Below are 112,921 nucleotides of genomic sequence, written 5' to 3' on the forward strand. Positions count from 1 at the left end.
TTTCAGCATCGCCGCGATAACGGACATATCCTAAAAGATGTTCACCATCAAGCTTTTGCACACCTGGTTCAATCGTTACACCAATTTTGTGAGACATTTTATTCTCAACATCTACTTCTACTCCTTTTGGAAAGGCCGTATCAATCATGCTTTCGAAGCCTTTAAAGTCAACGATGGCATAATGCTGGATGTCTATATCAAAATTGTGCTTAATGGTTTCACGGAGCAAGTCAGGACCGCCTATAGCAAAGGCTGTATTTATTTTGTTTTGTCCATGTCCCGGAATTTCCACATAGGAATCACGCATAATGGAAAGAAGCTTTGGCTTCTTTGATTTTTCATTGTATTGGGCAATCATGATTGTATCTGTTCTTGCTTGCTTTTCTCCTCTTGAATCACTTCCTAATACGAGGACATTCGTATTACCATTTTCATCTTTTTGACCATTAAATTCATATTCTGTTTTTTTAATGGTTGATTCTGCAGCCGTTTCATTCAAACCTGATAAAAATTGATCATAAACAAACCAGGCCACTCCGGCAAATAGTAGAGTAACAATGGTGAAAAAAACAAATAGTCTTCTTCTGCCTCTTTTTTTCTTTCTTAAATGTTTATCTGCACGCATAAATAACCCTCATTTCGTTTTGAACCCATTAGGGATGATTACAGTATACTTGCTTTTTTAGGAGATTAGGTATGTGAAATAATGGATATTACATTTTTAATGTAATCCTAATAATCTATTGTAAAGGAATAGGTGAAGGAATGAAAGAGGAAGTTGAAAGAAGTTTTTTGTAAAGTCTGCTGTTCGTATAGACCTATCAATTCTTAATGAAAATTAATAATCCTTTACCTCATCTTTAGATGGGCTTCATTCTGAAATGCTACGTTAGTAGTATCAAAAGGAGGGAAGCCGATTGAATCATACAGTGAAAATTGCATCCATTTTCTTTTTAATCTTATTTGTTCTGTTTCTTTCTTCTGTTTATGCTGGCAGTTCCGGACAGGCCGGAACAGGTGAAAATCAGCTTGCCGAAATTCATCTCCTCGGAATGAATGATTTCCATGGTCAGCTGACCACACATTCAACACTTTCGGGAAAAAAAGTTGGAGGTGCAGAATACCTTGCTGCACACATAAACAGGTTAAGGCAGGAACATGAAAACACCATGCTCGTACACGCCGGTGACATGGTTGGCGGAAGTCCCCCTATTTCTTCACTATTTCAAGATGAACCGACCGTACATTTTTTAAATCAGCTTCAAGTTGATGTCGGCACACCAGGCAATCATGAATTTGACCAGGGTGTCGATGAATTATCAAGACTCGTGCACGGCGGCTCCCATTTTAAAACAGGCTTTTTCAAAGGTACTCATTTTAATTATATTTCAGCTAATGTTATCAATAAAGTAACAGGTGAACCGCTATTTTCGCCTTATACAATTAAAGAGATTGATGGAATGAAGATTGGATTTGTTGGTGTTGTCACAACGGAAACCAATCAATTTTTGCTTCCTGAAAATCGAAATCAAATCGAGATCATTGATGAAATAACAGCCATAAATCAATCCGTTAAACAATTACAGGAACAAGGCATCAAATCCATTGTCGTGCTTGCCCATGTTTCAGCAAAATCCGGCTCTAACGGAAAAAATCCAAGTGAAGACTTAATTGATATGGCACCAAAAATAGATGATGAGGTTGACCTCATATTTGGAGGACACAGCCATCAGCTTGCAAATACAGTTGTAGACAATAAGCTGATTGTCCAAAGCTATTCATACGGAAAAGCATTATCTGATGTTCAATTGACAGTTGACCGCAGAACAAGTGATATTGTTCAAAAAGAGGCTGCAATTGTGTTAACAGACCACCTAACCGTTAAGCCTGACGCAGATGCGCTCACACTGATCAAAAAATACAAGGATAAGCTTGGAGACGAATACAGAAAATCAATAGGAACGACACAGCAGAATTTTTCAAGGAAAAAGGATGCGAACGGCGATTCCCCGCTTGCAGAATTAATTGCTGAAGCCATGAGATCCGAATTAGACACAGAGATCGCGTTTGTACACCATGGCGGAATCCGTGAAAGCTTGGAAAAAGGAGATATTACAAAGCAGCAGCTATATGCGGCACTCCCTTTCAAACATCACGGCGTAAAAATGTCTTTAACCGGAAAAGAAATGAAGAGCGTTCTTGAACAGCAGTGGGCTTTGAAAAAAGAAAATTTGCTTCAGGTAAAAGGAGTCACGTTTTCTATTGACCGGAATGCCCCAAAAGGTGAGAGGATCAGCAATTTGAGAACGGAAGAAGGAAAGCAAATTCAAGAAAATGAATCCTACACGATTGCAGCAAGCAATTATCTTGCATCAGGAGGAGACGGGTTTTCAGAGTTCAAAAATGCGGAGATTATCAAAAAAGGGCCGGATATGACGGAGCTGCTCGCAGCTTATATTCAAACTGATAATTAATGAAAAAACTGGAAAATAAACTTATATGCAAACGGATTCGGTTCAGAGTTTCAAGACAGTTAAATTGCATTAGAAAAAACACACCATTTATCAGGTAAAATGGTGTGCTTTTTCGTTGGATTATTACTCGTTAGCGCATACGGCGACCGCGATGATGCCGAACTTCAAAACAGATTAAACGAATGGAAAAACTTTTTTTGGATGCAGGATACAAATCATCTAAATTAGACGAGATGGTAAACTAAGGCATTATAAAAATTTCTGTTATTCTTGAAAGTCAAATCGAACGGCTATTGATTCAAGTACATAATGAACTGATATTCTTTCAAAAAAACCTTCTCTTACTAGGACTTTAAAGAGTTTTATTATCCTGCTTAACTTTTGAATATTTTATTGTATTAGACACAAAATATGTGATGGGATTATATTTATCAAATAAAGGCGATGGTGTAAATGATTCGTATTTTTGCGGTTACGAACGATTTAAAACTTTTAAAGGATATACCAATGAATCGTTTATCTGATTCTGCTATTAAATGGTTTTGGGTGGATTTTGATGCCCCAACTGAAGAAGAAACAATACTTCTTAAAACACATTTTAACTTCCATCCTCTAGCAATTGAGGATTGTTTGCATTTTTTGCAGAGGCCAAAACTTGATTATTATGAAGGATATGATTTTTTTGTTCTGCATACTTTAAATAAAGACTCACTTTCACCTGAAGAAATAGATATTTTTGTAGGAAAGAATTCCATTATTTCTTTCCATTTATCCCCATCATCTGAAATAGAAATGGTTCAACAAAAATTAATGGGAGATAATAATATTCTAAATAAAGGGGCAATGTACATTTTTTATTCAATAATGGATAAAATCGTCGATGAGTTTTTCCCTACCATATATAAAATTGAAGATAGTATAAGTGAAATTGAGACCAAAGAAGCAAATCAAGATTTAATTGAAAGTGTATTTGAAATTAGGAACCAGTTACTGAAATTACGACGAATAATTTTCCCGATGAGAGAATTACTTTATAGAATTTTAAATTCAGAGAGAGTGATAATACCTAAAGAAGAACGTGTATACTTCATGGATATTTACGACCATTTGCTGAAACTTTCCGAAATGATTGAGTCGAATCGAGAAATGACGAATGATATACGAGACAGCTACATATCCTTGAATTCAAACAGAATGAATAAAATTATGAAGACGCTAACCGTTATGACTTCCATTTTTATTCCTCTAACTTTCATTGCAAGCATTTACGGAATGAACTTTGAATATATGCCCGAACTTACCTGGCGATGGGGCTATTTTGGGGTTCTAGGGATTATGTTTGCGGTCGGCTCAGGCATGCTAATAGGTTTATGGATTAAAGGTTGGTTCAAATAAAATATATAAAAAAGCCGATGTTCCTAATGAAGAAACTTTATCAGTTATTCAATTAAAGGGGACTGTATTGAATAACATAATAATCGTACATTTTAGTGAGAATTGGGCTTTATTAGACCCTAACAAATTATAATGTATGAGCGAAAAATGATTGAACTAATACACTTCATAGAATCTCACTCTTAATCCATAAAAGGGGGTATAGCGTAAAGGATCAAAGGTCATCAGTAAAGTATTAGAAAAATCATTATATTCATTGACAATGAGGTTTTCAGCTTGTATAGTATAGCAATATATTAATTATGCACGACATTACATGATGAAAATAACGAACACTATGATTAGGAATAGTAGAAGATTGTCATGATGAGCAGAGAGCTGCGGGGTGGTGAAACGCAGTCACATGGCACTTTGAACTCGCCTAGGAGTGGTAGAGCCGAATAGGATGATTATCTTAGGTTCTAACGATTAACCTACGTTACAAGGTTTAGCATTATATACTGTGCGCTAAGCTGGACTCTGTAAGAATAGGAGTCAATAAGAGTGGTACCGCGGTTGGCCTAAAGCCCATCGTCTCTTTTTAAGAGACGATGGGCTTTTTTGTATACTTACAACAAAGATTAGGAGACTAAATATATGAATAACAAACAAGAGAGTTTAAAACGAACCATGACATCACGCCATATTGTGATGATGGCTCTGGGAGGAGCTATAGGTGCAGGGTTATTTAAAGGAAGCAGCACAGCCATCGATATGGCAGGTCCTGCAGTAATTATTGCGTATATGATTGGAGGAATCATATTGCTTTTAATTATGCAGGGCCTTGCTGAAATGGCAGTAAGAAACAAAGAGGCTAGAACATTTCGTGATTTAATTCAGCCGCTTTTAGGTGGTTATGCTGCGCACTTTCTTGACTGGATATATTGGAAAATGTGGGTGTTAAATATCGCAGCAGAATCAGTGGTAGCTTCTATTTTTCTGCAGTACTGGCTTCCGGACGTTCCGGTTTGGATACTGGCTTTAATGGTTTCTGCCATCGTTACCCTTGTAAACTTATTTTCAGTAAAGATATTTGCAGAAACTGAGTATTGGCTTGCCCTGTTAAAGATCAGTGCAATTGTATTATTTATCATCTTTGGCTTAATCATTTTATTAGTACCGTTTCAAGACCATGCCGCAACAGGATTTTCTAATCTTACAAAGCATGGCGGATTTTTCCCTAATGGTATACATGGATTGATTATGGCTATGCTGGTGGTGATTTATTCATACGGCGGTACTGAAATGATAGGTGTTACTTTGGCAGAGGTGAAAAATCCAGAAAAGGTTATACCAAAAGCTGTAAGAGGCACATTGACGCGAATTATTTCTTTTTATATTTTACCGTTTTTTGTTATTGTGAGCCTGATCCCCTGGAATCAAGTGAATGGCGTTCCGGAGAGCCCGTTTGTGACGGTGTTTAAAATGATAGGAATTCCATATGCGGATCACATTATGAACGCCATTATATTGTTAGCTATTATTTCTTCTATGAATTCCGGACTATATGCATCATCGCGTGTACTATATACACAAGCGGTGGATGGACGTGTTCCAAAACTTTTCGCAAAAGTGTCTAAAAGACAGGTGCCTGTTTATGCAATACTGGCTTGTACATCTTCGCTGTATGTAGGGGTGCTCATTTCACTATTTGCCGGGAGCAAGACTTTTAATTATTTAATGGGTTCTCTTGGATATACAGTTTTATGTATTTGGATTATTATTGCGATTGCGCATTTGAAATCCCGCAAAAATCAGACAAATCAAGTCAGCTACAATGTTCGCTTTTTTCCTTACACGACTTGGATAGCTCTATTGGCGCTGCTTGCTATATTGATTGGTGTAATTGCTACTACTTCCATTATTGTGACGACTATCACACTCTTAATTTATTTATTCATTGCAGTGGCTTACTTTGGTGTCGGTTCACGTTTTGCCAGAAGACAAGCTGCATGATTTTCCTTTTATTAAAGAGAGACACCACTTATTAAAGAAGTGGTGTCTTTTATTTAAATTCAACAGAATGAATAAAATTATGAAGACGCTAACCGTTATGACTTCCATTTTTATTCCTCTACCTTTTATTGCAAGCATTTACGGAATGAACTTTGAATATATGCCCGAACTTACCTGGCGTTGGGCCTATTTTGGGGTTCTAGGGATTATATTTGCGGTCGATTCAGGCATGCTAATAGGGTTATATGTTCAAGGTTGGTTCAATTAAAATATATAAAAGCCGATGTTCCTAATGAAGAAGCATCGGCTACTGGCTTAATCGGGGGCTTTGCTTTAATAAGGTAGGTTGCTGAGGCAGCCATTTTTCTTCAACTAACGGAGCGTTATTTCAACAAGACATACAAACAAGATCGATTTTTATCTGTTTTTTTCTTTTAATTAAAAACAATACCAAAGTGTTAAAAAAGGTGCAGTGATTTTCTTTACCCTAATAACTTTAAAATGGTTGCCACATAATCGTTTTTGCTTTATTGAATCGTTTTTCCACTTCCCTCCAATTAACTATTTTCCACCATTTATCAACATATTTAGCTCGTTCGTTTTTATATTGCAGATAATAGGCGTGTTCCCAAACATCTAGAACAAGCAAAGGAATGACATCCCATTGTGTCAGATTCTGATGCTTTTCAGCTGTTAAAATCTCTAAACGATGGGCTCGAGGGGCCCAAACGAGAATAGCCCAGCCAACAGCTTCAACATTTTTTGCTGCTTCGGAGAATTGTTTTTTAAATTTTTCAAAGCTTCCAAATGTGTTATGTATCGTTCCGCTTAACTGATCTGATGGTTCACCCCCGCCTTGCGGACTCATAATAGTCCAAAAAATTGTGTGTAAATAGTGACCAGAACCGTGAAACGCTGCTTCTCTTTCCCAATGCTTTATCAAGCTGAAATTTCCGCTTTCACGGGCTTTTTGCATTTCTAATTCTGCTTTATTAAGTCCATCTACATAGCTTTGATGATGTTTATCATGATGTAATCTCATGATTTCTTCTGAGATGACAGGCTCTAAAGCATTATATGAATAAGGAAGAGGAGGTAATCGATGTCCCCCGATTGGGACAACTTGAATTCTTTCATTTTCGATATGACCGGATAACAGTTCAGCTCGGTTTAAGAAGCCATTAAGCTTGTCATATAAGGAGGTTGCTTTCTTACTTAATTCATGATAATCATGTATGCGATTTTCCGTTTCTACTTCATTTTTTAATGAAAAGAAAGTGTCTTCCCATTGCTGTAGAATAGGTTCGTCGACATTTGTTAAATGTTGTCGAACTGATTCCCAAGTTATTTCGATATCTTCACACCAATTCAATAATGACTCTAAATACGTTTTTTCATTTAATTGCAATGGTTTCGCCTCCTAGGTTAACCTTCACTAAAAAGATATGAGTTATTTGCGTAAAAATACACAGAGCAATACTTTAATAATAAGTAAAAATCAAAATGAAATTTGAACTCTTTTATTACTGCCTGGTTGTCAATGGCTGAAAACTAACGGTTTAAATTCGTTTACCAATAGCGAAGAAGTGAATTGTACCATTCACCAATCTATTCACTTCTTTAAAGAAAAAGAAGCAGTTATTAAATTACAAAAATATTTATAATGATTGTTCAGCAAAAAGGGGCTTTGAAGAAGGTTTTATAAGTGCCTTCAGCGAATATCTCTGGGTGTAATAAATCTAATTGGAAGATTAGTGCGGCAAATTGTTTCAGATGAACTGATGGGCATGTTGCGGGGTATTCTAGTTCCCTTTACTCAGTTCATCATTCTTCTCATTATTTTCGCTATACGTCTTAATGAAAAAACCTTCAGATTTTGACCATTCTGCATATAGAATATCTTGAGTGTTTGAATATCCTTCTTTTTCAAGCTCTTCAAATAGCCATTCCTTTGATTTCACTAAATAGTCTAGAATACTCTCATTAATTTTTCCTTCGTCAATTAATAAAAAGTTCATCGGCTCGTCTTCAGGACTCATATTTAGCATTTTTGGCTTGATTGTATCTAATTTGGCATACTTCTTTAAGCTGATCGAACCACCTGGCTCCAAATATAAATCTTTTACTTCCCGCAACGAAAACACCCCTTGCTTGCGGAGCATAACACGGAGTTGTTCCATTTCCAAATGATTTTTGTTGAGTTCATTGACGTTCAGTTTACCGTCTTTGACTAAAATGGATGACTCGCCTTTTAACAGAATCCGAATTTTATCGTATTTCTTTGACAACTTCTCGATTATATAAAGGAGTCCTCCCCATACAGCCACCGCAAACCATACTTGGAGCAGAGATACTTTGTCGTCGTAGATACTCTCCTCTAATATGCCACCCAGTACAATGGAGTATATAAAATCAAAAGGTGTGAGTTGGGACAATTCCTTTTTTCCAAGTATCCTAGTCATGACAAGTAAGGCAATCAATCCAAAAAATAGTTTCCCTCCTATGTCAAGGTAAGTCATAGTTTTTATTCCTCCAATCATTTTGTTTATGCTAATCCATTTCCCTTTATTACAACCTTTAAATCAAATAAAGGAACAGGGATGAATGAATTAGGATGATCCTCAATTAATGGGCGCATATCCAGAACAAGGATTACCCCTTATTTAATCCAATAGAGTATTGAGAAAATCGTCTGTTTTTGAAATAATTGGTAGTAAGCAATCACGCAGGATTGCTGAATAAGGAAAAAAATTAAAAAAGAATATAGGGAATGTGAAAGGGATGTGTAATTGGAGTAACCCATAAAGTAAAAGCAGAGAAATATGTTCACTTTAAAGAACGAATTAAACAAAAAGAAATATAGAAAATGACATTACCATACTTTTAAATTTAGGCCCGTACCTGCAAACCATCTTATAAACAAACGAGATTTCAGACTAAACCAGGATATTCTACATTTGCCTATGTACACCCTTCTTCAAGAACGGAGAAAAAGATTTAAATTGTGGACTGCTGACGAAAAAACATTTTCTAATTGTGCTAATGTGGCATTTTAGTTTAAAAATTTAAAAATAAAAATTCGATTGTTTGTGAATGGAGATTTTGAAATGGATAAAAATGAACGAACACAAATAGAACAGATAATGAACGCTTTATCAAACTCTTGGTCATTAAGATCAAGTTCAAAATGGAAGAATGATAACCCTGCAAAAGGACAATGCGGGGTAACAACATTAGTGGTGAATGATATATTGGTTGGAGAAATACGGAAAACAAACTTATCTGATGGATGGCATTTTTACAATATTATTAATGGTAAACGTTATGATCTAACTGCAGCTCAATTTAACGAAGATATAAAGTATATGGATATTCCTTCAAATAGAGAAGAGGCATATTCGGATACCAATGAAAAACAATATAATTACTTAAAACAAAGTGTACAAAACCATATACATAATGGTTAAATATAGTATTTTTTCTTTAATATATTGAACGGGTGCGATTGCAGCAGATGGTAATCGCACCTTTAGATAACAAAGTGTCGCTGCTTCTTATTTAGAATAAAGGGAAGTATTAGTGAAGACGCTTATTGTTATCGAAGACTTGGGCAGGATTGTTGAAGAAAAGTTTTTTCATTAGCGGTAAATTAATAGAGATAGGAGGGAAATTAATGGACATATTTTTCATCTTTACTACGCTTAGAAACATAATTTCTACTTTTTTTCAAAATGGCATTTGGGTGGTCGGCTTTTTTTACTTGTTAATTAAAGCGTTTGAAGGTGATAGACTTAAACAGTTTTCAAAATATGTTATAGCCATTATTTTAGTACTATTATTTGTTTATTCAGTACTTGGAAGTGTATAAATTTTTTACCTTTTTATCATTCCAATTAACGGGAGCGTTTCCCTCTTCATTTATAACTAACTTATCCCTTTTTTTAAAGTTTTTTCAGTATTTTTCTTAATTCTCAAAATCAGATATTCAGTTTGCAGCTGGGACCAGACAAATCCTCCAATCATTAAGGCAATATATAATAACCTATCTTGCTTAAATTCTTTGTGCCTAATCCATAATACTGCTGCTATCGCAGTTAAAACGTGTGCTATTACTTGAAGAAGTGAATTCATAGAAAACAACACCTTTAAATTTTTTTTATAATCGAAGTTATGTAAGTGTTTCTTTTGGTACTTCTAAAAGAATCCACAATAAAGCGAAAAACAAAATTGAGATCATCCAAGCTAACAAGGGCCTATTAACGTGGATTCTTAAAACTGTAAACATAACTATATTGAAAAGGATAGACCAAGCAATATTCCACCCATGATGATGTTCAATTAAATTTAGATAGTTTAAATTTATGAATTCTATAAGACTGTATAGGAATACCCATACCATAATCCATAGAAATTGTTTAATCCTGTTCCTAGGGAAATTCCCTAAGTAAATAAGCAATGTTGAGGAATAAACCAAAACTATAATCATTATATCAATAAGAAGGTGACCATATAGAATATTACTCCCAAAGATGGTTTCTTTATATGACCACAACTTATAATCGTGTAATACTGCATTTTTAAAAAAATCGCCACCTATAAAGAACAAGTAAGTGGGGTAATATTCACGCCAATTTTTCCAATCTCCCCATTTTATAGCAGCGATTACAAATAATAAGTTGAAAAAGAAATGCATAAAAACTCCTCTGTTCTCTGTTTTTTATATTATTGCTTTGATATAAAAAATTATGTACTCTTAGAATTACTCCTTATATAAGAAAGAATCGATTAGGTTAGACATATTTCATTAATTGCACACTTCGAAGATAAAATGCAATATAAGAGTAGCTTATTCAATAAAAGGGTGCGATTGCATTATAAGGTAATGGATCTAACCTAATTAAGTGCTGGTGCTGGATTGATTAAAAAGGATATTTAATAGTAAGTAATAAGCAGGGTAAATTAACCAAAAGAAATTGTAAGGGGTGCTTTATGTTCTTTATGAAAAAATTTGTATTGGTTATATCTCTTATCGCTGCTTTCTTTATTTATCCGTCTCAATCTAATGCTATTTCTATGCCTTGCAGTTTAACATTGGAGCCTGTTGATAAAAGTCTGAGAAATGCTAAGGGCGTAGCATTAATCTATAAAGTGCAATTATACCCGCCGAGTTTTGCACGAAAAAATATAAGTATTCTTGCCGTTCACCTTCCGGAACCATCCTCTTATGGAAATTATGATAGTTATGAAGGTTTTGCGTTTATACCAGAGGAAATAAGTTGGCGTTTTAGACTTTATCCTACCCCAGAAGATGATAGTCCAACTTGGGCTGGGAGATTTGATTTGATTTCAGCAGAAATGAAGAATGTTGAAGTTCAAGTAAGGCTATCTAATTCACAAACTGAAAAGCTGGGGCCGAGTGTTTTAATAAAGAATATTAAATACTGTAAGTAATTTATTCAACTAAAGGTGGCGTTAATTTTAGAATTTAAAATTGGTTAGAGGTAAGTAATGAAAGGGGAATTGAAATATGAAAATGCTGCAAGCCATTCCAGCTTTACCAGTGAGAGATATTAAAAGAAGCATAGATTTTTATTGTGAAAAGCTTGGTTTTTCCCTTGGATACCATGAGGGTGGTTTCGCGGTCCTTCTTTATTATGACGTTCGCCTTATCCATCTTTGGGAGGCCAGTGATGAAAGCTGGCGGAGTCGCAGCAGCTTAACACCGGTCGTTTCAGGTGCAGAATCCTTTATAGCAGGAACTGCCAGTTGTAGAATAGAAGTAGAGGGTGTGGATGAACTGTATCAACACATACAGCCATTGGGTATTTTGCACCCAAATGCGAAACTTAGTGACCAGTGGTGGGGAGTACGTGATTTCGGTGTATGTGACCCCGACAATAACCTAATAGAATTTTTCGAAAATATAAAAATTGAAAAGTAATGCCTCTTGTTATTGAATTAACAGGTGCTTTACTATCAATATGGAGGTTGCTGAGGCAGCCTTTTTCTTATTCAACTAAAGGACAGTTTAACGGAGCAAGCGGATTCTGAAGTTCTTCTACATTAGGGACAGATATTTGAACAACTCGGTTACTCCACAAAAAAGATTAACGCTATTTTTGTGGAACATATTGAACAGTATATTTTAAGAAGGATGTTTGTACTATCTGCCGAATTATTAATTCAACTTAATATCGAGTTGAGTTGAATGGAAAAGTATCTTTTAAAATTCAATAACAAGATGAAGTAATACATATCCAGCTAATAAAAGTGAAAAAAAAGTCTGTAATTTAAGGCGGACACATGTTGTATATCTATAATATGTGTCCGTTATTTTATTTTCAGAGATCAACGTGCCCAAAGAAAATATAGTTTTAGACTGGAAAATAAAGTGTAAGACTCACTGATGCAATTAAACTATCTGGCATTAGAGCGGAATACGATAATGTAAGGTATTTCCTAAGATGAGATATAAAGTATTAGCAGATCTCTATCATCATTATCGTATCAAGAAAGGCTTTTTGACATGCTGGAAGAAGAGAAACAACTATGTTTTTCTTTACAATAGATAGATTATTTACAATTTTTTAACTTTAAAGAAAATAATCCATGTAATATCATTGCAAGTAGAGGCGTGTTCAATTTATTGCCTTTTCTCATTGAAAACTACTTAAAAATGACACAGATCACTAATTCTATGTCGCTTTTTAAAGAGGCCCTAAAAGTAATGAATCGTTCCCGTGCCCAATTTCGCTTTGGTTGCAATCTTTATCTTACTATTAACATCTCATTCACTAAAAATGAACATAGATGTTAGTAAATAAAAAATTACATATAGGAGGCATTTCTAATGCTGAAGAAATCGATGTTGTTTGTTTTTGCGTTGTTTCTGTCGTTTGCTGTTTTTCAATATGGCATGCCGACGGCCTCGGCGTTACCACCCGGAACACCGTCCAAGTCCAGCGCCCAATCCCAGCTGAACTCGCTGACCGTGAAGTCCGAAGGCTCTATGACCGGCTACTCGCGCGACAAGTTCCCGCACTGGATAAGCCAAGGGGGTGGCTGCGACACCCGACAGGTGGTGCTCAAGCGTGACGCCGACTACTACAGCGGGAGCTGCCCCGTGACGTCCGGCAAGTGGTACAGCTACTTCGATGGCGTCACCGTGTACTCGCCGTCCGAAATCGACATCGATCATATCGTCCCATTGGCCGAGGCGTGGCGTTCCGGCGCCAGCAGCTGGACCACAGAAAAGCGCCAGAACTTTGCCAACGACCTCAACGGCCCGCAACTGATCGCAGTGACCGCCAGCGTAAACCGGTCCAAGGGTGACCAGGATCCGTCGACGTGGCAGCCACCGCGTTCTGGCGCCGGCTGCGCGTATGCGAAGTGGTGGATCAACACCAAGTACAGCTGGGGCCTGCACCTGCAGTCGTCGGAGAAATCCGCGCTGCAGAGCATGCTCAACACGTGCTCCTACTGAGTCCGTTACTACGTCTGCAAATACTACCAACCGACCGTTGGTAGTACTTGCAGCGTAATCATCCAACCCCAGAAGGGAGTCAATCGTATGGAAAAGAAATCGACAATCTTCACCGCAACCCATGGTGTAATGACAGCTGAGGTCGGCGTGATCAGCGGGGAGCTCGAACTACGTACCACCTGCGATGACGCCGGCGCCCTCACGCTCGCCATCACGTATGTCGGCGCCGAGGAGTGGTACACACTGCCGGGTGAAGACTACCGCCTGCACGATCCGCGTGACCACGAGGTCGTCCACCGCATGCTCGCCACCGTGCTAGAGCGCTCTTGAGGACTGACCTCGCCGTGCTCCCAAAATGCCTAGGAAGCCCAGCAGTTCTTGACAATATTAGCTAATATAAGCATCTTAGCTATTCAAGAAAAGGGCGCTATTATGGAGTAATAAAAAAGCCCAATTTCTCAATTTTAATACTGAGAAATTGGGCTTTTATTTGATGTAACAGTTAGATCTGCTTTTAAATCGTTTTGTTGTGTGCGAAACTCAAGCAATTTTAAGCATCGTTTATAAATATGAGCGCTTAACTGGCCATGAACCTTGTAGTTTACGAAGTTGTACAATTTGTCCTGTATGATAAGCATCGTGCAAAAGGATATTCAGATATTGTTGCCAAACTGGTAGAGAAGGACTTGGTTGATCCAATTCTGCTTCTTGAAGGGATGTTAATGAGGATTGTAAGGCATCATGTACGTGAAGCGTTCGCTTCACTGTTTCTTGCCAGGCATCTTCATCATTAGCTCCACCTTGGACAAACGTGTCATCATTATTTTGTGGAGCAACAAATGTGTCATCTTGATGTAAGCGGGAAAGTAAGCGCTCTTTAAAGGTTAGTAAATGGTTTACATTTTCCCAAATCGTATTAGCGGCCTTTCCTTCTGGTTGCCAACATGCTTGTGCAGCGGTAAGATTTTTTAACGCTTCTGATATCGGTGGGTACCATTCTTCTTCGTAAAAAGCTTGCTTGACTCCATTTTGCAAGATTTCTTTTTTACTCATTAGGATAGCCTCCTTGTTTGTAACTATCTAAATTAGGATTCATTAGTTACCATCAATTTATCAAATTTTCCGAAAAAGATAAAGAAATTCTATTTGAATGTGGTGTTTATGTTTTACTGGAGAGGAACTATTTCATTTTGGTTTTGTACGTCAGTTTACTGTTTATGAAGAAAACGAGTATTCTCATATGGAACAACTTCACTGTGAATTTTTATTTAAACCAACAGATGAGTTAAGAAGTTTAGAGGTATCAGAATGGTCAATGGATTATGATGATATAGATGATTTTTTAAATCATATAGAAAACCTTTAGGAGTTTAAAATACCTTTGAATTTAAAGCCAATAAAATCAGAAATATATCAGGAAGAAGTTTAACCTATTTTTCACTTTCTGGGCAATAGTGGAAGGTCATTATTATTGTCTTTTAAGATTATCTTGAAATCGAGTCTTCTGTTATAGGACGCGATTCTGCAGTAAGGAATTGCGCTCTATCTTTATTTAAAGGGCCAGATTGTGGAATAACACTAAAAGGATAATTGGGTATTTATGTTAAATTCTTATAAGATGATTGTGAAGAAATGTACTTATACTAATGGGGCAGTAGTATGAAGAAGAAATGTTATAATATGTATTGAGTTTTGAATTGTAATCATTTCTGGGGGGGTAAAATGATTCAAATACTGAATAAGAAAGAAAAACTGGTTATTGTAGTTCACGAAATTTATGGAATTAATCAATATATGGAGAGTTTTTGTAAAAGATTATCAGAAAATGACTTTGATATTATCTGTCCAAACTTACTAGAACGTGAACAACCTTTTGATTATTCTGAAGAAGAGATTACCTATCGAAATTTCATGGAGAACATGGGGTTCGCTAAATCTGCACATAAAATAAAGGATATATTATTAGATGTTAAAAATGAATACAATAAAATATATATTGTTGGATTTAGTGTGGGGGCAACTGTTGCTTGGTTGTGTAGTGATCAAGATTGTCTCGCTGGGATAGTGGGATACTATGGTTCAAGAATTAGGAATTACAAAGAAATAGTGCCACTAAGTCCCACAATTTTATTCTTTCCGCAAGAAGAACATTCCTTTGACGTGGATGAGTTAATTTCAAATCTGGATAATAGAAATATCGAGTTACATAAATTTAAAGGAAAACACGGATTTAGTGACCCATACTCTCCTAAATATAATGCAAAATCAGCCCAGAACGCCTTCAATGAAATGCTTAACTTTTTTACAAAACACTGATTGATAAACTAGGCTTATTAAGCTAAACGAGCGCGTTACTTCAACAAGACCTAATATTTATGATCTTCCGCAATCGGGGGCTTATCTGGAACAAGATATGCTCTTTTTTTGTGAAATAAATGATTGAGATTACGGCATTGTTTTGAAATAATTGGTATTGAGTTTTTCGATAGGAACGAATTTTTTTAAATAGTCAATAGAGGACAAATTCAGTGTGAGATTTGAAGAAAAGAACTCAACTAACAAAGATATTATTAAAAAAAAGGATGGAATATATAAGAGGGGGCAAGGGAAGTGGATACAATCAAAACACCAGCACGTTGGAATTTGAATAACCTTCAGTATGGCTTAGACTTAGATAAATTAAAGAAACATTTGAGAAATATCAAAGAAAAGTTGACAGATATCGAGGCAAGGTCCGCATTAGGAATCCTTAAAGAAAATGATTTAGTAACCCTATCAAAAATAATTAAACAGATTGAATCAGCTGAATCGTTTTATTATTGTTTAGCAACAGAAAATATAGAAACTTCTTTTTTAACATCACTAAATGCGAGCATCTCGAAGCTAAAATCCCAAGTTCGGTGTATTATATCTGATTTGCAAGAATCACTGCATAATATGAGTGAAAAAGAAATTGTTGAATGGTCCAACAGTATTAGTCAAAAAAGGTTTATAGCGGAGATATTGAATGATAGGGCAAGGACGAGCAGTGAAGAAAAAAAAATATCAAGTTTTATCGGAGAAACATTAAGCTGTCTGGAAGACATATATAGGCAACTTCGTAATAATTTGAAAGTGAGAATTGAACTTGGAAATGGAGAAAATGAATTATCTTTTACTGACGCTGATAATTTTGCAATGTCTCACCCTGATCCAACAAAAAGGCATCTCGTATTTAAGGAATTAAACCACACTCTTGAATTACAGGCCAACGTGTTTGCTTCTATTTATAATCAGATGGTTGGACTAAGGCTTAATGAGAACAGGATTAAAAATGTCGATTACCTTGATGAATCTTTAAAATTAAATGGTATATCTAAGACAACACTTAATGTTATGTGGGATGCAGTAGATTCCTACTCGAATAAATTTTCTGAGTATTTAAAAATCAGAGCGAAAGAAGCAGAGAAAGGAAAACTTTCGTGGCATGAATTAATGAGTTCCTCTCAGGACGTAACCCTTAAAATTACAATCTCACAAGCCATCGAGGGAATAACTAAGTCACTTGAAAACATTGACAGCAAAATATCCGAATACGTGAAGGATGTAATTTCAAAAGATTGGGTAGATGTAGAACAACGTAAAACAAAACCACATGGAGGTTTTTGTGCTCCATTTATTGCTGAAGGTGAGTCAAGAATTTCATTAAGCTATGACGATAGTATAGACAGTGCAAGAAGACTTGCACACGAATTAGGTCATGCTTGGCACTTCCAACAAATGAAAGATGTACCATCATTGCGATTTTCCGAAGAAACTTTCGAAATGACAATGGCAGAAACCTCTTCTATCTTTTTTGAAACTGCATTTATTAATTATGTAATTAAAGACACAAGAGATGTTTCAATCAAAAAAGCAATTCTTGGATGGAAGATTGAACGGAGTTTAAATTATTTAATGTCAATTAGAGGAGCTTTCTTATTTGAAAACAGTTTTTATGAGTACAGAAAAAATGAACAATTAGATGCAAAGCAGGTAGAAAAGCTTTCGTTACAATGTCAGGAAAAGGCTTTTGGTAATGGATTAAGTGAATATGAACCATATGTGTGGATTAAATATGGACAGTTCTATCAAGCTGATGTTCCTTTTTATAATTATCCATACTCTTTTGGTTTCTTGTTAAGTATTGGACTTTTAGAAATATCTAAAGGCAATGAACTTTTCCAAAAAAAGTTCCAAGAATTTTTAAGTGAAACTGGAATGCTGCCTCTCGAGCAGCTAATCAAAAAACATTTTAATTTAGATCTCACACAACATGAATTTTGGGAAAAATCGATCCAACGTTTGTTAGAAGATATAAACCAATATGAAAATTGTTAAAGTAAGTGTTGTTTATAAATTGCTCCTTAATTAAGGGGCTAATGCTAGAAACGAGACAATGCTTATTCCGAATCGGGAGCCTACCTGTAATAAGGTAAGTGTCCTTTTTATTGGAATAAAAGATTGAGTTAATCCTCTAATTTTGAAATAATTATCGGAAGTTTAGTTAATAATCAAAGTTTTAAATTATATGGATTAAATATTGAAGGGTGAGTACTTGTGAAGGGGAAATTTGATGTAGATGAAATGATAATTCGTAAATGTAATGGTTTACTCCTTTAGTGGTCATGATGTGCGGTGTAGCAGGTTCCGGAAAGACTACATTCGCTCAACAATTAGAAAAGAAAGGTTTTGTACGTCTTTCTATAGACGAAGAAATTTGGTCGAGTAAGGGTCATTATTTTATTGACTATCCCGCCTGAAAAGTATGAGCAATACAAGGAAGATGCAGTAGTGAAATTACGCAATCAATTGGTAAAATTAATTCAACGAAGCCAACGTTTTGATGCAAATGCAGCTTTTCCTATAACAGAAGATATTTTGACTTCTTTTCTTATTGCTTTTGAAGTACCTAAAGGCGAGGGGGAAATTGTTATTGAGCACTAAAGGTGTAATGTTCTTGCTCGGATGGCATTTGAAGAAGAATATCGATCCCTCAAAAATCCGGTGCTTTAAAAGAACACTGAAGGAACTCCAAATTAAGTAGGAGTTCCCTTTTAATGTATTAGAAAAGCAAGTCAATTAATAAGATTCTGCTGCCGCAGCAGATTCCTGCTAACCTATTTCCAATATTGCTTATAATGAAATGTTGATGTGTTTACACCCTTCAAATGAACCTGTTTCTTAAATGCTGCTTTTCTTTAATCCTGTCCATAACTCACATCTTTATCAGGGTGGGAGAAAGGAAATCCATTTGGTTTTTTCTTACTTTCGATGAGCTCACGGTTCTCACTTGTATTCCAGCCGATATCATTTGTGGGGTGCACCCATTGATCGCCTGCCATAATCTCAGGATCGACTTCATCGCTCCACTGATTTAATGGAGAGTGCTTCGAATCATAAAAACTATCGCCAATGACAACGCCGTGTTCATTGATAAACGGTTTTTGCATACTGATTCCTGTGCCTTTCCACGATGGTGCATTTGCTTGATGAGGCAGCGTTTCTTCTAAAGAAAAGCTGTCTTTTTCAGTCATCGACATCACCTCAAAGGTAGTATGTTCGTTTTTTAGTATTTTTATGAAAGGTTTGACTTATTTTCGGTAATGCTAATAAAAATGGCTGTTTCCGTTTGCGTGAAAAGACTAAATCCCTTAGATAATAAAGGTTTGCTGCTCTTTAAATGCGCAATGATTTAGAAATGAGCCTAAAAAAGGAGTGATCGCAATGAATCAGCAATTTCCAGTTGCAATGCTGCAGGAAGAATACTTGGAAAAAGTAAAGAAAATGGAGAAGGAGCTTCGTGAAGAAACTGGTGAAGAGATCGTTCTTATTGCCTACCAGCATCAGCATGAAAGAAATTGACTCGTTTTCCCTCTCATAAGATTCCGAAAAAGATTTACACTAAGAACAGTGAGTAGAGCTCACTATTTTCTTGCGAGGGGGATTTACTATGAAACGAAAAGCTGCAAGAGATCAAGCAATCAAGAATAATTTTACGCCTAAAGAAAGTTTGCCTGATACTGAGTTCTCGGCTGAAGCTGCATACAGTCAGGAAAATCCTATAAAGGGCGCAAACCGCAACAGTAAAAATGGAAGCAAAGGGCGTTCCGGAGGATCGTTCTCATGACAAAGAAAACGCTCAAAAGCAAGGATAGCGGACAGCATAAAAAGCCGATGGAACCGAGTCTTCTTGAGGAAGAGTTTGGCTCTGAAATGGGTGATTATAATTCCACGAAGATTTTAGATACACTTGCAGAGAAAAAAGAAAAGAAATGCAAAAAAAGCGAAAAGCAAGAGGATTAAACCTCTCGCTTTTCGCTTTTTTAGAAGATATAAGAAAGAATAAAAATTTGTGCATTGATGGCGAGCGGAATCGCCCAACTCCTCGGCCATAACAAATCCGCAGGAAAAGTCAAACCCGGACTTTTCTGCCGGATTCTTTTCTGTCATGCCTGCACTAAACGGGCCATCCGCATTTCTAATCTCAGCTAACCTTATCTTCGAGCTTTTGCTCTGTCACTGCATAAGGAGTTGTTTTTAGCGAAATTGGATCGTAATGGACGAGTATAATACTTTCCCCCATGATCAGTTCACCGGTTTTTAAATAGGCGTCCAGCTGAAACGGCACTTTATCGAGCACGGTGTGCTTGTACAAATCTTTCTCAGCAAATTCCTTTTTTTCAAACTCATCGCCAAGCAGGCTTGGTTTAGAGAGAATACTTTGATAAAGTTTGCTTCTTTCCATTTTAGACAGCATATCATCCCACCAAGGTTTGCGCGGCTTATGCTTTTGAGAAACCAAATAATCAAATTTCATAAAGCCTTCTGCAACTGCTGCCTGCTCAACGTAATGAGCGGATAAGAATGTATGAAGCCGTTTAAACAAGTCTTCGAGCTGATGACCGATTCTGACCCATCCTTTTTCGTCCCAATATTTTCCGAACGCCTGGAAAAAGTCAAACGGTGTAGGAAAGACATGGTTGATTAAGTACTCGACTGTCGCATCCATCCGATGATCGTTCCAATATTTCTCCAAAACATCTTCCACTTGTTTGATTTTCACAATGTCCTCAAACGGGAGCACGTTGTTTTTCAAAATTTCATATGGAGAGTGGTCCATATAAACGTAATCATGATCAGCAGCACGCAAACGAAGGCCTGTTCCTCGAAGCATTTTTAAGAAACCGAGCTGCATTTCTTCAGGACGCATCTCAAAGACGTCATTAAATGTTTTTCGGAAGGAAGTGTAATCTTCTTCTGGCAAACCAGCGATTAAATCAAGATGCTGATCAATTTTTCCGCCTTCTTTAACCATTGTTACAGTACGAGTTAATTTACTGAAGTTCTGACGTCTCATGACAAGATCATTTGTCGCATCATTAGTAGACTGAACCCCAATTTCAAAGCGGAACAATCCTTTAGGAGCGTTTTCGTTTAAAAATTGAATAACCTCGGGACGCATAATGTCAGCCGTAATTTCAAATTGAAAGACCGTTCCCGGAAGGTGTTCATCAATCAGGAATTGAAACATTTCCATTGCATAGCTTCTGCTGATGTTGAATGTACGATCTACGAATTTAATCGTTTTTGCACCATTTTTCATTAAATAGCGGATATCATCTTTTACTTTTTCCCGATCAAAATAGCGAACGCCTACTTCTATTGATGAAAGACAGAATTGGCAGCTGAAAGGACAGCCTCTGCTTGTTTCAATATAGGTCACTCGTTTTGAAAGGTGGGGAATATCTTCCTCGAACCGGAAAGGCGACGCTAAATCAGCGAGATTCACTTTATTTCTTTGTGGAGTGATGATAATCGAGCCGTTTTCTCTGAATGCAATTCCGCTTACTTTTTTAAAGTCTTTTCCAGAATGCAGTTCTCCAAGGAATTGCTTAAATGTTTCTTCACCTTCGCCAATGACGATATGATCAACTTCAGGAATCTTCTCCATCCATTCACGTGTATCATACGTTACTTCAGGACCGCCAAGAACGATAATGAGTTCAGGATTAATTTTTTTCATCATTTTAATGATTTTGATTGTTTCTTCAATATTCCATATATAACAGCTAAATCCGACAACTTCGGGCTGCATGCGAAAAAGGTCTGTCACGACATTCATTGCAGGGTCTTTTATCGTATACTCAGCAAGCGTCACGTCAAAATCCGGCTGGGCATGTGCTTTTAAACAGCGCAGGGCAAGACTTGTATGGATGTATTTAGCATTTAATGTACTTATTAGTACAACTTTCATTTAAAACACCACTTCTACTTAATTTTTGAATCAATCTATTTTATCACATTTTAACCATAATAAACGAAGGGTAAAAACATGGAAAACCATCACCTGGCACGGTGATGGTTTTCTGTCTATCGATATTGAACCTTTTCTTCTCTGTTTTTAAAGTGCTTTTTCAAATTTGTTGCTTTTAATTCAATGATTGGCTGTGTCACTGTTTTAACAAAATTTGTCGATAATATAAATGTCAGCAGAACGGAAATTACAATAATCAGTGTGACGCTCTGATAATCCTTCAGCCATTCTAAAGCCTCACTGTTCCTGAATGATCTGACGATGAAGCCATGGAGGAGATAAACATAGAATGTTCTAGTTCCCCAATGCGTGAAGAAGTAGTTTCTCTTTGGAATTAATGAAAAGAAACTAAAGGTCAGGACAAATGTCAAACCATAAAATCCTAAACGGATCCATGCATTTTCCGCACCAACTTCACCGAATGCTGAGTAAGGCTTAGAGCCAAACAGCCATTCATAATCAAAGTCAAGATAGAAATAGGTGATAAACGTTACAATCAAAATGGCAATGGATGCAAAACGAACTTTAGATGTTGTTAGTTTTTTGAAATGAGATTTATCAAGATAGAATCCTGCTAAAAAGAGCGGGAAAAACACAAATGTTCTTGATACACTTAAGTAATTGCTTGCAGAATCTACATAGCCTATCGCTACCCCAAGTCCAATAGCAATCAGCATAGCCCATTTCTTATCCAATTTTGTATAGGCGAATAAGAATAGATTCCAGAAAAACAAACTCATCAGGAACCATAATGACCAGTGTGGATCTAATGGATCAACCGTAAGAGTGCTTTCTGATTCGACTAAGAAGTAATACACAGAGTAAATTCCCTGAAAGATTAAATAAGGAATGATCAGTTTTTTAAATATTTTCTGTACATAGCCTTTTTTATTGTAGCCTTTGGCAAAAAATCCAGAGATCAAAATAAAAGCTGGCATATGAAAGGTATATACAAATTTATAGACGTTCAGCATAAATTCATTATCATCAATAAAAGAGCGGATGACATGACCAAACACAACAAGGATGATCAAAATAAATTTCGCATTATCAAAGTAGCTCTCCCGATTTTTCACACTATCACCTATTTTCACAGAAGTCATAAGAGGCTTCACATTATTTTCCGACATGTTTTAGGTATTACTCTTTTACCCATCATAACAAGAGTTTAAAACAGAGAAATTGGAATATAAGCTTTTTTAATGGGATTGTAAAGAACATGTAAGCTAACTGTAAAATGTTATAATATTGCGCTTTTTCTGTCAGAAATTAAATTATTATATAGGTCCTTTGGACTAAAAATGTCATTAAATAGAAAACGGTGAAGGACTATTCAGTAAATTGTAGAATTTAAAAAGGATGAAATTTTGCCCGGCGGCAAGGAGCGAAAAAGCATGAGTCATGTTATAAATAAGTGTGAATTAGCATCGTTGCAGGAGCAGATTGAGGGATTGAAAAAAGAAAACAAAAGCCTGAAGGAAAAAAGCCGTCAACATGAAATTGTCTTTGAAAGTGCAATGGAAGCGATCATCATTATCGATGAAAAGTTTCATTTTATAGATTGCAATCAATCAGCATGCCATCTTTTTCAATTAACAAAAAAAGAGCTTCAAAAGCGGAAGATGTGCGACTTCTTATCACTGGTTCCACATCAGCAGCTGCATAAACAAGTGGAAGAGCTTCGTGATCGCGACCAGGTTGCAGATGAGTTAATCATCAAACTTGATAATGGACAAGTGAAATTTATTGAAATTTCAATTCAGAAAAATGCGCTTGGCACGAGGCATTTAGCGTTAATGCGGGATATTTCCTCAAATAAAATGCTTGAAAGAGAACGGACAATTAATGAACAGCTATTTAAAGATCTTTTCCATCGCGCTGTCGATGGAATTGTGATTTTTGATGGGAGCGGACAATTCATTGATGCGAACGGATCATTTTGTTCTAATTTTGAGATTGATAAAAGTCAGCTGAGCACCTTTAAACTCCATGATTTTATAGAAGGGGAAAATCAATTTAAGCTTGATAAGCTGTGGTCCATCTTAAATGAAGGGGGACGTGCTAAAGGAGAAATGCCGGTCCTTCTTAAATCTGGCCGGAAAAAGGTATTTGAGTTTACTTCCACATCAAATGTCCTGAGCGGCTTTAATATGGCAATCATGAGAGATATTACTGAAAAGCGGAATATGGAAATGCAGCTTTTCAAAAGTGAAGAGCGATTCAGGGAGATTTTCGAAAATGCGATTGATGCTATCATTATTTGGAACAATGACGGCAGAATTATCTCTGCAAATCAGTCTGCAAGCCGTACGTTTGAATTGTCGGTTGAAAATTTAATCAGCAGCAGAATTTATGATTTTATTGATTTAAACGATTTGAAATTCAGAGCTGCCAGAAAAGAATATATACGCTCAGGTGCCATTCGGGAAGAATTATTATTTTATATGCCAAACGGACAATGCAAACAGCTTGAATTCACGTCAAAAATGGACGTAACGGATGGCCATCACTTAACCATTCTCAGAAATGTGAGCGACCGAAAAAGAATGGAAAAAGAGCTTCGTGAAAGCGAACAAAAATTCAGGAAAATATTTAATGGCGCTATGGACGGCATCGTTCTGCTTGATGATAGCTACAATATTATTGATGCAAATCCGACAGCAAGCTTCATTCTCGATATTCCGCTGGAACATATTCATAAATACAACCTCCATGAGCTTATTTCTTACGATAAGATGGAAAGCGGATCGATGCATTTCTTTGATGAAATGACAGAGGAAATACCGTTTAAGCTTCAAAACAATAAAGAGAAAATTCTTGAATTTTCGTTAAAGAGAAACATTATTGAAAACTTGAACCTTGCCATATTCCGAGACATTACTGAAAAGAAGGAATTGGAGGAACGTTTGCGCAAATCGGACACGCTGAGCGTGGTAGGAGAGCTTGCAGCAGGGATTGCACATGAAATCCGTAATCCTATGACAGCTTTAAAAGGCTTCATTCAGCTCCTTGAAGCGAATGTAAAAGAAGATTTCTCAATGTACTTTAATGTGATTACATCTGAATTAAGCAGAATTGAATCCATTATTACAGAGTTTCTGATTCTGGCGAAACCGCAGGCCATTTCGTATCAGGAAAAAGACGTTGTGACGATCATGAAAGAAACAATTGATCTTCTGAATGCCCAGGCTATTTTAGTTAATGTTCAAATTCAGCTGAACCATAACGGTTCCGTTCCGCTCGTTTATTGCGAGCCTAATCAGCTCAAACAGGTATTTATCAATATTTTGAAAAATGCAATCGAAGTCATGCCAAGCGGTGGAACCATTCAAGTCGATATTTTTATGAAAAATGAGAATGAGCTGAAAATCACCATTATTGATGAAGGTTCCGGCATACCGGAGGACAAAATAAAAAGGCTAGGCGAACCTTTTTATACAACAAAAGACAGAGGAACAGGCCTCGGTTTAATGGTAAGCTATAAAATTATTGAAGAGCATTGCGGCATTGTTGAAGTAGAAAGCAAAGTCGGAAACGGCACAGCCTTTCATATCACCTTGCCAATCAAACAAACGATGTGAAAGGAAATTATATGCATTTTTATACAACAGCAGACACACCGATTGGCACGCTGATCATATCAGCTTCTGATGATTTTATTACCAGGCTGTTTCTTACAGCTGGACAATTTGAAGAGCACCTGCAGCACAATCCGATGACACAATCTGATGATCATCCTTTGCTAATCGAAGCAAAAAAACAATTATTCGATTACTTTGAAGGCAAACGAACTCAATTTGAACTTCCATTCAGGCAGTCAGGCACATCCTTTCAAGAACAAGTGTGGAATGCGCTTGCGGAGATCCCTTATGGAGAATCATGGACGTATTTAGATGTAGCCGTGAAAATCGGAAATCCAAAAGCTGTCCGTGCAATCGGACAAGCAAACAAGTCAAATTCACTGCCTATTTTCATACCATGCCACCGAGTCATTGGCACGAGCGGTAAGCTGACAGGATATGCAGGCACGAAAACAGATCTTAAGGCCGCTCTTCTTGACCTTGAAAAAATTTCGTATCGATTGTGATTTGCTTGTCACATACATACCCTTGCGACATAGTATTTAGTATAGTGAAAAAAGTTGCCTGATAGCAAAACGGGGTGAGTATGATGCGAATCTGGAAACGTCCAAGCAAACTTGCATTCTACGCTGATTTATTTTCAAAAATGAATGTGATTACAGAAGATCAAAAAAAGACCATTTTGACTAAAAATAAGAAGTTCAGCATTTGACTGAGCTTCTTTGCTGTGACGAGGGGGAATTTAAATGGGAGATCCGAAAGATGAAAAAGGAATATATACCGATTTTATAAATCGCATGACATACGGGGAATACTTGCATCTGGATACGCTGCTCAGCAGTCAAAAGCGATTGTCCGGACACCATGACGAAATGCTGTTTATCATCATACATCAAGTAAGCGAGCTATGGATGAAGCTGATTTTGCATGAATTGCAGGCAAGCATCGAAGCTATTGAAAAAGGAGATTTATCACTGGCATTCAAGATGCTGGCACGGGTATCAAAAATTCAGTCGCAAATCATTGAGGCATGGGATGTTCTATCAACCTTGACTCCATCTGAATATGTACAGTTTCGCGACAAGCTTGGACAGGCTTCCGGCTTTCAATCCCATCAGTACCGAATGATTGAATTTGCACTGGGGTACAAAACACGGCATGTCCTTGAAATTTATAAAAAAGATCCAAATTTGCATCAAGCATTATCTGAAGCTTTGAGCAAACCAAGCATCTATGATGTTTCCATAATAACACTGGCATCAGCGGGATTGCCCATTCCGGATGAGGCCCTGAACAGGGATGTCTCCGTGACATATGAAGGCAATCCCGCTGTTGAAGCTGCATGGCTTGAGGTATATCGCAACCCTGATGCGTACTGGGATTTGTATGAGCTGGCTGAAAAACTGATTGATATAGAAGATTGGCTGCAGCAGTGGCGTTTCAGACACATGAAAACTGTGGAACGCATTATTGGGTTTAAAAAAGGAACTGGAGGATCATCGGGTGTTACTTATTTGAAGAAAGTCTTGGATCATCGTTTTTTTCCAGAGCTATGGGATATCCGCACTAAATTATGAACACTTGCCTCAGCCTTAGGGTTCATTACTGCCATTTACGCAGACTGGTAAATGAGAAGGAAAGAAGAGCAGCATTCCGAATGAGGGATGCTGCTCTTTTTTATGCTGTGATTTAATAAAAAACCAAATTGACAGAAGGATTCCAATTAGATTATCATCTAATTAGATAGTAATCTAATTGGAGGCGGTCTTTTGCAGCTGAATAAACTAGTCACATTTCATAAAGTCATGGGGGATGCAACGCGTATCCGTATTCTGGCTCTTCTTTCAAAAGGGCCTAAGAATGGCCAGGCGCTTGCAGGCATACTTGGATTGACTCCTCCAACCATTACACATCATTTAACAAAGCTTAGAGAAATCAGCATTATTTCTGAAAAAAGGGTGAAAAACACCATTTACTTTCAAGTGAATGAAAAGCTGCTTCAGCAGCTTTCACATGGAATGATGGATATCATAACAGGCAAAGGGGAGCTTGAGATGAATCAGGAGAAAACAGGCGAGCATACAAAAATACTAGGAAATTACTTAACAAAAGATGGAAAACTGAAAACAATCCCGCCTCAAAGGAAAAGAAGATTAATAGTCCTATATCATTTAGCAAAAGGCTTTGAAGCTGGAAAAAATATCCTGAGAAAGAAATAAATGAATACATTAAACAATTTCACGAGGATTTTGCAACCATTCGCAGAGAATTTATCGTTAATCACATCATGTACCGTGAGGATGGAGTCTATGAGCTGAATCCAAAGGAACTTTGGGCGAAAATTGATTAACATCGAAAATTAGCTGAAAGGATTATGTGAAAAAATGATTACATTCGAATTCAGACAGGATCGCCATTTGCCAATTGAATTGGAGATCATGAACTCCAACCCGGAATTCAATCAAATTTCAAATGGGAAGACTCATCTTAACCAAGAAGATTTAGATAAGGAACGGCAAGAAGGAAAAGCTGTACATGCGAAGCGATATGTAATCAAGGAGCATGAACAATATATCGGTATCATTGAATATTGCCCATTAAACCCAAATGATGGAAAGCCTTGGATTGGATTATTTGTGATGCATAAGGATTTCCAAGGGAAAGGTCTTGCAAAACTTGCTTATGAAAACGCAGAAGCACATCTTGCTGCAGAAGGTTTCAAGGAAATCAGACTCGGTGTTCTGAAAAATAATGTTCGGGGCATTAGGTTTTGGGAACGAATGGGGTATACAGCTTTTAAAGAAGGCATGCATGAGAATAAGCCGATTTTTCATTATCAGAAGAGAATAAAAGAGAGCGATAATATATAATGAAAAAGGAAAAGAGCTCTCTGGTGAGGGCTCTTACTCTATTAGAAAATAATTTATCAGTGTAAATAGAAGTTTTATCAGTTTAAGACTATTTTTCAGAATTGCAAGGGTCTAGATCAAGAATCCGTGTGCCCTTACCAAAGCAGCAGTCCGTCTGCTTATGCTTCTGCCCTGAATACATTCTGAATTTCATTGCTTAAATCTCCTGATAGAACTCCTCTTTCTGTAATGATTCCTGTAATCAGGTGATGTGGAGTCACGTCAAAGGCAGGATTGAATACTTTCACATTATCCGGGGCAATTTGCTGACCGCCGAAATGTGTAATTTCCTTAGGGTCCCTCTCTTCGATTGGGATGCCTGAACCATTTTTCGTTTCAATGTCAAACGTAGAAAGCGGTGCTGCCACATAAAACGGAATTTGAAAGGCATTTGCTAAAAGAGCAAGATTATAGGTTCCGATTTTATTGGCTGTATCACCATTAGCTGCAATTCGGTCTGCGCCAACGATAATGGCAGAAATTCCTTTAGAGAAAATAGTATGTGCCGCCATATTGTCAGTAATGAGCGTCACATCAATATCAGCCTGCATGAGCTCCCATGCTGTCAGCCGTGCCCCCTGCAAAACTGGGCGGGTTTCACACGCAAAAACAGAAAGATTAATTTCTTTTTCTTTTGCAAGGTAGAATGGGGCAAGAGCTGTGCCATAGCGAGCTGTTGCGATTGAGCCTGCATTGCATATGGTCATCACAGAATCACCGTCTTTGAAAAGGGGAAGAGCATGTTCCCCAATACTGCGGCATGTGGCCTCGTCCTCGACTTGGATTTGAATCGCTTCATGAATCAGGATCGTTTTCGCTTCATTCACTGAAACAGCTGCCTGCACACTTTTCAGCAATCTGCCGAGCGCCCAAAATAGATTAACAGCAGTAGGCCTTGAAGTGGCAAGGTAATCATGATCAAGGGAAAGCTGCTGATGAAATTCATCTAATGCTTCGGTTTCATACTGTTTTGCAGCGAGTGCAAGTCCAAATGCAGCAGTGATGCCGATTGCAGGAGCACCGCGCACTTTTAAGGCTTTGATGGCATCCCATACGTCTGATAAGGTGTGCAGATGGATGTATTCTGTCACGGCAGGCAGCTTTTGCTGATCAAGCAGTCGAATATAGGTTTCTTTCCACTCAACAGATCGGGGGATTATGGTGTTTGTATAAGACATGATGTTTTCTCCTTATCTGACAGGCACTTGTTTGAAATGTTCTGCAATGTCTGCTGTTGTTTTAATGGTTTCACGATTTTTAATAAGCTTGCTTCCAAGATGAAGGGCACGCTGCTTTGCCTCGATTTTTTGCTCAAGAGGTTCAATGGAATCAAGATCTGCAACGTGTGCAAGTCCGATTGTCCTCCGGATGATTTCGATTCCTGCAAAACCAATAGCATCTTCAAATGCTTTTTCTAAAATGAACGGGAGATAGCCTGGAACCTTAGTGAAAACTTCCAAACTGTCAATATTCCATGCTTTTGAAAATACTTCAGCAAACACATCCCAAACGGTCTCAATATGGTCTAGAAGTACTTGCTGTTTCTCTTCTTCTCTTGAGATCGCATTCATCAATAGATTAGCGATGAAATGGCCGATATCAAATCCAATCGGACCATAATATGCGAACTCAGGATCAATCACCTTTGTCTCAGTGTCACTGGCAAAAATACTGCCTGTATGAAGATCACCGTGTACAAGAGTCTCTGCCTCGGTTAAAAATTTATGTTTTAGTTTGGCTACTTCAAGCTTTAGGTGATGATCATTCCAGATTTGTTCAGCATCATGTCTCAGTTCTTCTTCAAAGCTGTTCGATTCTAAATCGAAAAACGGATCAGTAAACACAAAATCTTCTGTAATTTTGCAAAGCTCAGGGTTTGAGAACTGTTTCACCAGCTGCTTTTTCGTTTGCGGATTCAGAGCAAAATCAGAATGGTAGAAAAGTGTTTTTCCTAAAAATTCACCGATATGGCGGGATAAAAGAGGGAAGTCTTTTCCTTCAATCAAACCGGCTCTTGCAATCTGTAAATGAGAGAGGTCCTCCATAGCGGTTATGGCCAGCGTCTCATCAGAATAATAGATTTTTGGCACATATGAACTTGCAAATTCAGCTTGTTTAAGCAGTGCGCTGCTTTCAATCCGGGCACGGTCAAGCGTCAATGGCCAGCTTTCACCAAGAACTTTTGCATAAGGGAGCGCTTGTTTAATGATGATCCCTTTCTGATGTTCATTGACGATGTGAAAAACAAGATTCAAGTTGCCGTCTCCAATTTCCCTGCAAGTCAGAACGCTTTTCTCTTCGAATAATCCGAGTCTCAAGGCGAGAGCAATAGCGGCACTTTCCGTTAATGGTTCATAAGCAGCAAATCGATTTTTTGACATGGTATTTAACCCTCCAGTTTATTGATTAGAGGCTTTTCATGGCAAGAACAAAAGCGCAGGCGCTGCAGCTTACGCAGATAACTTTATTTCAATATCTGCAACTATTTGCCTTTTATATTTTCCTAAACCATAAGAAAAGCCTCTTTCCACAGTGAAAGAGGCTTGAAGGCATAGGCTTCGCACCTCTTATCTGCCAGAAAGAACTTCTTTCTGTTGGAATTAGCACCGTGCCTTGTAGGAGGACTCTCCTCGCGCATAAAATACTGCGCCCCATTTTACAATGGTTTTACGGTCGGTTGCTGGGCGTCATCGGGCCAAATCCCTCAGCCTACTCTTGATAAGAGATAGTATGAAATTGTTTTTTAATAAAAAATGTATATTCGGACTATTTTAAATATATCACTTGTTTTGAATCTTAACAGGTATAATAAAAAAAAGTCAATCCTTTTTTTAGACTCATTTCTTATAAATTTCTAGAACGACTAACAATAATAAAGTAAGGACCTTGAAACGAAAAAACACTTTTTTAAGAGTAAAAATGAGGAAGTCGGTCTTCAAAAATAGGAATTTGTTTCCTGATTTCCTTTACTTTCCCCATCTCAAGCATGGTTGTTAGAGAAGCTGGTTCTGTGCCAGCTTCAGCCAAAATCTCTCCCCAAGGGTCAATAATCATAGAATGGCCGGCGAATTCATTTTTTGGATCTCTGCCTGAACGGTTGCAGGCAACAATATAACATTGATTTTCAATGGCACGGCTGATCAGCATGGATCTCCAATGATTCACTCTCGGAAGAGGCCATTCAGCCACAACATACAGGACTTCTGCTCCTACGGTCGTATGAGCCCGGATCCATTCTGGAAAACGGATATCATAGCAAATGACCCCGGCACTTTGAATGCCGTCCAATGCAAAGAGTCCTTTTTCCGAACCGGCGTTTAAGTATAGATGCTCATCCATAAGCTTAAATAAATGCAGCTTGCTGTATTCATGTACAAGCGCCCCGTCTCTGTCGAAAATATACATCGTGTTCGTCACACCTGACTTTGTTTTTTTCGCGATGGAGCCGGCAACGATATTTACTTTATGGGCTTTCGCAAGGCTGCTGATCAATGTTTTTGTCTTATTGCCGTCATGATCCGCTATTTCGTCGAGACGTGTTAAATCATAGCCAGTAGTCCATAGTTCAGGGAGCACGATCACATCAGATTTTTCAGTTTTTACGATTTTTTCAATTTCTTTTTTTACGGTTTCAGCATTTGCTTTTGGTTCTCCAAAGGCAAGGTCTATTTGCAGGCATGTCACTTTTGGATTCATAAAACGTCATCTCCGCCTTAAAATTTTTCTTTACAAGCTGACTCTAACAATATATTATTTTTGACTAGAATTTCAAGAATTTTTTGAGAAGGTGTAAAACATGAAAAACTTTAAACAATCACAGTTATTAAATAAGCTTCCAAAGCAATTTTTTGCAAGCTTGGTAGCGAGAGTAAATGCGAGTATAGAAGCGGGACATGATGTCATTAATTTAGGGCAGGGAAATCCAGATCAGCCGACTCCCCCTCATATCGTGAAGGCGCTTCAAGAGGCAGCTGAAAATCCAAACTATCACAAGTATTCACCGTTTCGCGGACAGAAATTTCTAAAAGAAGCCATCGTGCGATTTTACGAGAGGGAGTATGGTGTCAGCCTAGATCCAGACAAAGAGGTTGCCATTTTGTTTGGGGGAAAAGCAGGGCTTGTAGAAATTCCGCAATGTTTATTAGATCCAGATGATTTAGTGCTGGTGCCGGATCCCGGGTATCCCGATTATTGGTCTGGAGTAGAGCTTTCGCGGGCTAAGATGGAATTTATGCCCCTTTTGAAAGAAAACGAGTTTCTTCCGGATTACGGACAAATTTCAGATGACATGAAACATCAGGCAAAGCTTATGTTTTTAAATTATCCGAACAATCCGACGGGTGCTGTTGCCACAAAGGAATTTTTTGATGAAACGGTTGCGTTTGCAAAAGAAAATGACATTTGTGTCGTTCACGATTTTGCCTATGGAGCCATTGGATTTGACGGAAAAAAACCTGTCAGCTATTTAGAAGCCGAAGGTGCTAAAGAGACAGGGATTGAGATCTACACACTCTCAAAAACGTATAATATGGCAGGCTGGAGAATTGGCTTTGCGATCGGAAATGAAAGTGTGATTGAAGCTATTAATCTGCTGCAGGATCATATGTTTGTCAGCGTATTCAGCGCCATTCAGGAAGCGGCTGCTGCTGCCCTCCTGGAATCACAAACTTGTGTAGAAGAATTAGTAGATCGTTACGAGAGCCGCCGTCGTGTTTTCATTACAGCATTAAACGAAATCGGCTGGAAGGTAGAAGCGCCGCCAGGATCGTTTTTTGTATGGCTGCCGGTTCCAGAAGGCTTTACTTCTGAATCCTTTGCTGATTACCTGCTTGAGCACGCACATGTTTGTGTGGCTCCAGGCATCGGGTTTGGGAGATTTGGAGAAGGGTACGTCAGGGCTGGTCTGTTAACGTCAGAAGACAGATTAAGAGAAGCAGCTGAAAGAATAAAATCGTTGAATCTATTTTAAATTAGAGTTGACAGTCAAAAAAAAAGCTGTCATAATCCAAATTAATTTCATGTAAAATTCAGAACATACAGGAAAAGCGGAAGCTCCTTGGTCAGCGCAGGCATGGCAGATAAGGATCAGACGGAAAAGTCCGGGTTTGACTTCATTGGCGGAGCCGTTCTGACAGAGGAGAAAGGCGCTGAAGCTTAACATCCATGTGAACTATTTTTACTATCCAAAATTACTTAAATAAGCCATTCTTATCAAGAGCAGGTGGAGGGACTAGCCCGATGAAGCCCGGCAACCGACTTAAACTTTGGTTTAAGCACGGTGCTAAATCTTGCAGCATTCGCTGATAGATAAGGATCTTAGCCATGTTAGATAAGGTCTCTTTTCAGTTAGCGGAAAAGGGGCCTTTTTATATTGTTATGGAAGGAAGGTACAGACATGAGCGGAATGACAGCGACATATCTAATCCATGATGAAAAAAATTTAGAAAAAAGAGCAGACGGAATTGCTCTCGGTTTAACGGTTGGGTCATGGACAGACCTTCCTAAACTGACACAAGTTCAATTGCAGCAGCATAAAGGAAGGGTCATCTCAGTTGAAGAAATTGAATCCGATGAAAAGACAGATGCCTACTTAGGCAAACGTGTTAAAAAAGGCTTGATTAAGATTTTTTATCCAGGTGTTAACTTTACGCATGATCTGCCGGCAATTCTCTCTACCGTATTCGGCAAGCTTTCTCTTGACGGTGAAGTGAAGCTCCTTGATTTAGATTTTTCAGATGATATTCTTTCTTCTTTTCAAGGGCCGAAATTTGGGATTAAAGGGATCCGGGAAAAGCTTGGAGTTTTTGACAGACCATTGCTGATGAGCATTTTTAAAGGTGTGATCGGACGTGATCTGAATTTCCTGAAGGATCAGCTTAGAGACCAGGTGCTTGGCGGAGTCGATTTGGTTAAGGATGATGAAATCCTTTTTGAAAATGAATTAACGCCATTTGAAGGTCGCATAACAGCCGGGAGAGAAGTTTTAAGAGAGGTCTATGAGCAGACCGGTCATCGGTCGATGTATGCCGTACATTTATCCGGCAGAACGTATGAGTTAAAAGAAAAAGCGAAGCGTGCAGCAGACCTTGGAGCAGACGCGTTGCTGTTTAACGTATTTGCATACGGACTGGATGTACTTCAAAGCTTAGCCGAGGATAGAGACATTGGTATTCCAATTATGGCACATCCTGCTGTAAGCGGTGCCTTGGCATCATCAAATCTATATGGAATCTCGCATTCTCTTTTACTGGGAAAATTGCTGAGATACAGCGGGGCAGATTTTTCCTTGTTTCCTTCACCGTATGGAAGTGTTGCGCTTGACAGAGATGCTGCACTTGCGATTAGTGCTGCATGTAAAGGAAAAGAAGAGCTGAAAGAAACCTTCCCGGTGCCTTCTGCAGGAATTCATCCCGGACTTGTGCCCATCTTGATTCAGGATTTTGGGCTTGATAGCATCATCAACGCAGGCGGCGGTGTTCATGGCCATCCAAATGGGGCTGCCGGCGGAGGAAAAGCATTCCGTGCAGCAATTGATGCTGCCTTGCATGGAGTTTCTTTATCTGAAAAAGCAAAAACAGATACAGATTTGCAAATCGCATTGGATCTGTGGGGGCAGGTGGAGGTGAGCCGATGAACAAGCCTGTCATTATTTGCGATTTTGACGGAACGATTACGAATAATGACAATATCATCGCCCTTATGAAGAAGTTTGCTCCTTCTGAGTGGAACAGTCTTAAGGACGATGTGTTAAGTCAGCAGATTTCTGTAAGGGATGGAGTAGGGAAAATGTTTCAGCTGATTCCTTCTGAGCTGAAATACGAGATGATTCAATACCTGCTGTTTACCGCCCAAATTCGTGATGGATTTCGTGAATTTGTGCAATTTACGAAGGAAAAAGATATCCCTCTATATATCGTAAGCGGAGGAATCGATTTTTTTGTTCATCCATTATTGAATGGGCTTGTTGATCATGATCGGGTATATTGCAATAAAGCTGATTTCAGCGGTGAAACGATTGAAATTTTATGGCCAAATTCATGCGATGCGCATTGCAGCAATGATTGCGGCTGCTGTAAGCCTAGTTTGATCAGAAAGCTTGCTGACCCGCATCAAGAGGTGATCGTAATCGGTGACTCTGTTACAGATTTAGAAGCATCTAAACTCGCAGACTTTGTGTTTGCAAGGGATTTTCTTCTGGAAAAATGCAAGTCGCTGGAACTTCCTCATCAGGAATTTAAAACGTTTTTTGACGTCATAGAAGGATTGAAAGAAAGGCAGGTGGCGGTTTCATGAGTATTTTAAAACAGAGGTGGAGCGAGCTTGCTGCTGTCAAACGTGAGCTTTCACAGCGTGATTGGTTTCCGGGTACGAGCGGGAACTTAGCGATTAAAGTAAATGCCGAACCCCTCTCTTTTTTAGTAACATCCAGCGGAAAAGACAAGCGGCTTGAAACAGATGAGGATTTTTTGCTGGTAGACGGGGAAGGAGCTCCTCTTGAAGAAACCAATCAAAAGCCTTCTGCTGAAACACTTCTTCACGTGGAAATATATAACCGTACAAATGCTGGCTGCAGCCTTCATGTACATACAACCGACAACAATGTCATCTCCGAGCTTTACGGCGATGATGGAGGGATTACATTTAAAGGACAGGAAATCATTAAAGCGTTTGGACTGTGGGAAGAAGACGCGGAATGGCACATACCCATAATTGAGAATGCAGCGCATATCCCGACACTCGCAAATGATTTCGGACAGTACGTGAAGAAGGATTCAGGAGCTGTCCTAATTAGGAATCACGGCATTACCGCATGGGGAAAAGATGCATTTGAAGCAAAAAAAGTGCTCGAGGCTTGTGAATTTTTATTTTCCTATCATTTGAAATTATTATCTTTAAAGCAAGTCAAATCGCTCTCATTAAAAGCTTAAAAATAGGAGGAATTGGAATGGCAACGATTCGTTTACAAGGGACAAATGAAAGAATTTCAGATCAAAAAGAAGTAGCAGCTTTCCTGGAGTCGCAAGAGGTTATTTATGAATATTGGGATATTGAAAAGCTCCCAGAGAGTTTAAGAGAGAATTTCAAGCTTTCTGATGAACAAAAAGAAGAAATCCTGCAAGTATACAAAGATGAAATTGCTGATATCTCAGAACGCCGCGGCTATAAAGCGCAGGACGTGATCTCGCTGTCAGACAGCACTCCAAACCTTGATCAATTATTAAAAAACTTTCAGCAAGAGCATCATCATACAGATGATGAAGTCCGTTTTATCGTAAACGGACATGGAATTTTCATTATTCAGGGAAAAGATGGCTCGTTCTTTGATGTTGAACTAAATCCTGGCGATTTAATTTCAGTCCCGCCAAACATCCGCCACTACTTCACGCTGCAGCAAGACCGCAAAGTCGTTGCAGTCCGCATCTTTGTGACAGCTGAAGGCTGGGTGCCAATTTACGAAAAAGAAGAGCAGCAAGCTTAATGTTTGAAAATCCCCTTTGCCTGGATGGCAAAGGGGATTTATCCGTTTAAATTGGTGTTTTATCAGTAAAACAAATTTTTATATTATTTTATCGGGCTGAAATTCAACACGGCCGATTCCTGGATTATTCTGGCGGAAACCCATAATCCGGCCGATTCCTGGATTATTCTGGCGGAAACCCATAATCCGGCCGATTCCTGGATTATTCCGGCCAAAAACCAGCATAATCCGGCCAATACTTCGATTATTCCGGCCGAAACTCATAATCCGGCCGATTCCTCAATTATTCCCGACGAATCCATAATCCGGCCAATCGACCAAATTTACCGGAAGTGAGACAAATCCTGGAAAGTTACTATCAATCCTGATACAACCTCATTTGCTACTTTTCTTCCGATAATTTTCCAATTTTTTATCTTTATTGAAACTTACGTTTAAAATCAAAATTATTTAAATTTTCTTTACTCTATGCGGATTGTATGGTAAATTTTCAACAATAAATAAGCAATTAAGGGAGGCTTGTAAAGATGAAGATTCGCTACAATTTCGTCAAGAAAGAGGATGTCAGGTATTGTAAGGCAGATAGCACAGTAAAAGAAGCATATGAGCTGCTGAAGGAGTCAGGATATCGGAGCATTCCTGTTTTAAAAGAGAATGGCACCGTATTTGCAGGTCTCATTTATAAAGTCGATCTGCTTGATCATTATGTGGAAAAGCAAGGAAAAGATGAAGATTCAATCGAAGATTTAATTCAAGATCAGGATGCGTTTATGTATGAAGAAGATTCATTTTTTAAGACGTTCCTTACAATCAGAAGACTTCCATTTTTAGCTGTCCTTAATGAGAAAGAGGAATTTTCAGGCATTATCACACATGGAAATGTCATGGATGTCCTTGAGGACTCATTCGGATTGAAAACAGGCGGCTACATCCTGACAGTTGGTACAAAAGAGCATAAAGGCGCCATCAAAGATCTTGTATCAACAATTAAAGATGTAAACATCGAAGGATTGCTTACATTGGATAATGGAGATACATATTTAAGAAGAATCATCATCAACCTTTCTCACGAAGTATCTGAGAAAAAACTGAACAAAATCATTAAAAAGCTGGAAGGCAAAGAATTCCGGGTGACATCTGTAGATAAAGTAAACACGGGCGAAAAAGCGCTCGCAAAATAACATTTAGTTAACGTTTTAAAAGCAGAATCGAATCATTCGATCTGCTTTTTTTGTGGTAATGATAATTGTTTAGACGTATTTATATTGGACATACAGCTGCCGATTAATGCTCCAAAAAAACGGGTCGCAACTAATCAGCAGGGCGGACAGATGGAATACAAAGTGGACATCGCATCAGGGCAGAATCCGCACGTCAATTACGAGCCCCTGTATTGGGAGGATTAAAAGAAGCAGAGCAAGTCGGCAAGGTGCACGAACCTCATTATAATGAAAAATTAGTACGGGGAAAAATTGAACGTCCAAATGATACAGGACAGGCAGGAGACACGTATCGGTCCTTTGAAGAATGGGAAAAGGAAGAACTGATCTCAAATCTTACAGAGGCTCTTAAAGTTTGTCAGCCTCATATTCAGGAAAAAATGATTGAACATTTTACACACGCAGATAAGGATTATGGAAGACGTATATCTGAAAGCCTTGCAAAAGCCATGGCAAACAAAAGAGGAATCATACTAGCACTGATGATGCTGATCGAGCGGCGGACAAGGCACAAAAAATGGGACATGAAGCAGATCCTTACAGACAAAATAAAAGACCTTTATTTTAATGATTAACTTAAAATAGGGATCTTTTTACATTTTTTATGAAAGTTAATAGCTATTTTTAGTTTTAATAGGGAAAAAAAGGGGTAAAAAGAGATAAATTACAATAAATTTAACAAAATTGTCATGAAATAAGGTAAAAAGAATGTCGAATATTGCTAATCTATTTACATGTTTAGAAGAATCTGTAATAATTTACGAGTATATTTATTCCCAATAATAGATACTCAAGATGATACGGAGGGAAGAAAATGACAACGGAAGTTAGCAAGTCCCAATTATTGGCAAGCATTGATTTGAAGCGCAAGGAAATGATTGACACCGCTAAAACTGGCGGATATACAAGTGTTGGCGCCGTACAGTGCAGTCAGGAATTGGACATGCTGTTAAATAAGTATCAGCAGCTTCTTTTTGAAGAGGAAAATAAGACAAATCCTGCTTTTCTGCAATTTATAGAGTCAATGAAAAAGTGGACAGCAGGGGATGGACTAATTATATAAAAAGCAAAAACCCAATACAGCTCGGTATTGGGTTTTTTATTTGGACAGGAAGGCTCTTATTTAAATACTTTCAATTAATAGAATCATGAATAAAATCCCGATAATAAATGAATATGTTGCATTTCGCTCATTGCCATCTCCGTGGCTTTCCGGAATCAGTTCTTTATAAATGATGAAAAGCATGGCACCTGCTGCGAAAGATAAACCGTAAGGGACAAGGTTTTCTATGTATGACGTTAAATAATAACCAAGTATAGAAGTAATGATTTCGACTGCCCCGGTCAATGTAGCAATGAAAAGAGCTTTATATTTGCCTATATTTTGATTGATGAGGAAAAGGGCAACCAGAAAACCTTCAGGTGCGTTCTGCAGCCCAATTGCAAAAGCGATTAAATTTCCAGTCTCGCTTTGGTCGGACGCATAGCTTACCCCGACAGATAATCCTTCGGGAAGATTATGAAGTGTAATCGCTGCAATAATAAGCAATGCTTTTTCATCAAATTCAATCCCATACCGCGAATGTTCAAGATCAATGTGGGGAATGTTTTTTTCAAGTGTTGTTAAAACGAGCACTCCGAGAAAAAGACCGATGCTCACTTCAAGGATACCGCCTTGCTTCAGCGCCTCTGGCAGCAGACTCATCATAGAAGCTGCCATCATAATTCCAGCTGTAAATGCAAGTAAAATGTCTCTCCACCTATGGGTGATCGTTTTTTGAAGAAATAGAATTGGCAGCGCTCCTAAACCCGTTGATAGGGCAGATAACGTACTGCCTGTTAAAACCTCGATCATAACGATACTCCTTTTCGTCCCACTTATTATGTATTAGGCATATTATAGCTGATTGGATAGTGAAAAAGATAGGGATTTGATACTCTCGTATTTATTTTCGTCAAATGAGGTCATATTTTTCAACATCTTTTCTATTTATCCCTGTTTATTAGCCTTAAATAAGGATTTAAGACTGTGAATGTCGAATTGTGTCGAAAGAAGTGACAGTCTCAATCTTTACGATATTTGAAATTTCTGATAAGTTTAAGACAGAGAATTTCATCACGTACAACAGGGGGGAATAGGGATGCATTATCGTCGTCTTGGACGTTCGGGTTTAAAGGTTAGCGAGATCAGTCTTGGAAGCTGGCTGACTTTTGGGAAAACAGTCGATGAGCAGTCAGCAACAGAGATTATTCATAAGGCGTATGAAGCTGGCATAAATTTTTTCGACAGTGCCAATGTGTATGAGCGGGGGAAAGCGGAAATCGTTATGTCAAGGGCTCTTAAATCTTTTCCAAGAGATTCGTATGTAATAACGACAAAAGCGTTCTGGCCAATGGGTGAGGGCCCTAATGATAAGGGACTTTCAAGAAAGCATATTATGGAACAGGTTCATGCAAGTTTAAAACGCATGGAGCTTGAGTATGTAGATATATTCTACTGTCACCGCTATGATCAGGAAACGCCGCTTGATGAAACATTAAGAGCAATTGATGATCTCATTCGTCAGGGGAAAATCTTGTATGCAGGCGTCAGTGAGTGGACAGCAGCTCAAATTCAAGAAGCAATGACTGTTTCTGATCGCTATTTGCTTGACCGCATTATTGTCAATCAGCCGCAATACAATATGCTTCATCGTGATATTGAGGAAGAAATCATCCCGATGTGTGAAAATGCCGGAGTGTCTCAGGTTGTTTGGTCGCCGCTTGCGCAAGGAATTCTAACTGGTAAGTATAAAGAAGGCTTAATTCCAAAAGGCAGCCGTGCATCAAGTGAAAACGTGAATTCATGGATGAAAAAAATTCTGAATGACATGGTCAACCGAAAAGTGGAATTATTGGATCAGCTTGCAAAAGAACACGATATTACACTTGCTCAGCTTGCATTAGCATGGACATTGAGACAGCATAATGTAGCAAGCACACTTGTTGGGGCATCTCATCCTGAACAAATCATCGAAAATGCAAAAGCATCAGACGTGGCTTTAGGCTACAATGCATTGCAAAAAATTGAAGAAATTTTGACGAGCTGATGATTTTGTACATAAAGAAACTTCATGATTCGGGAAGAATCAAAAAGAGAGAGTGGAAAGCTGCTGCTTCCCATTCTCTCTTTTTTTTAGACATATAAATAGATCAGTGATTAGCTTTGCTTAGCCAATGGAAGAGTAATCGTAACCTCTGTCCCTTTTTCCAGAACACTGTTAATAGAAATGGTTCCTTTGTACATTGAAATGATCCGTTGGCAGACGACAAGACCCAGGCTAGTTCCGGTATCTTTCATTGTAAAAAACGGATGGAATATTTTCGAAATCAATTCCTCTGAGATTCCTTTTCCGGTGTCGATCACTTTTATGACAGCCATTTCGTCCTGCTTGGTCAGCTCAATTGTTAAAAAGCCTTCGTTTTTCTCCATGGCTTCTAATGAATTTTTAGCTAAATTCAGCAGCACCTGCTTGATATGATCTTTTGTGCAGTGAATTGGAAGCGATCCATTATTTAATTTTATATCGAGTTCCACGTTATACAGATTGGCCTCAGACCCAAGAAGAGGAGACAGCTCAAGCACGATTTCGTTTAAATCGTGGTCTGCATGATGATGAGCGGTCGGTTTTCCGAGCAATAAAAATTCACTTACAATTTCATTGATTCGTTTGATTTCCTGATCGATGACTGAAAAATAGAATTGATCTTCAGAGTCTTTATATTTTTCCTTCAGCAGCTGAATGAAGCCTTTTATACCTGTCAGGGGGTTTCTAATTTCATGTGCTGTACTTGCTGCCAGTGTTCCCACAAGTTCAATTTTTTGAGCATCATTTTGGCTTTGTTCAATCAGCGCTTTTCTCTTTAAGAGGAAATTTTGAACAAGGATAAAAATGATGTTCATGACGCCAAAAGTAATAATCATATAGATCATAATATCCTTGACATCCTCTTGGCTTAAGATTGATTCTGGCAAGGCTTCAAGCTTCCAGCTGATTTGATCGAGATATACACGGACTGGTTCAATTTCATTTTCATATTCCTTGCCGGTAGTAAAGAGAAGATGATTGCTGTCATTAAAGACCTTTATTTGCAAATTAGGACTAATCACGTTCATGATGTTCTCTAAGTAATCTACTTTAAGTGCTGCAACCAATAGATTTGTTACCTCTCCATTATCATTGAACATAGGTGTACATATCGAAACAATGTATCCTCCTGTAATGTTCCCATAGTAGGCATCAGAAACAGAGGATTGTTTTGTCGCAATCGCTCTTTGGAAAAATGCACGGTTTTCAATGTTCACATTTTTTGCTGTGTTTTTTGAACCGGTCGCAATCTCTCCATTTTTTCGGACAAAATAAAGGCCGGAAAAACGAGGTTCTAGGTCGTGAGTCTGCATGAGAATCTGCTGGATTTTTTCTTCATTTGTTTCTTCTCCAAGGACAAGTGCCATCGTTTCCAGTCTTGCTTTTGTATCCTTTATTAAATTATCAATTTGGTTTTTATGAATATTAATCATAAATGCAGATTCAGAGCGGTGAATTTCCATTGTTTTTTCTTTTTGATAAAAATAGATGAAGGTATTTATTAAAAGGGTAGGAATGAGTACTACTACTAAATAGAATAAAACTTTTTTTAGATTCTTTTGGCCTTTCATCAAAGTATATCGCCCCAAAGTTAGAGATTGCTCGATTAAGAGAGTGTACCTCTCCGCATTATAAACCATTTATTTGGAATGTACTAGGTTATAGGAAATTATGCTGAAGCAGTTTGATAGTATTTTTGGTATAGCTCGGGTATAAACAGCAATATCTAATCAATCTATTAAGAAAACGAGTGGTTCAAACAGAGAGAGCGCGGGAATTCCCTGCTCTTTTCTTCTATTGTAGATATTCGTCAATTTATGTATGATGGAAAGAAAAGGGAGGGGTTTCAGATAGACAGGGTGGTGAGATTGACAATCTTGCAGACCAGTGATCTACATGGTCATGTTCTTCCGCTTGATTACAGCACAAATAAGCAGAAGAACTTTGGACTCGCAAAGATTTCCGCAATTATTAAGAAAGAGAGAAAAGAATCCGAGAATGTTTTATTGATTGATAACGGAGATTGCATTCAGGGAACACCGCTAACCTATCATCATGCGAAAAAAGCAGCAGATCAGAAAAATCCGGTCATTCTCGCGATGAATGCTCTTCGATATGATGCAGCAGTGGTTGGAAATCATGAGTTCAATTATGGCATTGACTTATTAAAAGAAGCTGCATTACAATCAAATTTTCCATGGCTTTCTGCCAATATATTAGAAGATGGCGTGCCGTTATTTGGGAAGCCTTATTTGATTAAAAAGCTGGGTAAAATAAAAATAGCGATACTAGGCGTGACGACACATTACATACCCAATTGGGAGGATCCCAAGCATATTGAAAAGCTGTCATTCGAAGATGCGTTTGAAACGGCCAAAAAGTGGGCTGAGTACATAAGAAACGTCGAAGCACCAGATCTATTCATTGTTTCCTATCATGGCGGATTTGAGCGTGATCTAGTAACAGGCGAACCAACAGAAGCACTGACAGGAGAAAATCAAGCCTATCAACTATGCTATGGAATAAATGGCATTGATGTATTGCTCACAGGCCATCAGCATCGCACGATTTCAGGTACTGTAAATGGAGTAACTGTTGTTCAGCCATCGTATAACGGACTTGCTTTAGGGAAAGTCCAGATTACGTTTTCTATAAATCAACATCAAATTACAATTCAGGACAAATCCTCTGAAATTATGTACCCTAATGAAATCGAAACTGACAGCAGCATGTATGAGCTTATTCAGCCATATGAACAGGAAACACAAAAATGGCTTGATCATCCAATTGGAAGAATCAGAGGAAATATGAGAATTGAAGAACCGCTTGCAGCCCGCATGAAGGAATCTGCTTTTATAGAGTTCATTAATAGGGTTCAGATGGAAGCATCAGGAGCGGATATTTCAAACACAGCCCTATTCAATAATTCATCAAGAGGTTTTCCTGAAAATCTGACAATGAGGGACATTGTTTCAAATTATATCTATCCGAATACATTAAAAGTCCTTTCCCTGACTGGGTATGATATTAAAGCTGCTCTTGAACGTTCAGCCTCTTACTTTATGTGCGGTGAAAATGGCGAAGTTATGGTGAATCCCAAATTCCAGGACCCTAAGCCTCAGCATTATAACTATGATATGTGGGAGGGAATTGAGTACGTTCTAGACATCTCCAAACCAATCGGAGAACGGGTGATCATGCTTAAAAAAGATCAAAAACCCCTTGATTTGGAGAAAGAATACGAGGTTGTCATGAATAATTACCGTGCATCTGGCGGTGGAGAGTATACGATGTTTAAAGGCAAAAATATTGTAAAGGAAGTACCTATTGATATGTCTGAGTTAATTGCCAATTATATGCTGGAGAAAAAAGAGGTAAAAGCTGCTGTAAACGATAATTGGAAGGTTATTTGTTCATAGCCTCTCTCTGACATTATTGACTTTTTTACACTTTTTTTGTATGATTAATATTTAGAATTCAAGATATTTAGTTATCGAAGGATTGATGAAAATGAAAGATAAAGAGCAAATCGAACAATCATTAAAATTATTCATTGTATTATCACGTGCACATCGTGCGATTAATGATCAAGTAAACAAACATATTGGAAGCTTCGGATTAAATCCAACAGAATTTGCTGTTCTTGAGCTGCTTTACCATAAAGGCGATCAGCCGCTTCAGCAAATCGGCGGAAAAATTCTTTTAGCAAGCGGGAGCATCACATATGTGGTTGACAAGCTAGAACAGAAAGAGCTGCTTGTCAGAAAAGCATGTGAAAATGATCGCCGTGTAACCTTTGCTCAAATTACGGACAAAGGAAAGCAATTGATTGAATCCATATTCCCATCTCATCAGGAGAGATTAGATGAAATTGTCGGGATTCTTTCAGAAGAAGAAAAGCAGACTGTTATCGAACTTATGAAAAAAGTTGGCTATCATGCAAGAGATCTTCAGGATTGAGCACTTCTATTTGAGATAGAAGTGTTTTTTTGTTGTCAGGAAATAATAAAATGGTCGATTAACCGCTAATTATTCGATAAATGTTGGTATATAAATATGAGGAATGATAGTGCATGAAGTCTCTAGCGGTATTATAAAATAACAGATTGTTTTAGAACAAGTGACTTGTGCTATGTAAAGCGGTGAGTGGAGGAGAAAAAGTGCTGCACTGAAGAAAAAAGGGCAGCATGAATATCAACTTAACTAGTAGATTATTTATGCCCTGCTTTAAGAAATTCTTACTGAGAGTTTTGAGTGGATCTTTTGTTTTTTCATTTTGCCAAACCAACGAAAAAAGTCGCCATTCTTGTTTTACATCTGAAGGAATATAAAATTTCGAGTTGATATCTAGCTTAAACTCCCTAACTCCTCTGTCGGAGCATGCCTCGGCGCCGCTCTTTTGTTCTGCAAAAAAAGAGCCTTGATTCAGGCTCTTATTCATTTCGTTCAATTGGAAGAATCAGAATTTCTACACGGCGGTTTTTCTGCTGACCCTCTTTTGAATCATTGCTTGCGACTGGATTGTATTCCCCAAATCCTTTGGCACTAAAGGATCTTGGATCATGCTGCCTATTTTCAAGAAGAAGTTTCATGAAATTGACTGCACGCATTACGCTTAAATGCCAGTTTGATTCAAATTCAGCATTTTTTATTGGCACATTATCAGTATGGCCGCTTACGATAATGTTTCGCGGAGGATTCATAACCAATAAGTTAGAAATTTCCTTAGCGAGCTGTTCATCTTTATTGCGAATAGAGGCACTGCCGGAATCAAAAAAGATATCATTTAATATTGTGATGAGCAGGCCTTCATCTGTTAACGTTGTTTTTAATTGCGTTTCAAGACTGTTTGCCGCGATATATGCATTCACTTTTTCTTGGATTTCTTTTAATTTTTCTTGTTCAAGTGATTCTTGTTTTTCATCGTAAGTGTTCTTTTCTTTTTCTTGATCAAGCTGTTCCATATCCCCGTCAGGAATAGGGCTCGGATACTCTAGTACACCGGTGCCGCCAGTAAACGTGCTGTTAAAAGCTCGTGCAAGCATCTGGAACTTTTGAGCATCGACAGAACTCATGGCAAACAAGACGATGAATAGTGCCAGCAATAGTGTTAATAAATCTGCGTAAGGAAGGAGCCACGATTCATCAACATGCTCTTCCTCGTGCTTGCTTTTTTTCCTTCTAGCCATTTATGCTCTCTCCTTCCACGAAAAGCTGTTCTCTTTCGTGTGCAGGAAGATAGGTGGCCAATTTTTGTTCGATCGCTTTTGGAGCCTGTCCTTCGAGGACAGATAACACTCCTTCAATCATGACGTGTTTTACTTTCGCTTCTTGCTTTGATTTTCTCTTTAATTTGTTGGCAAATGGATGCCAAAGAACGTAACCGGTGAAAATACCCATCAATGTAGCGACAAAAGCAGCTCCAATTGCTTTGCCTAGTTCATCCGTATTATCCATGTGCGAAAGAGCCGCAATTAACCCGACTACCGCGCCCAATACCCCAAGTGTGGGAGCATATGTGCCTGCCTGTGAAAAAATAGATGCCCCGGCCATATGCCGCTCTTCCATTGCATCGATTTCTTCTGTCATGACATCACGGATAAATTCAGCATTTTGCCCGTCGACGGCCATGCTTAGACCATTTTTTAAAAAAGAATCATCCACTTCTGATATTTTAGCTTCAAGAGCAAGCAGGCCTTCTTTTCTTGCAACCTGTGCCCATTCTGAAAACATTGGGATCAGCTCTTGAATGCTGTGTGATTTTTGTTCTTTAAAGATAACGCCGAAAAGTTTAGGCACTCTTTTAATTTCGCTTGTCGGAAAGGCTGTAACGACAGTAGCGATGGTACCGGCAATAATGATCAGCAAGGCAGCTGGATTTAAAAGAACAGCGGGGCTGACACCCTTCATAAACATACCCACACCAACAGCAACCAACCCTAGAATCAATCCAATAAGTGACGTTTTATCCATTCTATCACCAAATCTTTCTGTCTTACTTTTTGTTACTTCTTATATCGTCAGGATTTCATATATTTTAAGAGTTTGATTAAAAAACAAACAGAAAGGAATCCAGACTTTTTTCTCGAATAAGATGGAGTGGTTAAATTGATAGGAGAGTGGGGAACTACATATGAAATTTCAAGAGTACAAATACATTAGGCCTGTTAAAGAAGATGTAGAAGAATCTTTTTATGAGGCACTGGAAAAATTCAAAAGTGCTGGAAGCCTGGAAGAACAGGAAGCTGTTATTGATGAACTGAATGTCATTCGCGGAAATATTTCCACAGCTTTCAATCTTTGTTCAATTCGCCATACGATTGATACCAATGATGAATTTTATAAAGAAGAACAAGATTATCTTGATGAACTTGAGCCGCATTTTAAAGCGCTGGATACAGAGTTTTACAAAGCGCTTGTCAGCTCAGCATTCCGCAATGAATTGGAAGAGAAATATGGGAAGCAGCTGTTCGCACTTGCAGATGCTCAGTTGAAAACGTTTTCTCCTGAAGTGCTTGAGGATCTTCAGAAAGAAAACAAACTTGTTACTGAATACACAAAGCTTGTTGCTTCTGCAAAAATTGATTTTGACGGAAAAGAATACACGCTTGCACAGCTTGAGCCCCTGCTTGAATCAAAAGAGCGCGACATTAGAAAACGTGCATCAGATGTTTATTTTGGATTTTATGCCGAAAATGGAGAAAAGTTTGATGAGATTTTTGACAAGCTTGTTAAAGTGCGGACTGGCATTGCAAAGAAATTAGGGTATGCCAATTTTGTGGAGCTGGGCTATGAAAGAATGCAGCGCATTGATTTTGATGCAGCCATGGTGAAAAATTTCCGTGATCAAATTAAGGAATCAATCGTACCAATGGCAACAAGATTACGGGAGCGTCAGCAAGAACGTTTAGGACTTGATACGCTTGCTTTTTCCGATGAAAAGCTCCAGTTTACATCAGGTAATGCAACGCCTAAAGGGGATGCAGAGTGGATTATTGAGAATGGGAAAAGGATGTACGAAGATCTTTCTCCTGAAACAAATGAATTCTTTGATTTCATGATTGAAAAAAACCTGATGGATCTGCTTGCGCAAAAAGGGAAAGCCGGCGGCGGGTATTGCACATATATCGAAGATTACAAAGCGCCGTATATTTTTGCGAATTTCAACGGAACAAGCGGTGATATAGATGTGCTGACACATGAAGCGGGACATGCGTTCCAAGTGTATATGAGCAGACATTTCAATTTATCAGAGTATCACTTCCCGACACATGAAGCGTGTGAAATTCATTCGATGAGCATGGAGTTTTTTACATGGCCATGGATGGAAAGGTTCTTTAAGGAAGATACAGAAAAGTATAAATTCAGCCATTTAAGCGGAGCGCTTCTATTTTTGCCTTATGGGGTAACAGTTGATGAATTTCAGCACTTTATCTATGAAAATCCAGACGCAACTCCAAAAGAACGCAAACAGGCATGGAGGAAAATTGAACAAAAATACTTGCCTCATCGCAACTATGAAGATAATTCGTTTTTAGAGGAAGGCGGCTTCTGGCAGCGGCAGGGACATATTTATAATTCTCCTTTTTATTATATTGACTATACGCTGGCACAAATCTGCGCCTTGCAATTTTGGAAAAAAATGCATGAAAATAAAGAAGAGGCATGGGCAGATTATCTGCATCTTTGTAAGCAGGGAGGCAGCAAGCCGTTCTTAGAACTGGTTCAAGAAGCAAACTTAATTTCACCGTTTGAAGACGGATGTGTACAATCTGTAACAGGTGATATTAGAGAGTGGCTTGAGAATGTAGAAGATCAGAAATTATAAAAAGAACATGCCGCCAGCTATGTGCTGGCGGTTTTTTCGTCATTAAGAGGGAGGTGTATTCAGTATTAAGACTGAAGTCAAATTGTCTTTGTCTTTCTATAATAGAAAGCAGAGAGAGGTGGAAAAAAATGAAAATCCTGCATGTACATCTTGAATGCAACGATTTGGAGAAAATGAAAGCATTCTATATCCGTTTTTTGAAGATGGAACTGGAAGAAGAAGATAGCGGCAGTTTTACAGTTAAGGCAGGACAAAGCAGGTTAACCTTTATTAAAAGTGAGAATCGGCCCTATTATCACGTTTGTTTTAGAACAAATGAACGATTTTTTGATTTGATGTTTGAAAAAATAGAAAGTTCATTGCTGCCTAATGAAAAAGGCGAGGTCAGCATGTTTTGGAAGGGAAAGCAGGCTTATTTTCATGATCCGGAAGGCAATGTTCTTGAGATGCTTGAAAGAAAGGATGTACCGGCGGATCTGTTAGACTGGTTTGATGTAATTGAGGTTGGCCTGCCTTGCGAAAATATCCATCACATGCAGAAAGAGTTATCATTTTTGAACGATCAGTTTTTGGCTGAATCAGACACCTTTGCATTTGTAGGTGATAATAATGGGGCAGCGGTTGTGGTAAAAGAGGGCAGGGATTGGTATCCGACAGCACGCGGTTCTGAGATTCATCCTATCGTCCTTGAAGTTGAAGGAGAAATAAATTTAGAATATCGCCATGCTGAATACCCGTATACAATTGTAGTTAAAAAAAGAAAAAAGAGTGCAAAACTTTTATAAGTTTTGCACTCTTTTCCTATATTATTTAGATTCTACAACAATTTCATCTTCAGCGAGCTTCACAATTATTTCTGTCATCTCAGTGCCGTCAAGCAGAATATCTGCAATTGAATCTTCTAATTTCTCTTGAATCACTCTGCGGAGAGGTCGTGCTCCGAATGCAGGGTGAAGCCCAAGTTCAGCGAGTTTTTCTTTCGCTTCATCTGTGATGCTGAGCGTTAATTTTTGTTCTTGCAAATTCGCTTTTAAATCATCAAGCATGATCTCAACAATTTCAATCAGATGCGGTTTTTCAAGTGATTTGAACTCAATGATGCTGTCAAAACGGTTCAGGAACTCCGGCTTAAAGAATGATCCGAGGGAGTCCAGCAGTGAACTTTCGTTTAATGCTTCATTGTTTCCGAATCCGACAGTGACTTTTTTATGCCCGATGCCGGCGTTGCTTGTCATGATAATGACTGTATCTTTAAAGCTGACCGTTCTGCCCTGGCTGTCTGTCAGTCTGCCGTCTTCCATTACTTGAAGGAACATATGCTGGACATCCGGATGGGCTTTTTCGATTTCATCAAGCAATATGATACTGTAAGGGTTGCGGCGGACTTTTTCTGATAATTGTCCTGCTTCCTCGTGACCGACATAGCCAGGAGGAGACCCGATAATCTTCGAAATCGAATGTTTCTCCATGTATTCGCTCATATCTAAACGAATGAGGGAGTCTCTTGTACCAAACATTTCAGATGCAAGCGTCTTTGTCAGTTCAGTTTTACCGACTCCGGTTGGACCGACAAACAAGAATGATCCGATTGGACGTTCTTTTGATTTTAAGCCAGCACGGCTGCGGCGAATGGCTTTTGCAACTTTCCGAACGGCATCTTCTTGACCAATGACTTTGCTTGATAATTTGTTCTCGAGATTTTTCATTTGAGCCTGCTCGTCTTCTTGAAGCTTACCAACTGGAATCCCCGTTTTCTTTTCAATAATTGCCTGAATGTCGGCAAGATCTACTACAGATTTTACTGGGGATTGAATTTGCTCAAGTTTCATCTCTTCATCTCTTATTTTGGCAGCAAGCTCGTAATTTTCTTCTTTCGCAGCTTGTGCTTTTTTCCTTGCAAGTTCTTCTAATTGACCGCTGATATCTGCTCCGCCCCCAGATTGAAGGTTCTTTTTCGATCCGGCTTCATCAAGCAAATCAATTGCTTTATCCGGCAAATATCGGTCCTGAATGTAACGGTGAGACAAAGTAACTGTTGCATGAATCGCTTCTTCTGTATAAGTTACTTCATGGTACTTTTCATATTTATCTTGAATACCCTTTAGGATTTCAATCGCCTTTTCAAGAGATGGTTCAGATACCATTACAGGCTGAAATCTGCGCTCAAGGGCGGCATCTTTCTCAATTTGACGGTACTCTTTTAATGTAGTTGCACCGACAACCTGTAATTCGCCCCGTGCCAAAGCAGGCTTCAGAATATTGCCGGCATCCATTGATCCTTCAGCAGAACCTGCTCCAACGAGAAGATGGATTTCATCAATAAATAGGATGATATTTTTCTTTTGCTGAAGCTCAGAAATCAGCTGCTTCATTCTTTCCTCAAATTGACCGCGAATGCCTGTATTTGCTACAAGAGAAGCAACATCAAGCAAATACACTTCCTTGTTTCTTAGCTTGGCTGGCACTTGACCTTCCGCGATTTTAAGAGCGAACCCTTCAACTACAGCTGTTTTACCTACACCAGGTTCACCAATCAAGACCGGGTTATTCTTATTTCTCCGGTTTAAAATTTCAATTAAACGTTCGACCTCTGCATCTCTGCCAATGACTGGATCAATCACGCCGGCTTTTGCTGCTCTTGTCAGATTGCGTCCTAATTGATCAAGAAGACCGTTTTTGCCTTGAGTTTTTTCGGTCTGGCCGTCATGGCTATTCGGTTGAAATGGATGAGAAGGTGAAACATTTCCAAATGATCCGCTAGGGACAGAGCTTCTATATTGAGCATAACAGTCTGAGCAGAGCAGCACTTGCTGACGCTCTTGGTTAATTTGCATTGTTAAGTGAACAGATGCTTTCTTTGCTTGACAATGTTGACATAGCATAATGAAAACCTCCTGGATTATATATTTTGACTTTGACTAACTTTGACTAAATAACCTTTTAAAAAATCACCTCTTAGGATGACCTTGATTCATATTATAGTTTGACCTTTTTTGACTTTCAAGTATTTTGCTTAAAAAATTTCAAAATGAAATTATGTTCGGTTTCTATCTCCAGCTTCACCCTTTGCTGCTCGCTCAAAACGGATCTGCTTTTCTGAGCTGAAAGAAGAAGTTCCTCTTTTCTAAAGGCAGTTTTCGCATTGAATGTTGTTTTTGGTTTTAAATTTTACCCGTGGATTGCAGAAGGAGTCAAGTGCCTTCTTCTGCAATCCACTAAAGGTTTTTACTATTTCTCAAAAAACAATAAACTTTACGAAAAGAGCTTTTTAAAACAAATCGCACCCACTTCTTCTTTCTTAAGGACTTGTCTCATATATATAAAGAAAGGTCGTAGCTACAGTATTCATCGTAATGGAGGTAGAAGATGAAGAATCAATGGTTTCAGGTTGTTCAAATCGCAGCTGTATATGTCGGAACGGTTGTTGGAGCGGGCTTTGCAACTGGACGGGAAATTGTAGAGTTTTTTACTCAGTATGGAATATATGGAATACTCGGCATCTTAATTTGCGGATTCTTCTTTATTCATCTTGGTGCGAAGATGATGATTATCTCTAAGAAAATCCGTGCTAATTCCTATCAGGATTTAAATCTTTTTTTATTTGGAAAATCATTTGGGCCAGTCATTAATTTCTTTATGCTGGTTGTTTTATTTGGAGTCACATCAGTTATGCTCTCAGGGGCCGGAGCTATTTTTGAAGAGCAGCTTCAACTATCAAGGCAGCTGGGGGTCATCGTTACAATTGTACTGACAATCATCGCTATGTCGTTCGGTTCAAAAGGATTATTCAGTGTTAATATAGTTGTTGTACCCCTATTAATTATATTTAGTTTGCTTATTGCTATTTCTTCTTTTGATGTACATAAATTCTCCGCTTTTCAGCACGAAAGTGGACCATCATTCAGATGGCTGATTTCAGCCATCTCTTATGCTGCATTTAATCTGGCAATGGCTGAAGCAGTGCTCGTTCCGCTCGCTCAGGAGGTTGAAGATGAAAGGGTTGTAAAATGGGGCGGAATTGTTGGAGGGGCAACACTTACCTTTATCTTATTAAGCAGTCATTTTGCCTTGACGACATTGCCGAATGTCGTGTCATTCGACATTCCGATGGCAGAGGTCATGAAAACGTCTGTTATCTCCTTTTATCTAATATTTATTATGGTGATTTATGGTGAGGTATTTACTTCTGTTATCGGAAACTTATTCGGTCTGGAGCGTCATCTTGTCAGAGTGGTATCCATTCCGAGAATGTACATTATATTATTTCTGCTTAGCGGAGCCTTTTTTGTGAGTCAAATCGGCTACAGCTCGCTGATTGCATTTCTATATCCATTATTTGGCTATATGAGCATTGTCTTTCTTGTCTTATTGTTCATTAAAAAAGTGCCAAAACATTAAAAATAGTTAAAAGTGAAAAAGTTAGAATAATCAATTAATTCGAACATAAAGGGTCGATATTCCACATAATTATGAAGAAAACTTGCGTACATCCTGTTTGACGGCTGCAGAGGTTCATATTATGATGTTTTTAACATTATCTGAATTTTTTAAAAATAAGGCTTGACCTTAGGTTTCAATGCAGATCTCCGCGATCATGGAGGTGCTGCAAATGAAATCAGGACATGGCTTTTAACGCCAGCCTATTGCCTGAAGCTGGGCATGCTATTCCGCTTTTTCAGTATGAAATGAGGTGATGTGATGGGGTATTAACTTTTATGAAAGGTTTTTGCACCATCGCTCGCATAGGGTTTTAATATCTTGTCTTTTTTAAGAATAGATTGACTTTCCCAGGAGGTGACTCCTTTTTCGTCTTTGACGGAAAAAGGAAATTATTTGGACATAGTGAATTTGTTCATTATTGCGATTTTACTTGCTGCCACTGCTTTTTTCGTAGCATCAGAGTTCGCAATCGTAAAAATGCGCAGTTCCCGCATCAATCAGCTTATAGATGAAGGGAATGACATGGCACAATCCGCGAAAAAAGTAACTGAAAATTTAGATGAATATTTATCAGCCTGTCAACTGGGTATTACCATTACAGCTCTTGGCCTTGGGTGGCTTGGGGAGCCTGCAATAGGAGATCTCCTTCATCCCGTTTTTGAACAATTAGATATACCAGGCGCATCCGTTCAAGTCCTCTCCATCAGTTTAGCCTTTGCCATCATTACTTTTTTGCATGTAGTCATTGGAGAGCTTGCCCCTAAAACGGTCGCCATCCAAAAAGCAGAGCAGATTACACTCGCTTTTTCGAAGCCATTAATCTTGTTTTATCACCTGATGTTTCCATTTATTTGGGTTTTAAATGGTTCAGCACGGGTGCTTACCCGCTTTTTGGGAATGAAACAAGTGTCAGAACATGAGCTTGCACACAGCGAGGAAGAATTGAGAATTCTATTGTCTGAAAGCTATGAGAGCGGAGAAATTAATCAATCTGAATACAAATATGTGAATAAAATTTTTAAGTTTGATGATCGGATTGCAAAAGAAATCATGGTTCCAAGAACTCAGATTATTTCACTTGAAATCGATGAATCGCTGCAGTCGCATTTGCACATCATTAAAAGCGAAAAATACACACGTTATCCCGTCGTTGATGGCGATAAAGATCATATTATCGGCATGGTGAATATCAAAGAAATTTTTACTGATTTATTTCAGTCTAAGCAGCTCGAATCGTTTTCTTTAAGATCGTATATTAGACCTGTTATTCAAGTGATTGACTCTGTGCCAATTCACGATTTGCTGTTAAAGATGCAAAAAGAGCACATTCATATGGCGATTCTCATTGATGAATATGGCGGTACTGCCGGACTTGTGACCGTTGAAGATATATTAGAGGAAATTGTCGGAGAGATCAGAGATGAATTTGATGCAGATGAGGTACCGCTTGTTCAGAAAATCAATGATGATACCTTCATTATTGATGGAAAAGTATTAATCAGTGAACTGAATGATTTGTTTGGCCTTGAAATTGAAGAAGGTGACGTCGATACAATCGGAGGCTGGATGCTCACCGAAAAGTATGATATTCAAAAGGGAGAGCTCGTTGAACTTGGCTCGTATACATTTAAAATTAAGGATATGGAAAATCATCATATCCGTTATCTTGAATTAACACGAAAAAAAAAGCAAAATAACCCGGCAGTTATTCAAGAGGGACTAACTGCAACATAAAGAGGTGCTGCTCTGCCTCTTTTTTCTATGCGCCTGAAAGTATATGAATGTTTCTCTATTCACAGGATAAAATAATTCTGAAAGCAGATTTTCACAAAGGAGCAATAAAATGACTCAATCAAAAGGTCAAAAGCAGCGTCAATGGGATACGCGTAAAGAATCTCAAAATGAACATGGCAAGATTAAATCATTTAAAGAGCTTGAACAAGAAGGAACCGGAAAAAACAATAAATAAAAGCGGCAGCGTCTAATCATCTAACGTTCATAGGAGCAAAACAGTAAAACTCAAGTGTCATTAGCACACCATTTGGCAGTTAAAATGGTGTGCTTTTCCGTTGTTGATAAATTTGAGGAAGATTATTTGTACAATTACGATAGCCGATTGTGGAGGAATTCAACTTTCTTTTGTTAAGAGCAAATTATTTGAATAAGGTGGAATGTTTTATATTTAACTAAATAGTTGAATATCTGAAAGGAATCGGTTATATTTAACTACATGGTTAACCATAATAAAGATCATTTAAATGAAATTTTTCATGCTTTAGCTGATTCAACAAGAAGAGAAATGCTTCATATGATGGCTCAAAAAGAGAGGACAGTTTCTGAATTAGCAGAGCCATTTGATATGTCTTTGGCCGCCATTTCAAAGCATATAAAGGTTCTGGAGCGAGCAAACTTAGTTGATAGGAGTGTAAATGGAAGGATTCATACATGTCGCTTAAACACCGAATCATTAACTCAAGCAACAGAATGGCTGCGTTTTTATGAGAAGTTTTGGAGCAATCGTTTTGAACTTCTGGAGAATGAATTATTAAAAGCCAAAAATAAAGAACACTAAATTACATACGAGGAGTACGAATATGAATAACTATTCAACCACCACTTTAAAAATGACAAGAAATTTTGATGTAGCACCTGAAAGAGTTTTTGATGCATGGCTGAACCCGGAGATGATGAGAAAATGGCTCTTTACATTGGAAGGGACAAATAAGGTGGCACAAAATAATCCTCAAGTAGGGGGCACTTGGGAAATTATTGATCATCGAGGTGGAAAAGATTATCGAGCGATAGGGGAGTATCTTGAAATTGATCCTCCAACAAAATTAGTGTTTACTTTTAAAATGCCACAGTTTAGCGAATTAGAAGATACGATTACAGTTGAACTAAAAGAAATTCAACAAGGTTGTGAAATGACATTTTCACAAAACATCAACGTCCCTCATGAAGAAAAATGGTCGGAAGCTGATATTGAAAAAGCTCTTGGAGAGTCTCACGATGAAACTGAACATGGCTGGAATTTAATGTTTATGGGACTTAAGGAATTAGTTGAGACAGGGGAAATCAGCTATAAAGGATAATTATCAATTAGGTAATCAAAAGGTGTTTTAGCCGCCTCCATTATGATTAACAGGAGCAAATCACGGAAATAGTGGGTTGCTCCCGTTATTCGGGGAGGGAATTCCAAATCAGCCGCTTCCTCATTTCATAACAACACTTGCTCTTTATCTTCCATTCCACATACCTCAGCCAGCTTTTTAAGCTGTATGTTTAACAGCTTTTGATCAAGGCTCAGCCATTCCTCTTTCATCATTCCTTCAACTATATAAGCTGTAAAATCCCAGACCGCTTGTTTGATCTCACTTCTGTTTGTTTCTGCTATAAGGATTAATGCTTTAAGAATAGAAGCCATGACCGAAACATCTTCTTTTCCATAATGCCTGATTTGATAAAAGCTTTCATATAAGTAATCTGAAAAGGATGGTTTAGGAAGCACAACCCGTATCTTGCCATTGTTGTCACAGTGGTAGGGAGAAGGTGAGTGATTCTTGCCAATCTTCGTCAGAATTTGTGCAAGATGCTCAATACAGGCAATAGCGGTTTCAGGATCATTTTTCCCTGGCGCTATGCCTCTAAGTGCAATTTCAGCGATTTTTTGTATCCCGAATTCAATATCGTGCTTGGATTCTAAATCTTCATTAAATGTGATGTGTGTTAAAATGTCATTTTCTCCTGGATAATCATCTTTACTGTAAACAGTAAGCAAAGGTGTATCGACATTGACATAATCTCCCTGATTTTTATTAAAGCTAATCCTAATTTTCTTTCGTTCAGCAACGGCGACTAATTTTTCAAGAGAGATATCCTGAAGGTATCCTTCTTTTTCACTTTTTATCTCTATCGCTTTCCATCCATCTAGTGAAAAGTTTTCATCTGATTGTGGCTCGTCTGTCCGTTTTTTATTTTCAATAGAAGAAAGTGTTTCTTTCGTAATATTTGAAATCAGGTTTCCGACTTTAATCCATTCAGTCATATGGTGAATTAAAAAAACAAACATTCCAACACAAATAAAGGCGACAATGATAGCAAGGCTGGGAACAATAAAGTCATTGTTAGTCTCATTCTCCCTAACTTGAATAAGCAGAACAAGTGAATAAATGTAGCCTCCAATAAAAATGCCGAGAACCCGCTGTATTTTTGAGTCAGCGTTAAAATTGTGCATCGTTCTTGGTGAAAAATTTGCAATAAAAGTAGTCAGCACAACCAGAACAGATGAAAAGGTAATGGTCGTCATCGTTAACAGGGAAGTCGATGTGGCACTAAGGATGGTATGCGATAGTTCTTTATCGGTTAAAAAAACGGAGGGGATATGTTTAAAATAATCTCTTTCAGCAAGATACCGATCAGCCATCATGCTAAGAACGGCAAGAAGAAAAAAGATGACTGCATATAAAGCAGGTGTTAACCAAAAGTTCGAATTTATTTTTGCTGCAAAACGTTTAAATGCCAATTGACTCATCCCCCTGTAAGTAAAATAGTTTGAAGTGTCTCCTCGTTCGTGGTATAGTATGTACGTTAAAATAATGATAAATTCCGCGCTATCATACGCGGGAGAGGTTCTAGCACAACCCTCTATAAAAAACTAAGTATGAACTATATCCTATAGGTATAGTTTTTTAGTTGGGGATTTACATGCTAGACACTTCTGAATCGATCAGGGTGTCTTTTCTTATGCCGATTTTTAAATCCAGGTTGTGAAAGAATGCTCTCTTCTATCCTGAGGAGGACATATAAATGAAAAATGATAAAGCGTTAGTTGTTTTCAGCGGCGGACAGGACAGTACAACATGTTTATTCTGGGCGATGAAGCAATTTAAGGAAGTTGAAGTTGTTACGTTCAACTACAACCAGCGGCACAAACTTGAAATAGATGTAGCTAAAGCTATTGCAAACGATCTTGGTGTAAAACAGCATCTATTAGACATGTCTCTATTAAATCAGCTTGCACCAAATGCGCTGACAAGAGATGACATTGAGATTGAACACAAGGAAGGGGAATTGCCTTCAACTTTTGTTCCGGGCAGAAATCTGCTTTTCCTGACGTTTGCATCTGTACTTGCGAAGCAGATTGGTGCAAAACATATTGTAACAGGTGTATGTGAAACAGACTTCAGCGGATATCCCGATTGCCGTGATGTTTTCGTGAAATCATGCAATGTAACCATTAACTTAGCAATGGATGATCAGTTTGTCATTCATACACCGCTTATGTGGATTGATAAAGCTGATACATGGAAGCTTGCAGATGAACTTGGTGCACTTGAGTATGTAAGAGAAAAAACACTTACATGCTACAACGGTATTATCGCAGAAGGCTGCGGAGAATGTCCAGCATGTCTGCTGAGAAAAAAAGGACTTGATGACTATCTCGAAACTAAAGGGGGAGAGGCATAATGCTTCAGCAAATGTATCCTCAAACGCTGCATCCATACTCGTATGAGCTGAATAAAGATATGCAAATTTCAGCTGCACACTACGTACCGAATGATGAAGCGGGCAAGTGCAGACGTCTGCACGGGCACACGTATTTTATTAATGTAACCGTTGCAGGCGATGAGCTTGATAACTCAGGTTTTCTTATTAATTTTGCCTACATCAAACAGCTTGTTCATGACCGTTTTGATCATACGATTTTAAACGAGAATGAAGTGTTTGATGACAGCGATCCAAATAAATTTCCTACAACAGAAGTCGTTGCGCGCACTATTTATGAAATCATACAGCAGCATTTAGATACACTTGAACACAAGCCTAAATGTATCGGTGTTTTTGTTCGTGAAACTCCAACAAGCTATGTGATGTATCGACCTAAGCAGGTGAAAAACGGATGAGCAAGAAGAAATTTCCTGTGTTAGAAATTTTCGGTCCGACCATCCAAGGAGAAGGAATGGTCATAGGTCAGAAAACAATGTTTGTCCGCACAGCAGGCTGCGATTATTCCTGCAGCTGGTGTGATTCTGCTTTTACGTGGGATGGATCGGCCAAAGACGATATTAAACAATTAACAGCAGATGAAATATGGTCACAGCTTTTTGAACTGGGAGGCAGCAATTTTTCCCATGTGACGATTTCAGGCGGAAACCCTGCACTGCTTGGCAGTCTGGGTGAGCTAATTGAGCTTCTTCATGAAAAAAAGATAAAAGTAGCGATTGAAACACAGGGGAGCAGACTGCAGCCATGGTTCGATCAAATCGATGATTTAACAATTTCTCCTAAGCCGCCAAGCTCAGGAATGAAGACGGACTTTACGAAATTAGACGAAATTGTCCAATATCTAACTGATAAAAACAGACTTCAAAACGTAAGTCTTAAAGTGGTTATTTTTGATGAACAAGATTTAGAGTATGCTAAAAAGGTGCATCAAAAATACCTTCAAATTCCGTTTTATTTGCAGGTAGGAAACGATCAAGTATCAGAGCGTGATGATGAAAAATTAATTAAAAGGCTGCTCGAACGCTATGAATGGCTGATTGACCGAGCAATTTCAGAAGAAGAACTTAATCATGCACGCGTATTGCCGCAGCTGCACACGCTGGTCTGGGGCAATAAAAGAGGAGTATAGGAACAGGCGACGTCTATACCAGAATTAAATAAATACTGTCAAGATAAGAAAGGACGGCTGATTATGGCTGGAAGACAAGATTCAGAACTAAAAGATGTAACATTGCTTGGAAATCAAGGAACAAATTATTTATTTGAATATAGTCCTGATATTTTAGAATCATTTGACAATAAGCACGAAAATCGTGATTATTTTGTAAAATTTAATTGCCCTGAATTCACAAGTCTTTGTCCGAAAACAGGACAGCCTGATTTCGCAACAATTTATATCAGCTATATACCTGATAAAAAAATGGTAGAAAGCAAATCGCTGAAGCTTTATTTATTCAGCTTCCGCAACCACGGTGATTTTCATGAAGACTGCATGAACATCATTATGAACGATCTGATTGAATTAATGGATCCAAGATATATTGAAGTTTGGGGCAAATTTACGCCGCGCGGGGGCATCTCTATTGATCCATATACAAACTACGGCCGTCCTGGCACAAAGTATGAGCAAATGGCAGAGCATCGTATGATGAATCATGATATGTATCCGGAGAAAATTGATAATCGATAAAAAACTTTTCAGCAAAATTTGCATTTCATTAGATTATCTGTTATGTTTATTAAGAATTATTTTTGTTCGGTACGCAAGGAAAGAACAAGTTCAAAAACTTTTCACCTTTTGTTATCAATGAGAGCAAGGATAGTAACACAATGTATGCTAAAGCATACGAGGAGGCAACAACAATGGAACAAGGTACAGTAAAATGGTTTAACGCAGAAAAAGGTTTCGGATTCATCGAGCGCGAAGGCGGAGAAGACGTATTCGTTCATTTCTCAGCTATTCAAGGCGAAGGTTTCAAATCTTTAGACGAAGGCCAAGCAGTTACTTTTGACGTAGAGCAAGGTCAACGCGGACCTCAAGCAACTAACGTTCAAAAAGCATAATTTTAACTGACATATACAAAAAACAGCCTCTATATAGAGGCTGTTTTTTTCTGTCCTTTTATAAAAAGATAACTAAAAAATAGGCTCTCTTCGTAAAGTTTGCTGCTTTTAGAAAAAATGGTTAAAACCTTTAGTAGATTGTAGCGGAAGGCACTTGACTCCTGCGGGAAATAGAGGGGAATGGGAGACCCCGCAGGCATAGCCGAGGAGGCTCCCATCCCTCAAAGCGGAAAGCAAGTGCCTGCAGCGGAAATCCACGGGAACATTTAATAACCAAAAACAACATTCAATGCGAAAACAGCCAAAAAATAAAAACCCTGCTCATTGAATGAGCAGGGGGGAGGAATCATCTTACAAGCTTTGTTAAATGGTTGCTTTCATTTTAGCACAGTATAGATGGAATGCCTAATTTTATTTATCTGTCTGCTGTCTATGATTTGATACTGGCCCTTTGCTTGTTTTAGGTTTTAGATTCTTCAGCCTGCTTTTTATATAATCCTTAAGCATGTCACGTTTGCGTTTTTGGCGTTTATCTCGATTTTTCATGAAGTCACCATCCTAATTCATAAGAATTTGACCTAGTTCTATTATAACGCGAATACAGCCGGAACAACATGTCTTTACATAAATTCAAACTGATTTTCCTTATCTGATCGATTCGCTCTTCTGATATAAGAATAAAAGAGTTCCATCACTTCTGTCTTAAACGCTAGGGATAACTCCTTTGAAAAAAGAAGATCTGGATTTATTTCATAATGAGGTGCTATTATTTTCACTTCAGCCTGTTCGTTTTGAATGTAATGATGAGTTAAAAGATTTGAAGGTATTTTTATGGTTTTTGCCATGTTCATCACCCTTTCAAAAAATAAATACATTTGTCATAAGTTTACCATAAAAGGCTGTTAGTCATGATAAAATGGAAGCTGAATCGATTTGCAGGAGGATACAGAATGGAGAGTTTTACTGATAGAGCTGTAAATATAATAAAATCCATTCCGCCTGGTAAAGTGATGACCTACGGCCAGATTGCGAAGTTTTCAGGTCAGCCAAGAGGATCGAGGCAGGTTGTACGCATACTTCATTCAATGAGCAGCAAACACCAACTTCCATGGCATCGAGTGATCAATGCAAAAGGTGAAATCGGGTTAAAGAATGAAGAAATGTACCGGGTTCAAAAAGAGTTATTGGAAGAGGAAGGCATCGAATTTATTGATCGAATAAATCTTGGAGTTTTTCTTCATCATCCGGAGATAGACATTTACTAAAATATATTTCCCGCTGTGAGATTGCCGAGAGATAAAAAAGGCAATTGCTCATTTTCAAAAATGCCAAACATTGTATTTGACCATCACTGACAATTAAGGTATTATTACTATTACAAGCTGCATTGTTCGTAATGATAATTAAGTTTTAACCTTTAAGCTGTAATAGGGAGTTTTATATCGCAGATGAAATGTCATGCCTCCATTTGCAGAGGACGACAGGAAAGCTGCTGCAAACACCCACTTTGAGAAGTGGTGGTTTAAAACTTTCTTACGTGAGTTACGGCAATTGTGGCTTCTTTCTTTAAACATTAGAAACCAGTTCCTCCTCAGGGACTGGTTTTTTTCATGCTGCAGGAAATATGATTGTTGATCTTGCCCTTTCTTGCATTTCAGCAAATCTCTCTGATTAAATGCACACCATTATTTTTAGGTGAATTGACTTCTGAGGAAACTTGAAATGCTTCCATTTGCTTTTCGTCAAATGGTTTTAGAAACTGATGAAGATAATCGGTATCAGAAATGGCAGGATTTAACCACGCTGCTTCATCTTCACGCTTCAAAATGACAGGCATTCTGTCATGAATGGTACTCATCAGCTTGTTTGGTTCTGTCGTAATAACCGTACAGGAATAAATGGTCTTTCCATGCGGAGATTTCCATGATTCCCATAGTCCAGCCATACCGAATGGTTCATTAGTTTTCATTTTGATTCTCATCGGGGTTTTAACCTCGTCATTCCGCTGCCACTCATAGAAAGAATCTGCAAGAATTAAACACCTTTTTTTCTTAAAAGCATTTCGAAAACTCGGTTTTTCAGCTAATGTTTCAGCTCGTGCATTGATTGTTTTATAGCCGATCTTTTCATCTTTTGCCCAAGCAGGAATGAGACCCCACCGTAAAAATCCCATTCTATTTTGCTTTCCATCATTAATAACAGATAGAACTTCATGAGAAGGAGCAATATTGTAACTGTATATATATTCATCTTCTTCGATTGCAGAGCCAATTTGAAATCGCTCAACCAGTTCAGCGAACTCCGAAAACAACGTGTATCTTCCGCACACAGTCATTCTCCTTTCCGGTTACTTTTCTTTTTATGTAAGATCATACCGTTTTCATTCCCTTTAGACAACTGGAAAAGGGGTATCGTATAATAAAAGAAAAGCTTTATTGGCGTTTCATGGACCAATGCGCCAATGAAAAGGAGTGCTGACAGTGGTGCATTTAAAAAGGCTTACATATACTCCTGACAGAAATATAAACGAATATCCTTATGGACTGCCTTTGTTCAAAGAGCCGCTTTCTCTATCATTTAATGCTCCGGTGACAATTCTTGCTGGTGAGAATGGATCAGGAAAGTCAACATTGCTTGAAGCCATTGCACAAAACACAGGCATGATTCGAATTGCATCAGCAGAGGAAGAAGATATGAATGAAGAAATACGAAATTTTTCAAATCAATTTAAACTTGTTTGGAGTGCAAAAACAAATAAAGGATTCTACCTTAAAGCAGATGATTTTTTAACTTATGCGAGAAACGTGAAACGAATGAAAACTGAAGCAGCCAGAAGAATTGAAGAAGTTGAAGAGGAGTACAGAGGCAAATCTATTTTGGCACAGCAGCTTGCAGCCTCGCCGCATTACCGAACGTTAGTCGAAATAGAAGAACTATATGGGAGAGGTCTTGATAATCGTTCACATGGAGAGAGATTTTTGGCCCTTTTTCAATCCAGATTTCGGCCCAATGGCTTTTATTTGCTGGATGAGCCAGAAGGTCCGCTGTCTCCGATGAAACAGCTTAGCTTGATCAGTATGCTGCTTGAGATGATAAAAAAAGGATCTCAGTTTATCATAGCGACACATTCACCGATTTTGATGGCTTTTCCAGATGCAGCTATCTATTCACTTGATGAATTGCCTTTAAAAAGCGCTCAATATGACGATTTAGAGCATGTCAGAATTACTAAAGATTTTCTAAATTCACCGGATCGGTTCTTAAAACATCTATAAGACCTTTGTCGAAATACGCACTAATAATTAACAGTTTTATAGTTCTTCGGATTTGTTTTTTCCTCAATACACCAACAATCCCAACTTTTTCTCGTATAGTGTGATGTGTTACTAATACCTGAGGAGGGACAATATGAGGAAAAAGCTTATGGGGATGCTTGGCGCGTCTGTGCTGAGTGTGAGCGTGATCTTTCCGTTAAGCGGGGAAGCGGCATTAGGAGACAGGACGCTTTCTGAGGGAATGAGCCATGCAGATGTAAAAGAATTACAGGAATATCTATTATCTAAAAGTATGTATCCTTACTTTGAAGAGACAGGCAATTATGGACCTATCACGAAAGCGGCTGTGAAAGAATTCCAGGAAAAGAGCCGCATTCAAATAGATGGCATTGCAGGGCCAGAGACGAATCAAAAAATTAAAGTGTTGCGCTATGGCGATATGGGAAAACCAGTCATCAGCCTGCAGCGTCTGCTGCAGGAGTGGGGAGTATATACTGGTAAAGTTGATGGAATGTACGGAAATGGCACAAAAAGTGCTGTTGCCAACTTTCAGCAGCAAAATGGACTCAAACGAGATGGTATCGCTGGACCGCAAACCTTTAGTAAGCTCAATCAAAAGGCAAGTGACGTTTCGGGCTCGGTTAAAGAGTTAACGGTAGCAAGCACAGCTTATACGGCGTCATGCGAAGGATGCTCAGGTGTGACAAAGATGGGTGTGGATCTAAATAAATACCCTGAAGCAAAAGTAATTGCTGTCGATCCCAACATTATTCCAATCGGGTCAACGGTCGAGGTTGAAGGATATGGAAAAGCAATCGCTGCCGATATCGGCGGTGCGATTACAGGCAACGAAATAGATGTTTTCCTCGCAGGTCAAGACAGTGCGATGAATTGGGGCAGAAAATCAGTTAAGGTGAAAGTTTATCAGTAATCATGTACTATTTTAAAAATCCGCTGAATACAGCGGGTTTTTTGCTTTTGTAGCCAAAAAAAATGCTCAATAGCAGAATAAAGTGTTTCAAAGGATATCAATGAAGCCAAAAAAATGCTCAATAGCAGAAATAAGTGTTTCAAAGGATATCAATGAAGCCAAAAAAATGCTCAAAAGCAGAAAAAAGTGCTTCAAAGGAGCCAATGAAGCCAAAAAAATGCTCAAAAGCATAAATAAGAGCGTCAATAGTGATCAATGAAGCGTAAAAAACACGCGATTGAGGGGTTAAATGTCTATTGTTATGCGTTCAACAACTAGAGGTAAGAGGACAAAATAAAATGAGCATTCATTTTCCCTCGTTCGATTTTATTTGTGCGCGCTCAGGGGACGATTTGTGCGCGCTCAGGGGACGATTTTTGCACGAACAGAGGTAATTTCTATGCACTTCGCTATGATTTCTGCAATCAGTCCTGCCTTTTCTAAAGCGTAACTACCCTCTGCCCCAAGCTCTAGATCCATAAATCCTTGCATCTCACCTGTTAAGATCCAAAGCCATATATGCCTCATCCACATACCCGTCATCTAGCTTCAGCGCATTTTTATACTTGCCATAAGTATCAAAACCCAGTGATTCATACAGTGTAATGGCTTTGGCATTATCAATTGAAACGGCAAGGTCAACTCTTTCAATGGCTGTATTTTCATTTATTTTTGAAATAAGGGCAGTAAGCAGTTTTTTTCCTAGGCCGCGGCCGCGCATGGAGGGGGAAATATACATGCCAAGAATTTGACCGCGGTGTTTCATTTTTTCGAGCGGCTCTTGCTTAAATCCAGCAATACCAACAAGCAGCGTATCGTTAAAAGCACCCATAAAAAATGATGAAGCTGAAGGAGAGATCTCTTCTATTATTTCTTCAATTGATTTTTGCTTTTCAATCTCAAAGCTTGAAGCAAAATGAGCAGGCAGCTCGTGAAGCGCGTGAAGGCGCAATGCTCGGTAATTCTCAGAGTCATGATGTGTCAGCAGTCTGAAATTCATTTGTGGCACCTCTTTTCTTTGTTCCATTTTAGTATGGTTTAACTGGATAAAAGCATGTAAAAAACGCATCAGCCTAAGGAGATATCTCTTTAGACTGATGCGTTTTGTATTAATGAAGCGGTTCTTTTACAATTTTATAATTTTTATGATTGACGACCGTCCGTCTCTCAAGATCTAAATCTCGGAAATTTTCCATATACGTCAAGTCTACAATCACTGAATTTTCATTAACTTTTTCCACGATGCCACGTAAACCGTCTCTGAATTCAATCACATTGCCAACTTTAGCGATTTTCATTTCCTCTCTCCTTCTCTATATGTAGATCCCCCATTAGGACTATTTAACATTATTTTTATCGTTTAGTAAAGGCTTTCACTTAAAATTGTGTAAGAATTTTGAAAAAAGATTAAACAGAATAGGTGAAGTGTGGGAAATGTACATGTTATAGTGATATAAAATTGGTATTTTTCCTTAGATTGTTGTTTTTCTTAATAAAGCTTATTTACGAATATATTTAAGATAGTATGCTCTATTCTAATAAAATAGTTTGAAAATTGAAGAGAGGGGCGAATACGCATGGTTTCATCAGGACTTGTCCTCGAAGGCGGAGGAATGCGCGGATTATACACCGCAGGAGTATTAGAATTTTTCATGGAAAAGGACATTTATTTTCCATATGTTATTGGGGTTTCTGCTGGAGCCTGTATGGGAGCTTCGTATGTCTCAAGGCAAAAAGGCAGAAATCGCACGGTAAACATTAATTATGTTAATCATCCGAATTATTTATCATTTAGTAATTTTATCAGACATAAACAATTATTCGGAATGGATTTTATCTTTGATGAAATTCCGAATAAGCTCGTACCCTTTAACTTTGATGCATTTATGAAAAGCGATCAGAAGTTTTTGATAGGTACGACTGACTGTGAAACAGGAAAGCCCGTTTATTATAATAAAGATGAGGATGGCAGCGATATTTTGACGATTTTAAGAGCTTCCAGTTCACTTCCTTTTCTGGCTCCTATGATTGAATTCAATGGTAGGAAGCTGCTCGACGGAGGAATTGTTGATTCCATTCCAATAAAAAAATCACAGGCAGACGGAAATGCCCGAAATGTGGTTGTATTAACCCGCAATGCAGGCTATAGAAAGAAAAAGGGCGGCATGGAATGGATGGTAAGACGTTCGTTTAGAGCGTTTCCGCTGCTTGCAGATGCAATGTTTGAACGCTATGAACAATATAATGAAACATTGGATTATATAGAAGAACAAGAAAAATTGGGGAACGTTTTTGTGATTCGTCCTACAAAGAAACTTGAAGTTGACCGGATCGAGAAAAACCCTGTGAAGCTTGAAAATCTTTATGAACAGGGAATCCAGGATGCCAAAGACAGCTTTAACGCTTTAAGCGACTGGCTTCAGCCGCACAACGTACTGAATTGAATGGTACAAGGACGTTTGAAGCAATATTCATGAGGGAACAGTACAAACATACTATTAAAAAGGTGTTGTTACTATGAATGTATTAATTGCTGGAGCTAATGGCAAAACAGGAAGATTGCTTATCGAACAAATAGCCAGAGGCGGCGAACATCGGGCTATAGCAATGGTTCGGGATCCTAAACAGGAGGAAGAATTGGAGAAGCTCGGTGCTCAAACTGTTGTTGGAGATTTAGAAGATGATGTTTCGCATGCGGTTCATTTGGCAGATGCCATTATTTTTGCAGCTGGATCAGGTTCAAAGACAGGTCCTGAAAAAACAATTTCGGTTGATCAGGAAGGTGCAAAGACACTGATTGATGCTGCTAAAAAACATCGCATTCATCACTTTGTCATGCTTAGCTCTATGGGTGCTGATCATCCATCAGAGGGGTCAGCTGAAATGGAACATTATTTCAAAGCGAAAGCAATTGCAGATGAATATCTGCGCGGATCAGAGCTATCCTACACAATTGTAAGACCTGGTGCATTGACTGACAATGCCGGAACAGGAAAGATTGAAGCTGCGCGGAAAATTGAAAACAAAGAGAACCGCAGCATATCCAGAGAAGATGTTGCAGCTGTGCTCATAGCGGCTCTTACTCAAGAAGAAACGAAAGGCAAAACGTTTGAAATTCTTTCTGGAGATACGGACATCGAAGAAGCTATGAAATTTATTTACTAATTCATGGACAAGCGGACTTCTCCTTAGTAAACTTGCTTATATGAAAAGATTTGGAGGAAGTCTGTTACATGGATAAGCAATTGGCAAATGAGATGCTTGATTCTTTAAAGAATGGCGAAATCAATGAATATCACGTTTCTAAAGAAGCGTTTCTGAACTTCAGAGAAGTTCTTGTAGAACGAGAGGACTTTAAGCATTTTCGAGGGATCGCCGAGCAGGGCGGCAGTATTGTTTACCGCTATTTGCAAGTTCCGAGAAGCTGAAAAAAATGGCTGTCACAGGTGACAGCCGTTTTTTTTGTACTATCAGAATTTATACGCTTGCCCCTTACTTGCCATAATTAAGTTGGAAAGCGAGTGAATCAATTTGATTTATTGATATTTCGCACTTAAAAGGATTAGGAATTTTGTTCCAGTTTTTTTGTGCAACGCGCAGTCGCTTTTGACTTCTCTTCAAAAAATGAGTGGCGAAGTAATTAAACAAACTTATACAGTTATTCTTATTAGTTTTACTAAAGAAGACGTTAATGCTACGCTGATAAAAGATGGCAAACATACCGATGGCTTGTTTAAAATAGAGCCAAAATTGAATATTTCCATTATAATAAGAAAACTATAAAATTTTTTATGACTTAAGTTTAATAATATGAATAATCACGAGGCTGATAGGTATGCATAAAAATATTAGACAATTGGGTCGAGAAGATAAATCAAGATGAATTTTACTTAGCTCATTCATTTGATTTAATCATTGAAAATAAAAATAGTGCAGAAGCATTTGAATATATTCCTTCTATGATAGATGCAATACTTGAAACAAATGATGATTTTATAGCTTCTCAATTAATATTTTATCTGAATTGTTTGTACTGCGGAAATCCATCATGAATTCCGTTCAAAAAAGAAAAACTAGAAGAGCATATAAATAATCTAGGGTGTGATGATTCCGAACGAGAGTATAAAGAATTCAAAAGAGATATGAAATAAAATAGTTTGTTCAATCTTTTTTATTATAAGCAGAATTAATTTCATGATTATCGGTATTTTTACAAAAGGATCAACTTTTCCAATTGATTGTCTCTTGTCTTGAAAGCATAATAAAAACACCGTGAGAAACGGCGTTTTTGTTTAACTTGGATCGTTCTCATCGAGAGATAAAGTGGTTACTTCCGTGTAATCGCCTTTATCAATCTCTTCTTTAGTCGCATCTCTTTTCAATTCATCTTCTGTATTGATTCCTTCAGCAAATGTTGGATCAGCTTCTGAACGATTTTCTTTTTTCATAGGTACACCTCCTTCGATGTTAAATTGCCCGTGCATTATTTATTCAATACATCTTTTAAGCTACTAAATCAAGTATCACATTGAGTAATACAAATAAGTGGAAATAGGCACTTAAAGAAAATAGTTTAATTGTGAGAAAAATCAAAATAATTTCATTTTTTGTGCTATGTTATATATGGACTAATTACATAAGGGGCAATGAGATGAATTACACGGGACAGATTGTTTTAGTGATAATTTCAATTTTATTTACCAGCTACCAAAAGGTTGTGGGACAAGAACCTTTTTTTACGATAGACTTTTTTATTTTTACCCTTATTGCTTGGCTGGTTGGCTGGCAATATGATACGGCTAAATACTATGGAAAAAAAGCACGTGCGAATGAGACAAGCTATAAACAAATGATTGATTCATTGCCTGAATCGGTTTTTATTCACCGGTATAATAAGATTGTTTATTTAAATAAAGCAGCTGTCAGCATGCTTGGAGCTGCAAGTAAAGATGAAATAATCGGGAGGAATTTTTTTGATTATATTGAACAGGAGTATAAAGCCCCTTTGTTAGAACGAATTAATCAGGTGAATAAAGAGAAGCGGCCATTAAACAATATTGAACATAAATTTAAACGTTCCGATGGATCGACATTTTTCTTTGAATTATCTTTATTGAATATTGTATTTGGTGAAAAAGAGGCTGTGCTTTCAATAGGTAAAGATATTACTGAAAGGAAAGAAAAAACGGAAGAGATGCTTCAAAAATCTGAGAAACTTGCTCTCTTGGGACAAATGGCAGCTGGTATTGCTCATGAAATTCGTAATCCGCTCACTTCTATAAAAGGATTTATTCAGCTGTTAAAATCCAACCATCCAAAAGAAGAATACTACACTATTATGTTATCTGAGCTAGATCGAATTAATGCAATTGTGAGTGAATTCCTAGTTCTTGCAAAACCGAATGCTGTCGTATTTGCAGAGCAAGATGTAAAAGTATTAATAAAAGATGTGGTCACCTTAATTAATACCCAGTCAATTCTAAAAAATGTTCAAATCTTCTCGGAATTTGAAAGGGACTTGCCAAATGTATTCTGTGCTGAAGGTCAATTAAAACAAGTGTTTTTAAATATTTTTAAGAACGCTATTGAAGCCATGCCAATGGGCGGCAATATTGATATTAAGGTTGAGCTAAAGGGAGATTATGAGATTTCTATCCAGATTATCGATCAGGGAATAGGAATTTCAAAAGAGCGGATATCTACACTTGGGGAACCATTTTATACAACAAAGGAAAAGGGAACTGGGCTCGGGCTAATGACCTGCTACAGGATTATAGAGAGTCATAATGGGACCTTATCATTTCAAAGTAAAGAAAATGAAGGAACAACTGTTGAGATCATTTTGCCTGCTGTTAGTAATAAGGAAAGCAATAAGAAAACAATTCGGGGAAATAGTTCTAGCTCAGGTGATAAATTATATCATGCACATAGCAACACCAAGGCCGAAGCTATAACTCCCGGCAGGTATTCAAAAAGATAGGATTGGCTTTGCTAAGGTGAAGGTGTCAGCAGTAAAAATCCATGCTGACTATATTAGAAATAGTGCTGGATAGCCGATAAAGGCTATCCAGTTTTTTATGCAAGAATGACAGAGAAGCCTTGAGAGAGGTTTCCCTGCTTTATCTTAAGTTTTGGCTCTTTTCGTAAAGTTTGCTGCTTTAAAAAAAAATGGTTAATACCTTTAGTGGATTTCAGCGGAAGGCACTTGACTCCTGCGGGAAAGAGAGGCTCTCATCCCTCCCCGCGGAAAGCAAGTGCCTGCAGCGGAAATCCACGGGTACAATTATAACCAAAAACAACAATCAACGAGAAAACAGCTTAAGTTTTTAATTCGTAATATGCTCTCAGCTTCTTAATCGTTTCTCGTCTCCACGATTTTACACTTGCCACCGTAACCTGCTCACTGGCTGCAATTTCAAGCGGTGTTTTATGGTCGAAGCAATAGCTAATCAGCCATTTTTGCTGCATCGGTGTAAGAACGTCACAATATGAATAAATCATTTGCTCAAAAATAACCTCATTCATTGGATCTTCTGTTATGGCCATTTCTTCATATTCAAGTAGCTCTTCATCGTTTTGATATTTTATTTGTTTGTTCAAAGCGGTGAGCAGCCTTCCTCTTAAGCATGAGTAAAGATAAGTGCTGAATGTCCCTTTTGAATTGTCGTACGTTTTTGAAGCATCCCATAGAGCGATTAAACCAATTTGATAGTACTCATCCTGATTTTGACGGATGTTTAATTTGTTGATGTGATAATAAATCATGTTGCTGTATCTCTTTGCGAGTTCTTCAAAGTTTTTTTCAGTATCCATTGTCTATTCCAATCAGGGGCGCTCCATTTAGTATTCCGCGGTACTTTTATCATAATGAAGGAAAGAATCCTGGTAAAAAGACAAAGGAGGGTATTTGTATGCTGAATGAGTAGTGAAATGTGCTGTTTCTATAAAGAAAATACTCATTTTCTACATGTTATCAACATGCGAATAACGGAAAACACTTATTTTTTGTAATATTCAATTGGGAAAGCTTCCAATTTTTAAGCAATGATTTAGAAAGGTAAAGCTGTTAGGCTATTACTTGTACTTCTTTACAAACGAAACCGATTATACTTCAGGAGGTTTACGAATGAAAAAAGCACTATTCACATTTGCAATTATATCTGCATTAACAGTCTCACTCTTTGGATTTGGTAAAGCAGAAGCGGCATCCAATCACGAGGTGAAATCAGGCGATACACTATGGCTGATCGGTAAAAAACATGGTGTTTCCATTAAAAATATTCAAGCCCTAAATCATAAAAGCGGTCATTTACTATATGTAGGGGAAAAATTACAGATTCCTCAATCCATTTCTGATGAAGATAAAGATTTATTAGCAAGAATCGTTCATGCTGAAGCTAAAGGTGAACCATATGCAGGCAAAGTTGCCGTTGCAACCGTTATTTTGAATCGTGTAAAAGATGAGCGATTCCCAGATACAATCAAAGATGTTATTTATCAAAAAGTTTCTGGAATTTATGCGTTCTCTCCCGTGCAAAACGGAACAATCAACGAACCGGCTGATGAAGAAGCAAAAGAAGCTGTTCAAGAGGCATTGGCTTACGAAGGAATGGGCAATGATTCCGTTTATTTTTATAATCCTAAAACAGCAGAGAGTGACTGGATTTTCACAAGAGAAGTAACAATGAACATCGGCAATCACACATTTGCAAAATAAGAAAAAGCTCCTTTCCATTCGGGAAGGAGCTTTTAACATTGGATCGTTAACTGTATAAGGCAAAAACACGAGCTCGTGCTTAGCTATCTCTTTTTTTAATGGTCTGAATAATTTACATGCCATGAAGGAAATATAAGGGAAAGTATGAGCATTAAGCGTGGTGAAAATAGTGAACGGCATGTATAAGGAGAATGGTAAACCAAAGCGTTCAATGGCTGAAGTGATTACTGGCTATAGAGTATCGTCCGATTTTGTCCAATATGAACACAATGCGAAAGAAGTGAAATTTTGGATATCCTACATACGGACAGTTATCGATCCGCAGATTTTACATGATAGCATTTTAGCTCCATTGCTGAGAGAAAAGTGGAATACTAATCAGCAATTGAAAGAGATTATACCGATTGAAGATATTATTGTCACAATTGACACGGATATTGTTTCTGAAAAATTGCTGGACGGTTATGTCATTATTTCCTTCTCTGAATATGGCAGTCCGTGTGCTTTAATCCGGGCGACTCTGAATAGAGGCAGGGATATCTCGCTGCCGGAAGTTGAATTCAGTGTTGTCGGCCCTAAAGAAGCTTTTGTAGAAGCTATAGAATTTAACATCAATCTTATTCGAAAAAGAATACAAGTTCCTACGCTGAGAGTGAAAGAATTGAAAATTGGAGATTTGTCCAAAACAAAAATTGCAGTTCTCTATATCGAGGACATAGCAAATGAAGAAAATGTTAATACGTTTATTCAGAGACTAAAGGATATTCATTTTGATCAAATTGGCGACAGCGGATACATCGCCCAATTTATTTCAGATAATCATGATTCACCGTTTCCGCAGGTCCTGGATTCTGAACGTCCCGACCGCGTGGCAGCTGTCCTTTCTGAAGGAAAGGTCGCTGTTGTGGTGGATGGATCTCCACAGGTCCTGATAGGTCCAACTACTCTAGTCGAATTTTTCACTTCATATGAAGATTACTATTTAAATTGGGTCTTGTCATCCTTTTTTAGGCTTATCAGGGTATTTGCCGTCGCCTTTTCTATTTTAGTGACTCCTGTGTACGTGGCAACGTTAACATTTCATTACGAGTTAATACCAAGAGATTTATTGAACACGCTTGTAACTTCAAGGCGGGAAATTCCGCTGCCGCCTATTTTAGAGGCGCTGTTTCTGGAGCTGACGATAGAATTGCTGCGGGAAGCTGGAGCAAGATTGCCGACCAAAGTCGGTCAGACAATTGGTATCGTTGGGGGGATTGTAATTGGGACAGCATCGGTAGAAGCTGGACTTACAAGTAATGTTCTCCTTATTATTGTTGCCCTTTCGGCCCTTGCTTCTTTTACAACACCTGTATACAAAATGGGTAATACGATCAGGCTTCTTCGCTTTCCATTTTTAATCTTCGCTCAAATGTATGGGCTGCTTGGCATTGTTTTATGTTTTTGTTTTTTAGCAACCCACCTTTTAAGGCTTACATCTATGGGCAGGCCGTTCTTGGAGCCGATCTATCCGCCTAGGAGCACAGATTTGAAAGACTCTCTTATCCGTATTCCCTTTTCAACTTTGAGTAAAAGACCAATGGCTTTAAGAACAAAAAAACCCGAAAAGTTTTCAGCAGAAAGAGCTAAACAGAAACATGACATTGACGAATAGCAGTCTGTGAGGTGTCCAGTTGAACAAGTTAGCAGAACGATATCAAGTCTCCCCGTTTCTTGTATTTTTTCTGATTCACTCCCTGCAGTTTGGTGTAGGGGTACTTGGTTTTCAGCGCATTATATCAATGGACTCTGGACATGATGCCTGGATAGCCATATTAGCCTCCGGAGTAATTGTTCATATTTCGATCTTCTTAATTTATCAGATTATGAAAGATCAAGAAGGAAACATATTAGACATTCACAAAAAACTTTTTGGTAAATGGATTGGAAGTCTGCTGAACGCCATTGTTATCCTATATTTTATAATCCTTGCGATTAATGTACTGCGGACTTTTATCGAGGTCATTCAGGTTTGGATGTTTCCAGATCTAAATGTATGGCTATACAGCTTTGTTTTTCTCGTTCTCGTTTATTACATTTTAAATGGAGGGTTTCGTGTCGTCACAGGAATCAGTTTTTTTGGAGTTATTCTTCCAAGCTATCTGATCTTTACGTTTTTTTTCACGTTGAAGTTTTCTAATTTTAATAATCTTCTGCCCGTTTTTGATCATTCCATAGCAGATCTGCTAAAAAGCACAAAAAAAATGTCGCTGTCAATTTTGGGTTTTGAGGCATTGTTAATGTATTATCCGTTTCTGAAAAATCCGTTAAAATCGCGGAAATGGGCTCATTTTGGAGCTTTATTAACAACTGTTGTGTATGTCATAATCATGCTGGTCAGCATCGTTTATTTCAGTGAAGAACAGCTTCAGAAAAACATATGGGCAACACTGACGATATGGAAAATAGTCGAAATGCCATTTGTTGAAAGGTTTGAATATATCGGGATTGCAAACTGGAATTTGGTGATTTTGCCGAATGTCTGTTTAAGCCTATGGTGTGCAAGCAGAGGAATGAAGCAGCTTGTGAAAATCAAACAGAAGTATACCATTTTAATTGTTCTAGCTGTTACGTATGGGGCGGTAAACTTCATAAAAAACCGTGAACAGATTAATTTATTGAATGATTTGATCGGCAAGGTAGCTTTCTTTATTTTTATAGCCTATATACCAGCATTATACTTACTTACTCTGATCTATCGGAAATGGAAGGGGAGTCAGAAGGTTGAAACATAAAATGATATTCTTTCTTTTCCCATTATTATTGACTGGCTGTGTAGAAAAAGAAATACTTGATGATGTCAATATCGTTACTGTAATTGGCTACGATATGGAAAACTCAGATCAAGTAAAAGGAACAGTAGTTATACCAGTATATAAGCAAGATGCTCCGGTAGAAAGTGAGATCATAGAAGCATCCTCCCCTTCTGAGGTAAGCAAAGACATATTAACACGTTTACAGCGAAAAGCATCTGACCCGCTTGTATTAGGGAAAATTTCAGTTGCTGTCTATTCAGAGGAAATTGCTAAAAAAGGACTTACGAGTTTAGTGGATACGCTGCAGAGGGATGCAAGCGTTGGGGAGAGAATTTACTTAACAGTTGGCAGAGAAAGTGCCAATACCATCTTGCAGGGGCAATATGGGTATAGGGGAACAGCTGCATATATATCAAATTTAATCAAGCATAACATTGAGAGCGCGGATATCCCTCAAACCAATCTTCATATTTTTCTATATGATTTGTATGCGAAAGACAGCGATCCGTATTTGCCGATTTTGAAAAAGGATAAATCGAACATAATAGAGATCGATGGTTTAGCTCTATTTAAAGGTGACCGGATGGTCAGTGAGATCGGAAATGACAAACTGATTTTTTTTAAGCTTATTTCTGATAAATATACAGAAGGCACCTATTCTCTTAAGCTGCCGGAGAATGAACAAGTAGCGATAAAAACCATAACCTCTAATCGGAAAATTGAAGTGAATAAGAAGGATCCGACAAAGCTAAAGATTAAAGTGAAACTAAGCGGCTTCGTTCAACAGTATACTGGGAAAATCATTACACCGAAAATCAAGAAGGAAATGGAAAAAGCATTTGAAAAAGTGATTGTAAATGAGTCTAAACAGATGATTGAGCAATTCAAGGAGCTTGATATAGATCCTTTGGGATTAGAAGATATTATGGAAAGTCGTATTAGGGGCTTTAGTAAAAAAGATTGGGATGAGACATATCCTAATTTGTCAGTGGACATTATTCCAGAGGTTGATATTAATGAAACAGGTGTGATTGAGTAGAGGGATCCTGCAGGCTTTTCAAGGTGCAGAATGATTAAAGGCATCTTCTTTTTTTTCCATAATCAAAATAATTATACGACTTGTCTCATACCTTTATAGAAAGTTCTTCCCCAAGGAGTGAGACAGCATGAATTCCTTTTTTAAAGGAACCTTATTATTAATCGTGGCCGCTTTTTTTAGTGAATGCATTGAATTTTTTGTGAATATGATCTTAGCGCGAGAGCTTGGAGAAGAAGGAATGGGCAGATACATGTCCATATTGCCGGTCATTTTTTTAGTGGCTGTACTGGCAAGCTTAGAATTGCCGATTTCCATTTCGAAATATATTGCTGAAAATAAGAGGGTTCTGCATTACAGCATGCTGCGCCATGCCCTGAAGATGACAACGTTTGTTACTTTTTTCGTTTTAATCGCTTCAATTATTTTATTTTCAGCATCTTCTCTATTAGATGGTTTTCATCCTGTTATCAAATGGCTGATCATCGGCTTAATCCCAATCGCCTCATTCTCTTCAATTGCAAGAGGCTACTTTATGGGTGTTCAGCAAATGGGAAAAATTGCATTTTCAAATTTTTTGAGAAAAGCCGTTCAATTTGGAGTGCTTATTCTCATCTTTACCGTTTTTCAATTTGATCAAAACGCACTTCTGATTGCATTGTGCGCATTTATTGGAAGTGAACTGATTGTCTTTGTTTATTTAATCAGCATATTTATGATACATATGCACGCTCTTAAGTATGAGAACAATACCTTTACAACGGGCAAATACGCACGGGAAAAGCTGCTTGCTGTATCATTGCCGACAACAGGCCTTCGCATTTTTCATGCGATCACAAATGCGATACAGCCTTTTTTAATTCAGACAGCACTGATAGCCGCAGGATTTGGAACAGTTGCAGCAACTGAGCATTTCGGAATGCTGACAGGTGTAGCCATGACGATCGGCTTCTTTCCTGCCTTTATCGCACATTCCTTGATGATTATGCTGATCCCGAACGTATCTGATTCTTATGCGAAACAGGATTTAAAATCACTTCGTGTGCTGCTGCAGCAATCAATGTCATTTACAATGCTTTACGGGGTGCCTGCAGTATTTATTATTTATCTCTTTGCTGAACCGCTGACATCGCTGTTTTTTTCTTCAGATCAGGCTGCCTTTTATTTAAAGCTGCTATGGCCATACTTTTTGTTTCATTTTTTTGTGATACCGATGCAGGCTTATTTAATTGGGCTGGGGCTTGTAAAAGAAGCTTTTTTTCATACTGTTTGGTCACATGTCGTTTCATTTGCCATGATGTTTCTGCTTGGTTCTCAATCATCATTCAATATGGTTGGGATCATTCTTGGAATGAATACAGGCATTGTTCTATTAACCCTGATGCATTATGTAACGATCTGCCAAAAAATTGGGATTACACTATGGCTGACTGAACGAGGCGCTAATATTTATAGATGATTCAGAAAGTAAACAATACATTTGCTAGTTTGATAATGATAAAAAGGATTGATTAAGCACACTCGGCGCTGTACAATACGAAGATAACTTCATACGTTTTCCTTATATAATCATGGAGATATGGTCCATAAGTTTCTACCTGGCAGCCTTAAAGTGCCGGACTATGAGGAAGGTACGAACAGGTTGTCTGAAACGAGTCCATTGTTCAAGCTTTCTTTATAAGTTTGAACATGGTCTCTTTTTTTATCATTTTTAGTTGTCTGACTTCAGACCACATCTGATTATGTGAGGGAAACGGCTGAACAAGACTTGAAATGATGGGGGAATTAGATTGAATATTTTCTATGGAATTTTATCACTTGCCGGAATTTTATTTCTTGGCTGGCTCCTGAGCAGCAATCGCAAAAGCATTCCTTGGAAAACGATTGGAATTGGTTTATTGCTTGAAGGTGCCTTGATTTTATTCGTAATGAAAGTCAAAGCCGGAGAAATCATTCTTGAGAAAGCAGCATTTGCTGTACAAAAAATTATTGATTTCAGCAGCGAAGGAATTGAATTTGTTTTTGGCGGTTTTTATGAAGAAGGATCGAATATTACCTTTGTTTTTGCAATAAATGTCCTTGCTGTCATTATTTTTATATCTGCACTTATTTCAGCTCTATATTATTTAAGAATTATTCCATTCGTCGTTAGAATCATTGGATTATCCATTGGCAAACTATTAGGCACAACAAAAGTTGAAACGTTCAGTGCTGTCGGCAATTCATTTTTAGGATTAGTTGAAGCTCCTTTGCTCGTGCGTCCATACCTGAAAGATTTAACGAGGTCTGAACTATTTGCCGTCATGGTTGGAGGAACAGCTTCAGCCAGCGGTGCAATACTTGTCGGTTACTCGTTAATGGGAATTGACATGAAGTATCTGCTCATCTCGGTTTTTAGTGTCCCATTTGTATCCTTGATTATTGCAAAGCTTCTGGAGCCTGAAACAGAGGTTTCAAAAACAAATGATGATGTTGCAATGGAAAAAACGAAGCATGCTAATGTATTTGAAGCGATTGCTGAAGGAGCCGTAAGCGGTGTGACTCTTGCTCTAAACATCGGCGGTTTGCTGATTGCTTTTATCAGCATACTTGCTCTTATTAATGGCGGTCTCGGGTTGATTGGAACGGACCTATCAACGATTTTCGGATATGTGTTTTATCCATTTGCCATCATGATTGGCATACCAATTGAAGATGCTTTCAGAGCAGCTTCGATTATCGGGACCAAATTATCGGTAAACGAATTTGTTGCCTATCTTGACTTAAGCAAAATGATTGATGAGCTATCTCCTAAAACAGTGGCTATTTTATCGATTGCACTCTGTAACTTTGCAAACCTGTCTTCAATTGGCCAATTAATTGTTGGTTTAGGATCACTCGAGCCAACAAAACGTTCTCTTGTTTCCAAACTTGGGTTAAAAGCAATTGTTGGCGGAACTTTAGCCAGTTTTATAACAGCTGTATTAGTGGGAATGTTTATATAATGAAGTGGAAGCACCTGAATAAGGGTGCTTTTTCTTATGGTCTTTTTCTTGAAAGGAACGACAAAAGTAAGGGAGAGGATCTAACCTTTTTTAGGACATATTCTAAAAGAACTACATGAGAGCGTACATTAATATGTAACTCAATCAATTTTCATGTAGGGAGGTTTCTTAATGGGGATAAAATTGATTAAAATATCGGTTCTTTACTTGGCTGTCGGACTTTTGCTCGGACTTTATATGTCAATCGTTCATGATTATACGATGACACCGGTTCATGTTCACATTAATTTATTAGGGTGGACGACACTTACTATTGCAGGTATTTTATATTATTTATTTCCTGAATTAACGGATCATTTATTGGCAAAAACGCATTTTTGGCTGCACAATATCGGTTTGCCGATGATGATGATCGGCCTGGCATTTACTGTTGCAGGGAATAACAGTCTGCTGCTCCTTACAATCATTGGATCATTCGCCACTGTTATTGGATTATTGTTTTTTGTTTATAACGTTTTAGCCAATTTAAAATGACAATTGGCAAAGGAAGCATATTTAGTATGCTTCCTTTCAATTAATTAATTTTTATAAGTGAATTCATTATACTTTCCAGTTCCATTGCAGAGTAAGCATTTTTTAGATAGTGGAAACAAGGGATTTGATCTTATTTTTCCTGATCCGCTGCAATGCTTGCAAATAACGACAAGTGCCACTATGCATCCTCCTCTCAAAATAAACAAGCTGACATCCTTTTTCTATTTTGGAGAAAAAACTCAGTTTTCATACGGTGAATATTTTTAAGAAGGCTTCTTTCTAAAAATTGCGAAAGCAGCTTTTAAGAAAGTGCGATCCATTCCTCTCTCTGCATACCCATTATAATCGAGTCGTAAAATGTATCCTTGTAGTATCTGTATTTTCTGATTCTGCCCTCTTCTTTCATATCGGTCTTCTAAAGCGACCAGAATCATTCTATGATGAGGTTTTATATTTTCCAATGGACCTATACTCTGAAACTGGAGATCATATTTTCGATGCCAATGCTGCAGGACATTCTGACGTTTGTACAATTGAACGTGATGGGGCAGAAGAAAGAAGAGAAGAAAGCTTGGCTGGCATTCCTGCAAAACCAGGAAATGATCGTGATGAATGGCCGATGGCGATGTGTGAGGAAGGCGGAGCGGGTGCCTCAGTCAGATATGTAACTCCGTCTGACAATCGCGGAGCAGGTTCATGGGCAGGCAATCAGCTTGAAAATTACCCAGATGGCACGAAAGTTTTATTTATTGCAGACTAATCTGCCGGATGGAGTGTGAGGATATGGAGAAAATAAGGAATGAAAATGAACTTCTCGTTTCTTATCATCAAATAACAGTATCTCAGGCAGGAAAACCAGCACCTCATATGGAGTGGTCAAAACAGGATCTCGAAAATCAGGTTACACTTGAGGACATAAAGTTTAATAATACACCTGAAATTACATGCAGAGTTCCATTTCAAGTTTTGGATGGGAAAGTAGAAATTAAAAGTATATTATCCCGCTCATTATTCTATGAAGTACCCTCAGGAAACTATTATTTATCTTTTTATGGAATACCGGTTGAAGAAAAGCGCAGTAACGGGCTTTACAAAGTTAAATATATTCTCCAATTTACAGAGGCTGGTGCATAACCAGTCTTTTTTTCTTTTTTTAAGAGATAAGAACGCATAAAATTTCCCGCATGGCGGCGAGCGGAATCGCCCAACTCCTCGGCCAGACCAAATCCGCAGGAAAAGTCAAAACCGGATTTTCTGCCGGATTCTTTTCTGTTATATCTGCGCTAAACGGGGGCTTTCTCTTTCTTATTGATAATAATTATTAAATAGAAATTATAATAATTTTTATTTGAGTTTCATGTACATTTTGGTATAATGATACATATACTGATAAGACACACTAGAAATATGGGCGATTGCTGCTGTTTTACAGCAGCATTTGATATTTAAAATGGAGATTGAAGATGATTATTTTTCTCAATTAGGGAGTGATTAGATGATAGTAAATGAAAATGTATTTCATCATGATATGAAAGAAGAGTCAAAGTTTGCTAGATTAAAAGAATACGGAGAATTGATTGCCGCTATCCTATCGGGAATCCTTATTTTAATAGGCTGGGCCATCCAATTAAATCAGGAAAACTCACCCGCAGCTGTTTTCTTTTTTATTACAGCTTTTCTTATCGGAGGATATGCAAAAGCGAAGGAAGGAATCGAAGAAACACTGGCAGAGAAAAAGCTGAATGTGGAATTATTAATGGTTTTTGCAGCTATTGGATCAGGGTTTATCGGTTATTGGATTGAAGGAGCGATATTGATTTTTATTTTTGCTTTAAGCGGCGCGCTGGAAACCTTTACGCTCAATAAAAGCCAGCGTGAACTCACCTCATTAATGGAATTGCAGCCAGAGGAAGCACTGCTGGTGAGTGATGGCAAGGAAGTAAGAGTTCATGTCTCTTCTTTGGAAATTGGAGATTTAGTTGCTGTGAAGCCCGGTGAAAGAATTCCAACTGATGGGGAGATTTTATCAGGTTTAACAAGCATCGATCAATCAGCGATTACAGGTGAATCCATCCCTGTTGAAAAGAAAACTGAGGATACGGTGTTTGCAGGAACAGTTAATATAAATGGATCCATCATAATGAAGGTAACAAAAAACAGTGATGAGACCCTTTTCCAAAAAATAATCAAACTTGTTCAATCAGCACAATCAGAATCGTCTCCTTCACAGCAATTTATTGAAAAGTTTGAAGGCACGTATGTTAAAGGAGTCTTGCTTGCTGTTGCCCTGATGATGGTTCTTCCGCATTACTTGCTCGGATGGAGCTTCAGTGAAAGCTTCTACCGAGCAATGGTGTTAATGGTTGTAGCTTCCCCATGTGCATTAGTCGCTTCAATTACACCTGCTACATTATCAGCGATTTCAAATGGAGCGAGAAATGGACTGCTGTTCAAGGGAGGAGTCCATTTAGAAAGATTAAGCCGCCTCAAAGTAATTGCTTTTGATAAAACAGGGACGCTTACAAAAGGAGAACCTGTTGTAACAGACGTGAAAATTAGTGAGCATGCAAATGAGTCGGATTTTTATACTGCGGTATTGTCCATTGAAAAACAATCCAATCATCCGCTGGCAAAAGCCATAGTCAGCTACATTCAAAAGGAGTTTCCGTCTATTCATCCTCATACGCTCTCTGTTCAAGAAAAATCAGGTTTTGGTGTAAGTGCAGACTGGAAGGGTGAATTGTGGAGTATTGGCAAACCTGTGATAGAAAATGATGAAAACAGCGATATGACTGCATTTGGATTGGAAAAATCACATGAGGGCAAAACCATCGTTTATGTAAAAAATGAGAGTGGAATTGCTGGCGTTCTTAGTTTGCAGGATGTTTTAAGACCGGAAGCCGTTCAGGCAATTGCAGACCTAAAAAAAGAAGGCATCTATACGGTCATGCTTACAGGGGATAACCATGCAACAGCACATGCGATTGCAAAAGAAGCAAAAGTTGACCAGTTCATTGCGGAGTGCCTGCCAGACGATAAAGTAAATCAAGTGAAATCTCTGAAAGAGAAATATGGGCACGCAGCAATGATTGGAGACGGAATCAATGATGCACCGGCACTGGCTGCAGCAAGCGTGGGGATAGCAATGGGAGAAGGGACCGATGTCGCACTGGAAACTGCAGATGTAGTCTTAATGAAAAACGAGTTAACTAAATTGAAAAAAGCGATTGAAGTCTCTAAGAAAATGGATCGAATTGTGAAACAGAATATTATCTTTTCAATGTCAGTCATCGCCCTGCTCATTTGTTCTAATTTTTTACAGGTCCTTGATTTGCCGCTAGGAGTCATCGGGCATGAAGGAAGTACAATTCTTGTCATACTGAATGGACTGAGACTGTTAAGGTAGAAAAAATGGACGAAAGATCAATTTCGTCCATTTTCTTATGTATTTATGTCGTTCTTTCCCCGGCTTTATCATCATCAGGCCGTTTGCTCACAATGACATATGCTGAAACAATACAAATGAATCCGATAATCCAGCCGATCAGTGAGCTATAATAAAACCAATCCGTTAATCGGATAAAAATAAAAGGTGATGCAAAACCGATAATACATAAGATGAGGACTATATTCCGTTTCATCATTTGCAGCATTGCTAACATCTCCTTACTAGGTAAAGAACGAATTCCCACATTAATTATACATAAAATGAAAACACATTGAAAATACAGATTTTCCTTTTATTCGAAGAATGAACAGAAATTGAATCAGAGCACTGCAAAAATGGAAACAAACTGTTTAGGTAATGTTTGGCATGGTGGAATCTCCTTTGATATTATATATTGTATTTGCTTTGTTTCGATCCTTCTAACATATTTTGTATGAGCGTTAAAATGATCAAAATCCCAGTTCCTGCTTTAAACAATCGGGACTCACATCTGGCAATGCGACATGAGTGAGGATTACCTAACAATAAGGATAAAAAATGGCTCTATCTAAGTTCAGCTTAGTTCCAGTGCTCATAAAATAGGGATAACTTCTCTAATTTTAAAGGGCATTAAAAATAGACTCTTTTCTTATACCTGATCATAAGGATTAGATATAAGACTAAGTCTAAAAATGATATGATAAAGCTAAATTTAATTTATCATTATTGAAGAAAGATTGGTGAAGATCATGGGGAAAATCATTCCGCTTGGATATGTCAGTGCCATCATTTTCATTTTATCAGGAATTATTTACTTTTTCGCCTCTAATTGGGGTGGTTTTGAACGATTAGAAAAGGTCGCTCTCTCGATAGGAATTATGATTTTATTTTACGGAGCGAGTTTTTTATCCGGAAAGCTGATTTCAAATCGTGAAGATTTGCCTAAATGGCTCCTCGTTTCGGGGGCGATCTCATTTGGAGCAGCTGTCGCCTTAATCGGCCAAATTTATAATTCCCATGCTGACAGCTATCTCTTATTTGTGATTTGGCTGCTGCCTTCCATTGCACTTGCGGTCATCACAAGGTATCAGCCTTTTGCGGTCTTGAGCTATGTGCTTCTGCTGCTGGCCTACTGGTTTTATATGTTTCCAACAAGCGTCTCAATCAATCGGTCTGACTTTGAAGAATGGCTGATTTATCTTGGCATGGTCCTGATTAATGCGATCATATTCGTCATCGCTTCTGGATTAAGGCTAAAGCTTCTTCAGTACGTATCATTTACACTTATCCATATCTTCTTAATTATTATGTCATTTTACGAAGTGTTTGAGCCATTTAGTTCATGGATGAACATCATATACGTGTTTGTCATCATTCTCAGCTATTACCTGTTCATGAAAAAAGACAGCTATCACGCGCTTACCATCATTACATTCGTGATGCTTGGAATCTTTGCGCTCTCGAAGTATGCAGAACTCAGCATAAGGCTTTCAGACAAAATCGGCCCGATGAGCTTTTATTTATTTTCTATTATTGGGACACTCGCCTTCTTAGGAGGAGGCATTTACCTTGTCATTCGGGTAACCAAAAGAGCGCCAGAAAATTCTCTAATGTATAAAGTGTTTAAAAATAGTTTGATTGTCATCATTACCTTTACTTCTTCATTATTGCTTACATTCAGTTTCGGTGGATTATTATTTCTTATTTTCGAATCTGAATATAGTCTTGTTGTCTTTAGCTTGCTTTTTCTTGCTGCGGCTGTATTTTGGAAAAAGCTTTACACCGCTGCAAGGTATACCTTGTTCATATCAGGTTTTTTATCAGGACTTGGCGGCATTTTTATGCTGGATGCCGGAGTGACCGCTCTTTATATCATTATCAGCGTGTTCGTCATCTGGTTTGAGAAAGAAAAATTTCTTCAATTTCTTGCCTATTCGTTCTTGCTGGCGAGTCTTATCAGTCTGTTTTCTGTACATCTGCAATGGTTTGAACATTTTCGCATCGTATTGGCCATTCTATCGATTGCACAGTTTTTGCTGCTGCTTATTCCGGCTGATCGAATCAGAAAGGTAAGCAGTTTCAGTGTTTTTTACGGATTTCTGCTTCTTTACCCATCAGCCTTTTGGGGCACAGATTGGCGGGAAACTCTCATCTATCAAATTCTTTATTTAATAATGGCTGCTGCAATGCTTAGTCTTTATCAAAAGAGAGAAAGCTCTGTTAAAACGAATATTGTATGGGTATATTTTATTCTTTTCTTTATTGGGCTTTATTATGATTTCGCATGGAAGCTGCTTCATAAATCTCTGACTTTCCTGCTGCTTGGATTGCTGATTTTTACAGCTGTAAAATATTTAGACAAAGAAAAACTTGCAAACGTTAAAATATTCTCAAATAAGACGTGGTCTATGATTGCCTGTATTCTCGTTCTTCAGCTTGCATTCACAGGATTTCAAAGCTATTCAAATGAAAAGGCCATAAATGAAGGCAAAGAGATCATCCTGCAGCTGGAGCCTGTTGATCCCAGATCCATGCTTCAAGGAGATTACGTGCAGCTGCGTTATGAAGCAGGCAGATATCAGCCAAAAGAAGCTGTAAAAACAGGAACAGTATTTACCTTAAAGGTGAAAAAAGATGATAAAGGAGTATACAGATCAACTGGTGAAGTATTTGCTGGAGGTATTTCTGAAACCGGCAAAAAGCCAGAAACAGATGAAGCATATCTCACTGGAAAATATAATGGCTATGACAGCCTCATATTTGGAATCGAATCCTTCTTTGTAGAAGAGGGTACCGGATTTGAACTTGAACGTCATGCTAAATATGCTAAAGTCATCGTATCAGACGAAGGAAATGCCTTGCTGGCAGATGTGAATGACAAAGCTTCTGAGTGGAATGAATGATAAAAATCCATCCCTGATTGCAAGGGATGGATTTTTCGGTTTTTGGAAGATTATTTTCGTTCAATTTCTAAAGAAATATGAAAGCAGAAAATTTTGCGCATTGATGTCTGGCTCCACCGCCAGAACAAATCCGCAGGAAAAGTCAAACCCGGACTTTTCTGCCGGATTCTTTTCTGTCATGCTTGCGCTAAACGGGCGCTTCCGCTCTTCTTACTAGTTCGCGTCGTTTGCGAGTTTTACGAGCATGTGTGCAAGAAAATGTCTTTCTTCATCATTCCCGACTTTCCAAAGCTCATTTAAAAGATTTTCTTCGCTATTGCGGGGCTCTACGTTATTTGCTAGATAGTTCGCAACTTTTTCTGCGCCTTTTGCCAGCATTTCATCGCTTAACCCCAAACGCTTACCAGCTTCTACCTTTTCGCCTAAATAGGACCTGAACTCATCAAAATCCCGCAAAATAGCTTCCATTTTCTCGTTGTTCATAGAATCTAGTTTCTTTTCAATTTTTTCGGTTTGAATCGAATCGTCTTTAATGTGATGATTTGACATTTCCCTTGCACCTCCTGTTAAAGTTAATGGTTACATTCCCGTTCTGACAGAGGGTAAACCTTTTCAATAGGATTGAATGTGTACATTTGCTTAAAAACTAAGAACCTATTATTGATACGTTCTACCTTTCCAGCTGTACCCCGTTTTTTGAAGGAGACAATCATAGAGGAGTAAGGCAAGATAAGAAAAGCTGCTGCAGAAAAAGTACGCCCTTGTATTTAACATGCCATTTATTATGATTCAGCGCTGCAATCGAATGAGAGTGCTGCGTGTTCTTCAAAAGCTAAAGTTAAAGATGAATGAAAAAGAGAATCTCAATCATCATGAAGTTCATCCATCTTCTTTAAGTTCGGATGATTTTGGCGTATGATAGAGAAGACATATGGAGATGAAGGAGAGAAATCTTATGCAAAAAGCAAGATTAAACAAGCTATCTGAGTGGTTAAAGCAGCAGGAAACAGATGTTGCCTTTATTTCATCAACAGAAAATATTTTCTACTTAACAAACTTTCACACAAATCCCCATGAACGATTATTGGGCTTATTTGTATTTAAAGAAGCAGAACCGTTTTTAATATGTCCTGGAATGGAAGTATCACAAGCTAGATCTGCCGGGTTTGATGGGGAGATTATCGGATATGCAGATCATGAAAACGCATGGGACAAGGTGCGGACAGCCATTAACAAAAGAGGGCAGGAACATGCCGAAAAAGCAGCTGTAGAGAAAGAACTGCTTTCATTCGCCCGTGCTGAACAGCTGCTTCAAATCTTAACTCAGGCAAATCTTGTTTCTGCAGAAGATATCATGAATCAGCTTCGCCTGATCAAGGATGAAAAAGAGCTCGATATTTTAAGACAGGCAGCAGAGCTTGCAGATTTCGGAGTTGAAGTAGGGGTTCAGGCTCTGCAATCAGGAATCAGTGAAATGGACGTACTTGCAAAAATCGAATATGAATTAAAAAGAAAAGGGATTCGCGAAATGTCCTTTTCTACGATGGTTCTCTTCGGTCAAAAATCAGGACAGCCGCATGGTAATCCAGGATTAACTGCGCTGAAATCAGGTGACTTTGTTTTATTTGACTTAGGAGTCGTTCTCGATGGTTATTGTTCAGATATTACCAGAACGTTTGCATTTGAATCCATTAGCGAGAAACAAAATGAAATCTATCAGACTGTTCTTGATGCGCAGCTCAAAGCGCTTGCTGCAAGTATGCCGGGTACAAGAATTGGCGAACTTGATCAGATTGCCCGTGATGTGATTACAGATGCCGGCTATGGAGAATATTTCCCTCATCGCTTAGGACATGGACTTGGCATCAGTGTACATGAGTTCCCATCCATGAGCCACACAAACAATGATTTGCTTCAGGAAGGAATGGTTTATACAATTGAACCAGGCATTTACGTCCCTGAAATAGGCGGTGTCCGCATTGAAGATGACGTATATATAACAAGCAGCGGCAATGAGACACTGACGAAATTCCCTAAAGAACTGCAGATTATTAAGTAAAGATCAGATTTTCCGAATGATTTTGGATGACATCTAAATAAAGAAAGAACAAGTTCAGACCGTACATGATGAGATGTGCGGTCTGATTCTTGGATGAATAAAAAAGGGGATAGAGAAAATGAAAAAATGGCTGCTGCTCATAATGACAGCCTTAACGTTGACAGCATGTGCAAATTCAGTTCAGGATGAACCAATCAGTGAAAGTTCTACACAAGACAAAGTAGAGGAAAAAACGAATGAACAAGCAGCTTCTGCACCGCATGAAGACGTTGCGTCACCTTCAAATGAAGAAACTGAACCAGCTTCTCAGTCAAAAAACAGTGATTTTATTCCTGCCAAGGTAGTAAAAGTCATTGATGGTGATACAGTAAAGGTGATGGTTCAAGGAAAAGAAGAGACACTGCGCCTTTTGCTTGTCGACACGCCGGAGACCGTCCATCCCAGCAAGCCGGTACAGCCATTCGGCCCTGAAGCGAGTGCATTCGCAAAAAGCACGCTTTCTAATAAAGACGTTGAACTTGAGCTTGATGTAGGGGAGCGCGATAAGTATGGACGGCTGCTCGTCTATCTTCATGTTGATGGGAAAATGTTCAATAAGCTCCTGATTGAAACAGGACTAGCCCGTGTCGGTTACGTTTATGCCCCAAATACGAAACATGTTGATGAGTTTTATGAGCTTCAAAAAACTGCTCAGCAAAAAGAGCTTGGGATTTGGAGCATTGAAAATTATGCAACAGAGGATGAGGGATTCAATGAGTCTGCAGAAGCTGGGACCGAGCAGGAACATGACCAGCCTGCAGCAGCAGTTGAAACGTGCTCCATAAAAGGAAATATTTCTTCTTCTGGTGATAAAATATATCACCTTCCAGAAGGGCAGTACTATAAAGTGACTAAAGAAGAAGAAATGTTTTGCTCTGAAGAAGAAGCTGTAAATGCCGGATATCGTGCATCTAAAAGATAAAAGCGGAACAATACGAAGATAAGGTCGATTATTTAGATAATAAAAAGCACATTTACTCATGTAAGCAGATTAACTTAACTGAGTATATGTGCTTTTTTAACATTTATTTTAATTATATTTCGCATGTATGTATAGAGGAAAGAAGCAGCATGAGTAACTTAATTCAGTCCATCCGCCACACTTAAACAACGTAAGCCCTCCCTCTCAAACGTCCTTGCGGTTCCAAGCCCGCGCCAGTTAGAGTAAGTGAAAATCTTAGATGTATTGAATCATTGCCTCTAAGATTTAATTACCCGATTTATTATTCTTAAAAACGTATATGATTTTATTCTATTGATTTTGATATGTCTGAACTTTCATTATTATGAACCGCAAAAGAAAACCAGTTAATAACCCAGGTATTACAAACAGCATCGGGAGCCAGATCGGTCCAAATTGGAAACCGAAAAGTTTCAGTTTTGGCGAGTACATGAGTCCAACTGTCACAAAATAAGCTGCAAATGCAAAAGGAAGAAAGGAGAACGGAGGCGTGATGCCATCTGCATTTTTATATGCATCATACATAGCGTACATATAGATGCATGGATAAAACATCAGCCAGCCAAAGTTAACAGTTTCGAAGGCTTTATCAATTTCTCCCATAAAACTGAACATGATTGCTTGATTAAAATGACTGAAAGAATTAATGAGCACTTCAAGTGAAATAAAGAGAATGCCTTTAATTAACTGTCTGTTGAGCAGCTGACCAAACCCCGGAAATGCGATACTCCAAAATAGTACCTCTAGTTTACTTGTTTTCACATCTATACCTACCTGTCAGGATTCGTGTGATTCTTATATCTGTGCGTTCATAAAAACGAATCAACGTTATGTTATTTTTTGTAAAAAACTCAATAACATACTAAAAACTTCTTTAAAAAAATCCTTTTTCTATGCTACTGTACTCTTCTTTCAAATGTATAACGTTTATGAAAGGAGGTGATCAGCATGGCAGAAACAATCATACTTGATTCACAGCTTCGTCTCGTGTTTGAAGTGGGTGTGGATGAAAAAGGCGAGCCCGTTTTCAAATCTAAAAATTACAATAACATCAAAACATCAGCTACAGCAGAGCAGTTATTAGAAGCAGCAACCGCAATTACAGGATTGCAGACTCAATTACTTGCACATGTCGAACGCAACGACTCACACCAGGTAACAGCTTAATCAAATTGAAATCTTATAGAAGGGAGGGATAAGAATGTCGAAAATTTTAGAACTTCAGTTTTTAAATGCAGAAGGCAAACAAGTAAAGATCAATATTGATTCTCCAAAAGAACCACTTGCAGAGAGCGAGATTTCTAGTGCAATGGATATGATTTTATCCTCTAATGCATTTACATCTGCCGGGGGTGATTTCATCAGCAAAAAAGGTGCAAGAGTGGTTGAAAGAAATGTGACGGATCTTACAATCGGATAATGACGAAAAGGCCAGATCTCAGGTATGGTGAGATCTGGCCTTTAAACACTGAACAGATACTTTATTTGAAAAAAGAAGAAAAGAAACTCTAATAAAAAGGCTAACTGCGACGAACCAACAATCTATTCGAACACAGCTTTCATAATCAAGAAACATAAAAATTGGATAAGGAGGAATTATAAAATGGAGCAGTGGATCCAATTTGTGAGTGAAGTCGGTTTTCCAATTATGGTTACCTTATATTTGCTGCACAGAATTGAAAGCAAGCTGGACACGTTGAATTCTTCGATTCAAATGCTGCCTAAGCAATGGAATGAGTAAAGGTTTGTATTCATTGGTTCTAACTCACTTTTTTAGAAATTCTAAACTGATTTGAATGGGGAATTGAAAACATTGGACGTCTATCAAGATTTGAAAAAAGGAGAACGCGGTGCTTGGCTGAGCATCGCGGCTTACATAATTCTCGCAGCTTCTAAGCTGACGATCGGCTATCTGTATTCTTCCCAAGCCTTACTTGCAGATGGATTAAATAATGGAACAGATGTAATTGCATCTGCAGCCGTTTTAATTGGACTCAGAATTTCGCAAAAACCGCCTGACCATGATCATCATTATGGCCATTTTAAAGCAGAAGCTATTGCTGCGCTAGTTGCTTCATTTATTATTATGTCAGTGGGAATTCAGGTTTTGTTTGAAGGATTCAAATCGATTGCGGAGCCGAAAACGGAATCACCCCATGTAATCACGGCCTGGGCTGCCATTATCAGTGCAAGTATTATGTATGGAGTGTATCGCTACAATAAAGCTCTTGCTAAGAAAATAAATTCCAAAGCATTGATTGCGGCTGCTCATGACAATCGTTCAGATGCCCTAGTCAGTGTCGGGGCATTTGCAGGCATAATCGCTTCTCAGTTTGGTCTTGCCTGGTTTGATACAATTACAGCCATAACAATTGGATTTATTATTTGTAAAACTGCCTGGGATATTTTTAAAGAGACTGCACATTCGTTAACAGACGGTTTTGATGAACAAAAGCTGCTCGACTATAAACAAACAGTTGAAACAACTCCAGGTGTAGATCGCCTTAAAGACATTAAAGCGAGATATCTTGGCAGCAGTGTTCTTGTCGATGTCGTAATAGAGATTCATGCAAATTTAAATGTATCCGAAAGTCATGAAATAACGGATGAAGTAGAGAAAAGAATGGAGAAGGAACATCGGATTTCCCATGTACACGTTCACATAGAACCATCTTAGCAAGAAAAGCGGAACCGACTTAGTCAGGAACATGATAATTTAACAGAAAAAGAGTAAGGCTCTCAGCGAATGAGAGCCTTTTAGCATGCTTAAAGAAAACCTCCTTTATCTCGACAGAATCATACAAAGGGGATAAGCAGGTGCTGGCGAATACGTTATATATGAACAATAAAGGAGGATGAAATATGCCTGAGAAAGAAAAGGTCATAAAAATAAAAGGGTTGAGCGATGAGATCGTTCGAAAAGTTTTACATGATGGGTATACTCCAGATGCATCCTCATTAAAAAATGTGGTTGAACTGCTTTCACGATCTGTTTACGACTTATCAGAAATGTATTTAAATGATCAATGCAATCATGAGGAAACACTAAAGGGTACATTGGCAAAAATGAAAATAGCCTGTAATTCAATAGAGAATAACCAAAAGAATCCTGCAAAATACATGTAGAACACTATACGTGTTCTTTTTTTTATGTAAAAAATGGTATAAACAGTCAAGAAAGAAACGGCTTGTTATTAGGAGAATTGAACCAAAATACAAACGTATGTTCCTGTTTTGTTCGATAGATGATATAATGGACATGCAGCTCAATCTTTTATGGATCAGTGAGAACCCCTGGGAAAGGGGGGATGACAATTGACAATCTTTGAAAGTTTAGTTGTAATGGTTTCTTTTGCTACATTAGTTGTGGCAGTGCTGAGTTTCGGGCAAAAAAAATAGACCTCGAGGCATGAGGTCATCAAACACAATTTCTCAAGCAGCTGATCCATTGTTTGACTGCTCTGGCTGTAGATGTTGCACCATCTGCAGCTTTACGAAAATAGTATACCATAAAATGAAAAGCAAATCCTTTTCATACATGGGAAATTAATTAAAAACAATGAACTTATCCAAACCATTATGAGATACAAAACTCTTTGTTAAACACCCAAAAACAAAAAGACGGTTAAACAACCGTCTTTTTCAGCTTACTTTATGTAAACCTTATCTTTGTTTTTTATTTGCTTGTTTCTGATTCATCTCTTGAGCAAATTCAGTATCAGCCTGTTGGTTTTGCTGGGATTGATTTTGCTGCTGCTGTCTTTGCTGTTGCTGAGAACCATTATTTTGGTTGTTCTTATTCATCATTCATTCCTCCTTTTCGACAAATTCTCTTACGTTGCATAGTTTGCATCAAACGATGAAATTTTAAACATACGTTTTTTATTTTTTAAAGAAAATGAAGATTTCCCTTTAATATTTCAAAAATTGTTCGATATAAGAGATAAGGGGGGAATTTGTTTGTTTGACATGAATGCAGATCTTTTAATAGTTGTTTTCGTTCTTATACTGTCAGTCATCAGCTATCAATTGACACCTATATTTACAACTATTTATATCAGAAAAGCGATTCTGCACCCTCAATCGATCATATTGCTGCTATTAAGCATGGCTCTTGGATTATTGTTTTGGCTGACACACACACTTGCTATCCTATCCATTCATCTGCCAATTTCATTAAACCAGCCTATCTTTTACTTTCTGATAAATTATATCCTTTGCTGCTTAGTAGCATACTTTTCTATAAAAACAAGCAGCATTCAATCGATGACCTTAATGTCTTATTTTGCCACAGGGTTTGGCATGTCAATTGGTATCATTTTGATTGATTTCATCGGCTATGCCATTTTATTTCATGATGCGATAGAAATTAAGCCTTTATTGGTCCTTTTCGCTTTTTTCCTTTCAGTAACCTTCTCTTTTTCAGCACTTAGATTATTGCTTATCGCTCTGGAAGATGGATTGTTAAACCATCGCAGGGCAAGAGTTTATCGTACAGCCGGTAGCATCATCGGAGGGATTTCCTTAGCTGGCATTCCATATACAGTCATGACTTCTGTACTTGATTTTCAGTTCATCGATGGACTTGGCTATCAATATCTCTATCCATTTCTTTTTGTAGTTTCATTAAATATGATTCTCGCATTTATCCCGGATTTGTACAGTCAAACAATGATCATTGAACAATCCGAGAAGATCACTGAAAATGAAGAGCGTTTCAGGTCATTATTTCATCACAGCCCTGATGGAGTAATATCGACTGATCTGAATGGTACAATTACATCTGTCAACAAAGTGGCAAAAGAGCTGACACAGCTGGAAGAAAACGAACTGATCGGACTTAGTTTTTTAACATTATTAAATGACTCTGAACATAAAAAAGCTTTGATTTATTTTGCTGAAATCGTAAAAGGGGAATTCAGTGAAAATGAGTTATCGGTAGCGATCAGGAGAAAACATGGAGAGACACGAGATGTTTTGATAACGGCAGTCAGACAAATGGTTAATCATCGTGTTGAAGGTATTTACGGAGTTGTTAAAGATATTACTGAAAGTAAAAAAGCCCAGGATCGCATTAACTATTTGGCTTTTCATGATGAGCTGACTGGAATTTCAAACCGGCGCTTTTTTGTTCAAAAGCTATCAGAGCTAAAAGCCCAAAAAAAGCCATTTACAATTATGAATCTAGATTTTGACCGTTTTAAACGGCTGAATGATTTGTTTGGGCATGCTTTCGGGGATCTTGTTTTAGTCAAAATTGCTGAACGGCTGTCAGCGATTCTTCCTGAGAATTCAATCCTTTCCAGGCTGGGAGGGGATGAATTCAGCATTATTTTGCTTAATGAAAAAATTCATATCGCGAGTGAAATTGCAAATGATATCGTACACCATTTCAGATTTCCAATGAAAATCCGAGAGAATGATTGTCTCGTAACAACAAGCATAGGGATTGCAAACTACCCGCTGCATAGTCAGGATGAAGAAATGCTGATGAAATATGCAGATATTGCCATGTATGATGTGAAGATGAATGGATCTAATAGTTTTGGAATTTATAAACCTGAAATGAATGACAAGCTAATTGAAAAAATCAATTTGGAAAATGAATTGCGAAAAGCCATTCAATATCAGGAGTTAACGGTATATTTTCAGCCGAAATTCAAAGAGAATCTTTCTACAGTTATTGGTGCAGAGGCATTGGTCAGATGGAAACATCATGAATTTGGCTTTATTTCTCCAGCCGTATTTATTCCAATTGCAGAAGAGAGCGGTTTGATCTTTGAATTAGAACGATTCGTTTTATCTGTGGTAGCCAGACAGGTTCGAGCTTGGGAAGAAGAAAAATTACATTTTGGCAGAATTTCGATTAATATATCCCACCTTCACTTGTATCAAGAGGATCTCGTTAAGACGATTGACGATATTTTAACGACTTATCAGATACGTGCATCAAGTCTTGAAATTGAAATAACAGAGACCGCTATGATGGATAATGAACGGGAAGCCAACATGAAATTATCAAAACTGAGAACAATGGGCATTGAGATCAGCATGGATGATTTCGGAACCGGCTATAGCTCGCTCAGCTATTTGCATAAATTGAGCATTGACCGTTTAAAAATAGATCAGTCTTTTATCAGGGATATGGAGCAGCACAATGATAACGAAGCGATTGTCTCGATGATCATTTCAATGGCCAACCATCTTAATTTAAAAGTAATAGCTGAGGGAGTAGAAACGAAAATCCAAAAGGAATTGCTCGCAAAGCTTGGATGTCTTGAATTTCAGGGTTATTTAGGCGGTAAGCCAATCCCTGCAGAAGAATTTACGGAGATGTATCTAACAGGAAATCACGTGTCTAATTGACAGAACTTTAATGATAAGCAGAGTTTGTATTGTAAATAAATAAAAAGGGCGATATCCGCCCTTTTAAGCTTTTTTCTGAAGGTGACTGAAGTTAATCTCCAGCACCTTTTTTATGGCATCGTGTACAGATGATGCAACATAGGATGCTTCTTTTTTTACATCAGGATGTGCTTCTTCCATCGCAAAGCTGTGAGGAGTCATGTTGAACATTGGAATATCATTAAATGAATCACCAATACAAGCAACCTCGTCTGATTGAATGTTAAGATGTTCAATCAACATCATTAATGCATTTCCCTTGCTGATGTTTTTGGGCATAATGTCGAGGCACTGTTTATCAGATATGTATGTTTCTATTGTATCAGGGTGCTTGTCAATTAGTTTTTGCTGTAATTCAGCAAGGGCTTCGTATTCGCCTAGAACAGAAATTTTAGAAGCATTTACTGATTGTCCTAAAGAACTAATTAAGTCGATGTTCTCTACTATAGGTGAAAACATGCGTGATTCAATGCTTTTGATGATTTCATCACGTCGTTCGGTATAATTTTTGCTGTAATCCGCAATGATTGTGATAAAGTCTGTGGAGCGGACTTGTTCATAGACTTCCCTTGCAATTACGTCTTCAAATGTTAACGCATGAAGTGATTCATCATTGTTTGTATTGATAAATGCACCATTTTGGCTGATGCGGTGATAGCGTTCACCAACCATATTTAAGATCTCTCCAATTTCTATATCCATTCTTCCGGATGCTAAACATACATCAATTCTGTTTTCCTTAAGCTGTTTTAGAGCAAGAATATCCTGTTCTGAAACTTGTTTTTCCATGTTCAGCAAAGTTCCATCAAGATCACTTACAAATAGTTTTATCATTCCTGCATTCCTCCTTGATGAATGTTGCAATTAAACGTTGTATCCAATTATTATTCCTGACTTCTCTAATTATAGGGATAGAATCAGAGAGGTGCAATCATGAACATGGTTTTATATTAAGGATGTGTTCGCAACGTTTGTTGTTTATCGTATAAAGTCTGTCAGTAGCGTGTCTGGGATGCACTATATACGATTAAAAAGCAACGATGTTTAAGAAAAGGACTAAATAAAACTAGACTCCGTCATCATAGGACGAAGCCTGAATTTTAATGAAATTTTTGCTATTATTGAATGCCAAGTGCCTGAACAAGGTTTTTTGGATTATAGGTAACTTCAAAAAACAAAGGTTTATTTTCGTCTGTGAATAATATCAATCTGGTCGGTTCCTCTTTACTGTAAATAATCATTGCTTCAGATACTATTCCTTCAAACCATTTGTTTTTCACTTTCAATGAAGTTTGTGGCTGAACTAAGATCAAGTATCCTTTTTTAGGTAAAGGATTAACCTTTACAGTTATCCCTTTCATCGATTTAATCGCAGCTGTTAATTCATTTGTAAAGAAAGCTGTAGAAGGGACCGTTTTTATCACATCACCAGTTTCTACATCTATGACTTTGACTTCTTTTGTTTGTGCTTTCCCTTCATATACAGGGAGGATCAGCAAGATGATAAAAAAACTCAACAATATTTTTTTTATATTCATTTTGAACACCTCACTGTTACTCTTCCCAATACTTCTGTATTCAGCTCTGGTATAAATTTCATCCTTATATGAATAGGATAGTTTCCAAAAAATGAGCCTATGCTAATAAATAATCATCTTAAAGCGGAGGTGTTCTTTTGAAAGAAGTACTAATCGTACTTATGGCTGTTATTTGTTTGACTGGGTGTAAACAGCAAGATCAAACTTCCCCTAGAATCTTTTTAATACCTCATGGATACATCGGCTGGGTTACTGTTCATAATGATAAGGAAGCAGAGTCAAAGAGTGAATATACAGTAGACGAAAAAGGACATGCCACTGTGAATGAAAAGGATGTTCATGATGGCTGGGCCACGTATAAATATTTTTATATCAATGATAATGGCGACCGAACAGAAATTTCACAGGAAAAGATGATTCATGGAGCATCAAGCGGAAATGATTCTGCAGAAGATGGGGATGCGCATTTCTTTGTTGGTGATAGAAAGCAGTTTGAAAACACGGAATATTTACCTGAGGACAAATGAATCTTAAACTTGTAATTATGGTTCTGCCATGCCTGAGCTAAACGGACTTTCCGCTTTTCTATTGTCCAGCTCCACCGCCCAGCTCCTTTGTCAGAACGGCTCTGCCAGTAAAGTCAAAACCGGACTTTTCTGTCAGATCCTTTTCTGCCATGCCTGAGCTAAACGGACGGTTCCGCTTTTCTATTGTCCAGCTCCACCGCCCAGCTCCTCGGTCAGAACGGCTCTGCCAGTAAAGTCAAAACCGGACTTTTCTGTCAGATCCTTTTCTGCCTGTCCGAGCTAAACGGACGGTTCCGCTTTTCTATTGTCCAGCTCCACCGCCCAGCTCCTCGGTCAGAACGGCTCTGCCAGTAAAGTCAAAACCGGACTTTTCTGTCAGATCCTTTTCTGCCTGTCCGAGCTAAACGGACGGTTCCGCTTTTCTGCTTATTCTACATGTTTTGACAAAATTCGTTGACGTTTATACACATTATTATGTACCATATGAATCATTGAGAGATAAAAGGAGCTGAGGATTTCGTGGAGGAGTCCTTTATTATAAAAAAGGTTTTAAATAATAATGTGCTCATAGCAGAACACAATACATTTGAAGAAGTTGTACTGATTGGCAAAGGAATAGGATTTGGCAAAAAGCGCGGGGATACAATGGAAGAAAATTCTTATGAAAAAATGTTTGTGCTCACAAATGAAAAAGAGCAGGAACAGTTTAAGATGCTCCTTCCATTTGTTGATGAAGATATGATTGCGGTTGTCAGTGATATTATTCATTTCATCGCAGATCGTGTAAAACTTCCTTTAAATGAGCATATTCATATTGCTTTAATTGATCATATTACGTTTGCTATCAAGCGTTTGCAAAAAGGGATGGACATTAAAAATCCATTTCTTGTTGAGACAAAAACGCTTTATCCGAATGAATATTCAATTGCCGAAGAAGTTATTCATATGATTAATGATCGTCTGGAAGTTCAGCTGCCTGAAGGAGAAATCGGCTTTATAGCCTTACATATCCACAGTGCTGTTACGAATAAGCCCTTATCAGACGTGAACCAGTTTTCCCAGCTGATTAATCAATTGGTAGGCGTCATTGAAGACTCGATGAAAATAAAAGTGAATCATGAAAGTGTCAATTATCTGCGCCTAGTCCGTCACTTGAGGTATACCATTGAAAGGGTTCTTTCAGGTGAAACAGTAGAAGAACCGGAAAAGTTTACTTTATTGTTGAAAAAAGAATATCCGCTATGCTACAATACATCTTGGAAAATGATAAAAGTAATGCAGCAATTTTTGAAAAAACCAGTCTATGAAGCTGAGGCTGTTTATCTTACATTGCACTTATACCGTTTAACAAACAAAACTTAATGAGTAAAGTACCTTACGTGTTACTGATTCGATCAGGCATGAGTGAACAAGTACGTGTTATAACCGGCAACTTTAGGGGAATATACCCTTAGTGCGCGGTCGTCCTTGTTGCACCATGCTTTTTTTGTTGTCGTTTTTCGGTTTGAAATGTAAACGCTTGTAATTTGCTTTCATGTTTTTTTTGCTTGCTGCTGACACAAACTATTTTACAAGGAGGTCATACACATGTTTAAAAATTTATTTGGAGTACTCCAAAAAATTGGTAAAGCTCTCATGCTTCCAGTAGCTATTCTTCCTGCTGCAGGTATTTTGCTTGCATTCGGTAATGCTATGCAAAATCCTGAGCTTACAGCTAAATTACCGTTTTTAACAAATGATATTATTCAATTAGTTGCAAAAGTGATGGAATCCTCAGGGGACATTGTTTTTGCAAATTTGCCGCTCCTATTTGCTGTAGGTGTAGCGATTGGCCTTGCTAACGGAGATGGAGTTGCAGGACTTGCAGCGATCATCGGTTACTTAATTATGAATGCAACAATGAGTGCTGTGCTGCTTCAAACAGGGAAAATTCCGAGCGATGCTGTAGAGCTTGCTCAATTCTTCCAGCAGCTTCATCCTGAATATGCGAGAGTCCTTGGAATGCCGACCTTGCAGACCGGAGTTTTTGGAGGTATTATCGTCGGGGTTCTCGGGGCATACATGTACAATAAATTCTTTAAAATTGAATTGCCCCAATACTTAGGTTTCTTTGCAGGAAAGCGTTTCGTTCCAATTATGACGGCTGTTTCTGCAGTAGTATTAGGTTTAATCATGCTGTTTATCTGGCCGCCGGTTCAAAACGGATTAAATGCCTTCTCGACAGGGCTGCTTGAATCTAATAAAACATTAGCAGCATTCATATTCGGTTTAATTGAACGTTCATTAATTCCTTTTGGTCTTCATCATATTTTCTACTCTCCTTTCTGGTACGAGTTTGGGAACTATACAACTCAGGCTGGGGAAATTGTGCGCGGAGATCAGAGGATCTTCATGGCTCAGATTAAAGACGGCGCTGAATTAACGGCAGGTACGTTCATGACAGGTAAATTCCCATTCATGATGTTCGGTCTACCGGCTGCTGCACTTGCGATCTACCATGAGGCTAAACCTGAAAACAAAAAGTTTGTAGCAGGTATTATGGGTTCTGCTGCTCTAACATCATTCTTAACGGGGATTACAGAGCCGCTTGAATTCTCATTCTTATTCGTAGCACCAATTCTATTTGCGATCCATGCTGTTTTTGCAGGTCTTTCTTTCATGACGATGCAATTGCTTGATGTAAAAATCGGAATGACTTTCTCTGGCGGGGTCATTGACTACTTCCTGTTCGGTATCCTTCCAAACAGAACAGACTGGTGGCTTGTTATTCCCGTAGGTTTAGTATTCTCACTAATTTATTACTTCGGTTTCCGCTTTGCGATCCGCAAGTTCAACCTTAAAACACCTGGACGCGAGGATGCTGAGGCAGAAACAGAAGATAATAAAGCAGGCGAAAGTGCTGGAGATCTTCCATACAACATTCTTAAATCTTTAGGCGGAAGTGAAAATATCAAGCATCTTGATGCATGTATCACTCGTTTGCGTGTAACAGTTAATGATGTGAAAGCAGTCGATAAAAACCGCTTAAAACGTTTAGGAGCAGCCGGGGTCCTTGAAGTTGGAAACAACATTCAGGCAATCTACGGTCCTAAATCGGATAACTTGAAAACGCAAATACAAGATGTGATGTCAGGCAGAACACCTCGCCCGGCTAAACCTGTTTCAGCTGAAAAAGAAGTACAGGAGCAAGTTGAGGACGTTGTTGCAGGACCTCTTAAAAACGAAGTAAGTGAATTTTCATTTGTTTCTCCTTTAACAGGTGATATTCATCCAATCACTGAAGTGCCTGATCAAGTTTTCTCAGGAAAAATGATGGGTGATGGATTTGCGATTACTCCAGTTGATGGCACAATTGTTTCTCCAGTAAATGGAAAAATATTAAACGTCTTCCCTACAAAGCATGCAATTGGGCTTGAATCTGAAAATGGCACTGAGATTTTGATTCATGTTGGAATTGATACAGTTAATTTGAAAGGTGAAGGCTTTGAAGCATTTGTTCAAGAGGGTGACATCGTCACAAAAGGTCAAAAATTGCTTGAAGTAAACGTTGACTTTGTAAAACAACATGCTCCATCAATTATGACGCCGATTATCTTCACGAATTTGAATGAAGGTGAATCAGTAACGATTAAAGCATCCGGCACAGTGAAAGCTGGAGAAGAACACATTATTTCAATCGAAAAATAAAAGGTTTACAAGTCAATCACTTGTCATTCATGTGATGCGGCTGTTATGATATGATATTGTGTACAAGTTTATTTAAATAAGAAGGAGATTGATTAATTATGGCAGAAAAAACATTTAAAGTAACAGCAGAATCAGGAATTCATGCACGTCCAGCAACGGTGCTTGTTCAAACAGCAAGCAAATTTGATGCAGATGTGAACTTAGCATATAACGGCAAAACAGTTAACTTAAAATCAATCATGGGTGTTATGTCTTTAGGTATTGCTAAAGATTCAGAAATCACGATTTCTGCAGCTGGTTCAGACGAGAATGACGCAATCGCAGCTCTTGAAGATACAATGAAAAAAGAAGGTTTAGGCGAATAATGCTCGAACTAAAAGGGATTGGAGCTTCAGCTGGGATCGCGATTGCAAAGGCCTACCGCTTAGAAGAACCAGATCTTACAGTATCAAAAAAAGAAGTTGCAGACAAAACTGCTGAAACACTTCGTTTTGATGAAGCCATCCAGAAGTCAAAGCTTGAGCTTAATAAAATAAAAGAACATGCGCTGAGAGAATTAGGCGCAGACAAAGCTGAAATTTTTGAAGCCCATATCCTAGTGTTAAGTGATCCTGAATTGCTGAATCCAGTCAAAGATAAAATCAGCAGTGAAGCAGTAAATGCTGAATTTGCAATGAAAGAAACAGCTGATATGTTTGTAAGTATGTTTGAGTCTATGGACAATGAATATATGAAAGAGCGTGCAGCGGATATCCGTGACGTAACAAAACGTGTCATTGGACATTTGCTTGGCGTTGAGATTCCTAACCCGAGCATGATTTCTGAAGAAGTAATCATCGTTGCAGAAGATTTAACACCTTCTGACACAGCACAGCTGAACCGTCAGTATGTTTTAGGTTTTACAACTGATATCGGCGGCAGAACTTCACATTCAGCTATCATGGCACGTTCAATGGAAATCCCTGCTGTAGTAGGAACGAAAACAGCTACATCTGACATTAAAAATGGCGACATCGTCATCGTTGATGGAATTGATGGAGATGTTATTGTAAATCCTTCTGAGGATGTTATTGCAGGCTTTGAAAAGAAAAAAGCTCAATACGAATTGCAAAAAGCGGAATGGGCGAAGCTTGTTAATGAAGAAACAGTAACGAAAGACGGTCAGCACGTTGAGCTTGCAGCAAATATCGGCACGCCTGACGATGTTCGCGGCGTTCTTGAGAACGGCGGAGAAGCAGTAGGTCTATACCGTACAGAATTCCTATACATGGGCCGCGACCAGCTTCCAACAGAAGAAGAGCAGTTCGAAGCATACAAAGCTGTGCTTGAGCGCATGGAAGGCAAGCCAGTTGTTGTCCGCACCCTTGACATTGGCGGAGACAAAGAGCTTCCTTACTTGAATCTTCCGAAAGAAATGAATCCATTCCTTGGTTTCCGTGCGATTCGTCTATGCTTGGAGGAACAGGATATTTTCCGCACTCAATTGCGTGCATTGCTTCGTGCAAGCACATTCGGCAACTTGAAGGTGATGTTCCCGATGATCGCTGTAGTGGACGAATTCAGACAAGCAAAAGCCATTCTTTTAGAAGAAAAGCAAAAGCTAGTTGGTGAAGGTGTGCAAGTTTCAGAAAACATTGAAATTGGAATGATGGTTGAAATTCCTTCAACTGCTGTTCTTGCAGATCAATTTGCTAAAGATGTTGACTTCTTCAGCATCGGAACAAATGACCTGATTCAATATACAATGGCTGCTGACCGTATGAACGAGCGTGTTTCATATTTGTATCAGCCTTATAATCCTGCCATTCTACGTCTTGTGACGCTAGTCATTGAAGCAGCTCACAAAGAAGGCAAATGGGTAGGAATGTGCGGAGAGATGGCTGGGGATCCGCTTGCGATTCCAATTCTTCTTGGCCTTGGCCTTGATGAGTTTTCAATGAGCGCAACTTCAATTCTCCCAGCACGCTCACTTATAAAAAATCTTTCAAAAGAAGAAGCAGCAAGCTTTAAAGAAGAAATTCTATCAATGAGCACAACAGAAGAAGTCGTTCAGTTTGTTCAAAAAAAGTTTAATTTATAATAAAAAAAGGATTCGCAGATGCGGATCCTTTTTTCATTCTCGTGTGAGCTTGCCCGAATTACATTTAGTAAAAAGGCTAAACTAACATTACCTTAGGCAAATAGAAGGGTGATGTGAAAGTGGATAAAAAAGATGTAAATTCAGGGGACAAAGTGTTTGTGATCTACCGCAATCCGCATGCGGCTAATGTAGCCAATATTCAGGAGGCTGAAATCGTGGATCATCCGAATCATCCGGGGGAAAAAGCCTTATTCATCCATGATTCCTATCATTTATTAGACGAAGAGGACGCCATTTTTCCAACTTATTCAGATGCAGAAGTCATGTACAATAAGCTATTTGATTATGAACAATATGAGTAGCTGATCCGCAGCAGGTGTGCTGCGGGTTTTTTTTATGAAAAAGAAAACCCTAGGCTAGGACCAGGTTCAAAAATACTCTCAGCGTGATAGTAAAACCGAGGGCTTGATCTTGAAGCTTAAGCAGCAGCAAAAAATCAATTCAGCGTGAGGATTTTATCACACATTTGAATTTAAACCCGTAATAGAAAGGAAAATTTTAAAAAGGATATGTTGCGCTCAGGTAACAAAGGTTAATGATATACCGCTTTGAATAAAGGAAGTGAAAGCATGGTAAAGCCGTTTGTACCGCAGCTCGTCTACATTGAACCAAGAGCGCTTGAATATCCCCTTGGAGTCCAGCTCAAAGAAAAATTTGAAAAAATGGGCCTTGAAATCAGAGAAACGACTTCCCATAATCAAGTGCGGAATATTCCTGGCAAAAATCATCTCCAGCAATACCGGAATGCAAAGTCTACACTTGTGGTAGGTGTTCGCAAAACCTTAAAATTTGATACTTCAAAGCCGTCTGCTGAATATGCAATTCCACTTGCTACAGGCTGCATGGGACACTGCCATTATTGCTATCTTCAAACAACAATGGGATCAAAGCCGTATATCCGCACGTATGTAAATACAGAAGAAATCTTTCAGCAGGCACAGGAATACATGGATGAACGAGCACCGCAAATGACAAGATTCGAAGCTTCCTGTACATCTGATATTGTAGGAATTGATCATCTGACCCACTCTTTAAAACGAGCAATCGAATTTTTTGGCACCTCAGAGATGGGACGGTTAAGATTTGTAACAAAATTTCATCATGTCGATCACTTGCTTGATGCTGATCATAAAGGCAAAACACGTTTTCGATTTAGCGTAAATGCAGACTATGTCATTAAGAATTTTGAACCGGGAACCTCTCCTTTAGATAAACGATTAGAAGCAGCAGTTAAAGTGGCTGGCGCAGGTTATCCGCTTGGATTTATAGTCGCACCTATCTATATTCACGACGGTTGGCAGGAGGGATATTATCATTTATTTTCAAAACTTGACGAGCTTTTACCGGAAGATGCACGTGGTGACATTACATTTGAAATGATTCAGCATCGTTTTACGAAACCGGCTAAGCGTGTCATTAGTAAAAATTATCCCAAAACAAAGCTTGAGATGAATGAAGATGACCGAAGATACAAGTGGGGAAGGTATGGAATCGGCAAATATATTTATCAAAAGGATGAAGAAGCAGATTTAAGAGAAACTTTAGAAACATATATAGATGAATTCTTTCCGAATGCAAAAATCGAATACTTCACTTAGGTTCTTCCTTGCTTTTGAATTGCATGCAAACAATAATCAAAAAACAAGGGATCTCCCCTTGTTTTTTATTTATTCTGATATTTATTTTTAGAACAATGAACCTATCCCTGTTACTATAATAAGAGAAGAATAAAGGAGGATGTTTGCAATGGAACTTGGATTAAAAGGCAAGGTCGCATTAGTGGCTGCATCAAGCCAGGGCTTAGGATTAGCTATAGCCGAGGCGCTTGTGAGAGAAGGCGCACATGTCATGATAACAAGCAGAAATCCTGAGAAACTGCATGAAGTAAAAGAAGGGCTGACGAAATTGGGCAGCGGATTGATTGAATACAAAGCATGCGATTTAACAAAAGCAGATGATATTCAAAATTTAGCAGAGGAAACTGCGAAGAGATTTGGCACAATCGATTTGCTCGTCAACAATGCCGGCGGGCCGCCCTCAGGAACATTCGAGCAAATGAGTGATGAGGATTGGCAAAATTCATTTGAGTTAAATCTATTAAGTCATGTTCGTCTGATTCGATCTGTTATCCCGCACATGAGGGGAAAAGGCGGGAAAATCGTAAATATTGCTTCTTCATCTGTTAAAGAACCAATACCAGGCTTAATCCTATCCAATACATTCCGTTTAGGAATAGTCGGTCTGACAAAAACGCTATCGTCAGAATTAGCACCATATCAAATTTTGATAAATACGGTGGCACCAGGCAGAATTTCAACTGACAGAGTCGCACAGTTAGACCGCTCAGCTGCTGAAAAACATGGAATCAGCATAAGTGAAGTGGAAGAAAATGCGAAGCGGGCGATCCCAGTCGGGAGATATGGAAAGCCTTCAGAATTTGCATCGTACGTTCTTTTTCTGCTTTCTGATGTGAATAGCTATATAACAGGACAAACACATCTTGTTGATGGAGGAATGGTCAAATCCGTTTAAATCAAAGAGAATATTAATCGCCGGTCAGAAGAAAACTAACCTAAGAATCTTAATACGAGGGTGGCAAATTTATGGCGATCGTATTCGCTGTGATTTTAATATGGCTGGCAATTCATATTTTTGTGTATTCAAGTAAACAGGTAAATCCATTAGAAGCTATTTTTGTCTTTATGTTGATCTCGATAGTAAATAACATTTTCTGTTCAATAATTACTGATAACTTGGGATGGGCAAAAGCAATGGAAACACCGACGGCAAAAACGGTTATAACTTTACAGAGAATCATCATCATCCCGCTTCTTTTTCTGATTATCGTGAATGGACATAACAGGCTGAAGAAATTGACATCTGAATTGCTTTTGCTGCTTTTCTCATTTGTCTTAATCGTTGCAATAGAAGAGCTATGTTCTTATTTTCATATCATGAATTACATGGAAAACAGATGGCTGATTCCAGTCCTGCATTCATGTTTGCTCTACCTTACAGGAGTCCTTGCCCTTCACCTGTACCGCCCAATTTTGAAAAAGGGGATTATGATGCGTTGAAGGACATGATAAATGAATTATATATAGTATGTACACTACTTACGGCATTTCTGATTTCAGTGAAGCTGCCGCAAAAATTCCCTGCTGCAATTACAGTGCTGATTTTCACCTTCAGCGCATTTATAGGACTGACAGCAGATCATATTTTAGCCATTTCGCCATATGACATTTATGACGTGAATGATTCACCTCATTTTGAATTTTGGGATTTTATTTATTACAGTATGTATGGTTTTTCTGGTTACTTTTTTCTCTATCTCTATCAGCATTGGAGAATAAGGGGAATTCTTACAATCGGGTATATTGTACTCTGGTCCATATTTTCTGTTTTTTACGAATGGATAGCTGTCATTGTCGGCATATTTGATTTCAGCAAGGGGTACAGAATGCAATATTCCTTTCCGGTTTATTTATTCATTCAAACCTTCTTTCTCATATTTTTTTATATTGTAATGAAAGAATATGATAAGCTAAAAGAAAAGTCTTCCATTATATCGTGACTTTTTAATTTAGAAAGGAAGATGAAGATGACAGAAACTAAAGGTGTAATTGGGTTTATCGGTACTGGTGTAATGGGGAAAAGCATGGCAGGCCATTTGCTGAAAGAGGGCTACCCTGTTCATGTTAATACGAGGACAAAATTAAAAGCAGCTGAATTAATTAAGGCTGGTGCTGTCTGGAAAGAGACAATTGCAGATCTTGCATCTTCATCAGACTACATTCTGACAATGGTTGGCTATCCATCTGATGTTGAAGAAATCTATCTAAGTGAAACAGGCATTTTGAATTCTGCAAAAGAAGGTACATATGTCATTGATATGACAACTTCTAAGCCAAGCTTGGCAAAGGAAATTTTTGAACTTGCGAAACAGCGTCATATTTTTGCTCTCGATGCTCCGGTTTCAGGCGGAGATATTGGAGCGAAAGAAGCCAGATTATCCATTATGGCAGGCGGAGATCAAGCAGCATTTGAAAAATGCATGCCTATTTTTTCGGTCATTGGACAAAATATTGTGTATCAGGGTGAAGCTGGGAGCGGGCAGCATACAAAAATGTGCAACCAAATTGCGATTGCTGCAGGAATGATAGGGGTCAGTGAGGCCATTGCATATGCTGAGCATGCTGGATTAGACCCTGAAAATGTCTTGAAAAGTATTTCAGCGGGTGCTGCAGGCAGCTGGTCGCTAAGCAACCTTGCTCCACGAATGCTTAAAGGAGATTTTGAACCCGGTTTTTACGTAAAGCATTTTTTGAAAGATATGGGCATTGCCATCGAAGAAGCGAGTCATATGAAGATGGAGACACCAGGCTTATCACTAGCGCATTCTTTGTATGAAGAACTGTTAGAAAAAGGAGAAGGAGACAGCGGTACACAAGCGCTTTACAAGCTATGGAAATCATAATCAGGAAATTGAAAGATTTTTCAGAAGCTCCAATGGATCTTTTGCTTGAGGCGGATCCTTTTGAAGAGAAAATTGGAAAATATATAAAAACATCTGATATATATATTGCTGAATTAAACAATACAGCAGCTGCTGTCATGGTGTTAACACCCATATCTATTAACTCGATGGAACTCATGTATCTTGCTGTGGATACAGGTGCAAGAGGAAAAGGAATCGCAAAAAAGCTGATTGCCTATGCTGAAAAGGTGTGTGCAGCACAAAAAATGGATACGTTAGTGGTTGGTACTGGAAACTCTAGCTTGGATCAGCTTGCTTTATATCAGAAATGCGGCTTTCGGATGAAGGAAATACTGGAGGATTTCTTTATTAAACACTATAACGAGCCCATTTTTGAAAATGGGATACAGTGCAGAGATATGGTTAGACTAAACCTAAAAATAAAAAGAGATAGCTAGAAAAATCTAGCTATCTCGTAAAATATGAATCTCTCTATTATTTACCGATAAACATTTGAGTCCAGTAGTTGCCTTCAGCTACATGGCCTACACCAATGTGAGTGAAGCTTGAATTCATGATGTTTTTACGGTGACCTTCACTGTTCATCCATGCTTGTACAACTGCTTCTGGAGAAGCTTGTCCTTTTGCAATGTTTTCACCAGCTGTGCTGTATTGAACTCCGAATTTTTTCATCATGTCAAACGGAGATCCGTAAGTTGGGCTGTTGTGAGAGAAGTAGTTCTTGCTTTTCATGTCTTCTGATTTTGCTTTTGCAGTTTTGCTTAAAGTTTCATCAATTTGAAGTGGTTTTAAGCCTTGTTTTTGACGCTCTGCATTTGTTAGTTCAACAACTTTTTTCTCAAATTCACTTACAGAAGCTGGTGCTTGCTCTTTTTTTGCAGCTTCTTGCTTAGGTGCTTCTTGTTTAGCAGGTGCTGCTGGTGCTGTTTCTTGCTTTGGAGCTGCCGGCTTAGCTGGCGCAGCTTCTTGTTTTGGAGCTTCAGCCTTTGGTTGCTCTTGTTTTGGAGCTTGTCCTTGCTGTGCTTTAAATTGTGCTAATTGCTGCTTAATCATTTCTTGAAGCTGAGGGTTGTTAATGTTATTTAAAAGATCGTTCGTTTGTGCTTGATTCAAATTGCAGTTTTGACCAGCAATTTGGTAAGCTTTTACTTGTATATTAGATTGAGGTGCTGCTGCATCTGCAGATTGTCCCCCAGCATTGAATGTGAAAATAGTAGCTGCTGCCGCAACTGAAAGTACGATAGATTTCTTCATGAAAAAATTCCTCCTAAGAAGTTTTTGTTTGGTGCGTTTCTTGCTACAACAACATCTTATCACACGGTTTTTGTAACAATATGTCCAGTGCTTTCCATTGACATCATGATATCTTTTATTCTAATAAACTTACAATAAGTAAGCGTTAACAACTCTTTGACACTACTAGTTTCTAAGAATGATTAGACAAAGTTTCCATTATGCTGTCTAAATTAAAAATTCCCCTATAAAATTCCATTAGTACTAACTTTTTCATTGAATTGATTCTTGACATAAATTTTAGACCTATTTTTATGTAACAAGTGTTACATAGGTGTTACAATAGAATTTGAAAAACGTTAAAATGAACGTTAAAGGAAAGTTTAAATTTGAAAGGGGTATAAATTCGTTGACTGAGCCAAGTAATAGTCAAGCTGATCTGCGAAAATTTAAAAAAACACGTTTAATCCGCATCAATGTTTTCTTTTTCTTTGTGTTTTTATTATTCGTAGCACTTATCATTCGGCTAGGTGTTGTTCAAATTGTTCAGGGTGAGGAATTTTCTAAAGAAGTAAGCCGTACAGAATCAAACTACGCAAGCTTTCCGGCACCGCGCGGAAAAATGTATGACCGAAATGGAAATGTACTTGTCGAGAATAAAGGCGTTGATGCCATCACTTATACAGTAGAAAAAACTACAAATGCCACTGACAAAATTGAGGTTGCCAAAAAACTGGCTGCTTTAATTGAGGTGCCAACCGATTTTTTAAAGGAGCGGGACTTAAAGGATTATTGGGTTGCAGCTAATCCTGAAGAAGCGGCTGAACTCCTTAAACCGAAGGAAAAAGAAAAAGACGGAAGTGAAACATATAAGCTTCAGATTGACCGTGTCCCAGAAGAAGAACTCAATCGATTGGAAAAAGATCAAGCAGAAATGGAAATTGTTGCATTATATACACGATTTTCAGCAGGATATGCCTATGAGCCTCAAATCGTCAAAGCAACGGAGCTAACGGAAGATGAAATTCTTTCTAAAGAAGAATTATCACTTGTGGCAGAAAATCTTGAGATGCTGCCTGGTGTAGATGTAATTACAGATTGGGATAGAGTATATCCGAATGGAGATTTGCTTACAGGTATTTTTGGGGGATTGACCTCTCCTAAGCAAGGTATTCTCAAAGAACGCGAATCTTTTTATAAAGCAAGAGGATATGCAAGAAATGAACGAGTTGGACGAAGCAATCTTGAATATCAATACGAGGATTACTTAAATCCGCGCAAAGCAAAAGTTCAGTATGTGACGGACAGCAGCGGTAATGTCATTTCTGAAGAGGTCGTGGATGAAGGACGCCGAGGTTATGATTTAAAGCTATCCTTTGATTTAGAACTGCAAAAGCAGGTAGATGCAATTGTAGAAGAGGAGCTTAAAGCAGCAAGAGCCAAACCAGGAAACCATCTCGTTGACCGTGCCTTTGTTGTGATGATGGATCCTCATTCTGGCGACGTTCTTGCGATGTCTGGCAAGAAATACAGTTTTGAGGAAAATAAAATTAACGACTTTACAATAGGAAACTTTACGACGCAGTATGAGATTGGATCTACGATAAAAGGTGCTACGGTTTTAGCAGGCTATCAATATGGAATTCCTAGAGGAACTGTATATAACGATACGCCACTTTTATTAAAAGACACAAAACCTAAAAAGTCTGTAAGAAACATGGGTCCAGTAAATGATGTAACGGCTCTAAAAAGAAGTTCAAACGTTTATATGTTTAGAGTAGCAATGGAAATAGCAGGAGAAAAATATGTTCCAAATGGACCATTTGATGCTTCTTCTAAAGATTTTCAGCTATTGAGAAACTATTACAGTCAGTTTGGATTAGGCGTGCCAACTGGGATCGACTTACCTAATGAATCGACTGGTCAGCAATCAACACCTGATAATCCTGGTATCATGCTAAATATGGCAATTGGCCAGTTTGATACGTACACACCGCTTCAGATGGCGCAATACGTATCGGTTATTGCAAATGGGGGCTACCGTGTAGAGCCGAGAATAGTTACCAGTATTCATAATCCAGTTGAAAATGAAGAACTGGGACCTATCGTTACGGAACACGAAGGAAGAATATTGAATCGAGTTAGCAACTCAGCTGAGGACATCCGACAAGTTCAGCGAGGATTCGAAGCTGTAACGAAATCTGGCGGCACAGCAGCTGGAACCTTTGGCAGATATGATGTAGCAGGAAAAACGGGAACGTCTCAAACATTATATTATGGTGAAAAGAGTAAACGTGCCTATTGGGGACAGGAAACAAATAATTTAGCGTTTGTAGGGTATTACCCAGCTTCTAAACCAGAAGTAGCAATCAGTGTGATTGTTCCCTACACAGGGAAAAATGCTGCTCATCCAGCTAACAAAAATATAGCGAAGCGTGCAATTGAAGCTTATGCCAATTTAAAGCCTGAAAGCAAGCAGCCAGTTGAAGGGGTAAAACAAGAGCAATCAGAAGATCAAACAGCTGATAGTGAAGAAACAGAATAAGAAGTAAAGTGAGCTTTCCAAAACGGAAAGCTCTTTTTTTGCATTCTGATGATAAATTTGTCAATGACAGTAAAAAATAAAACTATACGAAATGAGGGATACAATGGAATTTTACGCAAAAGACAATATTCAGATGATGAAGAGGTTTCCGGATTTCGCCCCTGACATTTATCAGTCATATATTGCTTTCAGTAAAGCTGTACTAAGTGATGGGCATTTAAGCAGAAAGGAGAAAGAAATCATTGCAGTCGCTGTATCTCATGCGACGGAATGTCCCTACTGTATTGACTTTCATACGAGAAAAGCGAAAAAAGCAGGGGCCAGTCTCGAGGAATTATTTGAGGCCGTGATGGTGACGGCTGCAATTGAAGCAGGCGGGGCATATGCTCACCGTACACAGATGCATCGGGCATATGATGGGAAAATTGCTGAGTCACTTTATAGTCGGAATGATTTAGAAAATTTGAATGCATTAACAGATCTTTCGTCAGAGATTCAGCAGACAGCAAGAAGTTTTTTTAGAAAAGCTTTGGCTGCAGGCAAGCTTGATGCGAAATTAAAACAGATAATTGCAGTTGCAATAGCCCACACTTCTGAATGTCCGTACTGCATAGCTTCTCACACAGAGGACGCAAAGAATGAAGGATGTTCGAAAGAAGAATTGGCAGAAGCGGTGATTGTAGCTGCACTCCTCAGATCAGGCGGTGCAGTTACGCATGGGGTTAATATGGTTCAGTCTTTTGAACGTGCAGAGGAAGAATAGCAACATAAAAACATGAATGATGTTCCAAACTAGGTAAGAATCCATT

The 112,921-nt window shown here is 38.3% G+C and carries 122 protein-coding genes, 1 other RNA gene, 2 pseudogenes, 4 riboswitches and 1 other annotated feature (1 of these 130 cut by a window edge); of the genes and pseudogenes, 91 read left to right on the forward strand and 34 right to left on the reverse strand.

All coding sequences use genetic code 11. From position 1 onward, the window contains the following. On the reverse strand, positions 1 to 625 hold the 5' portion of the coding sequence (locus CYJ36_RS02645; protein WP_101564519.1) for an LCP family protein. It extends 311 nt beyond the left edge of the window; the window shows 625 of its 936 coding nt (coding positions 1-625); it begins with the start codon at positions 623 to 625; the stop codon falls past the left edge of the window. Between the two features lie 292 nt (positions 626 to 917). Here CYJ36_RS02645 and CYJ36_RS02650 point away from each other — a divergent pair, with 292 nt between their 5' ends. The 4 genes and pseudogenes from CYJ36_RS02650 to CYJ36_RS02665 form a co-directional block, all read left to right on the forward strand. Beyond that, on the forward strand, positions 918 to 2,474 hold the full coding sequence (locus CYJ36_RS02650; protein ID WP_101564521.1) for a bifunctional metallophosphatase/5'-nucleotidase: 1,557 nt from the start codon (positions 918 to 920) through the stop codon (positions 2,472 to 2,474). A 453-nt stretch (positions 2,475 to 2,927) separates the two neighbouring features. Then, positions 2,928 to 3,869: a magnesium/cobalt transporter CorA gene (gene corA, locus CYJ36_RS02655; protein ID WP_101564523.1), complete on the forward strand. Its 942-nt coding sequence runs from the start codon at positions 2,928 to 2,930 to the stop codon at positions 3,867 to 3,869. Positions 3,870 to 4,197: 328 nt separating this feature from the next. Next, positions 4,198 to 4,450 (forward strand) — a binding site (T-box leader). Between the two features lie 55 nt (positions 4,451 to 4,505). After that, positions 4,506 to 5,864, forward strand: a complete 1,359-nt coding sequence (locus CYJ36_RS02660; protein WP_101564525.1) for an amino acid permease — start codon at positions 4,506 to 4,508, stop codon at positions 5,862 to 5,864. A gap of 61 nt (positions 5,865 to 5,925) precedes the next feature. After that, a pseudogene (locus tag CYJ36_RS02665) lies at positions 5,926 to 6,132 on the forward strand (CorA family divalent cation transporter); the annotation flags it as partial. Positions 6,133 to 6,360: 228 nt separating this feature from the next. Here the strand turns inward: CYJ36_RS02665 and CYJ36_RS02670 are convergent. Together CYJ36_RS02670 and CYJ36_RS02675 are read right to left on the reverse strand one after the other, a co-directional pair. After that, the gene (locus CYJ36_RS02670) at positions 6,361 to 7,272 is read right to left on the reverse strand and encodes a superoxide dismutase (RefSeq protein ID WP_257962373.1); all 912 of its coding nucleotides are present in this window, start codon (positions 7,270 to 7,272) and stop codon (positions 6,361 to 6,363) included. Between the two features lie 394 nt (positions 7,273 to 7,666). Then, positions 7,667 to 8,383 (reverse strand): DUF421 domain-containing protein, encoded by a 717-nt coding sequence (locus tag CYJ36_RS02675; RefSeq protein ID WP_101564528.1) that lies wholly within the window; start codon positions 8,381 to 8,383, stop codon positions 7,667 to 7,669. A gap of 588 nt (positions 8,384 to 8,971) precedes the next feature. On the opposite strand from CYJ36_RS02675, the gene CYJ36_RS02680 reads away from it, so the two are divergent. Continuing rightward, positions 8,972 to 9,331 (forward strand): YunG family protein, encoded by a 360-nt coding sequence (locus CYJ36_RS02680; protein WP_101564529.1) that lies wholly within the window; start codon positions 8,972 to 8,974, stop codon positions 9,329 to 9,331. Positions 9,332 to 9,788: 457 nt separating this feature from the next. On the opposite strand, the gene CYJ36_RS02690 is transcribed toward CYJ36_RS02680, so the two are convergent. Together CYJ36_RS02690 and CYJ36_RS24620 are read right to left on the reverse strand one after the other, a co-directional pair. Next, positions 9,789 to 9,995, reverse strand: coding sequence for a hypothetical protein (locus CYJ36_RS02690; protein ID WP_101564534.1), 207 nt, complete (start codon positions 9,993 to 9,995; stop codon positions 9,789 to 9,791). Positions 9,996 to 10,032: 37 nt separating this feature from the next. Then, positions 10,033 to 10,557 carry a CBO0543 family protein gene (locus CYJ36_RS24620; protein WP_101564536.1) on the reverse strand — a complete coding sequence of 175 codons (525 nt, stop codon included), beginning with the start codon at positions 10,555 to 10,557 and terminating at the stop codon, positions 10,033 to 10,035. A gap of 305 nt (positions 10,558 to 10,862) precedes the next feature. Between CYJ36_RS24620 and CYJ36_RS02700 the strand changes: the two genes are divergently transcribed. From CYJ36_RS02700 to CYJ36_RS02715, 4 genes are all read left to right on the forward strand, one after another. Beyond that, positions 10,863 to 11,315, forward strand: coding sequence for a hypothetical protein (locus CYJ36_RS02700; protein ID WP_101565628.1), 453 nt, complete (start codon positions 10,863 to 10,865; stop codon positions 11,313 to 11,315). A gap of 76 nt (positions 11,316 to 11,391) precedes the next feature. Continuing rightward, complete coding sequence (locus CYJ36_RS02705) at positions 11,392 to 11,805, forward strand: bleomycin resistance protein (protein ID WP_101564539.1); 414 nt, start codon at positions 11,392 to 11,394, stop codon at positions 11,803 to 11,805. Positions 11,806 to 12,714: 909 nt separating this feature from the next. After that, a complete protein-coding gene (locus tag CYJ36_RS02710; protein WP_101564541.1) occupies positions 12,715 to 13,347 on the forward strand; it encodes an HNH endonuclease family protein in 633 nt (210 codons plus the stop codon). 87 nt (positions 13,348 to 13,434) lie between these two features. Then, positions 13,435 to 13,677: a hypothetical protein gene (locus CYJ36_RS02715; protein WP_101564543.1), complete on the forward strand. Its 243-nt coding sequence runs from the start codon at positions 13,435 to 13,437 to the stop codon at positions 13,675 to 13,677. 231 nt (positions 13,678 to 13,908) lie between these two features. Here the strand turns inward: CYJ36_RS02715 and CYJ36_RS02720 are convergent, their stop codons facing one another. Then, complete coding sequence (locus tag CYJ36_RS02720; protein ID WP_101564545.1) at positions 13,909 to 14,400, reverse strand: DinB family protein; 492 nt, start codon at positions 14,398 to 14,400, stop codon at positions 13,909 to 13,911. Positions 14,401 to 14,587: 187 nt separating this feature from the next. On the opposite strand from CYJ36_RS02720, the gene CYJ36_RS24235 reads away from it, so the two are divergent. The 5 genes from CYJ36_RS24235 to CYJ36_RS24245 all read left to right on the forward strand — a co-directional run bounded on the left by CYJ36_RS24235 (position 14,588) and on the right by CYJ36_RS24245 (position 18,312). Further along, the gene (locus tag CYJ36_RS24235; RefSeq protein WP_257962374.1) at positions 14,588 to 14,713 is read left to right on the forward strand and encodes a hypothetical protein; all 126 of its coding nucleotides are present in this window, start codon (positions 14,588 to 14,590) and stop codon (positions 14,711 to 14,713) included. 356 nt (positions 14,714 to 15,069) lie between these two features. Beyond that, entirely contained in the window at positions 15,070 to 15,663 is a 594-nt protein-coding gene (locus CYJ36_RS02730; protein ID WP_101564547.1) for a dienelactone hydrolase family protein, read from the forward strand. A 294-nt stretch (positions 15,664 to 15,957) separates the two neighbouring features. Beyond that, positions 15,958 to 17,706 (forward strand): M3 family metallopeptidase, encoded by a 1,749-nt coding sequence (locus CYJ36_RS02735; RefSeq protein WP_101564549.1) that lies wholly within the window; start codon positions 15,958 to 15,960, stop codon positions 17,704 to 17,706. A 290-nt stretch (positions 17,707 to 17,996) separates the two neighbouring features. Further along, the gene (locus CYJ36_RS24240) at positions 17,997 to 18,128 is read left to right on the forward strand and encodes an AAA family ATPase (protein WP_257962398.1); all 132 of its coding nucleotides are present in this window, start codon (positions 17,997 to 17,999) and stop codon (positions 18,126 to 18,128) included. Between the two features lie 31 nt (positions 18,129 to 18,159). Further along, positions 18,160 to 18,312, forward strand: coding sequence for a hypothetical protein (locus CYJ36_RS24245; RefSeq protein WP_224773311.1), 153 nt, complete (start codon positions 18,160 to 18,162; stop codon positions 18,310 to 18,312). 254 nt (positions 18,313 to 18,566) lie between these two features. On the opposite strand, the gene CYJ36_RS02745 is transcribed toward CYJ36_RS24245, so the two are convergent. After that, positions 18,567 to 18,902 (reverse strand): DUF3905 domain-containing protein, encoded by a 336-nt coding sequence (locus CYJ36_RS02745; protein WP_101564551.1) that lies wholly within the window; start codon positions 18,900 to 18,902, stop codon positions 18,567 to 18,569. 190 nt (positions 18,903 to 19,092) lie between these two features. On the opposite strand from CYJ36_RS02745, the gene CYJ36_RS23500 reads away from it, so the two are divergent. The 3 genes from CYJ36_RS23500 (at position 19,093) to CYJ36_RS02750 (ending at position 19,671) form a co-directional block, all read left to right on the forward strand. After that, positions 19,093 to 19,230, forward strand: coding sequence for a hypothetical protein (locus CYJ36_RS23500; protein WP_180850026.1), 138 nt, complete (start codon positions 19,093 to 19,095; stop codon positions 19,228 to 19,230). Positions 19,231 to 19,318: 88 nt separating this feature from the next. Next, positions 19,319 to 19,495: a hypothetical protein gene (locus tag CYJ36_RS23505; protein WP_180850028.1), complete on the forward strand. Its 177-nt coding sequence runs from the start codon at positions 19,319 to 19,321 to the stop codon at positions 19,493 to 19,495. Further along, the gene (locus CYJ36_RS02750) at positions 19,492 to 19,671 is read left to right on the forward strand and encodes a hypothetical protein (RefSeq protein ID WP_101564553.1); all 180 of its coding nucleotides are present in this window, start codon (positions 19,492 to 19,494) and stop codon (positions 19,669 to 19,671) included. The genes CYJ36_RS23505 and CYJ36_RS02750 overlap by 4 nt, the downstream gene beginning before the upstream one ends. A gap of 181 nt (positions 19,672 to 19,852) precedes the next feature. Here CYJ36_RS02750 and CYJ36_RS02755 read toward each other — a convergent pair whose 3' ends face one another. Together CYJ36_RS02755 and CYJ36_RS02760 are read right to left on the reverse strand one after the other, a co-directional pair. Beyond that, positions 19,853 to 21,622, reverse strand: a complete 1,770-nt coding sequence (locus CYJ36_RS02755) for a B12-binding domain-containing radical SAM protein (RefSeq protein ID WP_101564555.1) — start codon at positions 21,620 to 21,622, stop codon at positions 19,853 to 19,855. A gap of 116 nt (positions 21,623 to 21,738) precedes the next feature. Then, positions 21,739 to 22,785 carry an acyltransferase family protein gene (locus tag CYJ36_RS02760; RefSeq protein ID WP_101565631.1) on the reverse strand — a complete coding sequence of 349 codons (1,047 nt, stop codon included), beginning with the start codon at positions 22,783 to 22,785 and terminating at the stop codon, positions 21,739 to 21,741. 291 nt (positions 22,786 to 23,076) lie between these two features. Between CYJ36_RS02760 and CYJ36_RS02765 the strand changes: the two genes are divergently transcribed. The 6 genes and pseudogenes from CYJ36_RS02765 to CYJ36_RS02785 all read left to right on the forward strand — a co-directional run bounded on the left by CYJ36_RS02765 (position 23,077) and on the right by CYJ36_RS02785 (position 28,133). Beyond that, positions 23,077 to 25,263, forward strand: coding sequence for a PAS domain-containing sensor histidine kinase (locus tag CYJ36_RS02765; RefSeq protein ID WP_101564558.1), 2,187 nt, complete (start codon positions 23,077 to 23,079; stop codon positions 25,261 to 25,263). A gap of 11 nt (positions 25,264 to 25,274) precedes the next feature. Next, positions 25,275 to 25,769, forward strand: coding sequence for a methylated-DNA--[protein]-cysteine S-methyltransferase (locus tag CYJ36_RS02770; RefSeq protein ID WP_101564560.1), 495 nt, complete (start codon positions 25,275 to 25,277; stop codon positions 25,767 to 25,769). An 83-nt stretch (positions 25,770 to 25,852) separates the two neighbouring features. Then, a complete protein-coding gene (locus tag CYJ36_RS24250) occupies positions 25,853 to 25,975 on the forward strand; it encodes a hypothetical protein (protein ID WP_257962375.1) in 123 nt (40 codons plus the stop codon). Between the two features lie 34 nt (positions 25,976 to 26,009). Continuing rightward, positions 26,010 to 26,840: a tryptophan 2,3-dioxygenase gene (gene kynA / locus CYJ36_RS02775; protein WP_101564562.1), complete on the forward strand. Its 831-nt coding sequence runs from the start codon at positions 26,010 to 26,012 to the stop codon at positions 26,838 to 26,840. A gap of 192 nt (positions 26,841 to 27,032) precedes the next feature. Continuing rightward, positions 27,033 to 27,613, forward strand: a pseudogene (locus CYJ36_RS02780) (metalloregulator ArsR/SmtB family transcription factor). Positions 27,614 to 27,647: 34 nt separating this feature from the next. Then, positions 27,648 to 28,133, forward strand: coding sequence for a GNAT family N-acetyltransferase (locus CYJ36_RS02785; protein ID WP_101564564.1), 486 nt, complete (start codon positions 27,648 to 27,650; stop codon positions 28,131 to 28,133). 158 nt (positions 28,134 to 28,291) lie between these two features. On the opposite strand, the gene mtnA is transcribed toward CYJ36_RS02785, so the two are convergent. The 3 genes from mtnA to CYJ36_RS02800 all read right to left on the reverse strand — a co-directional run bounded on the left by mtnA (position 28,292) and on the right by CYJ36_RS02800 (position 31,868). Beyond that, entirely contained in the window at positions 28,292 to 29,350 is a 1,059-nt protein-coding gene (gene mtnA, locus CYJ36_RS02790) for an S-methyl-5-thioribose-1-phosphate isomerase (RefSeq protein ID WP_101564566.1), read from the reverse strand. A gap of 12 nt (positions 29,351 to 29,362) precedes the next feature. Further along, positions 29,363 to 30,553: an S-methyl-5-thioribose kinase gene (gene mtnK, locus CYJ36_RS02795; protein WP_101564568.1), complete on the reverse strand. Its 1,191-nt coding sequence runs from the start codon at positions 30,551 to 30,553 to the stop codon at positions 29,363 to 29,365. Positions 30,554 to 30,736: 183 nt separating this feature from the next. After that, positions 30,737 to 30,897, reverse strand: a riboswitch (SAM riboswitch). Positions 30,898 to 31,079: 182 nt separating this feature from the next. Next, complete coding sequence (locus tag CYJ36_RS02800) at positions 31,080 to 31,868, reverse strand: carbon-nitrogen family hydrolase (RefSeq protein WP_101564570.1); 789 nt, start codon at positions 31,866 to 31,868, stop codon at positions 31,080 to 31,082. Positions 31,869 to 31,968: 100 nt separating this feature from the next. Here CYJ36_RS02800 and CYJ36_RS02805 point away from each other — a divergent pair, with 100 nt between their 5' ends. From CYJ36_RS02805 to CYJ36_RS02825, 5 genes are all read left to right on the forward strand, one after another. Further along, complete coding sequence (locus CYJ36_RS02805) at positions 31,969 to 33,141, forward strand: pyridoxal phosphate-dependent aminotransferase (protein ID WP_101564572.1); 1,173 nt, start codon at positions 31,969 to 31,971, stop codon at positions 33,139 to 33,141. 236 nt (positions 33,142 to 33,377) lie between these two features. Then, positions 33,378 to 33,486, forward strand: a riboswitch (SAM riboswitch). Positions 33,487 to 33,567: 81 nt separating this feature from the next. Then, complete coding sequence (mtnW, locus tag CYJ36_RS02810) at positions 33,568 to 34,806, forward strand: 2,3-diketo-5-methylthiopentyl-1-phosphate enolase (RefSeq protein ID WP_101565632.1); 1,239 nt, start codon at positions 33,568 to 33,570, stop codon at positions 34,804 to 34,806. Next, positions 34,803 to 35,465: a 2-hydroxy-3-keto-5-methylthiopentenyl-1-phosphate phosphatase gene (locus CYJ36_RS02815; RefSeq protein WP_101564574.1), complete on the forward strand. Its 663-nt coding sequence runs from the start codon at positions 34,803 to 34,805 to the stop codon at positions 35,463 to 35,465. Before mtnW ends, CYJ36_RS02815 begins: the two co-directional genes overlap by 4 nt. Then, entirely contained in the window at positions 35,462 to 36,100 is a 639-nt protein-coding gene (locus tag CYJ36_RS02820) for a methylthioribulose 1-phosphate dehydratase (RefSeq protein WP_101564576.1), read from the forward strand. The genes CYJ36_RS02815 and CYJ36_RS02820 overlap by 4 nt, the downstream gene beginning before the upstream one ends. Positions 36,101 to 36,117: 17 nt before the next feature. Next, positions 36,118 to 36,651 carry a 1,2-dihydroxy-3-keto-5-methylthiopentene dioxygenase gene (locus CYJ36_RS02825; RefSeq protein ID WP_101564578.1) on the forward strand — a complete coding sequence of 178 codons (534 nt, stop codon included), beginning with the start codon at positions 36,118 to 36,120 and terminating at the stop codon, positions 36,649 to 36,651. 78 nt (positions 36,652 to 36,729) lie between these two features. Here the strand turns inward: CYJ36_RS02825 and CYJ36_RS02830 are convergent, their stop codons facing one another. Further along, a complete protein-coding gene (locus CYJ36_RS02830; RefSeq protein WP_101564580.1) occupies positions 36,730 to 36,915 on the reverse strand; it encodes a hypothetical protein in 186 nt (61 codons plus the stop codon). Positions 36,916 to 37,178: 263 nt separating this feature from the next. On the opposite strand from CYJ36_RS02830, the gene cbpA reads away from it, so the two are divergent. The 3 genes from cbpA to CYJ36_RS02845 all read left to right on the forward strand — a co-directional run bounded on the left by cbpA (position 37,179) and on the right by CYJ36_RS02845 (position 38,934). Further along, positions 37,179 to 37,832: a cyclic di-AMP binding protein CbpA gene (gene cbpA, locus CYJ36_RS02835; RefSeq protein ID WP_101564583.1), complete on the forward strand. Its 654-nt coding sequence runs from the start codon at positions 37,179 to 37,181 to the stop codon at positions 37,830 to 37,832. A gap of 212 nt (positions 37,833 to 38,044) precedes the next feature. After that, positions 38,045 to 38,446 (forward strand): catalase-related domain-containing protein, encoded by a 402-nt coding sequence (locus CYJ36_RS02840; RefSeq protein WP_257962376.1) that lies wholly within the window; start codon positions 38,045 to 38,047, stop codon positions 38,444 to 38,446. Positions 38,447 to 38,685: 239 nt separating this feature from the next. Then, a complete protein-coding gene (locus CYJ36_RS02845) occupies positions 38,686 to 38,934 on the forward strand; it encodes an aspartyl-phosphate phosphatase Spo0E family protein (RefSeq protein ID WP_101564585.1) in 249 nt (82 codons plus the stop codon). 60 nt (positions 38,935 to 38,994) lie between these two features. On the opposite strand, the gene CYJ36_RS02850 is transcribed toward CYJ36_RS02845, so the two are convergent. Then, positions 38,995 to 39,726, reverse strand: a complete 732-nt coding sequence (locus CYJ36_RS02850) for a ZIP family metal transporter (protein ID WP_101564588.1) — start codon at positions 39,724 to 39,726, stop codon at positions 38,995 to 38,997. A gap of 286 nt (positions 39,727 to 40,012) precedes the next feature. Here CYJ36_RS02850 and CYJ36_RS02855 point away from each other — a divergent pair, with 286 nt between their 5' ends. Continuing rightward, positions 40,013 to 40,960, forward strand: a complete 948-nt coding sequence (locus CYJ36_RS02855) for an aldo/keto reductase family protein (protein ID WP_101564590.1) — start codon at positions 40,013 to 40,015, stop codon at positions 40,958 to 40,960. A 110-nt stretch (positions 40,961 to 41,070) separates the two neighbouring features. On the opposite strand, the gene CYJ36_RS02860 is transcribed toward CYJ36_RS02855, so the two are convergent. Next, positions 41,071 to 42,570, reverse strand: coding sequence for an ATP-binding protein (locus CYJ36_RS02860; protein WP_101565634.1), 1,500 nt, complete (start codon positions 42,568 to 42,570; stop codon positions 41,071 to 41,073). A gap of 246 nt (positions 42,571 to 42,816) precedes the next feature. Here CYJ36_RS02860 and CYJ36_RS02865 point away from each other — a divergent pair, with 246 nt between their 5' ends. After that, complete coding sequence (locus tag CYJ36_RS02865) at positions 42,817 to 44,418, forward strand: bifunctional metallophosphatase/5'-nucleotidase (RefSeq protein WP_101564593.1); 1,602 nt, start codon at positions 42,817 to 42,819, stop codon at positions 44,416 to 44,418. Between the two features lie 91 nt (positions 44,419 to 44,509). Continuing rightward, the gene (locus tag CYJ36_RS02870; RefSeq protein WP_101564595.1) at positions 44,510 to 44,959 is read left to right on the forward strand and encodes a MarR family winged helix-turn-helix transcriptional regulator; all 450 of its coding nucleotides are present in this window, start codon (positions 44,510 to 44,512) and stop codon (positions 44,957 to 44,959) included. A 473-nt stretch (positions 44,960 to 45,432) separates the two neighbouring features. Here the strand turns inward: CYJ36_RS02870 and motB are convergent, their stop codons facing one another. Beyond that, positions 45,433 to 46,188: a flagellar motor protein MotB gene (motB, locus tag CYJ36_RS02880; RefSeq protein WP_101564599.1), complete on the reverse strand. Its 756-nt coding sequence runs from the start codon at positions 46,186 to 46,188 to the stop codon at positions 45,433 to 45,435. Further along, positions 46,181 to 46,972, reverse strand: coding sequence for a flagellar motor stator protein MotA (motA, locus tag CYJ36_RS02885; RefSeq protein WP_101564601.1), 792 nt, complete (start codon positions 46,970 to 46,972; stop codon positions 46,181 to 46,183). Before motA ends, motB begins: the two co-directional genes overlap by 8 nt. A gap of 160 nt (positions 46,973 to 47,132) precedes the next feature. Here motA and CYJ36_RS02890 point away from each other — a divergent pair, with 160 nt between their 5' ends. Further along, positions 47,133 to 48,827, forward strand: coding sequence for a M3 family oligoendopeptidase (locus CYJ36_RS02890; protein WP_101564603.1), 1,695 nt, complete (start codon positions 47,133 to 47,135; stop codon positions 48,825 to 48,827). A 128-nt stretch (positions 48,828 to 48,955) separates the two neighbouring features. Then, complete coding sequence (locus tag CYJ36_RS02895; protein WP_101564604.1) at positions 48,956 to 49,612, forward strand: VOC family protein; 657 nt, start codon at positions 48,956 to 48,958, stop codon at positions 49,610 to 49,612. Positions 49,613 to 49,633: 21 nt separating this feature from the next. Here the strand turns inward: CYJ36_RS02895 and CYJ36_RS02900 are convergent, their stop codons facing one another. Continuing rightward, complete coding sequence (locus CYJ36_RS02900; protein WP_101564606.1) at positions 49,634 to 51,709, reverse strand: ATP-dependent Clp protease ATP-binding subunit; 2,076 nt, start codon at positions 51,707 to 51,709, stop codon at positions 49,634 to 49,636. Between the two features lie 484 nt (positions 51,710 to 52,193). On the opposite strand from CYJ36_RS02900, the gene CYJ36_RS02905 reads away from it, so the two are divergent. The 5 genes from CYJ36_RS02905 (at position 52,194) to CYJ36_RS02920 (ending at position 56,359) form a co-directional block, all read left to right on the forward strand. Continuing rightward, a complete protein-coding gene (locus CYJ36_RS02905; protein ID WP_101564608.1) occupies positions 52,194 to 53,225 on the forward strand; it encodes a YkvI family membrane protein in 1,032 nt (343 codons plus the stop codon). 435 nt (positions 53,226 to 53,660) lie between these two features. Then, a complete protein-coding gene (locus CYJ36_RS02910) occupies positions 53,661 to 55,001 on the forward strand; it encodes a hemolysin family protein (RefSeq protein ID WP_101565636.1) in 1,341 nt (446 codons plus the stop codon). 109 nt (positions 55,002 to 55,110) lie between these two features. Next, complete coding sequence (locus CYJ36_RS23985) at positions 55,111 to 55,236, forward strand: DUF6254 family protein (RefSeq protein ID WP_219621057.1); 126 nt, start codon at positions 55,111 to 55,113, stop codon at positions 55,234 to 55,236. Positions 55,237 to 55,497: 261 nt separating this feature from the next. Further along, positions 55,498 to 55,839, forward strand: a complete 342-nt coding sequence (locus CYJ36_RS02915) for an ArsR/SmtB family transcription factor (RefSeq protein ID WP_101564612.1) — start codon at positions 55,498 to 55,500, stop codon at positions 55,837 to 55,839. Positions 55,840 to 55,861: 22 nt separating this feature from the next. Next, complete coding sequence (locus CYJ36_RS02920; RefSeq protein WP_101564614.1) at positions 55,862 to 56,359, forward strand: SRPBCC family protein; 498 nt, start codon at positions 55,862 to 55,864, stop codon at positions 56,357 to 56,359. 125 nt (positions 56,360 to 56,484) lie between these two features. Here the strand turns inward: CYJ36_RS02920 and CYJ36_RS02925 are convergent, their stop codons facing one another. Beyond that, the gene (locus CYJ36_RS02925; RefSeq protein ID WP_101564615.1) at positions 56,485 to 57,798 is read right to left on the reverse strand and encodes a DUF2254 domain-containing protein; all 1,314 of its coding nucleotides are present in this window, start codon (positions 57,796 to 57,798) and stop codon (positions 56,485 to 56,487) included. Between the two features lie 88 nt (positions 57,799 to 57,886). Beyond that, a riboswitch (PreQ1 riboswitch) is annotated at positions 57,887 to 57,931 on the forward strand. Positions 57,932 to 58,073: 142 nt separating this feature from the next. On the opposite strand from CYJ36_RS02925, the gene queC reads away from it, so the two are divergent. The 5 genes from queC to CYJ36_RS02950 all read left to right on the forward strand — a co-directional run bounded on the left by queC (position 58,074) and on the right by CYJ36_RS02950 (position 60,836). Beyond that, positions 58,074 to 58,733, forward strand: coding sequence for a 7-cyano-7-deazaguanine synthase QueC (gene queC / locus CYJ36_RS02930; RefSeq protein WP_101564617.1), 660 nt, complete (start codon positions 58,074 to 58,076; stop codon positions 58,731 to 58,733). Further along, on the forward strand, positions 58,733 to 59,170 hold the full coding sequence (queD, locus tag CYJ36_RS02935; protein WP_101564619.1) for a 6-carboxytetrahydropterin synthase QueD: 438 nt from the start codon (positions 58,733 to 58,735) through the stop codon (positions 59,168 to 59,170). The genes queC and queD overlap by 1 nt, the downstream gene beginning before the upstream one ends. Further along, positions 59,167 to 59,901 (forward strand): 7-carboxy-7-deazaguanine synthase QueE, encoded by a 735-nt coding sequence (queE, locus tag CYJ36_RS02940; protein ID WP_101564621.1) that lies wholly within the window; start codon positions 59,167 to 59,169, stop codon positions 59,899 to 59,901. Before queD ends, queE begins: the two co-directional genes overlap by 4 nt. A gap of 63 nt (positions 59,902 to 59,964) precedes the next feature. Further along, positions 59,965 to 60,462 carry a preQ(1) synthase gene (gene queF / locus CYJ36_RS02945; protein WP_101564623.1) on the forward strand — a complete coding sequence of 166 codons (498 nt, stop codon included), beginning with the start codon at positions 59,965 to 59,967 and terminating at the stop codon, positions 60,460 to 60,462. Between the two features lie 173 nt (positions 60,463 to 60,635). Beyond that, positions 60,636 to 60,836, forward strand: a complete 201-nt coding sequence (locus tag CYJ36_RS02950) for a cold-shock protein (protein ID WP_070876230.1) — start codon at positions 60,636 to 60,638, stop codon at positions 60,834 to 60,836. 411 nt (positions 60,837 to 61,247) lie between these two features. On the opposite strand, the gene CYJ36_RS24255 is transcribed toward CYJ36_RS02950, so the two are convergent. Together CYJ36_RS24255 and CYJ36_RS02955 are read right to left on the reverse strand one after the other, a co-directional pair. After that, on the reverse strand, positions 61,248 to 61,382 hold the full coding sequence (locus tag CYJ36_RS24255) for a hypothetical protein (protein ID WP_257962377.1): 135 nt from the start codon (positions 61,380 to 61,382) through the stop codon (positions 61,248 to 61,250). A gap of 74 nt (positions 61,383 to 61,456) precedes the next feature. After that, entirely contained in the window at positions 61,457 to 61,681 is a 225-nt protein-coding gene (locus tag CYJ36_RS02955) for a hypothetical protein (RefSeq protein WP_101564625.1), read from the reverse strand. A gap of 105 nt (positions 61,682 to 61,786) precedes the next feature. Here CYJ36_RS02955 and CYJ36_RS02960 point away from each other — a divergent pair, with 105 nt between their 5' ends. Both CYJ36_RS02960 and ssrS read left to right on the forward strand, forming a co-directional pair. Next, positions 61,787 to 62,101 (forward strand): MGMT family protein, encoded by a 315-nt coding sequence (locus CYJ36_RS02960; protein ID WP_101564627.1) that lies wholly within the window; start codon positions 61,787 to 61,789, stop codon positions 62,099 to 62,101. A 111-nt stretch (positions 62,102 to 62,212) separates the two neighbouring features. Next, positions 62,213 to 62,400: non-coding RNA, 6S RNA (gene ssrS, locus CYJ36_RS02965), on the forward strand. A gap of 90 nt (positions 62,401 to 62,490) precedes the next feature. Here ssrS and CYJ36_RS02970 read toward each other — a convergent pair. Beyond that, on the reverse strand, positions 62,491 to 63,165 hold the full coding sequence (locus CYJ36_RS02970; protein ID WP_101564630.1) for an SOS response-associated peptidase: 675 nt from the start codon (positions 63,163 to 63,165) through the stop codon (positions 62,491 to 62,493). Between the two features lie 151 nt (positions 63,166 to 63,316). Between CYJ36_RS02970 and CYJ36_RS02975 the strand changes: the two genes are divergently transcribed. From CYJ36_RS02975 to CYJ36_RS23990, 3 genes are all read left to right on the forward strand, one after another. Next, positions 63,317 to 64,111, forward strand: coding sequence for an AAA family ATPase (locus CYJ36_RS02975; protein ID WP_180850032.1), 795 nt, complete (start codon positions 63,317 to 63,319; stop codon positions 64,109 to 64,111). A gap of 133 nt (positions 64,112 to 64,244) precedes the next feature. Beyond that, positions 64,245 to 65,042 (forward strand): peptidoglycan-binding protein, encoded by a 798-nt coding sequence (locus CYJ36_RS02980; RefSeq protein WP_101564634.1) that lies wholly within the window; start codon positions 64,245 to 64,247, stop codon positions 65,040 to 65,042. 100 nt (positions 65,043 to 65,142) lie between these two features. Beyond that, positions 65,143 to 65,301: a hypothetical protein gene (locus CYJ36_RS23990; protein WP_219621058.1), complete on the forward strand. Its 159-nt coding sequence runs from the start codon at positions 65,143 to 65,145 to the stop codon at positions 65,299 to 65,301. A 143-nt stretch (positions 65,302 to 65,444) separates the two neighbouring features. Here CYJ36_RS23990 and CYJ36_RS24260 read toward each other — a convergent pair whose 3' ends face one another. The 3 genes from CYJ36_RS24260 to CYJ36_RS02990 all read right to left on the reverse strand — a co-directional run bounded on the left by CYJ36_RS24260 (position 65,445) and on the right by CYJ36_RS02990 (position 66,379). Continuing rightward, entirely contained in the window at positions 65,445 to 65,573 is a 129-nt protein-coding gene (locus CYJ36_RS24260) for a hypothetical protein (protein ID WP_257962378.1), read from the reverse strand. Between the two features lies 1 nt (position 65,574). Continuing rightward, positions 65,575 to 66,081: a GNAT family N-acetyltransferase gene (locus CYJ36_RS02985; protein ID WP_180850034.1), complete on the reverse strand. Its 507-nt coding sequence runs from the start codon at positions 66,079 to 66,081 to the stop codon at positions 65,575 to 65,577. Between the two features lie 109 nt (positions 66,082 to 66,190). Continuing rightward, positions 66,191 to 66,379 (reverse strand): YkvS family protein, encoded by a 189-nt coding sequence (locus tag CYJ36_RS02990; protein ID WP_101564638.1) that lies wholly within the window; start codon positions 66,377 to 66,379, stop codon positions 66,191 to 66,193. A gap of 279 nt (positions 66,380 to 66,658) precedes the next feature. Here CYJ36_RS02990 and CYJ36_RS02995 point away from each other — a divergent pair, with 279 nt between their 5' ends. From CYJ36_RS02995 to CYJ36_RS03005, 3 genes are all read left to right on the forward strand, one after another. After that, on the forward strand, positions 66,659 to 67,525 hold the full coding sequence (locus tag CYJ36_RS02995; RefSeq protein WP_101564640.1) for a patatin-like phospholipase family protein: 867 nt from the start codon (positions 66,659 to 66,661) through the stop codon (positions 67,523 to 67,525). Between the two features lie 73 nt (positions 67,526 to 67,598). Next, positions 67,599 to 68,246 carry an SDR family oxidoreductase gene (locus CYJ36_RS03000; RefSeq protein ID WP_101564642.1) on the forward strand — a complete coding sequence of 216 codons (648 nt, stop codon included), beginning with the start codon at positions 67,599 to 67,601 and terminating at the stop codon, positions 68,244 to 68,246. 68 nt (positions 68,247 to 68,314) lie between these two features. Then, positions 68,315 to 68,509 carry a hypothetical protein gene (locus CYJ36_RS03005; protein WP_101564644.1) on the forward strand — a complete coding sequence of 65 codons (195 nt, stop codon included), beginning with the start codon at positions 68,315 to 68,317 and terminating at the stop codon, positions 68,507 to 68,509. Between the two features lie 864 nt (positions 68,510 to 69,373). On the opposite strand, the gene CYJ36_RS23510 is transcribed toward CYJ36_RS03005, so the two are convergent. Beyond that, the gene (locus CYJ36_RS23510) at positions 69,374 to 69,529 is read right to left on the reverse strand and encodes a hypothetical protein (protein ID WP_180850036.1); all 156 of its coding nucleotides are present in this window, start codon (positions 69,527 to 69,529) and stop codon (positions 69,374 to 69,376) included. A gap of 131 nt (positions 69,530 to 69,660) precedes the next feature. Between CYJ36_RS23510 and CYJ36_RS03010 the strand changes: the two genes are divergently transcribed. Further along, positions 69,661 to 71,061, forward strand: a complete 1,401-nt coding sequence (locus CYJ36_RS03010; protein ID WP_308315257.1) for an ATP-binding protein — start codon at positions 69,661 to 69,663, stop codon at positions 71,059 to 71,061. Between the two features lie 338 nt (positions 71,062 to 71,399). On the opposite strand, the gene CYJ36_RS03015 is transcribed toward CYJ36_RS03010, so the two are convergent. Further along, entirely contained in the window at positions 71,400 to 71,894 is a 495-nt protein-coding gene (locus CYJ36_RS03015; RefSeq protein WP_101564650.1) for a sigma-70 family RNA polymerase sigma factor, read from the reverse strand. Between the two features lie 313 nt (positions 71,895 to 72,207). Here CYJ36_RS03015 and CYJ36_RS03020 point away from each other — a divergent pair, with 313 nt between their 5' ends. The 10 genes from CYJ36_RS03020 (at position 72,208) to CYJ36_RS03070 (ending at position 83,553) form a co-directional block, all read left to right on the forward strand. Continuing rightward, positions 72,208 to 72,798: a cell wall hydrolase gene (locus CYJ36_RS03020; RefSeq protein WP_101564652.1), complete on the forward strand. Its 591-nt coding sequence runs from the start codon at positions 72,208 to 72,210 to the stop codon at positions 72,796 to 72,798. 178 nt (positions 72,799 to 72,976) lie between these two features. Further along, the gene (locus CYJ36_RS03025) at positions 72,977 to 74,452 is read left to right on the forward strand and encodes a spore germination protein (protein WP_180850090.1); all 1,476 of its coding nucleotides are present in this window, start codon (positions 72,977 to 72,979) and stop codon (positions 74,450 to 74,452) included. Positions 74,453 to 74,471: 19 nt separating this feature from the next. Beyond that, complete coding sequence (locus CYJ36_RS03030) at positions 74,472 to 75,572, forward strand: GerAB/ArcD/ProY family transporter (protein WP_101564654.1); 1,101 nt, start codon at positions 74,472 to 74,474, stop codon at positions 75,570 to 75,572. Beyond that, the gene (locus CYJ36_RS03035; protein WP_101564656.1) at positions 75,562 to 76,632 is read left to right on the forward strand and encodes a Ger(x)C family spore germination protein; all 1,071 of its coding nucleotides are present in this window, start codon (positions 75,562 to 75,564) and stop codon (positions 76,630 to 76,632) included. Before CYJ36_RS03030 ends, CYJ36_RS03035 begins: the two co-directional genes overlap by 11 nt. Positions 76,633 to 76,759: 127 nt before the next feature. After that, the gene (locus tag CYJ36_RS03040) at positions 76,760 to 78,088 is read left to right on the forward strand and encodes a polysaccharide biosynthesis protein (protein ID WP_101564658.1); all 1,329 of its coding nucleotides are present in this window, start codon (positions 76,760 to 76,762) and stop codon (positions 78,086 to 78,088) included. Between the two features lie 82 nt (positions 78,089 to 78,170). Further along, positions 78,171 to 78,272: riboswitch (purine riboswitch) on the forward strand. A 147-nt stretch (positions 78,273 to 78,419) separates the two neighbouring features. After that, positions 78,420 to 79,613 (forward strand): NupC/NupG family nucleoside CNT transporter, encoded by a 1,194-nt coding sequence (locus tag CYJ36_RS03045; RefSeq protein WP_101564659.1) that lies wholly within the window; start codon positions 78,420 to 78,422, stop codon positions 79,611 to 79,613. 171 nt (positions 79,614 to 79,784) lie between these two features. Then, entirely contained in the window at positions 79,785 to 80,147 is a 363-nt protein-coding gene (locus CYJ36_RS03050) for a cbb3-type cytochrome c oxidase subunit I (RefSeq protein ID WP_101564661.1), read from the forward strand. Positions 80,148 to 80,553: 406 nt separating this feature from the next. Then, the gene (locus tag CYJ36_RS03060; protein ID WP_257962399.1) at positions 80,554 to 80,907 is read left to right on the forward strand and encodes a NucA/NucB deoxyribonuclease domain-containing protein; all 354 of its coding nucleotides are present in this window, start codon (positions 80,554 to 80,556) and stop codon (positions 80,905 to 80,907) included. Between the two features lie 23 nt (positions 80,908 to 80,930). Continuing rightward, entirely contained in the window at positions 80,931 to 81,281 is a 351-nt protein-coding gene (gene comJ, locus CYJ36_RS03065) for a competence protein ComJ (protein ID WP_101564665.1), read from the forward strand. Positions 81,282 to 81,642: 361 nt separating this feature from the next. Continuing rightward, a complete protein-coding gene (locus CYJ36_RS03070) occupies positions 81,643 to 83,553 on the forward strand; it encodes a heavy metal translocating P-type ATPase (RefSeq protein WP_101564668.1) in 1,911 nt (636 codons plus the stop codon). Between the two features lie 43 nt (positions 83,554 to 83,596). On the opposite strand, the gene CYJ36_RS03075 is transcribed toward CYJ36_RS03070, so the two are convergent. Further along, positions 83,597 to 83,800 carry a hypothetical protein gene (locus tag CYJ36_RS03075; RefSeq protein WP_101564670.1) on the reverse strand — a complete coding sequence of 68 codons (204 nt, stop codon included), beginning with the start codon at positions 83,798 to 83,800 and terminating at the stop codon, positions 83,597 to 83,599. Between the two features lie 523 nt (positions 83,801 to 84,323). Between CYJ36_RS03075 and CYJ36_RS03080 the strand changes: the two genes are divergently transcribed. Beyond that, positions 84,324 to 86,477: a GDYXXLXY domain-containing protein gene (locus CYJ36_RS03080; RefSeq protein WP_101564671.1), complete on the forward strand. Its 2,154-nt coding sequence runs from the start codon at positions 84,324 to 84,326 to the stop codon at positions 86,475 to 86,477. Continuing rightward, the gene (locus CYJ36_RS23995) at positions 86,449 to 86,694 is read left to right on the forward strand and encodes a hypothetical protein (protein ID WP_101564673.1); all 246 of its coding nucleotides are present in this window, start codon (positions 86,449 to 86,451) and stop codon (positions 86,692 to 86,694) included. The genes CYJ36_RS03080 and CYJ36_RS23995 overlap by 29 nt, the downstream gene beginning before the upstream one ends. Here CYJ36_RS23995 and CYJ36_RS03090 read toward each other — a convergent pair. Beyond that, entirely contained in the window at positions 86,691 to 87,026 is a 336-nt protein-coding gene (locus CYJ36_RS03090; protein WP_101564675.1) for a DUF3243 domain-containing protein, read from the reverse strand. The two genes, CYJ36_RS23995 and CYJ36_RS03090, sit on opposite strands and share 4 nt — an antisense overlap. A 223-nt stretch (positions 87,027 to 87,249) precedes the next feature. Here CYJ36_RS03090 and CYJ36_RS24000 point away from each other — a divergent pair, with 223 nt between their 5' ends. The 3 genes from CYJ36_RS24000 to CYJ36_RS03100 all read left to right on the forward strand — a co-directional run bounded on the left by CYJ36_RS24000 (position 87,250) and on the right by CYJ36_RS03100 (position 89,497). Further along, positions 87,250 to 87,396, forward strand: a complete 147-nt coding sequence (locus CYJ36_RS24000) for a hypothetical protein (protein WP_219621059.1) — start codon at positions 87,250 to 87,252, stop codon at positions 87,394 to 87,396. A gap of 36 nt (positions 87,397 to 87,432) precedes the next feature. After that, complete coding sequence (locus tag CYJ36_RS03095) at positions 87,433 to 88,536, forward strand: M24 family metallopeptidase (protein WP_101564677.1); 1,104 nt, start codon at positions 87,433 to 87,435, stop codon at positions 88,534 to 88,536. Between the two features lie 118 nt (positions 88,537 to 88,654). Further along, positions 88,655 to 89,497 carry a thermonuclease family protein gene (locus tag CYJ36_RS03100; protein ID WP_101564679.1) on the forward strand — a complete coding sequence of 281 codons (843 nt, stop codon included), beginning with the start codon at positions 88,655 to 88,657 and terminating at the stop codon, positions 89,495 to 89,497. 330 nt (positions 89,498 to 89,827) lie between these two features. Here the strand turns inward: CYJ36_RS03100 and CYJ36_RS03105 are convergent, their stop codons facing one another. After that, a complete protein-coding gene (locus CYJ36_RS03105) occupies positions 89,828 to 90,298 on the reverse strand; it encodes a hypothetical protein (protein WP_101564681.1) in 471 nt (156 codons plus the stop codon). A 186-nt stretch (positions 90,299 to 90,484) separates the two neighbouring features. On the opposite strand from CYJ36_RS03105, the gene CYJ36_RS03110 reads away from it, so the two are divergent. The 6 genes from CYJ36_RS03110 to CYJ36_RS24740 all read left to right on the forward strand — a co-directional run bounded on the left by CYJ36_RS03110 (position 90,485) and on the right by CYJ36_RS24740 (position 92,935). Then, positions 90,485 to 90,703, forward strand: a complete 219-nt coding sequence (locus CYJ36_RS03110) for a DUF1659 domain-containing protein (protein ID WP_101564683.1) — start codon at positions 90,485 to 90,487, stop codon at positions 90,701 to 90,703. A 34-nt stretch (positions 90,704 to 90,737) separates the two neighbouring features. Beyond that, positions 90,738 to 90,956 (forward strand): DUF2922 domain-containing protein, encoded by a 219-nt coding sequence (locus CYJ36_RS03115; protein ID WP_101564685.1) that lies wholly within the window; start codon positions 90,738 to 90,740, stop codon positions 90,954 to 90,956. Between the two features lie 183 nt (positions 90,957 to 91,139). Then, positions 91,140 to 91,277, forward strand: coding sequence for a YvrJ family protein (locus CYJ36_RS03120; RefSeq protein ID WP_101564687.1), 138 nt, complete (start codon positions 91,140 to 91,142; stop codon positions 91,275 to 91,277). A gap of 72 nt (positions 91,278 to 91,349) precedes the next feature. Further along, positions 91,350 to 92,213, forward strand: a complete 864-nt coding sequence (locus tag CYJ36_RS03125; protein WP_101564689.1) for a cation diffusion facilitator family transporter — start codon at positions 91,350 to 91,352, stop codon at positions 92,211 to 92,213. A gap of 185 nt (positions 92,214 to 92,398) precedes the next feature. Then, entirely contained in the window at positions 92,399 to 92,662 is a 264-nt protein-coding gene (locus CYJ36_RS03130) for a hypothetical protein (protein WP_101564691.1), read from the forward strand. Positions 92,663 to 92,851: 189 nt separating this feature from the next. Further along, positions 92,852 to 92,935, forward strand: coding sequence for a putative holin-like toxin (locus CYJ36_RS24740; protein ID WP_219621068.1), 84 nt, complete (start codon positions 92,852 to 92,854; stop codon positions 92,933 to 92,935). Positions 92,936 to 93,199: 264 nt separating this feature from the next. Here the strand turns inward: CYJ36_RS24740 and CYJ36_RS23515 are convergent, their stop codons facing one another. Continuing rightward, the gene (locus CYJ36_RS23515; protein WP_180850038.1) at positions 93,200 to 93,340 is read right to left on the reverse strand and encodes a hypothetical protein; all 141 of its coding nucleotides are present in this window, start codon (positions 93,338 to 93,340) and stop codon (positions 93,200 to 93,202) included. A gap of 165 nt (positions 93,341 to 93,505) precedes the next feature. On the opposite strand from CYJ36_RS23515, the gene CYJ36_RS03135 reads away from it, so the two are divergent. Continuing rightward, on the forward strand, positions 93,506 to 95,902 hold the full coding sequence (locus CYJ36_RS03135; protein ID WP_257962401.1) for a putative bifunctional diguanylate cyclase/phosphodiesterase: 2,397 nt from the start codon (positions 93,506 to 93,508) through the stop codon (positions 95,900 to 95,902). A gap of 63 nt (positions 95,903 to 95,965) precedes the next feature. Here the strand turns inward: CYJ36_RS03135 and CYJ36_RS03140 are convergent, their stop codons facing one another. Next, entirely contained in the window at positions 95,966 to 96,775 is an 810-nt protein-coding gene (locus CYJ36_RS03140; protein WP_101564695.1) for a Cof-type HAD-IIB family hydrolase, read from the reverse strand. A 284-nt stretch (positions 96,776 to 97,059) separates the two neighbouring features. Continuing rightward, on the reverse strand, positions 97,060 to 97,479 hold the full coding sequence (locus tag CYJ36_RS03145) for a hypothetical protein (protein ID WP_101564697.1): 420 nt from the start codon (positions 97,477 to 97,479) through the stop codon (positions 97,060 to 97,062). Positions 97,480 to 97,616: 137 nt separating this feature from the next. Between CYJ36_RS03145 and CYJ36_RS03150 the strand changes: the two genes are divergently transcribed. From CYJ36_RS03150 to CYJ36_RS03205, 12 genes are all read left to right on the forward strand, one after another. Further along, positions 97,617 to 98,006: a DUF6843 domain-containing protein gene (locus CYJ36_RS03150; protein WP_101564699.1), complete on the forward strand. Its 390-nt coding sequence runs from the start codon at positions 97,617 to 97,619 to the stop codon at positions 98,004 to 98,006. Positions 98,007 to 98,525: 519 nt separating this feature from the next. Then, entirely contained in the window at positions 98,526 to 99,368 is an 843-nt protein-coding gene (glcT, locus tag CYJ36_RS03155) for a glucose PTS transporter transcription antiterminator GlcT (RefSeq protein WP_101564701.1), read from the forward strand. A 225-nt stretch (positions 99,369 to 99,593) separates the two neighbouring features. After that, entirely contained in the window at positions 99,594 to 101,693 is a 2,100-nt protein-coding gene (ptsG, locus tag CYJ36_RS03160) for a glucose-specific PTS transporter subunit IIBC (RefSeq protein WP_101564703.1), read from the forward strand. A 98-nt stretch (positions 101,694 to 101,791) separates the two neighbouring features. Continuing rightward, positions 101,792 to 102,058 carry a phosphocarrier protein HPr gene (locus tag CYJ36_RS03165; RefSeq protein ID WP_101564705.1) on the forward strand — a complete coding sequence of 89 codons (267 nt, stop codon included), beginning with the start codon at positions 101,792 to 101,794 and terminating at the stop codon, positions 102,056 to 102,058. Further along, the gene (gene ptsP, locus CYJ36_RS03170; RefSeq protein ID WP_101564707.1) at positions 102,058 to 103,773 is read left to right on the forward strand and encodes a phosphoenolpyruvate--protein phosphotransferase; all 1,716 of its coding nucleotides are present in this window, start codon (positions 102,058 to 102,060) and stop codon (positions 103,771 to 103,773) included. The genes CYJ36_RS03165 and ptsP overlap by 1 nt, the downstream gene beginning before the upstream one ends. 119 nt (positions 103,774 to 103,892) lie before the next feature. Next, complete coding sequence (locus CYJ36_RS03175) at positions 103,893 to 104,135, forward strand: transcriptional regulator SplA domain-containing protein (RefSeq protein WP_101564709.1); 243 nt, start codon at positions 103,893 to 103,895, stop codon at positions 104,133 to 104,135. A 267-nt stretch (positions 104,136 to 104,402) separates the two neighbouring features. Then, positions 104,403 to 105,431: a spore photoproduct lyase gene (gene splB, locus CYJ36_RS03180; RefSeq protein WP_101564711.1), complete on the forward strand. Its 1,029-nt coding sequence runs from the start codon at positions 104,403 to 104,405 to the stop codon at positions 105,429 to 105,431. Positions 105,432 to 105,579: 148 nt separating this feature from the next. After that, on the forward strand, positions 105,580 to 106,365 hold the full coding sequence (locus CYJ36_RS03185) for an SDR family oxidoreductase (RefSeq protein WP_101564713.1): 786 nt from the start codon (positions 105,580 to 105,582) through the stop codon (positions 106,363 to 106,365). A 71-nt stretch (positions 106,366 to 106,436) separates the two neighbouring features. Beyond that, on the forward strand, positions 106,437 to 106,910 hold the full coding sequence (locus CYJ36_RS03190) for a hypothetical protein (protein ID WP_101564715.1): 474 nt from the start codon (positions 106,437 to 106,439) through the stop codon (positions 106,908 to 106,910). A gap of 5 nt (positions 106,911 to 106,915) precedes the next feature. Next, complete coding sequence (locus CYJ36_RS03195) at positions 106,916 to 107,410, forward strand: hypothetical protein (protein WP_219621060.1); 495 nt, start codon at positions 106,916 to 106,918, stop codon at positions 107,408 to 107,410. Between the two features lie 27 nt (positions 107,411 to 107,437). Continuing rightward, positions 107,438 to 108,313, forward strand: a complete 876-nt coding sequence (locus CYJ36_RS03200; protein WP_101564720.1) for an NAD(P)-dependent oxidoreductase — start codon at positions 107,438 to 107,440, stop codon at positions 108,311 to 108,313. Then, complete coding sequence (locus tag CYJ36_RS03205) at positions 108,301 to 108,771, forward strand: GNAT family N-acetyltransferase (RefSeq protein WP_101564722.1); 471 nt, start codon at positions 108,301 to 108,303, stop codon at positions 108,769 to 108,771. The genes CYJ36_RS03200 and CYJ36_RS03205 overlap by 13 nt, the downstream gene beginning before the upstream one ends. A gap of 37 nt (positions 108,772 to 108,808) precedes the next feature. Here CYJ36_RS03205 and CYJ36_RS03210 read toward each other — a convergent pair whose 3' ends face one another. Next, positions 108,809 to 109,588: a CAP domain-containing protein gene (locus CYJ36_RS03210; RefSeq protein WP_101564724.1), complete on the reverse strand. Its 780-nt coding sequence runs from the start codon at positions 109,586 to 109,588 to the stop codon at positions 108,809 to 108,811. Between the two features lie 388 nt (positions 109,589 to 109,976). Between CYJ36_RS03210 and CYJ36_RS03215 the strand changes: the two genes are divergently transcribed. After that, positions 109,977 to 112,112, forward strand: a complete 2,136-nt coding sequence (locus CYJ36_RS03215; RefSeq protein WP_257962379.1) for a peptidoglycan D,D-transpeptidase FtsI family protein — start codon at positions 109,977 to 109,979, stop codon at positions 112,110 to 112,112. Positions 112,113 to 112,215: 103 nt separating this feature from the next. Next, entirely contained in the window at positions 112,216 to 112,875 is a 660-nt protein-coding gene (locus CYJ36_RS03220; protein ID WP_101564727.1) for a carboxymuconolactone decarboxylase family protein, read from the forward strand. The last annotated feature ends 46 nt before the right edge of the window (positions 112,876 to 112,921 follow it).

The sequence above is a fragment of the Bacillus sp. UMB0893 genome, assembly GCF_002858905.1.
Taxonomy (GTDB): domain Bacteria; phylum Bacillota; class Bacilli; order Bacillales; family Bacillaceae; genus Bacillus_P.

What these genes read in the sequence shown, in the direction of transcription:
- corA (WP_101564523.1), top strand. Translation starts at nt 2,928, where the DNA reads ATGATTCGTATTTTTGCGGTTACGAACGATTTAAAACTTTTAAAGGAT.
- CYJ36_RS02660 (WP_101564525.1), top strand. Translation starts at nt 4,506, where the DNA reads ATGAATAACAAACAAGAGAGTTTAAAACGAACCATGACATCACGCCAT.
- CYJ36_RS02675 (WP_101564528.1), bottom strand. Translation starts at nt 8,383, where the DNA reads ATGACTTACCTTGACATAGGAGGGAAACTATTTTTTGGATTGATTGCC.
- CYJ36_RS02680 (WP_101564529.1), top strand. Translation starts at nt 8,972, where the DNA reads ATGGATAAAAATGAACGAACACAAATAGAACAGATAATGAACGCTTTA.
- CYJ36_RS02690 (WP_101564534.1), bottom strand. Translation starts at nt 9,995, where the DNA reads ATGAATTCACTTCTTCAAGTAATAGCACACGTTTTAACTGCGATAGCA.
- CYJ36_RS24620 (WP_101564536.1), bottom strand. Translation starts at nt 10,557, where the DNA reads ATGCATTTCTTTTTCAACTTATTATTTGTAATCGCTGCTATAAAATGG.
- CYJ36_RS02700 (WP_101565628.1), top strand. Translation starts at nt 10,863, where the DNA reads ATGAAAAAATTTGTATTGGTTATATCTCTTATCGCTGCTTTCTTTATT.
- CYJ36_RS02705 (WP_101564539.1), top strand. Translation starts at nt 11,392, where the DNA reads ATGAAAATGCTGCAAGCCATTCCAGCTTTACCAGTGAGAGATATTAAA.
- CYJ36_RS02710 (WP_101564541.1), top strand. Translation starts at nt 12,715, where the DNA reads ATGCTGAAGAAATCGATGTTGTTTGTTTTTGCGTTGTTTCTGTCGTTT.
- CYJ36_RS02715 (WP_101564543.1), top strand. Translation starts at nt 13,435, where the DNA reads ATGGAAAAGAAATCGACAATCTTCACCGCAACCCATGGTGTAATGACA.
- CYJ36_RS02720 (WP_101564545.1), bottom strand. Translation starts at nt 14,400, where the DNA reads ATGAGTAAAAAAGAAATCTTGCAAAATGGAGTCAAGCAAGCTTTTTAC.
- CYJ36_RS24235 (WP_257962374.1), top strand. Translation starts at nt 14,588, where the DNA reads ATGGAACAACTTCACTGTGAATTTTTATTTAAACCAACAGATGAGTTA.
- CYJ36_RS02730 (WP_101564547.1), top strand. Translation starts at nt 15,070, where the DNA reads ATGATTCAAATACTGAATAAGAAAGAAAAACTGGTTATTGTAGTTCAC.
- CYJ36_RS24240 (WP_257962398.1), top strand. Translation starts at nt 17,997, where the DNA reads ATGTGCGGTGTAGCAGGTTCCGGAAAGACTACATTCGCTCAACAATTA.
- CYJ36_RS02745 (WP_101564551.1), bottom strand. Translation starts at nt 18,902, where the DNA reads ATGACTGAAAAAGACAGCTTTTCTTTAGAAGAAACGCTGCCTCATCAA.
- CYJ36_RS23500 (WP_180850026.1), top strand. Translation starts at nt 19,093, where the DNA reads ATGAATCAGCAATTTCCAGTTGCAATGCTGCAGGAAGAATACTTGGAA.
- CYJ36_RS23505 (WP_180850028.1), top strand. Translation starts at nt 19,319, where the DNA reads ATGAAACGAAAAGCTGCAAGAGATCAAGCAATCAAGAATAATTTTACG.
- CYJ36_RS02750 (WP_101564553.1), top strand. Translation starts at nt 19,492, where the DNA reads ATGACAAAGAAAACGCTCAAAAGCAAGGATAGCGGACAGCATAAAAAG.
- CYJ36_RS02755 (WP_101564555.1), bottom strand. Translation starts at nt 21,622, where the DNA reads ATGAAAGTTGTACTAATAAGTACATTAAATGCTAAATACATCCATACA.
- CYJ36_RS02760 (WP_101565631.1), bottom strand. Translation starts at nt 22,785, where the DNA reads ATGACTTCTGTGAAAATAGGTGATAGTGTGAAAAATCGGGAGAGCTAC.
- CYJ36_RS02765 (WP_101564558.1), top strand. Translation starts at nt 23,077, where the DNA reads ATGAGTCATGTTATAAATAAGTGTGAATTAGCATCGTTGCAGGAGCAG.
- CYJ36_RS02770 (WP_101564560.1), top strand. Translation starts at nt 25,275, where the DNA reads ATGCATTTTTATACAACAGCAGACACACCGATTGGCACGCTGATCATA.
- CYJ36_RS24250 (WP_257962375.1), top strand. Translation starts at nt 25,853, where the DNA reads ATGCGAATCTGGAAACGTCCAAGCAAACTTGCATTCTACGCTGATTTA.
- kynA (WP_101564562.1), top strand. Translation starts at nt 26,010, where the DNA reads ATGGGAGATCCGAAAGATGAAAAAGGAATATATACCGATTTTATAAAT.
- CYJ36_RS02785 (WP_101564564.1), top strand. Translation starts at nt 27,648, where the DNA reads ATGATTACATTCGAATTCAGACAGGATCGCCATTTGCCAATTGAATTG.
- mtnA (WP_101564566.1), bottom strand. Translation starts at nt 29,350, where the DNA reads ATGTCTTATACAAACACCATAATCCCCCGATCTGTTGAGTGGAAAGAA.
- mtnK (WP_101564568.1), bottom strand. Translation starts at nt 30,553, where the DNA reads ATGTCAAAAAATCGATTTGCTGCTTATGAACCATTAACGGAAAGTGCC.
- CYJ36_RS02800 (WP_101564570.1), bottom strand. Translation starts at nt 31,868, where the DNA reads ATGAATCCAAAAGTGACATGCCTGCAAATAGACCTTGCCTTTGGAGAA.
- CYJ36_RS02805 (WP_101564572.1), top strand. Translation starts at nt 31,969, where the DNA reads ATGAAAAACTTTAAACAATCACAGTTATTAAATAAGCTTCCAAAGCAA.
- mtnW (WP_101565632.1), top strand. Translation starts at nt 33,568, where the DNA reads ATGAGCGGAATGACAGCGACATATCTAATCCATGATGAAAAAAATTTA.
- CYJ36_RS02815 (WP_101564574.1), top strand. Translation starts at nt 34,803, where the DNA reads ATGAACAAGCCTGTCATTATTTGCGATTTTGACGGAACGATTACGAAT.
- CYJ36_RS02820 (WP_101564576.1), top strand. Translation starts at nt 35,462, where the DNA reads ATGAGTATTTTAAAACAGAGGTGGAGCGAGCTTGCTGCTGTCAAACGT.
- CYJ36_RS02825 (WP_101564578.1), top strand. Translation starts at nt 36,118, where the DNA reads ATGGCAACGATTCGTTTACAAGGGACAAATGAAAGAATTTCAGATCAA.
- CYJ36_RS02830 (WP_101564580.1), bottom strand. Translation starts at nt 36,915, where the DNA reads ATGAGTTTCGGCCGGAATAATCGAAGTATTGGCCGGATTATGCTGGTT.
- cbpA (WP_101564583.1), top strand. Translation starts at nt 37,179, where the DNA reads ATGAAGATTCGCTACAATTTCGTCAAGAAAGAGGATGTCAGGTATTGT.
- CYJ36_RS02845 (WP_101564585.1), top strand. Translation starts at nt 38,686, where the DNA reads ATGACAACGGAAGTTAGCAAGTCCCAATTATTGGCAAGCATTGATTTG.
- CYJ36_RS02850 (WP_101564588.1), bottom strand. Translation starts at nt 39,726, where the DNA reads ATGATCGAGGTTTTAACAGGCAGTACGTTATCTGCCCTATCAACGGGT.
- CYJ36_RS02855 (WP_101564590.1), top strand. Translation starts at nt 40,013, where the DNA reads ATGCATTATCGTCGTCTTGGACGTTCGGGTTTAAAGGTTAGCGAGATC.
- CYJ36_RS02860 (WP_101565634.1), bottom strand. Translation starts at nt 42,570, where the DNA reads ATGAAAGGCCAAAAGAATCTAAAAAAAGTTTTATTCTATTTAGTAGTA.
- CYJ36_RS02865 (WP_101564593.1), top strand. Translation starts at nt 42,817, where the DNA reads ATGTATGATGGAAAGAAAAGGGAGGGGTTTCAGATAGACAGGGTGGTG.
- CYJ36_RS02870 (WP_101564595.1), top strand. Translation starts at nt 44,510, where the DNA reads ATGAAAGATAAAGAGCAAATCGAACAATCATTAAAATTATTCATTGTA.
- motB (WP_101564599.1), bottom strand. Translation starts at nt 46,188, where the DNA reads ATGGCTAGAAGGAAAAAAAGCAAGCACGAGGAAGAGCATGTTGATGAA.
- motA (WP_101564601.1), bottom strand. Translation starts at nt 46,972, where the DNA reads ATGGATAAAACGTCACTTATTGGATTGATTCTAGGGTTGGTTGCTGTT.
- CYJ36_RS02890 (WP_101564603.1), top strand. Translation starts at nt 47,133, where the DNA reads ATGAAATTTCAAGAGTACAAATACATTAGGCCTGTTAAAGAAGATGTA.
- CYJ36_RS02895 (WP_101564604.1), top strand. Translation starts at nt 48,956, where the DNA reads ATGAAAATCCTGCATGTACATCTTGAATGCAACGATTTGGAGAAAATG.
- CYJ36_RS02900 (WP_101564606.1), bottom strand. Translation starts at nt 51,709, where the DNA reads ATGCTATGTCAACATTGTCAAGCAAAGAAAGCATCTGTTCACTTAACA.
- CYJ36_RS02905 (WP_101564608.1), top strand. Translation starts at nt 52,194, where the DNA reads ATGAAGAATCAATGGTTTCAGGTTGTTCAAATCGCAGCTGTATATGTC.
- CYJ36_RS23985 (WP_219621057.1), top strand. Translation starts at nt 55,111, where the DNA reads ATGACTCAATCAAAAGGTCAAAAGCAGCGTCAATGGGATACGCGTAAA.
- CYJ36_RS02915 (WP_101564612.1), top strand. Translation starts at nt 55,498, where the DNA reads ATGGTTAACCATAATAAAGATCATTTAAATGAAATTTTTCATGCTTTA.
- CYJ36_RS02920 (WP_101564614.1), top strand. Translation starts at nt 55,862, where the DNA reads ATGAATAACTATTCAACCACCACTTTAAAAATGACAAGAAATTTTGAT.
- CYJ36_RS02925 (WP_101564615.1), bottom strand. Translation starts at nt 57,798, where the DNA reads ATGAGTCAATTGGCATTTAAACGTTTTGCAGCAAAAATAAATTCGAAC.
- queC (WP_101564617.1), top strand. Translation starts at nt 58,074, where the DNA reads ATGAAAAATGATAAAGCGTTAGTTGTTTTCAGCGGCGGACAGGACAGT.
- queD (WP_101564619.1), top strand. Translation starts at nt 58,733, where the DNA reads ATGCTTCAGCAAATGTATCCTCAAACGCTGCATCCATACTCGTATGAG.
- queE (WP_101564621.1), top strand. Translation starts at nt 59,167, where the DNA reads ATGAGCAAGAAGAAATTTCCTGTGTTAGAAATTTTCGGTCCGACCATC.
- queF (WP_101564623.1), top strand. Translation starts at nt 59,965, where the DNA reads ATGGCTGGAAGACAAGATTCAGAACTAAAAGATGTAACATTGCTTGGA.
- CYJ36_RS02950 (WP_070876230.1), top strand. Translation starts at nt 60,636, where the DNA reads ATGGAACAAGGTACAGTAAAATGGTTTAACGCAGAAAAAGGTTTCGGA.
- CYJ36_RS24255 (WP_257962377.1), bottom strand. Translation starts at nt 61,382, where the DNA reads ATGAAAAATCGAGATAAACGCCAAAAACGCAAACGTGACATGCTTAAG.
- CYJ36_RS02955 (WP_101564625.1), bottom strand. Translation starts at nt 61,681, where the DNA reads ATGGCAAAAACCATAAAAATACCTTCAAATCTTTTAACTCATCATTAC.
- CYJ36_RS02960 (WP_101564627.1), top strand. Translation starts at nt 61,787, where the DNA reads ATGGAGAGTTTTACTGATAGAGCTGTAAATATAATAAAATCCATTCCG.
- CYJ36_RS02980 (WP_101564634.1), top strand. Translation starts at nt 64,245, where the DNA reads ATGAGGAAAAAGCTTATGGGGATGCTTGGCGCGTCTGTGCTGAGTGTG.
- CYJ36_RS23990 (WP_219621058.1), top strand. Translation starts at nt 65,143, where the DNA reads ATGAAGCCAAAAAAATGCTCAATAGCAGAAATAAGTGTTTCAAAGGAT.
- CYJ36_RS24260 (WP_257962378.1), bottom strand. Translation starts at nt 65,573, where the DNA reads ATGCAAGGATTTATGGATCTAGAGCTTGGGGCAGAGGGTAGTTACGCT.
- CYJ36_RS02985 (WP_180850034.1), bottom strand. Translation starts at nt 66,081, where the DNA reads ATGAATTTCAGACTGCTGACACATCATGACTCTGAGAATTACCGAGCA.
- CYJ36_RS02990 (WP_101564638.1), bottom strand. Translation starts at nt 66,379, where the DNA reads ATGAAAATCGCTAAAGTTGGCAATGTGATTGAATTCAGAGACGGTTTA.
- CYJ36_RS02995 (WP_101564640.1), top strand. Translation starts at nt 66,659, where the DNA reads ATGGTTTCATCAGGACTTGTCCTCGAAGGCGGAGGAATGCGCGGATTA.
- CYJ36_RS03000 (WP_101564642.1), top strand. Translation starts at nt 67,599, where the DNA reads ATGAATGTATTAATTGCTGGAGCTAATGGCAAAACAGGAAGATTGCTT.
- CYJ36_RS03005 (WP_101564644.1), top strand. Translation starts at nt 68,315, where the DNA reads ATGGATAAGCAATTGGCAAATGAGATGCTTGATTCTTTAAAGAATGGC.
- CYJ36_RS23510 (WP_180850036.1), bottom strand. Translation starts at nt 69,529, where the DNA reads ATGAAAAAAGAAAATCGTTCAGAAGCTGATCCAACATTTGCTGAAGGA.
- CYJ36_RS03015 (WP_101564650.1), bottom strand. Translation starts at nt 71,894, where the DNA reads ATGGATACTGAAAAAAACTTTGAAGAACTCGCAAAGAGATACAGCAAC.
- CYJ36_RS03020 (WP_101564652.1), top strand. Translation starts at nt 72,208, where the DNA reads ATGAAAAAAGCACTATTCACATTTGCAATTATATCTGCATTAACAGTC.
- CYJ36_RS03025 (WP_180850090.1), top strand. Translation starts at nt 72,977, where the DNA reads ATGTATAAGGAGAATGGTAAACCAAAGCGTTCAATGGCTGAAGTGATT.
- CYJ36_RS03040 (WP_101564658.1), top strand. Translation starts at nt 76,760, where the DNA reads ATGAATTCCTTTTTTAAAGGAACCTTATTATTAATCGTGGCCGCTTTT.
- CYJ36_RS03050 (WP_101564661.1), top strand. Translation starts at nt 79,785, where the DNA reads ATGGGGATAAAATTGATTAAAATATCGGTTCTTTACTTGGCTGTCGGA.
- comJ (WP_101564665.1), top strand. Translation starts at nt 80,931, where the DNA reads ATGGAGAAAATAAGGAATGAAAATGAACTTCTCGTTTCTTATCATCAA.
- CYJ36_RS03070 (WP_101564668.1), top strand. Translation starts at nt 81,643, where the DNA reads ATGATAGTAAATGAAAATGTATTTCATCATGATATGAAAGAAGAGTCA.
- CYJ36_RS03075 (WP_101564670.1), bottom strand. Translation starts at nt 83,800, where the DNA reads ATGCTGCAAATGATGAAACGGAATATAGTCCTCATCTTATGTATTATC.
- CYJ36_RS03080 (WP_101564671.1), top strand. Translation starts at nt 84,324, where the DNA reads ATGGGGAAAATCATTCCGCTTGGATATGTCAGTGCCATCATTTTCATT.
- CYJ36_RS23995 (WP_101564673.1), top strand. Translation starts at nt 86,449, where the DNA reads ATGACAAAGCTTCTGAGTGGAATGAATGATAAAAATCCATCCCTGATT.
- CYJ36_RS03090 (WP_101564675.1), bottom strand. Translation starts at nt 87,026, where the DNA reads ATGTCAAATCATCACATTAAAGACGATTCGATTCAAACCGAAAAAATT.
- CYJ36_RS24000 (WP_219621059.1), top strand. Translation starts at nt 87,250, where the DNA reads ATGCCATTTATTATGATTCAGCGCTGCAATCGAATGAGAGTGCTGCGT.
- CYJ36_RS03095 (WP_101564677.1), top strand. Translation starts at nt 87,433, where the DNA reads ATGCAAAAAGCAAGATTAAACAAGCTATCTGAGTGGTTAAAGCAGCAG.
- CYJ36_RS03100 (WP_101564679.1), top strand. Translation starts at nt 88,655, where the DNA reads ATGAAAAAATGGCTGCTGCTCATAATGACAGCCTTAACGTTGACAGCA.
- CYJ36_RS03110 (WP_101564683.1), top strand. Translation starts at nt 90,485, where the DNA reads ATGGCAGAAACAATCATACTTGATTCACAGCTTCGTCTCGTGTTTGAA.
- CYJ36_RS03115 (WP_101564685.1), top strand. Translation starts at nt 90,738, where the DNA reads ATGTCGAAAATTTTAGAACTTCAGTTTTTAAATGCAGAAGGCAAACAA.
- CYJ36_RS03120 (WP_101564687.1), top strand. Translation starts at nt 91,140, where the DNA reads ATGGAGCAGTGGATCCAATTTGTGAGTGAAGTCGGTTTTCCAATTATG.
- CYJ36_RS03130 (WP_101564691.1), top strand. Translation starts at nt 92,399, where the DNA reads ATGCCTGAGAAAGAAAAGGTCATAAAAATAAAAGGGTTGAGCGATGAG.
- CYJ36_RS23515 (WP_180850038.1), bottom strand. Translation starts at nt 93,340, where the DNA reads ATGAATAAGAACAACCAAAATAATGGTTCTCAGCAACAGCAAAGACAG.
- CYJ36_RS03135 (WP_257962401.1), top strand. Translation starts at nt 93,506, where the DNA reads ATGAATGCAGATCTTTTAATAGTTGTTTTCGTTCTTATACTGTCAGTC.
- CYJ36_RS03140 (WP_101564695.1), bottom strand. Translation starts at nt 96,775, where the DNA reads ATGATAAAACTATTTGTAAGTGATCTTGATGGAACTTTGCTGAACATG.
- CYJ36_RS03145 (WP_101564697.1), bottom strand. Translation starts at nt 97,479, where the DNA reads ATGAATATAAAAAAAATATTGTTGAGTTTTTTTATCATCTTGCTGATC.
- ptsG (WP_101564703.1), top strand. Translation starts at nt 99,594, where the DNA reads ATGTTTAAAAATTTATTTGGAGTACTCCAAAAAATTGGTAAAGCTCTC.
- CYJ36_RS03165 (WP_101564705.1), top strand. Translation starts at nt 101,792, where the DNA reads ATGGCAGAAAAAACATTTAAAGTAACAGCAGAATCAGGAATTCATGCA.
- ptsP (WP_101564707.1), top strand. Translation starts at nt 102,058, where the DNA reads ATGCTCGAACTAAAAGGGATTGGAGCTTCAGCTGGGATCGCGATTGCA.
- splB (WP_101564711.1), top strand. Translation starts at nt 104,403, where the DNA reads ATGGTAAAGCCGTTTGTACCGCAGCTCGTCTACATTGAACCAAGAGCG.
- CYJ36_RS03185 (WP_101564713.1), top strand. Translation starts at nt 105,580, where the DNA reads ATGGAACTTGGATTAAAAGGCAAGGTCGCATTAGTGGCTGCATCAAGC.
- CYJ36_RS03190 (WP_101564715.1), top strand. Translation starts at nt 106,437, where the DNA reads ATGGCGATCGTATTCGCTGTGATTTTAATATGGCTGGCAATTCATATT.
- CYJ36_RS03195 (WP_219621060.1), top strand. Translation starts at nt 106,916, where the DNA reads ATGATAAATGAATTATATATAGTATGTACACTACTTACGGCATTTCTG.
- CYJ36_RS03200 (WP_101564720.1), top strand. Translation starts at nt 107,438, where the DNA reads ATGACAGAAACTAAAGGTGTAATTGGGTTTATCGGTACTGGTGTAATG.
- CYJ36_RS03205 (WP_101564722.1), top strand. Translation starts at nt 108,301, where the DNA reads ATGGAAATCATAATCAGGAAATTGAAAGATTTTTCAGAAGCTCCAATG.
- CYJ36_RS03210 (WP_101564724.1), bottom strand. Translation starts at nt 109,588, where the DNA reads ATGAAGAAATCTATCGTACTTTCAGTTGCGGCAGCAGCTACTATTTTC.
- CYJ36_RS03220 (WP_101564727.1), top strand. Translation starts at nt 112,216, where the DNA reads ATGGAATTTTACGCAAAAGACAATATTCAGATGATGAAGAGGTTTCCG.